Below are 112,422 nucleotides of genomic sequence, written 5' to 3' on the forward strand. Positions count from 1 at the left end.
TGACGAGGCTCGTCGAAGTTCCCCAGTGATGCTCACTGAATTTCCCCACCTTGGGCGGTGGTCAGTGTAGGGGTTGGCGGGTGGCGGCTCGCAGGGTGCCCTGGCGGGCGTGGTGGTCGCGCAGCCGGTAGGAGTCGCCTTCGAGGTTGAGCACGACGGAGCGGTGCAGGAGCCGGTCGAGCATGGCTGCGGCGACGGTGCTGTCGCCTAGGACCTCGCCCCAGGATGCGACGCCGCGGTTGGTGGTGAGCACGATGGACGTCTTGAGGTAGCGCTGGGAGACGACCTGGAACAGCGCGGAGGCGGCCTCGCCGGGCAGCGGCAGGTAGCCCAGCTCGTCGATGATGAGCAGGGTTGGGCCGGCGAAGAAGCGCATGGTGGTGGCCCAGCGTCCTTCGATCGCGGCGCGGTGGCACCGGGCGGCCAGATCGGCGGCGGTGGTGAAGTAGGTGCGGTACCCGGCCTCGGCCGCGGCCCGGCCCAGGCCGACGGCCAGGTGCGTCTTGCCGACGCCGGGCGGGCCGATGAGCAGCACGTTGGTCGCCGACTCCAGGTACCGGCAGGTGGCCAGTTCGTCGATGAGCTTGCGGTCGACGTTCGGGGCGGCGTCGAAGTCGAAGTCGGCCAGGGTGGCCGGGGTGGGCAGTGAGGCGAACCGGAGCCGGCCGGCGAGCTTGCGGGCCTCGGTCGCCTCAACCTCGCGGGCGAGCAGGTGCTCCAACGTCGCGGTCATCGACCACCCCTGCTCGGCGGCGGTTGCCAGGACGGTGGGCAGGTGCTCGGCGGCGGCGTGCAGCTTCAACGCGGCCAGGTGGGAGCGCAGCTGCTGGTAGGTCGACGCCTGGCTGGTGATCATCGGCGCCGGCAGCGCCTCGGTCGTCGTCGCGGTCGTGGGTGTGGTGTTCATCGGGTCAGGGTGTTCCTTCCTCGGGCTGCTTTGTCGTAGGCGGACAGGTCGATGACCACGTCCGCGGTGGTGGCGGGCTCGGGTTGGTGGCGGGCGCGCAGCGCCTGCGCGGCTGCCTGGGCTGCGGGGCCGGGTGGGATGCGTTCCTTGCGCCGGTGCGGCACAGAGGCGTCGTGCCCGGCGAGGACGCGCGCCTCGAGCGCGGTGACGTGGGCGTGCTCGCGGACCATGACGCCAGCACCGTCGGGGGCGAGCTCGTGCCGGGCGATCACCGTCCCGGAGGTGGTGGCGATGTCGATGCGCGTGCTGCCCAGGCGCCAGGTGACGGTCACCTGGGCACGGGCGAGCTCGGGGGCGACGGAGTAGAAGTTGCCGCGCCAGGCCACCAGCGCCTGCGCCGAGACGACCCTCTCCTCGGTGATCGACGCGGGGAACGGGACGGTCGGGACCGGGGCCAGCGGTTCCTTGGCGGCGAGGGTGAGCACGGAGGCCTTCCCGTCGGGGCCGCCGGGCCGCATGCGGGCATCGCCACGGGTGGTGCAGAACTTGTCCAACGACGCCTGCGCCTGCTCCACGGTGACCTCGTCGGCCAGGGTGCGCCACCAGCGTTGGGCGGCGGTGTGGTTGGCCTTCTCCACCACGCCCTTGCGGTTGCCGCGCCGCGGCGGGCAGATCTCCACACCGACGCCGTAGTGCTTGGCCACCGCGGCGAACGACGCGGACACACGCCCGGTGGCCGGGTGGCACACGGTGGCCATCCGGTCGAACCGCCACGAGCGCGTGAGCCCGCCGAGCGCTCTGGTCACGCGGTCGAGGGCGCCGATGAGGTGAGCCTGGTCCATCGAAGGGCACAGCACGCCGCGCCACCGGCCGGAGTGGGCCAGGGCACCGACGAGCAGGAACGCCTTGGTGCCCCAGCCCCAGTGCTCGGGCGGGTCCGGCAGCTCGACCCAGTCCCACTGGGTCTCCTCACCCGGTGGGTGCTCGATCACCGCCGCCGGGCGGCCCTTCGTGCCGGCGCACGGTTCGCAGTGCGGGCGCAGCCCGCGGGTGCGGACCTGCCGGGTGAAGGTGGAGTAGGCCTTGTCGTACCCCAGCTCGACGACCTCGTCGTACAGGGTCATCGCCCACAGGTGCGGGTCCTCGGCCAGCCGGGCGCGGACGTAGTCCACGAACGGCTCGAACGGGTCCTGCCCCGCCGGCTTGCGGACGCCCGCGGCCCGGTCTCCGCGCAGGTAGGCGCGGATGGTCTTACGGTCCCGACCCAGATGCCGGGCGATCGCTGAGATCGTCCAGCCCTGCCGGGCCAACGCGTGAACTTCGATGTCTTCCTCCCGTGACAGCATGGGACGAGGGGCTCCTTCGAGTAGGCGTGTGGTCAGAGACCGCCATCATCGAAGGAGCCCCGCCCGTCCCCGGATGGGGCCACAGGGTGGGGAATTTCAGTGAGCAGAACTGGGGAGATTCACCTGAGCGCCGTCAGAGAACCTACATCTTGCCAGCTGTGGGATCTCATCTAACGTGTCGGTTTCTCACTTAACTCGCGGACGCGTGTCGGTCGTCCCAGTTAATGGCGGAGTGTCACGCTGAGTCTCGTGACAGTGGAACCGCTGCTGAGCACACGGTGTTGTGGGATTGCTGCTCGTGCCTGGTTCAGAGCATGGAGCCCAGGTCTGATCCGACGGTGGGGTAGGCGGCGGTCATCGACTTCAGCTGGCGGGTGGTGAGTCGCAGTTTCATGGCGAGGGCGAGGATGTTGACGAGTTCGGCGTACTCGGGTCCGAGCAGGTGTGCTCCCACGATGGTGTCGTCGGAGCGGTCGATGAGGATCTTGGTCGCGGCGGTCGTCTCCCCGATCCGGTAGTTGGAGTACCAGCTGCTGGTGTCGGTGTAGCGGACGTCGATGTCAATGCCCCGGTCGCGGGCTTCTTCCTCGAGCAGGCCGACCCGGGCGAGTTCGGGGATCGTGAACACCGCGGTGGACACGCCGGTGTAGTCAGGGGCGGTCGTGGTGCCCTTGAGCATGTTGGACGCGGCGACCTTGCCCTCGAACACGGCGACCGGGGTCAATGGCATGCCAGGGGTGCTGGCCGCGTCGCCGGCGGCGTAGACCGCCGGGTTGCTGGTGCTCTGCAGATGGGCTGCTACGCGGATCCCGTCCTCGTCCCACTGCACGCCGGCGGTCTCCAGGTCCAGGGTCGTCAGCTCGGGGACCCGGCCTGCGCCGTGCACGACAAGGTCGAACTCCCTTGTCGTTGACCGCCCTGGTTCATCGACGCTCACCTGATAGCCGGTGCTGGTCTTCTCCACGGCGGTGAGCGTCGCAGAGGGCCAGTTCTCGATGCCGGCCTTGGTGCCGCGGTCGATGAGGAGGTCGACGAGGTCGGGGTCGAAGGCCTTCAGCGGTCGTGGTTTGCGGTCCAGGATGACCGGGGTGCTTCCGGCCCGGGCGGCGATGTGCGCGAACTCGAAGGAGATGAAGCCACCGCCGACGAACAGGATCCGTCGCGGCAGCTCGGTCAGGTCCAGGAAGCCGGTGCTGTCCAGCAGGTGCTCGTGCCCGGGCAGGTCCAGCGGGCGGGGGCGCGCACCGGTGGTGATGAGGAAGTGTCGGCTGGTGCAGGGGGCGTCGTCGATGGCCACGGTCTGGGGACCGGTGAACCGCGCCGTCCCGTGCAGGGTGGTAACGCCGTTACCGGTCAGTCCTGCCTCCATACTGGCGGGGACGGGGTCGGTGAAGCCGTGCTTGTGCGCCATGAGGTCGGCCCAGTCGACCGACAGGCCGTCGTCGTTGATGCCCTTACCCCGCATCAGGCGGGCACTGTCGATGATCTCGGCACCGCGGCGCAGGATCTTCTTGGGATCACACCCTCTCAGGGCACACGTGCCGCCGTAGGGAAGGGCGTCGACGATCGCGACCTTCCATCCAGCGGCGGCGCACTTGTTCGCCGCCGTGACCCCGGCCATGCCGGCACCGATGACGATCAGGTCGTAGTCGTAGATCATCGCGTGACCTCCTGGGTCAGCCCCAGCGCTGCGTGTAGCTGTTCCAGGGTCGGTGCCCCAGCAAGGCCGTCGGCCGTGCGATAGACCCGGCAGGAGAGGCCAGCTGCTGAATCGGGTGAGCCGAACGCGTCGGCCCCGTCGACCAGGACGGTCGGTGAGCCCCGAAAGCCCACCCGCTCGGCCTGCTCGAGGGTCTCGACGCGCTGACGCCGGATCCTGACTTCGGGGTGTTCGGTCGCGATCGCGACCAACCTGCGGTCAGTCACCTTCCAGCTGGGGCAGTCCTCGAAGTAGAGCAGGCAGACGTCCATGCCCGCGACGCTAGACCTTGTACCGTGGTGCAAGGTCAAGCGCGAGAGGTGGGAGACGGGCGAATGCGGATCGGAGAGCTGGCCGAGTCGGCCGGAGTGAGCAGTCAGACCATCCGCTTCTACGAGCGCCAGGGCCTGCTGCCCGAGGCCGAGCGAGGGGCGAACGGCTACCGCGTCTACGACGAGTCCGCAGCAACACGGCTGCGCTACATCGCCATGGCGCAAGCGGCCGGGCTCACGCTGTCACAGATCCGCAGCATCCTGGACCTACGTGACCAGGGGTCCACCCCCTGCCAGCACGTCACCACGCTCCTGGACACCAAGCTCGCTGACGTTCGGACACGGATCCGCAACCTCCTCACGCTGCAGGCAGAGCTCGAGGCCCTGCTCCAGCGCAGCCAGCTGCTTGACCCCGGCCACTGCGCAGACCAGGACATATGCCACATCCTGTCCCCGTCGCAGTAACAGCCGCACAGGGTATGACCCCCCAGAACGAGAACGGGTGCACACCCGCAGCATTGGGCATCGCCCTGTAACAGGCGTGACTCGTGGGAAGTCCGGATCCGCGAAGAGGATCGCCCGCCGGCCTCCTGTCCAGTCGGGAGAGAACATCCGGACATCGGCGTCATGCGTGAGAGTGATGTCACGACCATTGGCAAGGGGCTTGGGGGCGGCCCCCGACCGACTCTGAGAGTCTTCGCTGAGGATTCCGACAAGTTAGGGAGACCTGCGGCCTCTCATCAGCATGTCGCTCCGCAGGTCACGTACCCGCTCCCCCCGACAGATCGGCCGAGAACCTACAAACAGACCAGCCCGTAGGTTGCTCGCGCAAGTTGTCATAGCCACCCGGTGGTCGAGAATGGAGAGCCCGTTGACCAACTTGGTGCAGGGGTCAGGAGATGGAGGCAAGTGTTGCGACTCGAACTCTTCTACTTCGACGGCTGTCCGCACTGGACCGTCGCGAATGAGCGACTGTCCGAGGCGTTGACCCGACTGGGTCGTGTCGACGTTGTGGTCGAGCGGCGCAAGGTTGAAACACCTGAGGACGCCGAACGGGTTGGTTTCACCGGATCACCCACGATCCGCATCGACGGCCACGATCCATTCTCCAGCGGCGCCGAGCAGGTCGGTCTGGCGTGCCGGGTCTACCAGATACCAGCAGGTCTCGCGGGCTCACCGACCGTAGATCAACTCACCGAGGTGCTCTCGTGAGGCGTGTACTGAGGCTGCTCGCTGGTGGCTACCTACTTCTCGCTCTCGGCAACAAGGCAGCCGAGGCGGCCGGAGCGATCAGGTGCGGCTGCGCGGAGGACTGCTGGTGCAGACGTCCTGGCCTGAATCTGTTCCGGTGGGTCTTCCCGTGGGGACACCGCAGCACCCACACCGCCCATGAAAAGGCCTCACTCGAGGTATCGCAGGAGTAGTCGCAGGTCGACGTCCGTCCCAACGCTTCCTTCGACGAACGCGACGCCACCGATTCGGATGTGCGGAGAAGCGGCCTACCGGTTTACCGCGGCTCGCTCGGGCGGTCAGCACCAAGGGTGTTCCGCGGAGCACCCCTTCGCCGGGTGCGCGAGGGTTGCCGCCAAGACAGCAGACTCGCCGTTAGGCCACTCATGTGGCGCCACGCCGGGCCTAGCCCTGGCCGTGACCAGGAGCAGGGCGCACCCAGGAGCCCCGGTGCCAACGACCCGGAGAGAAGCACGTTTGCTGGGTCAGCCTCGCTGAGCGGACGCTGTCACCTTCGGGGAAGGCGGGCGGCACCGCGCCCAGTGATGCGGTACCCGGGCTGCAGGACTGCGTGGCCGCCCACTTCTCCGTCAGCATGAAGCACTTCCACTTTCCAGCTCGAACCACCCGACCACGCCCGAACGCGAGCACGCCGCCCACGCATGAGGCAGGCCTGCCCGCCCTAATGCGCTTGCCGTCACCGTGATCAATTCAGTCGTTGCTGTATTGTTCAGCGTGTGCTGACCGTTGCTTTTCGTCTCGATGTGATGAACCGGTTGGGCCGGGCTCTGGCCGACCCCACCCGGTCACGACTTCTTCTGGTGCTGCTCGAGCGGCCGGCCTACCCCGCGGAGCTGGCGAGCGACCTAGGGCTGACGCGCTCTAACGTGTCCAACCATCTCGCGTGCCTGCGGGACTGCGGCATCGTGATCGCCGAGCTCGAGGGCCGTCGGACACGTTATGAGATCGCGGACCCACACCTGACGCGCGCGCTGAACGCACTGGTTGAGGTCACTCTCGCAGTAGACGAGAACGCGCCGTGCCTCGATCCTGCTTGCTCGATTGACGGAGGCTGCACCGCCGAGGCGCGCGCATGATCCTGTCCGCGGTCCTGCAGGCGATCGGCCTGTTCATCGCGACCAACATCGACGACATCATCGTGCTCTCGCTGTTCTTCGCCCGTGGTGCGGGACAGCCCGGGACGACCGCCCGGATCGCCGTGGGCCAGTATCTGGGGTTCGCGGGCATTCTTGGCGCGGCCGTACTCGTCACCGTGGGCGCGGATGCGTTCCTGCCCCCGGCAGTTATCCCGTACTTCGGACTCATCCCCTTGGCCCTGGGTGTTTGGGCCGCCTGGCAGGCCTGGCGCGGGGACGACGATGATGATGACGACGCCGAGGTCGCCGGCAAGAACGTCGCGGTCTGGACCGTCGCCGGGGTCACCTTCGCCAACGGCGGGGACAACATCGGCGTCTACGTGCCGGTCTTCCTCAGCGTGGGACCGGCGGCCGTGGTGGCCTACTGCATCGTGTTCCTCGTGCTTGTCGCGGCCCTTGTGATGCTGGCCAAGTTCGTGGCCACCCGCCCCCCGATCGCCGAAGTCCTCGAGCGGTGGGAGCACATCCTGTTCCCCATCGTCCTGATCGGCCTGGGCATCGCCATCCTGGTTGGTGGCGGGGCCTTCGGTCTCTGAGGATTCCGACAAGTTAGTGAGACAGCGCCTCGTCTCACCAACTTGTCGCCCCGCAGGTCAGCGAACCACTCCCCCGGACAGATCACGCGAGAACCTACAGCAGCATGTAGGTTCCTGCGCATCTTGTCGGATTCCTGATTTCTTGTCGGCCGCGTGTCGGATTCCTGGCATCTTGTCGGACGGGGCAGGCTGGGCGTGTGGAGCAACGCAGGCTCCGGGCCACAGAGCTGAGGCATCGCGGCGCGGATGGGTCTGAGGTCGTCACGAGCCTGGCGGACGCCGACATGGGGCAGGTCGCGTGTGGGGCGCCGGTGCGTGAGTTCTCCTGGCGTCCGAAGCAGGACAACTATCCGGGGTGGCTGTGGACCGCGACGACGGGCTCGCTCGTGGGGTACGAGAGCCTGCTGGAGCGGGACCGGGTGCTGCTGGCCGACTTTGACGCCGTCGTGGGCGGGATCGCCAGTCAGCCGTTCTGGCTCAGCGGCGATGACGAGGGCGTCCGGCGACGTCACGTGCCGGACTATCTGCTGACTTGCCGCGACGGCTCGGTGATCGTGGTGGACGTCAAGCCGGCGCGCATGTGCCAAGCCGCTCCCGCCGGCGTCAGCACGGGCTCCTCGCCCAGGGGCAGCGACGTTGCCACCGCACGCGGCAGGCCGGCGAGGTAGTCGGCGCGGTAGGCGAAACGAACGCCCTCGGGTGTCCGCTCCAACGTGGCGGCCGCCACCCCGTCCTTGAGCACGTGGACCTTCCGCACGTCCCGAGGATCTGGCCCGGCACGCTCGGTCACGTCAGGGCACCTCCCTGTCCGCCAGGACGAGCTGCAGCCCCAGGGCGTCGAGCACCGGGCGCACCTTGTCCAGGCGGACCGAGGCCTTGCCCGCCTCCAGCTCGCGGACGAACCGCTCGGACACGTCGGCCAGCTCGGCGAGATCGGACTGGCGAAGGCCCAACTCTCGACGACGCGCCACGAGCGCGGCCGCCCAGGACTGATCGTCACGCGGACGCGGGTCGACCGACGCAGCCTCCACGACGAACCTCCTTCCACCAAAGGCACGATCGTGCCGATCCGGCCGCCCCGATGGCGATTTGGTCAATCGACCAAATCGAGGGCATACTGGTGGCTGCCCCCTCGGCACGAGGGGCGCTCTGCGTGAGCGACCTCCGCATCCCGACGTCGCACCACAGGAGAACTCCTCATGCCCACCTGGCGCCGCTGGGCCGCGTTGGCCGTCCTCGTCCTGCCCGTCCTGCTCATCAGCATCGACATGACCGTGCTCGGCTTCGCCGTGCCCGCCCTGAGCGAGGCGCTGGAGCCCAGCGGCACCCAGCTGCTGTGGATCATCGATGTCTACAGCTTCCTGCTCGCGGGGCTCCTGGTCCTCATGGGCAATCTCGGGGACCGCATCGGCCGGCGCCGGCTGCTCATGATCGGCGCCGGCCTCTTCGGCGCGGCCTCGCTGGTCGCCGCCTTCTCGACGACGGCCGAGATGCTGCTCCTCGCCCGGGCGCTGCTCGGTGTGGGTGGGGCGACCCTGATGCCGAGCACCCTCTCGCTGATCCGCAGCGTCTTCGACGACCCGGCCGAGCGTCGCACCGCGATCGCGGTGTGGGCCGCGGCCTTCTCCGGCGGCGCCGCGATCGGCCCGATCCTGGGCGGCTGGCTGCTCGAGCACTTCTGGTGGGGCTCGGTCTTCCTCATCAACGTCCCGGTCATGATCGCGCTGGTCGTCGGCGCGCTGGTATTCCTGCCGGAGTCGCGCAACCCCCGGCCGGGACCCTTCGACCTGCTCTCCGCGCTGATGTCGATCATCGGCATGCTCACCCTCGTCTACGGGTTGAAGACCTTCGGCAAGGGCGAGCTCGACGCCCCCGGGGTCGGCGCGTCGGTCGTCGGGGTCGTGCTGCTGTGGCTCTTCGTCCGTCGCCAGCTCCGTCTCGACGAGCCGCTGCTGGACGTGCGGCTCTTCTCCCGCCGCGTCTTCGCGGTGTCGGTCTCGGTCAACCTGCTGACGATGGTGGCCTTCCTGCCGATCATGTTCTTCGTCCCCCAATATCTCCAGCTCGTGCTGGGGATGACCCCGCTCGCCGCCGGTCTGTGGATGGTGCCGATGGCCCTGGCGACCGTGGTCGGCGCGATCCTCTCGCCGAGGGTCGCCCGCCGGGTGCCGGTGCACCGCGTCATCGGCACCGGCATGACCCTCGCCGCCGTCGGCCTGGCGGTCGGAGCCCTGCTCACGCCGGCTGGTGAGATCTGGGCGTTCGTCGTGCTGTCGCTGCTGGCGGGCGGCGGCATCGGGCTGGTCGAGACGCTGACCAACGATGCGATCATCGCCAGCGCCCCGGTCGAGAAGGTCGGCGGGGCCGCGGCGGTCTCCGAGACGGCCTACGAGTTCGGGGCGGCAATGGGCCTGGCGGTCTTCGGGACGCTGGGCATGGCGATCTATCGCGAGCAGCTGCTGCGCACCGCCCCGGCCGGCCTGAGCGAGTCCGCGCTGACCTCGGCCTCGCAGACGCTCGGTGGCGCGGAGCATGTCGCCGACGCCCTGCCCACATCGCTGGGGGAGCAGCTCCACACGGCCGCCGGTGCGGCCTTCACGACCGGCATGTCCTGGGTGCATGCGGTGAGCTCGGTCATCCTCCTCGTCGTCGGGGTCGGCGCCTGGCTCATGCTGCGGCGCGAGCCCGCGGAACTGGCCACGGACCCGTCGGCACCTGCGGCGTCAGCGCCGGAGCCGGCCGGGGCCGGACGATGAGCGACAGCCGGCCTCGACGCACCCACGTGCCGGTCGAGCAGCGGCGGGCGCAGATCACCCAGGCCGCCCTGGCCGTGATGAAGCGCGAGGGCGCCTGGGCCCTGACCACCCGCGCCGTCGCTACCGAGGCCGGGGTCCCGCTGGGCGCGGTCCACTACGCCCACGGCTCCAAGGACGCCCTGATCGCCTCCGTCCTGGACTCCGACGTCGAGCTCGGCGCCCGGCTCATCCGGAGCGCCGGGGCGAGCGAGGACCTGGACGCCCGGGACGCGCTAGAGGCGAGCATCACCGCATACCTCGACGCGGTGCGGGAGCACCCGTTGCGCGAGCTGGTCCTGCAGGAGCTGTCCCTCATGGGGGTGCGCGAGGGGTCGCTGACCCCGCTCGTGCGCGACAGCATGGCTGGCTATCGGCGGACGCTGACCGAGGCGCTGGCCGAGGTGGCCGAGCGTCGCGACCTGCGTTGGAGCTGCGGCGCGCACGTGACGGCAGAGCTGGTCTTCGGCCAGCTGGTCGGTCTGGCGCAGAACTGGCTGGCCGCCCCCGACGACGCCCTGCTCGAGGCCTGCGTCAGCGCGATGGCCGACCTCTATGCCACGACCCTCGTGCCAGCGGGTGACGCGACGCCTCCGGCCTGACCGGCAGCGCGCGGGTCGACGACGTCGTGCCCGGTGAGGAGGCCGCTGAGGCCACGCGGGTCACGCAGCCCCCACAGCACCTCCGCGGCGATCCAGACCATCCCCACCAGCATCAACCCCAGGTCCAGCGTGCACAGCGCCGCCAGCGCGAGGCCGCGCAGAGTGGCCGGCCGCAGCAGCCCGGTCCCCCGGCCCCGCACCGGCACGGGACGCAGGTGGACGATGCGCTGCCCCAGCGAACCGCCCGCCCCGACCAGGGACGGCAGCACCGCCACCGTCAGCACCGTCAGCACGGCACCGATCCTGAGCAGGTCGACGAGCACGTCGGTCTCGGCGGGGCCGAGCTCGTGACCGGCCATGAGCATCCCGAAGATGCCCATGAGCATCGCCACCACCACGATCACGGCGACGCCGGTGAGCCAGGCGTCGAGCACCATCGCGGTCCACCGACGGACCCGCGTGACAGGGCGCGCCACCCCGCGCCGCGCCCGCAGCTCACCCGGGTCGGCGAAGAGCTCGGGCAGCATCGCGGCCACCCCGACACCCAGCGCGGCCCCGGCCGTGTTGGTGATGAGGTCGTTGACGTCGGCGAGGCGGTAGGAGCAGGGCATGAGGAACCAGTTGCCGGTGAGCTGGGTCGCCTCCACCAGGAGGGACACACCTGCACCGACGAGGATCGTGCGGCCGGCGGACCAGTGCGCCCACCGCACCCCGAGCACGCCCAGCGGCACGAAGAGCGCCACGTTGAGCACCATCTGGACCACGATCCAGCCGCTCGCCATCTGCGTCCAGGACAGCCCGGCCAGCTCGACCGGGACCTGCCGGAAGTAGGCCGTCGGGTCCAGCACGACCGGCCAGCCACGGCCCGCACAGTCCGCCGCCGTCATGCCCCACGGCATCGGGAAGAGCGTGTAGGGCCACGACCGCCGCGCCATAGGTGAGCACGATCCCCCAGCCGATCATCCGGGCAGGTGAGGGCGCCCCATACCTGCGGTAGTGCAGCACGAGGAGGGGAAGGAACGTGAGAGCGGTGAGGGCGACCCCCACGACCACGGACCAGAACGCCTGGGCGATGAACATGCCACCACCGTCGTCGCGACGGACCGCACGGGTCGTCCACCGACGGTAGGCACCTGCCTGCGACCCTGGTCGCACGCGGCGACGCCCTTGACCTTCCGCAGACCCGCCCTTCACCTGGGCTACCCCTGATCGCGGCCCTCCGGAAAGATCCAGGTCAGGCCCTGTTCACCCACGACTAGCAAGGTCGCCCCTCGTGGGTCGAGACAGTGCGACGGGACAGCGCTTCCGCGGCAAGGAGGTGCTCCTGGCCGCCGCGCTCCTGCTGCCCAACCTCATCCTGCTGGCCGTGTTCACCTACCGGCCGCTCGTCGACAACATCCGGCTCAGCTTCTTCCACTGGAACCTCGGCAGCCCGCGCTCGACCTTCGTCGGCTGGGCCAACTACGCCGAGTGGTTCACCAGCGAGGACAGCCGCACCGTCCTGTGGAACACCCTGATCTTCACCGCTGCGGCGGTGGTCGGGTCGATGGTGATCGGGCTGGCCCTGGCGCTCCTGCTGGACCAGAAGCTCCTCGGCCGGGGCCCCGTCCGCTCCCTGGTCTTCGCGCCCTACGTGCTCTCCGGCGCGGCGGTCGGCGTGGCCTTCCAGTTCATCTTCACGCCCAACTTCGGGCTGGTCCCCGACCTGCTGAAGACGCTGGGGATCACGCCGCCGAACTTCTACCAGCACTCCGGCTGGGCGCTGTTCATGGTGACCGCCACCTACATCTGGAAGAACCTGGGCTACACCTTCGTCATCTACCTGGCCGCGCTCCAGGGCCGCCGACGCGACCTCGACGAGGCCGCCGAGATCGACGCGGCCTCCCCCTGGACGCGCTTCACCAAGGTGCTGTGGCCCCAGCTGCGCCCGGCGACCTTCTTCCTGGTCATCACCGTGATGCTCAACAGCTTCCAGGTCTTCGACGTGATCCACACGATGACCCGCGGCGGCCCGTTCGGCAACGGCACCACCACGATGGTCTACCAGGTCTACCAAGAGACCTTCGTCAACCTGAGGGCCGGGTATGGGGCGACCGTCGCCTCGATCATGTTCGTCGCCCTCCTGATCGTCACCCTCCTCCAGGTCTGGGTCATGGAGCGGGGGCGGCAGCGGTGAGCACCACGACCCGGCGGCACGAGACCGCCGTGCACGAGCGCCGCGGGCCGCTGAGCGCGATCAGCGGCTACCTGGCGATGCTGCTCGTGGTGATCCTGATCGCGCTGCCGCTCTACTGGATCCTGGCCGCCTCGCTCAAGGAGCGGGCCGACATCTACACCGTCCCCGTGACCTGGGTCCCCGACCCGGTCACCGCGCAGAACTACGACGGCGTCCGCCAGGGCGTGCCCTTCCTGGACTTCCTGCGCAACTCGGTGATCATCACCGGGATCCTCACGGTCGTGCAGGTGGTGCTGGGCGTGCTCTCGGCCTACGCCCTGTCCTTCTTGCGCTTCCCCGGCCGCACCTTCGTGCTGCTGTTCATCATCGCCGCCCTCATGGTGCCCAGCCAGATCACCTGGATCAGCAACTACGCCCTCGTGGCTGAGCTGGGCTGGCGCAACACCTTCACCGGCATCATCGTGCCGCTGGCAGGCGTGGCCTTCGGCACCTTCCTCATGCGCAACCACTTCACCAGCCTGCCCGGGGAGATCATCGAGGCCGCCGAGATGGACCACGCCGGGCCGATGACCACCCTGTGGCGCGTGGTGCTGCCGATGTCCTGGCCGACGCTGATCGCCTTCACCCTCATCACGATCGTCAACGAGTGGAACCAGTACCTCTGGCCGCTCCTGATGGCCGACGACTCCTCCACCGCCCCGCTGCCCGTGGGCCTGACCCAGCTGCAGGACCAGGAGGGCTTCACCAACTGGGGCCCGGTGATGGCCGGCACGGTCCTGACCATGCTCCCGATCCTCATCGTCTTCCTCCTGCTCCAGCGCCACATGATCAAGGGCCTGACCGCCGGCGCCGTGAAGGGCTGAGCCAGACCCGACCTCCGCCACCCCCCGACCGCCGCTGCCACCCCATACCCCCCTTCCACCCGCACACACCCACACCCTGCACAAGGAGAACCACGAGCATGAGCACACCACGTCGTCCCCTGTCCCTGCTGGCCCTCGTGGCCGTCACCGGCCTGCTCGGCGCCTGCGCCGGGACCGGTGGTGGCACCGGCGGCGACTCCGGAGGCAACGACAACGGCGGCAGCACCGCCGGCTCCGGCGGCGATGCTGCTGGCGGCAAGGTCGAGTCGCTGACCTTCTGGTCCAACCACCCGGGCGGCTCCAAGGAGACCGAGGAGGCCATCATCAAGGCCTACGAGGAGGAGACCGGGATCAAGGTCAACCTGGTCACCGCCGGCGCCAACTACGAAGAGGTCGCCAACCGCTTCAACGCCGCCCAGGCCGGTGGCGACGTGCCCGACCTCGTCGTCGCCTCCGACGTCACCTGGTTCCCGATGATGCTCAACGGCGCCCTCGCCCCCCTCGACGAGCTGTGGACCTCCCAGGAGGTCGACAGCGACGCCTACGTCGACGCCCTGCGCGAGGACTACAACTACAACGACGAGCACTTCGCGATGCCCTACGCCCGCTCGACCCCGCTCTTCTACTACAACAAGGACATGTGGGCCGCCGCCGGCCTGCCCGACCGTGGCCCCGAGACCTGGGAGGAGTTCGCCGAGTGGGCCCCCAAGCTCAAGGAGGCCAACGACGGCAAGGCGCCGCTGACCATCCCGGACGGCTCCAACTACCTCGACTGGTACTTCCAGGGCATGATCTGGACCTTCGGCGGCTCCTACTCCGACGAGTTCGAGCCCAACTTCACCTCCGAGGGCTCGATCAAGGCCGGTGAGTTCCTGCAGCAGCAGGTCAAGGACGAGATGTTCGTCATCGCCACCGACCCCAACAGCGACTTCGCCGCCGGCCAGGCCGCCGCGCTGCTGCAGTCCACCGGCTCCCTGGGTGGCCTGACCGAGAGCGCCGAGTTCGACTTCGGCACCGCCTTCCTGCCCGGCCCGAAGCCGGGCGTGACCACCGGTGGCGCCGGCGTGGGCATCTCCAGCAAGATCTCGGCCGAGCGCCAGGCGGCCGCCATGGACTTCCTGGAGTTCCTCACCAACACCGACAACACGGTCACCTTCAGCCAGGCCACCGGCTACATGCCCGTGCGCAAGGACGCCGCCGAGACCGACGCGGTGAAGTCCTACCTGGAGGAGAACCCCAACTTCAAGACCGCCCTGGACCAGCTGCCCGACACCCAGTCCCAGGACTACGCCCGCGTCTTCGTGCCCGGCGGGGGCGCCCGCATCGGCGCCGCGCTGGACAAGATCACCACCGGTGGCGAGGACGTCAAGGCGACCTTCGAGGCTCTCCAGGAGGAGACCCAGCAGGTCATCGACCGCGACGTCACGCCCCAGCTCGAGGGCTGAGCACACCCCTCGGCAGCACCACCCGCACCAGGCGAGACCCGCGACGGCGGGGCTCGCAGCGGCGCCGGCCTGGGACCAGAGGTTCCGGGCCGGCGCGCCGCCAGCACACCGCATACCCGCAAGGAGAATCCATGGCGACCGTCACCTACGAGCGCGCGACCCGGACCTTCCCCGGCAGCGACCGGCCGGCCGTCAACGCCCTCGACCTGGAGATCGCCGACGGGGAGTTCCTCGTCGTCGTGGGACCTTCCGGCTGCGGCAAGTCGACGTCGCTGCGCATGCTGGCCGGGCTCGAGCCGGTCAACGACGGTCGCATCCTCGTCGACGGCGTGGACGTGACCGACCGCCGCGCGCGGGACCGGGACGTGGCGATGGTCTTCCAGAGCTATGCGCTCTACCCCAACATGACGGCCGGGGAGAATATGGCCTTCGCGCTGCGCAACACCGGCGTGTCCAAGCCGCAGATCAAGGAGCGGGTCGCCGAGGCCGCCCGCATCCTCCAGCTCGAGGACCTCCTGGACCGCAAGCCGGCCCGGATGTCCGGCGGTCAGCGGCAGCGCGTCGCCATGGGTCGCGCGATCGTGCGTCAGCCCAAGGTCTTCTGCATGGACGAGCCGCTGTCCAACCTCGACGCCAAGCTGCGCGTCTCCACCCGCGGCCAGATCGCCGACCTGCAGGAGCGGCTGGGCGTGACCACGGTCTACGTCACCCACGACCAGACCGAGGCGATGACGATGGGTCACCGCGTCTGCGTCCTCAAGGACGGTGTCCTGCAGCAGGTCGGCACCCCCACCGAGCTCTACGAGCGGCCCGTCAACGCCTTCGTCGCCGGCTTCATCGGCTCGCCGGCGATCAACTTCCTGGACGGGGTCGAGGTCCGCGACCGGCGCGCCCTGATCTCCCCCACGCTGCAGATCCCGCTGCGCCCGGCCCAGGTCGCTACCCCCGTGACGGTGGGGCTGCGGCCGGAGGGCTTCGACGTCGTCGGGGACGGCGCGACCGGCACCCCCGGCGAGGGCGAGCTGTGGGTCAAGGTGGAGCGCCTCGAGCGGCTCGGGTCGGAGACCTATCTCTTCGGCACGCCCGTCGTCACCGATGGGGTGACGGTCCGGGGCGGCCACCTGGTGGTGCGCCTCGACAAGCGTCAGCAGGTGCAGACCGGCGACCGCCTGCGGCTGCGGGTCCACCCCGAGGAGGAGCTGGTCTTCGACGCCGAGGGTGACCGGGTGCCGCACGAGGCCTGAGAGTTCAGGCCGGGTTGGTCACCCGCGGGGCCGGCAGGGCGCACTCGCGCTCACCCTTGAGCCTGGCGTGCAGCGCCCACCCCAAAGCGGCGACGGCCGCCACCGCCAGCACCGGCTGGACGGGGGCGAACCACTGCATCGCCCCGGCGTAGCCCAGGAGCAGCAGCACAAGCTTGTTGCACACCGGGCAGCCGACGGCGAAGAAGGTCAGCAGTCCGCCCGCCAGCCCGCGGCGGCTCCCCTTCTCGCCGGCGGACGCCTCGTCCACCACCACCCTCCGCAGGTCGCGCACGTAGGTCGCCAGGACGAGGCCGCCGAGGATCGCGGTGAGGAGCAGCGTCGGCCACGACCACCACGTGGCAGGGTATGTCGAGGCCTGACCTCACGCGAGCGCCGGGGGGGCGGCGGCGGGCGGTCACCGCTGGCGGGCCGCCCGGATGAGGTCCCGCTCGTCGGTCCACTCCAGCCCGGCGGACCAGGGGCGATTCCCGCGCTGCCGGGTGTCGGCGAGCGTCGCGCGCAGGGTCTCGCGCAGTGGTCGGGTCGTCAGCCCCGCCGCACGGGCGGCCTCGCCGGAGCGCTGCATCAGGCCGAGCAGATCCGGCTGCGGCAGCCAGAGGGGCAACGACCGCGGCCCCATCCAGGGAGAGACGTCGTGCTCCGCCAGCCAGGTCGCGTCGACGACCACCGGCTCGGGCACCTCGGTGGCCAGCGCCGCCGACTCCGCCAGGACCTCACCGAGGGTGGTGGGAGACCCCACCGCGTCGAACGTGCCGGTGACTCCCTGCTCCAGGCAGCACACCAGCCATGCGGCGAGGTCGCGCACGTCGAGCAGCTGCACGGGCTGGGCGAGGGCGTCGGGGACCAGGACCCTGCGCTCGACCGGATTGCTCATCCGGTGCGGCCAGTAGCCCGAGCGGTCGGTCTCGTCCTCCGGCCCACCGATCAGACCTGGCCGCACCACCAGCGTCCGGTCCACGCCGGCCCCGTCACGCACGAGACTCTCGCACGCGACCTTGGCCGCCCCGTAGTCCTCGGGCGCATCCCACTGCTGCCCGACCAGGGCCTCGACGACGTCGTCCGACTCATCCCCCGGCCCCGCCGTGCTGGCATAGACGTTGACGCTGGAGACGTAGACCCAGCGCGCGGCCTCCAGCGCCTCCACGGCGCGGCGCACCCGAGCGGGCTGGCTGCTCAGCTCGACGACCGCGTCCCACGTGCGGTCGGCGACCGCCTCCAGCCCGGCGTCCTGGTCACGGTCCCCCACGACCAGCTCCGCGCCCTGGGCCACAGGACCGGAGCGCCCTCTCGCCAGGCAGGTGACGTCATTGCCGGCCCGCACCGCGGCCCGCGCGAGGGCGCGCCCGAGCTGGGCGGTCCCGCCGAGGATGAGCAGCTGCATACCCTCACCCAAGCAGGTCGTCAGCGGGTGCGCACCCGCTCCACCAGGGCGACCGCCACGTCCTCGACGAGGTCGATCGGCAGCTCCTCGCGGTGCGGGAAGCGCAGCGTGCCCCTGCCCGTGCGGTGCGGCGCGACCCGGTCGGCCAGCCCGGGGTCGTCGGGCACGGGATAGAGGGCGACGTGCGCCGCATACCCTCCGGCGTGCAGGGCGTTGCGCCCCTCGAGGGTGAAGGTCAGCACCCCGTAGGCCATCTTCTCCCCCAGCCCCGGGATCGTGCCGTGCACCGCGGCCCGAATCTGGTCGACGCGCTCGCGCGCCGCCTCCGGCAGGCCTTCCAGGTATGCGGTCACCGCGGGGTCCGGGTCCATGTCACCCAGGGTAGGGCCCGGCCGGGCGTAGACCGTGTCGCCGGTTGCTAGCAGACCGTGTCGCCGGTCGTCAGGGATGGGAGGGAGCCGAGGTCCCGGTCGCGACGTTGAAGTACTACCTGCGCGAGGGGCTGCTCCACGCCGGGCGCTCGCTGTCGCGCACCCAGGCCGACTACGACGACTCGCACGTCGAGCGGGTGCGCCTGGTGCGCGCCCTGACCGAGGTCGGCGGCCTGAGCCTGGCGACCGTCAGGCGGGTGCTGGACACGATCGAGTCGTCATACGTCGAGCGGCTGGGCGTGCTGGGGGCGGCCCAGCGCAGCCTGCTCGGCCGAGCAGATCGCCGCGGTCGACGTCGGCGCGGTCCCGGCCGACCCGCAGGGCGCGGTCCGTCAGGTCGTCCTGGGCACCGTCCTGGTCGATCCCGTCCTCGCCGCGCTGCGCATACTGGCGCAGCAGCACACAGCCGTGACACGGCATACCGGAGCCGCGCCGCAGGCCCGGCACGCACGCCGCCTCGATCCACGTGGACGCGAGCCCGGCGGAGGTCTACGAGCTGGTCAGCGACGTCACCCGGACCGGGGAGTGGTCGGTGGTCTGCCGCGCGGCCGAGTGGGAGGATCCTTCGCGGACGGGCGAGGGTGCCCGCTTCCTCGGGCACAACGAGACGCCGACACGGACGTGGACGACGACCTCGACGGTGGTCGCCGCGACGCCCGGTGAGGAGTTCGCGTGGGTCGTCGGTGACGGCTTCGTGCGGTGGGGCTACCGGATGGCGCCGAGTGCGCAGATCGAGGGCGGCACCGAGCTGACGCACGAGTGGGCCTTCCTGCCGGCCGGGCAGGAGATGTTCGTCGGCCGCTACGGCGCGGACGCCCCTGCCGAGGTCGAGCAGCGGACGCGCTCAGCGCACGACTCCATCCCGCAGACCTTGAGCACGCTGCGCGACCTCCTCGAGCAGGGGCGGCGCGGCCCGGCGTAGGTTGCCACCATGCCCGAGGACTTCCCGCCCGTCACCCACACCGAGACGATCCGCGTCACGGCCGATCCGCAGCAGGTCTACGACCTGGTCAGCGACGTGGGCCGGACCGGCGAGTGGTCGGTCGGCTACCGCTCGGCGGAGTAGGTCGACCCGTCCCGGAAGGGCCTGGGCGCGCAGTTCGTCGGGCACAACGCCACACCGGAGCGCGAGTGGGACACCACCTGCACCGTGGTCACGGCCGAGCCGGGCGAGGAGTTCGCCTGGGAGGTCGGCGCGGGGTGGTCGCGGTGGGGCTACCGGATGCGGCCGGTCGAGGGCGGCACCGAGCTGGTCCACGAGTGGGCCTACCTGCCGGCGGGGCAGCGTTTCTTCGGCGCCAAGCACGGCGACCGCGCCCAAGAACAGCTGGCGCTGCGGGTGGCGGCAGCCAGGGAGGGTATACCGCGGACCCTTGAGCGGATCAAGGCGATCGTCGAGGCGGGCTGACGCCCACGGCCGACGGCACACCTTCGCTCAGGAGGACAGGTCGACCGGCTCCACCCCGAGCTCGCGGATGAGGGTCCGCACCCGCTCCTTGATCTCGTCGCGGATCGGGCGCACCGCGTCGACCCCCTGACCTGCCGGATCCTGCAGCTCCCAGTCCTCGTAGCGCTTGCCCGGGTATATCGGGCAGGCGTCGCCGCAGCCCATCGTGATCAACGACGTCGCTGGCCCGGAGCGCGTCGTCGGTGAGGATCTTCGGCTTCTCCGCCGAGATGTCGATGCCCTCCTCCAGCAGCGCCTCGCGCACCGCGGGGTTGGTCTCGTCGGCCGGGGCCGAGCCCGCCGAGCGGACCTCGACCGCGCCGCCGGAGAGGTGGTGGGTGTAGGCCGCCGCCATCTGCGAGCGGCCGGCGTTGTGGACGCAGACGTAGAGGACGGAGGGGCGGGTGGCTTCGGGGGTGGTGGTCATTCTTTTCTCCGGGTATGCGGTGCTGCGGGTCGGGGTGTCGGTGCCGGGTCGGGGTGCGTGCCGGCTCAGGGGATCGGTCGGGTGGGCGGTCAGGTGATCTGGCGCAGGAGGGCGGTGACCCTGGCCTGGATGTCGTCGCGGATGTCCCGCACGACCTCGAGGGGCTGGCCCGCCGGGTCCTGGACCTCCCAGTCCTCGTAACGCTTCCCCGGGAAGTAGGGGCAGGCGTCGCCGCAGCCCATCGTCACGATGACGTCGGCCGCGCGGACGACGCTGTCGGACAACGGCTTGGGATAGGCCGTCCCGAGGGCGACGCCGCGCTCGGCCAGGGCCTCGACGACCACCGGGTTGATCTCACCCGTGGGGGCCGAGCCCGCCGAGCGGACGTGCACCTTGCGCGCCGAGAGATGCTCCATGAGGGCGGCAGCCATCTGGGAACGTCCGGCGTTGTGGACGCAGACGAAGAGCACCTCGGGCACCTTCTTGGCGACCTTGCCCTCCGCCTGCGCGGTGGCCATGAGCTGCTCACGAGCCTGGCGCGCCACGAGGATCGGCAGGTAGTTGGTGACCTTGGAGCGGGCGGAGAGCTCGTCCCAGGCAGCGTGGACCGCAGCCTCCACCTCCTCGAGGGTGAACACTCCGTCGTAGGAGTAGGAAAGGTCCTCGACGATGCGGGGGACGGCCTGCTGGGCCGAGATCTCCCCCTGGATCGGTGCGGGCGGGAGGGTCATTGGGATCACTCCTGACGTAGGCGGGTTGTGACGGTGTCGTGGCTGGGTGGTGGCGCTGCGGTGCGATCGGCGCGGAGGTGGCTCAGAGGGTGGCCGGAAGGAGGGAGTGCAGGCCTTCGACCCCGGTCGGCTCGGTCGCGAGCATCGGGATGATGGCCGCGCGGTCGGCGAGCGTGGCCACCCGGGCGAGGTGAGGCGCCTCGGCCGCGGCGCGGGCGGCGAGCAGCGCGGAGGTCGGGCGCGCGGCGGCCAGCGAGGCGTTGACCACCCAGGCCCACGGCACGATGTCGGCCCGTCGCAGGTCGGCGTCCAGCTCCTCTGCCTCGAGGACCGGAGTGGTGTCGGGGAGCGTGACGACGACGACCTTGGTCAGATCGGGGTCCTGGAGCCGCATGAGGGGAGTGATCTGACCACCGGCACCGGTCGCGTTACGCATGACGTCGCGGTGGTAGGACCCCGTCGCGTCCATCAGCAGGAGCGTGTGACCGGTCGGCGCGGTGTCGACGACGACGAACTGCCGCCGCGCCTGCGAGACCAGCTTGGAGAACTCGCCGAAGACGGCGACCTCCTCGGTGCACGGCGACATGAGGTCCTCGGCGAGGCGCGCGCGACCCGCCTCGTCCAGCCCGGCACCCTTGGTGCGCAGGACCCGCTCCCGGTATGCGGTGGTGGCGGCGTGGGGGTCGATGCGCGAGACGGTCAGATGGTCGTCGGCCGCGCCGGCCAGGACCTGGTCGAGATGGGCGGCGGGGTCGGTGGTGGAGAGGTGGACCGTCTCGCCCCGCTCGGCGAGCGCCAGCGCGAGGGCCGCGGCGACGGACGACTTGCCCACGCCGCCCTTGCCGACGCACAGGACGAGCCCGTGGTCGGCCTGCGCGAGCTCGTCGACGAGGACGCCCAGGCCAGGCAGCTCGGGCGTCACCGGCCCTGCTCCGGGGGCAGCCGGCGGCTGGCCTGGCTGGGCAGGGCCCATCGGAGCCGGGTCGAGGAGGTGCCGGACCGCCTCCAGCCCCACCACCGTGCCCGCGCGCAGCAGCACCTCGGTCCGCGGCAGGACGCGCAGCGCGGCAGGCATGGCCGCCAGCGCGGCCTGCTCGCGGAAGCGCAGGGCCTGCGCCAGCGGGTCCTCGCCCGCCCCGGACTCGGCGTCGGCGGGCAGCAGCGCGTTGACCACGAGGTGCTGACCGGTGATGCCCAGGTCGGCCAGCTCCGCCGCCGTGCGGGCCGCCTCGGCCAGCGCCGAGCGCTGGGCGCGGGTCACCAGGACCAGGCGGGTCAGGCCCAGGTCCGCGAGCCGGGAGACGGCCCGCGCGTAGGTGGCGTGCGTCTGGTCCAGGCCGGCCATCGGGCCCAGGCAGGACGCGTCGCCCTGCCCGGCGTCGAGGAAGGAGGTCCACTCCCCCGGCAGCTGGAGGAGCCGGATCGTGTGACCCGTCGGGGCGGTGTCGAAGAGGACATGGTCGTAGGCGGCGGTCAGCTCGTCGTCGGCCAGGAGGGTGGTGAACTCGTTGAAGCTGGCGATCTCCGTCGTGCACGACCCGGAGAGCTGCTCGGTGATCGACTCGATCTCCGCCACGGGCAGCAGGTCACGGACGGGGCCGATGATCTTCTCGCGGTAGGCGTCGGCAGCCTTCTGCGGGTCGATCTCGATCGCGTCGAGGCCCGGCACGTCCACGATGCGCGTGATGGTGTTGCCGATGCGCCGGCCGAAGACCTGGCCCACGTTGGAGGCTGGGTCGGTGGAGACCAGGAGCACCTGGGAGCCCGCCTCGGCGAGGCGGACCGCGGCCGCGCACGCCAGGGAGGTCTTGCCCACCCCGCCCTTGCCGGTGAAGAAGACGAACCTGGGCAGGTCGGCGAGGAAGAGCGGTCCGCGGCCGTCGGGTGCCTCGCTCATGTCAGCAGCACCCGGTCGAGCCGCCGCAGCACCCTTCCGCCCTCCCAGAGGTGACCGGCGCCCGTCCGAGATCCTGGTGCGGGGCGGCACCCGGGTGAGCTGCCGCATACCCCTCGAGCTCGGTGCGGGAGGGATAGCGGCCGGTGGCGACGGTGACCCCGTCGACGAGCACCAGCGGGAGGCCGGCGGAGCCGGCGACGCGCAGGAAGTCGCGCACGACGGGGGTCTCGGCGAAGGCTCCCGGGTCGTTGGCGAGATTGTGGCGGGCGATGTCCACGCCCTGCCCGCGGAGGTGTTCGAGGTCGGCGGTGAAGGTGACGAGGGCCTCGTCCACGTCCGGGCCGCAGACGCCGGTGTTGCAGCACAGCGCGGGCTCGAAGACCCGGATGGCCGGGCCGGTCGTGGATGTGGTGCTCATCAGTCCTCCATATCGATGATCATCTATGCGGTAGGCTACCGACAGACATCGACGATCGTCAATATGACAACCCGAGGACGAGAGGAAGGACGGCACGATGGCCACCGCATCGCACACCCCCGCCGTCGTGGCGGAGGACATCTGCTGCGCCGGCACCGACGCCGAGCTGCTGGGAGGGGCCGAGGCCGGCCACCTGGCCGTGGTGTTCAAGGCCCTCTCCGACCCGACCCGCATCCGGCTGCTGCAGTATCTGGCCGAGTCCGACGCGGGCACGGCCTGCGCCTGCCACCTGCCCGAGGCGTTGGGCATCAGCCAGCCGACGCTGTCCTTCCACATGCGCAAGCTACGCGACGCGGGCCTGGTCGACCGGGACCAGCGCGGCCGCTGGGTGCACTGGACCGTGCGGCCCGAGGCGCTCGGCCCGGCACGGACCTTCCTCGACCTGCCCGCGTCCGGCACGGCCGGCCCCTCCTGCTGCTGAGAGACGACCATGACCCTCGACACCCACGCCCCCGACCACCTCGCGGGCAAGCTCTCGACGCTCGACCGCTACCTGCCCGTCTGGATCGGTCTGGCGATGGCCGCCGGCCTCCTTCTGGGCCGGCTCGTGCCGGGTCTCGGCGGCGCCCTGAGCGCGATCGAGATCGACGGCATCTCCCTGCCGATCGCCCTCGGGCTGCTGGTGATGATGTATCCGGTGCTGGCCAAGGTCCGCTACGACCGGCTCGACACCGTCACCCACGACCGGCCGCTGCTCATCTCCTCGCTCGTCCTCAACTGGCTCGTCGGGCCGGCCCTGATGTTCGCCCTGGCCTGGCTGCTGCTGCCCGACCTGCCCGAATATCGCACCGGCCTGATCATCGTGGGCCTGGCCCGGTGCATCGCGATGGTCATCATCTGGAACGACCTGGCCTGCGGCGACCGCGAGGCGGCCGCCGTCCTGGTGGCGATCAACTCGATCTTCCAGGTCGTCGCCTTCGCCGCGCTCGGCTGGTTCTACCTGTCGGTGCTGCCCGGCTGGCTCGGGCTGGAGCAGGCCGCCCTGGACGTGAGCCCCTGGCAGATCGCCAAGAGCGTCCTGATCTTCCTGGGCATCCCACTGCTGGCGGGCTACCTGTCCCGCAAGGTCGGCGAGGCCCGGTGGGGACGCGAGGCCTACGAGCGTTCCTTCCTGCCCAAGGTCGGGCCGTGGGCGCTCTACGGGCTGCTGTTCACCATCGTGCTGCTCTTCGCCCTCCAGGGTGACCAGATCACCGGCCGTCCCTTCGACGTCGCACGGATCGCGCTGCCGCTGCTGGCCTACTTCGCGATCATGTGGGGCCTCGGCTTCCTCACCGGCCGTCTCGCGGGACTGAGCTATGAGCGCACCACGACCCTCGCGATGACGGCCGCCGGCAACAACTTCGAGCTGGCCATCGCCGTGGCGATCGCCACCTTCGGGGTGACCAGCGGGCAGGCGCTGGCCGGGGTGGTCGGCCCGCTCATCGAGGTGCCGGTGCTCGTCGGCCTGGTCTACGTCTCGCTGGCCCTGCGCACGACCTTCCCCGAGGGCCGCCGTTAGAAGTTGATCCGTGCCCCCAGCACCACGGTCCGGCCGATCGGCAGCGAGAAGTACTCCGTGGGGTCGGCGGCGTTGCGTGCGAGGACGCCGAAGAGGCGTTTGCGTGCCATCCCCATGCCGGGCCGGTCCGAGCGGTGCACCGTGACCCTGGACAGGAAGTAGGTCGCGCCGGCCAGGTCGATGTCGAAGCCCTCGTCCTTGGCCGTCGCCAGCCCGGCGGGGACGTCCTGGTGGTCGGAGAAGCCGTAGCGCAGGGTGATGTGCGTGACGTGGTCGTAGGGGTCGCCCAGGTCGTCGATGACGACGCGCTCGCTCTCGGGCACGTGGGGGACGTTGACGCTCTCGGTGCTGACGATGACCACCTCGTCGTGCAGCACGTGGTTGAAGCTGACGTTCTCACGCAGCGCCAGCGGCACCGCCTCCTTGCCCGGGTGCAGGAAGATGCCGGTGCCGGGCACCCGGAGGATCTTGGCGTTGTCATGCACCTCGGCCAGGAAGTCCGCCAGCGGACCCTCGATCTTCTCCCGCCGCGCGGTGACGAGCTCGCGCCCGCGCGCCCAGGTCGTCATCACGGTCGCGACGATCGCGGCGACGAGGAGCGGCAGCCACCCGCCGGAGAAGACCTTGGCGATGTTGGCCGAGAAGAACGCGAACTCGATGCTGCCGAAGACGAGGACGAAGAGCGCCACCTGCCACCTGCGCCACCTCAGGGCCGCGAGCGCATAGACGCAGAAGAGCGAGGTGGTGAGCAGCAGGTCGGTGGTGACGGCCACGCCGTACGCAGTCGCCAGTCGCTCGGAGGCGCGGAAGGTCAGGAGCAGGAGCATGACGCCGCCGAAGAGCAGCCAGTTGACGACCGGTATGTAGATCTGGCCGCCCTCCTGCTCGCTGGTCTGCCGCACGGTGAGCCGGGGCAGGAAGCCGAGCCGCTCGGCCTGGCGGGCGACCGAGTAGGCACCGGAGATGACCGCCTGGCTGGCGATGATCGTGGCGAGCGTGGCCAGGATGACCAGCGGCAGCTGCGCCCACGCCGGCGCGAGGTGGAAGAACGGGCTGGCGATCTCGTGGCTGTCGCGCATGATCAGCTGCGCCTGGCCCAGGTAGTTGAGGGTCAGGCAGGGGAAGACCAGCGCGAACCACGCCCACATGATCGGGATCCGGCCGAAGTGGCCCATGTCGGCGTAGAGGGCCTCGGCGCCGGTGATCGAGAGCACGACCGCGCCCATCGCGACGAAGGCGATGAACGGGTGGGTGACCACGAAGACCGCCGCGTGGTGGGGCGAGAGCGCGGTGAGCACGACCGGGTCGGCGACGACGTGGACCAGGCCGAGCACACCGAGGGTGACGAACCAGGTGGCCATGACGGGGCCGAAGAAGCGGCCGACGTGGTGGGTGCCGAAGCGCTGGACCGCGAACAGGGCCGCGATGATCGTCGCGGCGATCGGGACGATGAGGTGCTCGGTGGCCGGCGCGGCGACCTTGAGGCCCTCGACGGCCGAGAGCACCGAGATCGCGGGCGTGATGAGGCTGTCGCCGAAGAAGAGGGAGCCGCCGAAGACCCCGAGAGCGCGGCCGGTGCGCCGCCGGCTCGCTGGCCGACGTTGGTCACGATGGATGAGCGTACGCCTGTCGGACGGTCGGCGACAGGTGGAATCCCCCGCCGTGGCATGCTCGCCGCTATGACGTCACTCACCCTGTCCGGACCGGTCACCTGCGAGGTGGTCGGGGGTGTCGCGCACGTGCGCCTGGCCCGCACCGACAAGCTCAACGCCCTGACGCTGGAGATGCTCGACGGGCTGGTCGAGGTGGCGCGCGGGCTGCGGCGAGACAGCTCGGTGCGGGCGGTGGTCCTGGCTGGCGAGGGCGAGGCCTTCTGCGCCGGGCTCGACCTGCGCGCTGCCCTGCGCCAGCAGAGAGGGATCGCGACGCGCTTCGTGCCCCGGCCCTGGGCGGGGACGAACGTCTTCCAGGAAGCCTGCTGGGTCTGGCGGCGGCTCCCGGTGCCAGTGGTGGCGGCCGTGCACGGGCACTGCCTGGGCGCGGGGCTGCAGCTCGCGCTCGGGGCGGACGTGCGGGTGACGACGCCCGACGCGCAGTGGTCGGTGCGCGAGGCGCGCTGGGGCCTGGTGCCGGACATGTCGGGCGTGCGGACGCTGACCGAGGTGGTCGGCCTCGACGTCGCCAAGGAACTGACGCTGACCGCGCGGATGGTCTCCGGCGAGGAGGCGGTGCGGATCGGGCTGGCGACCCGCGTCGCGGAGGACCCCCTGGCCGCGGCGGTGGAGCTCGTCTCGCAGATGGTGGAGCACGACCGCGAGGCCCTCGCCCGTGCCAAGAAGCTCCTCGACGGCGCCGTCACCGCCTCCCCGCGCCGCACCTTCGCCCGCGAGCGCCGCGCCCAGCTGCGCCTCCTGGCCCGGATGGACCGCTCCGGCCTCCCCGGCCGCTGACCCCCCCTCCCCTCCCCTCCCCCCCTCCCCTCCGCCACTCCCCCCGACCGGGCGCACCAAATGGTCAACCCCAGACCCACCGGGCGCAGCAAATGGTCAACCTCAGCCCGACCGGGCGCAGAGAGTGGTCAGTGCTGACGCGCCGCCAGGATCTGCTCGCGCAGGATGTCCGCGTGACCGCAGTGGTGCGCCAGCTCGCGCAGGACGTGGAGCAGCACCCACCGGAAGGGCAGCGGGCCCCGCTTGTTGCCCTGCACCAGGTCGTCCAGGCCCAGCAACGACGCCCGTTCCCGCGACCGCTCGCTCGCCTCGCGGAAGGCCAGCGACACCGTCTCGATCGTGTCGCCGTCCTCGAGGGTCATCGATTCCTCCGGCGTCAGCGGCACGCCCAGCTCGGCGCGGCTCCGGCAGGTGATCGCCTCGTTGAACCACACCTCTTCCACCATCGCCGCGTGCTTGACCAGCCCGAGCAGGGTGGTGCGGGAAGGGACCAGCGAGCGCCGTGCCTCCTCGTCGGTCAGCCCGTCGAGCGAGGCGAGCAGCATGGCTCGGTGCTGGTCGATGAAGCCGTCGAGCTGGTCGCGCAGAGACGCGTCGAAGTCGTCCACGACCCCATGCTCCCAGCGCCGCGAGGGTGGACGCCAGAGTCAGCCCAGGAAGTCCTCGAGGATCGAGACCAGCTCGGCCGGCGCCTCCTCGTTGAGCGCGTGCCCCGCACCGGCCACGACCCGCAGCTGAGCGCCCGAGATTCCGTCGGCCAGCGCCCGCGCCCCCGGCAGATTCGCCTTGTCCCTGCTGCCGACGAGCACGAGCGTCGGGACGGTGATCCGCGGCAGTGCGTCGGTGAGGTCGATGTCGCGGGCGGCCTCGAGCATCCGCAGCAGCCGGTCCTTGGACACCCCCGAGTCGGCGAACCGCGAGGCGGGGATCATCCGCATCAGGCCGGACTGCACCTTCATCGCCATCTTGGGAGGCTTTACCTGGCCTGCGATCAGCACGAGACGCCGCACCCGCTCGGGGAAGTCGGCCGCCAGCCGGGTCGCCACCATCGCACCGAGGCTGAGACCGCACAGGTCGACCTGCCGCATACCCTCCAGCATCAGGTCGGTGTCCAGCCGCGCCGCCGCCTGGTCCAGCGGCACCAGCTCCTTCTCCGTCGGCCGCAGGCCCGGCACCCACGGCGTGAGCAGCCGCCGCGACCCGTAGAGCGCGACGACCACGTCCTCCCAGGCCATCGGCGCCTGGCCGACGCCGTGTAGGAGGACGAGGGGGGTGGGTGTCGGCTCGGTCTCTGGCTGGCTCACACCGGCAGGGTATGCGGAAGCGCCCGGCGCCCTGCACGGGCACCGGGCGCTTCCGGTCGGGTCGGGATGGCTCAGACGCGGGCGGGGATGCGGTCGCGGAGCATGAGATAGAGGTCGGCGACCTGGGCGGCGGGCGCCTCGGGCAGGAAGTCGCCCTCCGGGGTCAGCGCCGTGCCGAAGGCCAGCTCGGGGCCGTCGATCTTCTCCGCCTTGACGGTCGACAGGACCGGCTCGAGCGCGCGGACCGCGCGGGCGCCACCGCCGAAGCCGTAGCCCACCAGGCCGATCGGCATGGCCTCCCACTCGGCGTAGAGGGTGTCGATGGCGTTCTTCAGCGGGGCGGTGTAGCCGCCGTTGTACTCGGCGACGGCGAAGATCATCGCGTCATACTGCTGGACGCGCTCCGACCAGGCCTGGGTGCTCTCCTGGGTGTAGTCGCCCATGGCCGGCAGCTTGGGCTCGGCCAGGAACGGCAGGTCCACCTCGGCGAGGTCGACGATGTCGAGCTGGAAGCCTGCGGGGGCCTGGTCCGCGATCCACCGGGCGACGGCTGGGCCGACGCGGGTGGGGCGGGTGCTGCTGATGACGATGCCGATCTTCATGCCTGGTCCAAGGTGCCCGGACGGGCCGTCTGTTCCGCTCGTGACCAACGCCACAGTGCGTAGCAGACCGTGTCGCCGGTGGGCAGCAGAGTGTGTCGCCGGTGGGCAGCAGACCGTGTCGCCGGTCGGGAGGGACGGGAGGGGCCGTGCCGCATACACTCGCAAGAGTGCTGAGCCTGCCGGTCGGACTGCGCACCCTCGCCATCGTCCAGGCAGGAGGGGCGGGCAGCCGCATGGACGTGCTGACCCGCGAGCGCGCCAAGCCCGGGCTGCCCTTCGCGGGGACCCACGCGCTGCTGGACTTCCCGCTCTCCTCGCTGGTCGCAAGCAACGTCACGGACGTGTGGGTGAGCGTGCAGTACCAGTCCAGCACGCTGGACACCTACCTGGCCGGCGGTCGCCCGTGGGACCTGGACCGCACGCGCGGCGGCTTCCGGCGGCTGACCCCTGAGCAGGGCTCGGGCGGCCCCCAGGACGACGGCTTCAGCCACGGCAACGCCGACGGGCTGTTCCGGCTGCGCGACCAGATCGCCGAGTTCGACCCCGACGTGCTGCTCGTGCTCTCGGCCGACCACGTCTTCTCCACCGACCTGCGACCGATCATCGCCCGCCACGTCGAGCGCGGCGCCGAGTGCACGATCGTCACTGCCGAGGTGGGGGTGCAGGAGGCGACGCACAACATGGTCGTGACCGCGGGCTCCGACGGGCTGGTCAGCGAGGTCGACTACAAGCCCTCCTCGACCGTCAACGGCACGGTCGCCGTCGAGATCTTCCTCTACGAGCCGACCGTGATGATCGAGCAGCTGGAGCGGCTCCGCCGCGAGCTGCACCACGAGGCGGAGGAGCACGGCGACACCGGGCTGGGTGACTTCGGGGAGCACCTGGTCCCCGCCCTGGTGAAGCGGGGCAAGGTGTATGCCGATCCCCTCACCGGCTACTGGAAGGACGTCGGCCGCCCGGAGACCTATCTCCAGGCGCACCGTGACCTCCTGGCCGGCCGGATCGACGTCTTCGACCACCCGGACCGCCCGGTCCTGTCCCCCGGCGTGGTCGGCCCGCCCGCCTGGTTCGGGGCGGACGCCGACGTGGAGAGCTCGATGGTCGGCCCGGCCAGCCGGATCCGCGGGACCGTGCGGCGCAGCGTCGTCGGCCCCCGGGTCGAGGTGCAGACCGGCGCGGTCGTCGAGGACAGCGTGCTGATGGGTGACACGGTCGTCGCCGCAGGTGCCGCGGTGCGGACCGCGATCGTCGACACCGGAGTCCGCGTGGGCCGCGACGCCGTGGTCGGGGCGACGCCCGTCAGCCGCCGCCTCAACGGGGACGCCGTGACGCTCGTGGGCCGGGACAGCCGGATCGCCCCCGGGTCGGAGGTCGAGGCCGGAGCGCGGCTCGAACCGGGCACGACGGTCTGACCGGCTCCCTCCTGATGTGGCATCGCAGTCTCCGACTAAGGCTTGGCCAGTTGATGCTTTGATGCTTCTGAATCGCGCATCATGATGCTAGTCTGTGGTGATGTCACGGACTACCGTCACCCTGGACAGCGACGTAGAGGCGCAGCTGCAGCGACTCATGCATGAGCACGGCATCACCTTCAAGGCTGCGCTCAACCAGACGCTCCGGCGCGGACTGGACCTTGTTCACGGCCCGGCCGTCACGGTCGAGGTGCCCGTCCACGACCTGGGCCACCCGTCGCTCGACCTCACGCACGCCCTTCGCATTGCTGCCGACCTGGAAGACGAGGAGATCGCCCGCGAGCTCGAGGTCGGTCGGTGAGGATCGTCGATGCCAACCTCCTGATCTATGCGGTCAACCGTGCGGCACGCCAGCACGAGGCTGCCCACGGCTGGTTGCAGGCGGCGCTCGGGAACCCTGAACCTCTCGGTCTCCCGAGCGTGTCTTGGTTGGCTTTCCTCCGCATCACTACCAGACCTCGGCTGCTAGAACGGCCCCTCAGCGTGGAGCAGGCCACAGCCATCGTCGAGTCATGGTTGTCCCTCCCTCATGTCGTCGACCCGCCAGCACCACCAGGGCACGCAGCAACCGTAGGACGTCTGCTTCGCGAGGCGGGGACTGGGGGCAATCTCGTCCCCGACGCACATCTGGCAGCGCTGGCCCTGCACCATCGGTGCCCAGTGGTGACTTTCGATCGTGATCTGGAGAGGCTCGGGGTGAAGGTGGAGGTGCCGTCCTGACCACCGACTCCCAGATCCAGGTCCGGGGCGCGCGGCTGCACAACCTGCGGGACGTCGACGTCGACCTGCCCCGCGACGCGCTCGTGGCCATCACCGGGATCTCCGGGTCGGGCAAGTCCAGCCTGGCCTTCGGGACGATCCACGGGGAGGCGCAGCGGCGCTATCTCGACTCCGTGGCACCCTTCGCCCGCCGCCTCATCCACGCCGCAGTCGACCCGCAGGTGCGGGACGTGCGCGGCCTCCCGCCGACGGTCGCGCTGGAGCAGGGACGGGGCGGTGGCACCTCGAGCCGATCCAGCGTGGGCACGGTCACCACCGCGGGCAGCACCCTGCGGATGCTGTGGTCCCGCTGCGGCAGCTATCCGGAGGGCGTCGCCCCGATGGACTCCGACCACTTCTCGCCCAACACCGCGGTCGGCTCGTGCCCGGAGTGCGGCGGCCTCGGCGTCCGGCACACCCCGACCGAGGCCTCGATGGTCCCCGATCCCTCCCTGTCGATCGCGGAGGGGGCCGTCGCGGCGTGGCCGGGTGCCTGGCTGGGCAAGAACTACCGCGACATCGTCGCCACGCTCGGGCACGACGTCGACCTGCCCTGGCGCGAGCTGCCCGCCGCGACCCGCGAGTGGATCCTCTTCACCGACGAGCAACCGGTCGTGACGGTCGTGCCGACCCGCGACCCGGAGCGCATCCAGCGCCCCTACCAGGGGACCTTCTCCTCCGCGGCCCGCTACGTGCGTCGCACGCTGGCGGAGACGAAGTCACCCACCCAGCGACGACGCGCTCTGCGGTATGTGGAGTCTCACCCCTGCCCCGCCTGCTCCGGTCGGCGCCTGCGCGCCGAGGCCCTGGCGGTGACCTGGTCGGGCCTGGCGATCGACGAGGCGTCCGCGCAACCGGTCCACCGCCTGCTCCCCACGCTGGATGAGCGGCGCACGGCGCTCGTCACCGCCCTCGGGGCGACGGGCCAGGAGGCGTTGGACGCCGGTCGAGAGGCGGAGCGGGTGCTCCTGGACGACCTGGCCGGCCGCCTGGCGCTCATGGTCGATCTGGGCCTGGGGCATCTCTCGCTGGACCGGCCCACCGCCAGCGTCTCCTCCGGCGAGCTGCAGCGGCTCCGGCTGGCCACTGCGCTGCGGTCCGGGCTGTTCGGCGTGGTCTACGTGCTGGACGAGCCCTCCGCCGGGCTCCACCCGCGGGACACCGACCAGCTCGTCGCTCTCCTGCGAGGACTCGTCGCCGCGGGCAACACGGTGATCGTCGTCGAGCACGACATGGACGTCGTGGCGCAGTGCGACTGGGTCGTCGATGTCGGCCCGGGCGCCGGCGAGGGCGGCGGCCGCATCCTCTGGTCGGGCCCGCTGGACGGCCTGGCCGAGGTCGAGGAGTCCGTCACGGCGCGCTACCTGCGCCGCCCGGTCCACCCCGAGGAGATCCGTCCGGTCGGCGCGCCGCCACGACCGGGCACCGGCATCGTCCACCTGACCGGTCTGAGCCGGCACACCGTCCGCGACGCCGCCCTCGACCTCCACCTGGGGATGCTCACGGTCGTGACCGGTGTCTCCGGGTCAGGCAAGACCAGCCTGCTCGACACCATCCACGACGTCGTCGGCGAGCAGCTGGCCCGGGTCGAGGACAGCGACGAGCAGATGGACGACCATGTCGACGACTCGGGGGACGGCCAGATCGACGACCCGAACGGCGCCGCGGGCGGACGGGTCGAGGCGGAGGGGGACGGCATACCGTCCCGGGTCGTGCGGATCACCCAGAAGCCGATCGGACGCTCCCCGCGGTCGACGCTGGCGACCTACACCGGGCTGTGGGACCACGTGCGCAAGGCCTTCGCCACGACGGAGGAGGCCAGGGACCGACGGTTCACGGCGAGCCGGTTCAGCTTCAACACCGCCGCCGGACGCTGCCCGACCTGCCAGGGAGAGGGCGCGGTCTCGGTGGAGCTGCTCTTCCTGCCGGGCACCTACTCGATGTGCCCCGACTGCCACGGCGACCGCTTCGGGCCGGAGACGCTCGAGGTCCGGTGGCAGGGACGCACCGTGGCAGACCTCTTGCGGCTCACCGTGTCCGAGGCCATCGAGGTGCTCACCGACCTCCCCGCCGCCAGGCGTGCGGTGGTCGCGCTCGAGGCGCTGGGCCTGGGCTACCTGACCCTCGGCCAGCCGGCGACCGAGCTGTCCGGCGGCGAGGCGCAGCGGATCAAGCTGGCGACCGAGCTGCAGAAGGAGCGCCGCTCTCCCACCCTCTACGTGATGGACGAGCCCACCTCCGGGCTGCACCCGGCCGACGCCCACCGGCTCCTGGCCCAGCTGCACACCCTGGTCGACGCCGGCCACACGGTCGTCCTGGCCGAGCACGACCCGGCGGCGGTGGCCACCGCCGACGTCGTGGTCGAGATGGGACCCGGGGCCGGGGAGGCCGGTGGGCGGATCGTGTCGGTCAGACCCGCCCCGGAGCGGGCCTGATCGACCCGGCTCACGCGCGGGTCGGATCTCCAGCGCCGGGCGCGCCACCTGCGGCGACCCCCCGCCAGGGCGCGGCCGCCGCGGTCAGCAGCACACCCACGGCCGTGACCAGGATGAGGATCCGGTAGTCCACCGTCGTGATCACCGCGGCCGCCGCCAGGGTGGCGAGCGTCTGGGGCAGGTTGAGCGCGAGATTCATCGCAGCCGCCGTGCGTCCCTGCAGGTGGGCCGGGGTGAGCCGCTGCCGCAGCGTCACGTAGGCCACCACCACCCAGGTCGCGGCGAACCCGGCCAGGAAGAGCGCGCCGAGGGCGGCGACCAGGTGCGCGACGAGCAGCAGGGAGCCCGCCCCACCGAGGAGCAGCATGCCCAGCGAGAGCACCCGCACCTCCCCCCACGCGCCGATCGCCCTGGCCGCCGTCAGCCCGCCCAGGACCGCCCCGACCCCCTGCACGCTGACGAGCACGCCGAGGGCGCTGGCCGGCACGCCCAGCCCCTTCTCCATGTAGGGGAAGATCGCCGCGTTGACGACGCCGACGGCCCCGAAACCCACGGCCAGCAGCAGGGTCAACCGGCCCAGCGGCGGCGTCCGCGCCAGGTGCCGGAAGCCGGCGGCCAGCTCGTCCCACCAGTGACCCAGCTCCTCCTTGGGCTGCGGCGGGGTCTCCTGCACCCGCAGCGTCGTCAGCACGATCCCGGCGACGGCGAAGGTCACCGCGACGAAGACGGCGACCGCGTGCGGACCGATCGCCACGTAGAGGCCGGCACCGATGAGCGGGGCGACCAGCCGGAAGCCCTGGTCGACGGTGGTGAGCAGCCCGTTGCCGGAGGCGAGCGCGTCGTCGGGCAGCAGGTCGCGCACCAGCCCCGCCTGCGCGGACGCCGTCAGGTAGGCGATCGCCGAGTAGACCAGGGTCACCGCATACAGGAGCCAGACGTCCTCGGCCCGCTCGACGAGGAGCAGGACGAGCACGACCGCCCCGACGCCGACGTTCGACACCGCGAGCAGCAGCCGCCGGGAGACGCGGTCGGCCAGCTGGCCGAAGAACGGGGCGAGCAGGGCGGGGAAGCCCATGAGGGCGAAGGTCGTCGCGGCGGCCGCGTCGCTGCCGGTCAGGTCCTTGACCCAGATCGCCAGGACCAGGAAGAGCGTGCTGTCGGCCAGGTTGGTCACGACCCAGGCCAGGGTCAGCCGCGGGAACCCCGGATAGCTCCACGCGGCCGGGCGGCGCCCGGCCCCTGCGGGCGCCTGCTCTGCGGTCATGAGCGCACTGTATGCGCCGGTGGGTCTGCACCACCGCAGAATTTCTGCGCGAAGGTCATGGTGAGTTTCTACCGCATCCGTCACCACCGCATACGCTGACGGTGTGAGCCAGCCCGAGCACGAGCCGGACCCGCAGGAGCAGACGACCGGAGGCGGACCCATCGAGCCCACGGTGCGCGGCACCGCCCTGGTCTTCGAGGGCGGAGGGATGCGCGCCTCATACACCTCCGGCCTGCTGGTCGCCCTGCTCCAGGAGGACCTGCACCTGGACTGGGTCGGCGGCATCTCGGCCGGCTCGAGCAACACCGCCAACTACCTCTCGCGCGACGCCTGGCGCGCGCGGCACAGCTTCACCGACTTCGCCTCCGACCCGCGCTTCGGCGACTGGCGGACCTTCGTGCGGGGGCAGGGGCTGTTCAACGCGCAGTACATCTACGAGGAGACGAGCCTGCCCGACCAGGCCCTCCCCTACGACTGGGACACCTTCTCCCGCAGCACGACCCGCTTCCGGATCGGCGCCTTCAACGCCACCCGCGGGGAGCAGGTGCACTGGGGCCGGCAGGACGTCGCGACGCTGCGCGACCTCATGGTGCGGGTGCGGGCGTCCTCGACCATGCCCGTGCTCATGCCCCCGGTGACGATCGACGACGAGATCTACGTCGACGGGGCCCTCGGGCCGGCGGGCGGCATCCCGATCGACGCGGCGCGGGCGGACGGCTACGAGAAGTTCCTCGTGGTGCTGACGCGGCCGCGGGACTACGTCAAGGCCGCGACGCGCAACGACTGGGCGCTGCGGCGCTGGTTCCGGTCGCTGCCCGCGGTCGCGGACGCGCTGCGCGAGCGGCCTGGCCGCTACAACGCGACCCGGGAGGAGCTGTGGGAGCTGGAGCGCTCCGGGCAGGCCTATCTCTTCGTGCCCGAGCAGATGCCGGTCGGCAACGGGGAGAAGAACGTGGCCCGGCTCGCCGCCTCCCACGAGGCCGGGCTGGCCCAGGCGCGCCGGGAGCTGCCCGCGATCCGGGAGTTCCTGGGGCTCTGATGGCCCTCCGCCGCCCCTGACGAGCCGGGAGCCGCCGGGTAGGCAAGACTGGAGCGATGCGCATCGCGATGCTGGCCGCCGGCACCAGGGGTGACTACCAACCCCTCCTTGCCGTCGGACGGGGGCTGATGGAGCAGGGGCACGAGGTGGGCGTCACCGCCACCTCGGACTATGTCGACTTCGTGGCGGCCGCCGGACTGCGGGCCGAGGAGATCCCCGGCGACGCGATGCGGACCTATCGCGAGGAGATCGTGGCGCGGATGCCGCCGGACCTCGAGGGCCAGATGGACATGCTGGCCGTCGTCGCCCGGCTGATGGCGCCCGCCGTCGCCGGGACGATGCGGGACCTGTGGCCGCGCTACGACGGCTTCGTCTCGACCGCGCTGACCGCGACCTGGGCGGGCCTGTTCGGCGCCGAGCCACGGCCCAACGTGCTGATGATGTATGTCCCCGCCCTGCCCACCATCTGGGGCGACGCGAGCCTCTACTCCGTCGAGGAGGGTCGCTCGCTCCGCAACCTGACCGCCGGGCTGCGCACCATGCGCAACGCGACCCGGATGATCTCCCCCGCCGAGGGCGAGCTGCTCTCGGTCGGCCTGACCCACCGCGACCGACGCCGCGCCCTGCGCCAGGTGATGCTGGCGCCCACCTTCATCGCCAACACCCCGCAGGTCATCACCCCCCGCCGGGTCTCGGGGCGTCGCGTGCGGTGCGCCGGCTATCCCTTCCCGGAGCTGGCGGCGGGGACGACGCTGGCGCCGGAGGTCGAGGACTTCCTCTCCGCCGGCGACCCGCCCGTCTTCGTCGGCCTCGGCTCCCACACCCTGCCCGCGGTGCGCGATCCCATGCGCCATGCCGTGGACGCCGCCCTGGAGCTGGGGCACCGGGCGGTGGTCATGCGCGGCTCGGGGCTGGAGGACGAGGGACGGTATGACGCTCGCGTCGCCTTCGTCGGTGACGTCCCGCACGAGCTTCTCTTCCCCCGCACCTCCGTGATCGTCCAGCACTGCGGCGCCGGGACGACCGCCCAGGCGCTGCGCTCCGGCCGGCCGCAGGTGGGCGTGCCCTTCATCACCGACCAGCCCTTCTTCGCCCGTCGGCTGCACGAGATCGGTGTGGCGGCGGCGCCGGTGCCCTCCCGGGAGGCGGGCAGCCCCATGGGGATCGCCCTCCTCAAGGCGGCGATCGAGCAGGCGCTGCGGCCCTCGGTCGTGGCGCGCGCCGCCGAGGTGGGCGCCGCGATGCGCGCCGAGGACGGTGTCGGCGGTTGCGTCCGCGAGGTGGAACGGGCCTTGTCCCGGCGCTCTGCTTGAATGCGTGGCATGGCTGACGACAAGAGGTCGATGACCAGGACCTCCTCCTTGGCGACCGGGATCGTGCTGGTGCTGCTCTCCATGCTCTGGTTCGGCGGACGGTTCGCGCTGCTGGGCGAGCAGTGGCGCACCGGCTGGCCGGGGCTCGTGCTGTGGGGTCTGGCCTGGGCGTGCCTGGCCGGCGGCGCGTGGCTGCTGGCCCGCGCGGTGTGGCCGGACCGGTCCTAGGGTTGGGTCATGAAGGCGTTCACCGCACTGGTCGCCGCCTCGGGTTTCGCGCTGGTGCTCGCCGGCTGTTCCGGCCAGCCTGACGGGCCCGCCGGCCCCGCCTCCTCGCAGGCAGCTCCTGCGACGACGAATGTGCCCACCCCGAAGACCACAGAGACCGCTGGCGAGACGGCTGGCGGGGCGGCTGGCGAGACGGGCACCACTCCTGCGGCGGGTGACGACGCCACCACCGACGGCGCCGCGACGCAGGGACCCAGCGCCTCCGACGCCGTCCCGGTCCTGTCGGTCGAGGTGGTCATGGACGGGCTCGACATCCCGTGGGACGTGCAGCTCCTCCCCGACGGCACTCCCCTCGTGACCGAACGGCCAGGCCGGCTCGTGACCCTGGGGGCTGACGGCGGGCAGGTCGAGGTGGACGTCGACCTGTCCGAGGTCGTGGCCGACGGCGAGGGCGGCCTGATGGGGCTGGCGATCTCGCCCGGCTTCGAGCAGGACCGCACCTTCTTCCTGTGCCACGCCTCGGACGCCGGCGGTGCCACCGACGTGCGCGTGACCCGCTGGACCCTCACCGACGACGGGCTCGGCGCCAGCGCCGACGGAGTGGTGGTGGAGGGCATGCCCTACACGACCGGGCGGCACAGCGGCTGCCGCCTGATCTTCACCCCCGACGGTGACCTGCTCGTGGGCACCGGCGACGTCGCCGACGACGTCAACCCCCAGGACCTCACCTCCCTGGGCGGCAAGGTGCTGCTGGTGACGACCGAGGGCGAGCCGGTCGACGCGGACGGCTACGTCGAGGGGGCCGACCCGAGGATCCTGACCTACGGCCACCGCAACGTGCAGGGCCTGGCGCTCCAGCCCGGAACCGACGCCATCTGGGAGGTGGAGCACGGGCCGGACGTCGACGACGAGGTCAACGTGCTCCGGCCCGGGGCCAACTACGGCTGGAATCCCGGCCCCGGCTATGACGAGGGGATGCCGATGACCGACCTCGACACCTTCCCCGACGCCGTCGAGGCGGCCTGGTCCAGCGGCGATCCGACGCACGCCACGAGCGGGGCCGTCTTCCTGGACGGCCCGCAGTGGGGGGCCTGGGACGGGGCGCTGGCGGTGGCCGAGCTCAAGGGCAGCGGCGTCACCGTGATGACCGTCGACGGCGAGGAGATCGTGGACGAGGTGCGGGTGCCCGAGCTCGACGGCTCGCACGGCAGGCTGCGCTCGCTCACCCTCGACGCCGGCGGCGCCCTGTGGGTGACGACCTCCAACGGCGGCGACGACGTCGTGCTGCGGGTCACCGCGGACACGGACGGCTGACCCCGGCGCCTACTTCTTGGGCGAGACGCGGATCGTGATGACCGCGGTGATCGGCTCCGCCCCCGCCCCGTCGACGAACCGGATGTGCACCGGCAGGTCGGTCCCCGACGTGATCGTCGTGAAGTCCGGCACCTCCTCCAGCTCGGCGGTCACGGTGAGCCCGCCGGTGGCCTTCGTCGGGTAGGCCGTCGTCATCCCCACCGGGATCCAACGGTGGGTGGGCGGCACGGTGGCCTCCGCCACCATCCCCATGGCCAGCTCGGCCAGGTTGCACGCCGCGATCACGTGGAAAGTCCCGATGTGGTTGGTGTTGCCCCACCACAACGGCCCGGTCACCACGGCCCGCCCCGGTCCCATCTCCACCACGTGCGGCAAGGCTGTGCGGAAGTAGGGCGCCTTCAGGCTCACCGCCGCGGTGAAGATCCGGGAGCCGAACGGCACCGCGGCCAGCTTCTTCCAGAGCCGGAGGGTGGCGGTGTCCGCCGTGCGGGTGATGGTGTCCTGGGCCATGGACGCGATGCTACTCAGGGCCCTTCGCCCTTCCCTCGCGCGCAGGTGACGGGCAGAGGTGGTGCGTGACCGCATACCCTGAAGAGCGTGAGCATCCACATCGCCGCCCAGCCCGGCCAGATCGCCCCCCGCATCCTCCTGCCCGGAGATCCCCTGCGCGCCAGGTGGATCGCCGACACCTTCCTCGAGGACGCCGAGTGCTACACCGAGATCCGCGGGATGCTCGGCTTCACCGGCACCTTCCGGGGGGAGCGGATCTCCGTCCAGGGCACGGGTATGGGGCAGCCGTCCGCCTCGATCTACGTCAACGAGCTGATCAACGAGTATGACGTCCAGCAGCTCGTGCGGGTCGGCTCCTGCGGCGCGCTGACCGACCGGCTCAAGGTCCGCGACGTGGTCATCGCCAAGGCTGCGGCGACCGACAGCTCGATGAACACCCACCGTTTCCAGGGCTACCACTATCCGGCGACCGCCGACTTCGCGCTGCTGCGCGCCGCGGTCGAGGCGGCCGAGGAGAGCCTGACCGAGCACCTCGTGACGACCGTCTTCAGCTCAGACAGCTTCTACCACTCGCGGCCCGAGCTGACCCAGAACGTCGTGGCCTACGGCGTCGACGCGGTCGAGATGGAGGCCGCGGAGATCTACACCCTCGCGGCCAAGGCCGGTCGTCAGGCGCTGGCGATCTGCACCGTGTCCGACCACGTCGTCACCGGCGAGGAGACCACCGCCGAGGAGCGTGAGCAGACCTTCGAGGAGATGGTCGCGATCGCGCTGGAGGCGATGCTGGCCACCCCGCTGCCCGACTGACGGGCGCCGCACGACCGGGCGGCTGGTCGCGACCGGGTGACAACATGTCGGTCCGACCGCGGCCCTGACCGTGTCCACGCCCGGGGTCCCGGCTCAGCCGCGCAGGAAGCCTCAGCCGCGCAGGAACTCCCGCACCTCGCGGGCGAAACGCTCCGGCTGCTCCAGGTGCGGGCTGTGGCCCACACCCTCGTAGACGACCTCGGTCACCTCGCCGCCACCAGCCTCCAGGACGGCACGCAGCTGGGAGACCATCGGCTGGGTCGGGCAGACGTCTTCGCCGGGGTAGCCGGGCACCGCGCCGAGCTTGCCGAGCTGGGCCAGGTCGAACATCGAGGTGTCGGAGACGATCTGGTCCTCGTCCCCGCGGATCCACAGCACCGGCGGCGGGGCGTCGAGGTCGGAGAAGGCGGCCTGGTTCAGATACTTGGGTGACAGGGCGTTGTTCATGCCCGTCGTGCCGGGGGCGACGCCGGGCCAGTTGTCCGAGGGGGTGAGGTCGCCGGGGTAGATGTCCTCCCCAACCGAGGTCTTGAGCATGCCGTCCAGGTAGCGCTGCTCGACCTCGGGCTCGAAGGTGAAGCCGGGCTTGACGTAGAAGGCACGCAGCGTGGTCAGCGGGCTCGTCGGCTCCTCGCCGCGGTCACCGGCCGCCAGGGCCTGGCAGAACTGCGGGTTGGCGGTGCCGCCGCCGGACCCGGCGAAGTCCTCGGCGATCGGGCGGCCGTCCAGGCCGGCGCTGCCGCCGAAGCCGAACGGGCTGCCACCCGCCTCGAGCACCAGGCGACGGACCCGCTCGGGGTGGTCGATGGCGACCTGGAGCACGACATTGCCGCCGGCCGACCAGCCGAGCAGGTCGACGGGGTCGGTGATCTCCAGCGCGTCGAGCAGGGCCACGACGTCGTCGGAGAGGTCACGCATCCCCCGGGTGGCGTCGATCGGCCTGCGCTCGGAGTCGCCGTAGCCGCGGAAGTCGGGGGCGATCACCCGGAAGTCGGTGGCCAGCTGCTCCATCAGCGCGTCGAAGAAGACGCCGCTGGAGACGTTGCCGTGGACGAGCACCAGGACGGGTGCGGACGGATCACCGGCCTCCCGCACGTGCGTGGCGAGACGGTCGGTCTGGACGGTGCGGGCCTCGATGCTCATGGGCGCATCCTGCCAGCCCGCGGCCCCGTCCGCGCGGAGTGCGGACCGGGGCCGGGACCGGCCGGTCCGGCGGGACCGGCCCGCTGCGCGCCGTCAGGCGGCGCGGCGCGCCACCACGTCAACGAAGACCTGCGGGAGCTGGGTCGGGTCGCGCAGGACCAGGGACTGGCCCCCGGCGGCCTTGGCCAGGCGCTCCAGCGCATCCTCGTCCGGCTCGTCGCCCATGCCGATGAGCACGACGGTGACCTCGTGCTCGGCCTCCGCACGCGCCTTCTCCAGGCGCTCGATGACCTGCTTCTCCGAGAGCCCGCCGGGCGGGTCGTCGTTGATGCCGTCGGTGAGCAGCACGATCGAGGCGATCGAGTCGGGGCTGGCCTCGGCGGACATCTCCTGGTAGGCCGCCCAGAGCGCGTCGTGCAGCCCCGTGTCGCCGGTGAGCGCGTCCACGGTCAGCTTCTCGGTCTCGGCCAGGAGCACGTCCTTCTGGGTGACCCCGCTGCGGACCTCGGCGTTGAGGGCGCGCAGCGGCACCTGCTCCTCCCAGTCCTTGTCACCGTCGAGCTCGGTGGCGAAGTACCACAGGCCGATGGCGGTCTGCTCCGGCAGCACCGACAGGGCGGTCTGGGCGGCGGCCCGGGTCAGGTCGACCCTGGTCGAGTCGCCCACGGGGGCGTCCATCGAGCCGGAGATGTCGATCAGGGTCAGGATCCGCGACTGCGGACCGATGACCGCCCACCGTGCGGCGAGGGCGGTCGCCACGGCGGGATCGCTCCCCCGGGCCTCGGCGGTCACGCCCTCGGGGACGCCGGGCACGGCCGGGGCCTCCCCGTCGGTGCCCTTGCGCAGCCAGGCGTCGGCGAGGTCCTGGGCGGCCTCGTCGGAGGTGAGGGCCTCCTCCAGCGCGTCCAGCGCGGGAGCGGAGGCGCCGTCGCCGACGCGGACGAAGGGCATCTCCACGACGCCGATGCCGCCCTTGAGCGGGACGCCCCGCAAGTCGTCCTCACCGGCGGCGCCGAGCTGCTGCTCGGTGGCGGGGACGAGGGTCGTGGCGCCGGTCGCGGACAGCGGGTCGCCCTGGACCGCGGTCTGGGCCAGGCTCACCATGAGGTTGCTCGCGGAGCTGCCGGGCTCGGCCGCGGCCAGCTGAGCCCCGACCGTGCTCAGCATCGCCATGCTGGCGGGGTCGACGCGGGGGTCTCCCACCCGGAGCTGGACCTGGGCGTCGGGCCGGGCCCCGCCGACCTCCTGGTAGGCCGCCATCAGGCCGGCCCAGTCTGTGTCCGCACCCACGCCCAGCTCCCCGAGCTTGTCGACCAGTCCCTCGCGCCCGGCCAGCAGCACCGGGCTCGAGGCGATGACCTCGCCGACCTCGAGCTGCACGTCGCACTCGGCCAGCAGCTGCGGCCAGGCGGTCGAGTCGGCCAGCCACACGTCGGGCTGGTCGCCGCCGCGCAGCGCGGACTGGGCGGCGGCCGACTCACGGGTGACCAGGTCGTAGGTGAAGCAGTCGTCGGTGGCGCGCTGGGCGGCGGCCTGGGCCGTGGAGGCCAGGGCGGGCGCGACCCAGACGGTCACGGCCCCGCAGTCGGCAGGGTCGATGCCCGCGGCACCCGTCGAGTCCGCGGAGTCGGAGCCGGTGGCGGAGGCGGAGTCCCCGTTGCCCGTGGCCGCCGCCTCGTCCCCGGCGCCGTCGGTCTGCCCGACGGAGGCCTGGTCGGTGCCGTCGCCGGTGCCGTCCGCGACGTCGTCGCCACCGCCACGGGTCAGCAGCTGGTAGACGCCCGCCGCGCCCGCGATGAGCAGCAGGGCCAGGAGTGCCAGTCCGATCTTCTGCCCCCACGAGACCTGTGCGGGAGCGCTGTGCTTAGCCACGAGGGCAACCTAGCCGACATCTGAGGTGACCGGGGAGTTCACTTGTCCGCTTCGCCTAGGGGATCCGGGCCACTCCGTCCTCGCAGAAGAGGGGTCGGGGCAGGCTCGTGAGGTCGTGCTCGTGCAGGGTCGTGAGCAGCCGGTGGACGTAGGGAGCAACCCGCTCGGCGGCCTCCTCCAGCGTCACCCAGTGGACCGCGGCGAGCTCGCTGCGCTGCAGCGTGAGGTGTTCCAGCAGGTCCGGATGGGTCCCCAGGTCGAAGACCAGCAGCAGCGCGTCACGCCACTGCCGGTAGGGCGGCAGCCAGTTGACCGCGACCAGATCGCCGACCGGCAGCTCCAGGCCCCACTCCTCCCGGATCTCCCGCGCCAAGGACTCCACCGGCGACTCGGCGGGGTCGGCCACACCTCCGACCAGGTCCCACTCCTTCTTGTAGACCAGCTCGCACAGGGCGAACCTGCCCCGCCCGTCACGCACCAGCCCTTGCACGATGAGCCGCTTGAGCGGCAGCGTGGCATCGAGCATGCCGATGAAGGCCGGCCGGGTCCCCGGCTCCGGGTCGTCGGCCAGCCGGGCGAAACGTCGCAGGTCGAGGGGTATGGGGCGCCCGTCACCTTCCCGCGCTACTGTGGCCGAGATGGCCCGGCCCCGCCCTCGCGCGATCCCCTCGGGCCGCAGCGCGGCGCGCTGCAGGACCCGGCGGGTCGGGACGTCGTCGGCCGCGATCTCCGCCTCGACCCGGTGGTGACCCTCGGCGAAGGCCGCCTCCACCAGCTCGGCCACGACCGCGATCGCCGCGGCCTCGTCGGGCGGCAGCAGGTCCAGGCCGGTCAGTGCAGCCACGCCGGGCGCGACCTCGACCCACCCCGGACGTGAGTCGTCCGCGGACTGGAGAGGCTGCATACCGGGAAGAGCCGTTGCTCAGACGTGCCGGCGGGAGGTGATCACCCGGAAGCGTCCCGCCACGAAGGCCGCGTCGGCGTAAGCCGCGTTGGCCGCCGGGTTGGCCCCGGTGCCGTGGAAGTCGGAGAAGGCTGCGGTCTGGTTGACGAAGATCTGGCCGGTGAGGTTCTCCGAGAGCGCCACGCCGGCGTCGGCGGCAGCCTCGCGGGTCGCCTCCAGCACCTCCTCGTCGGTGGAGTAGACCGCGGCGGTCATGGCTCCGTGCTCCTGGACGGTCTCGGTGAGACGGCGCAGGGACTCCGCGGTGTCCTGGGTCTGGATGACGAAGGCGACCGGGCCGAAGCACTCCTGGGTGTAGGCCCGCCCGTTGCCGGCGTCGACCGAGATCAGGGCGGGCGTGCGGACCACGGCGTCGGGATAGCTGGGGTGGGTCACGGCGCGGGAGTCGAGCACGACGTCGCCGCCGAGCTGCGATGCCAGGGCCGGGATGTCGGTCGCGCGGCCGCGGACGTCGTCGTTGACCGTGGCGCCGAGGATCTCCACGGCGCGGGCGTCGTCGGCGTTGAACTTCGTGATCGCCTCGCCGAGCTTGCCGGCGAAGTCCTCCGCGGACAGGTGCCCCTGGTCGGTGTCGACGCCGGTGGCGGGGACGTAGACATTCTGCGGGGCGGTGCACATCTGGCCCGAGTAGAGGGAGAAGGAGAAGGCGAGGTTGCCCAGCATGCCGCGCAGGTCGTCGGTGGAGTCGACGACGACGGTGTTGAGCCCGGCCTTCTCGGTGTAGACGAGCTTGCCGGCGTTGGCCGCCTCGGTCTCGAGCCAGTGCCCGAAGCCGGGGCCGCCGGTGTAGTCGATGATCTTGATGCCGGGGTGGAGGGCGAGGTCCCTGGCCACGGTGCCGCCGTCGTCCTCGGCCGCGAGCTGGATGAGGGCCTTGTCGAAGCCGGCCTCGGCGAAGACGTCCCGGGCGATGGCGACCGTCAGCGCCAGGGGCAGCACCGCGCGCGGGTGGGGCTTGACGATGACCGGGTTGCCGGTGGCGAGGCTGGCGAAGATGCCGGGATAGGCGTTCCACGTCGGGAAGGTGTTGCAGCCGATGACCAGCGCGACGCCGCGGGGGACGATGCGGTAGTCCTTCTGCATCCGGATCGGGTCGCCCTTGGCCGGCTTCTCCCAGGTGACCGAGGCGGGGATGCGGCGCTGCTCCTCGAGCGCGACGACGATCGCCTCCAGCGCGCGGTCCTGGGCGTGCGGGCCGCCGGCCTGGAAGGACATCACGAAGGGCTGGCCGCTGGTGTGCATGACCGCGTGGGCCATCTCGTGCGAGCGCTTGTTGATGCGCTCGACGACCTCGGTCAGGACGCCGGCGCGGACCTCGGCACCGGCATCGCGCCAGGCCGGGATCGCGGCCTGCGCGGCCTCGACGGCGGCGTCGACGTCGAGCTGCGGGTAGGTCACGCCCAGGGTCGGGCCGTAGGGGCTGACCTCGGAGCCGACGGCCGCGCCGGTGGTCGGCTGGTCGGCGAGGGCGTCGAAGGCCTTGTTGAGGACCGCCTCGTGGGCGGCCTGCCCGTCCTGCGGCGCGGTCTCGCCGTAGACCCGGGGGCTCGGCGACTCCGGATAGCGGCTGTAGTAGCTGCGCTCGCGCAGCGCCGTGGTGGCCGCGTCCAGGGTCTCGCGGTGGGACTCCAGGAACGGGTGCGTCGGTGCGGTCTCGGACATGGCGCCAGCCTAACGACGGCCACCGACCATCTCTCCCCGGGCCGCGTCAGCGCTGGTCGTGCTGGGGGTGGTGCGCGTGGTGGTCAGCGCTGGTCGTGCTCGAGGCGGTCCTGCTCGTCGTGCTCCTCGAGGTCACGGCCGTCCGAGGTATGCGGATGCTCGTCGATCGCCTCGACCGCTGCCGAGAACTCGGGCTCGGTGGAGGGACGACGGTCGAGGTGGACGCCGGCGATCATGCAGCGCACCGACCCGCCCGCCAGCTCGATCGTGGGGATGTCGACGGCCAGGATCTCGCAGGACTCCTCGATGAGCGCGACCTGCTCGTCGGTGAGGCTGCGCCGGGCCCGCCCGGACATGGCCATCACGTAGCGCCGCCGTCCCTCGGGGGTCCGGCCGCACAGCTCGACGGCGTTGCCGGCGAACTCGCGCACCTGCTCCTCGCTCAGCTCGATCACCCGGCGGCCGTTGACCGACAGCCGCTCTCGGACCTCCTCCCGCCGCTGGGCGTCGGGGATCATCCCGAGCGCGAAGAGCGCCACGTCGGTGCCCACGCAGGCGATGACGTTGGTGTGGTAGACCGGCACCTCGCTGGAGTCGACCGCGTCGAAGACCATGGGCTCGTAGCCGAAGTCGGAGCAGAAGCGCTCCAGGACGTGCGAGTCCATCCGGTGGCTGCGTGCCGCATACGCGACCCTGGAGACGTGGTCGAGGACCATCGCGCCGGTGCCCTCGAGGAAGATCCCGTCGGGCTCGAAGCCGGAGTAGTCCACGATCGTCTGCACGCGGTAGCGCGACTTGAGCAGCTCCAGGACGTCGGCGCGGCGCTCGTGGCGGCGGTTGGAGGCATACATGGGGTAGACCGCCACATACCCGCCGGCGTGCGTGGAGAGCCAGTTGTTGGGGAAGACGCTGTCGGGACGGGTGTGGTCCTCGTCCTCGAAGGAGTGCACCGTCACGCCGACCGAGCGCAGCGCGTCGGCCAGGGCGTCCATCTCGCGCAGCGCCTGGGCAGAGATGTCGTCGTGGGACCGGCCGGCAGGGGCATCGGTCTGAAAGGTGTTGTCCGCCGCCGTCGCGGGGTTGGGCGTGAACCGCTGCGCGCGGATCAGGACGACTGCGGAAGGGGCCTGGGCACTCACGTGGGGCGAATCTAGACCATCGGGCCACCGCCGCGCGACACCGTCCCGGCGTGCCTATGCTGGAGGTGCCGCAGAGGCATCCACCCATCGTCGATCCAGGGGAGGACGACATGTCGGACAAGACGTTCACGCAGCAGATCGAGGTCGCCGGGCACGATCTGGTCGAGAAGGTCAAGGAGCTGGCCAAGGACGCCGACGCCAAGCGCGTCGTCATCCGCGACCAGGAGGGCAAGGAGCTGCTGGCCTTCCCGCTGACCTGGGGCGTGGCCGGTGGTGCGCTCGCGATGTTCGCCGCCCCCGTGCTCGCCGCCGTGGCCGCGGTCGGCGCCCTGGCGGCCGACGTCAAGCTCGAGGTCGAGCGGACCGGCGACGCCGAGAGCTTCGGCAACGGCCAGACCATCCTGGGCAGCCAGGGCGGGTCGGTGGCCGGTCACCCGGTCGAGGACGACCCCGCACCCTCGGGCGGCGACCCGCACGTGCCGCCGCCCCCGCCCCAGCACTGACCGGCGACCGGCGACCCGCGACCCAGACTGGTCCCGACCGGCGGCTGGTCCCGACCGGCGACCGGTCCCGACCGGAGGTCAGCGGCGGCGCCGCACCCGCGTCTCGTCCCACACCGGCTCGTCCGACTCGTAGACCTCACCGTCGGCGCCGAACACCAGGAACCGGTCGAACCCGCGCGCGAACCACCGGTCGTGGGTCACCGCGACCACCGTCCCCTCGAACCTCTTCAGCCCCTCCTCCAGCGCCTCGGCCGAGTCCAGGTCGAGGTTGTCGGTGGGCTCGTCGAGCAGCAGCAGCGTCGCGCCGGACAGCTCGAGCATGAGGATCTGGAACCTCGCCTGCTGCCCGCCCGAGAGCGTCTCGAAGGTCTGCTCGGCCTGCCGCGCCAGCTCGTAGCGGTCCAGCACCCGGGAGGCCTCGTCCCGCGTCCGCCCGCGTCGGTGCTCGTCGCCCCGGTGCAGGATCTCCAGCAGCGTCCGCCCGGCGAAGCCGTGCCCTTCGTGGGTCTGCGCGAACCAGCCCGGCCGCACCCGTGACCCCAACCGTGCCGATCCGGTATGCGGCACCGCCGGCGGTCGCACCTCGCCCACCGGCTGGTGCTCGACGTCGGGGTCGCTCCCTCCGGCGGCCAGCAGCCGGAGGAAGTGCGACTTGCCCGACCCGTTGGACCCGAGGACGGCGACGCGTTCCCCATACCAGACCTCCAGGTCGAAGGGCCGCATGAGCGGGTCTCCCTCACCCCCGGGCGCGAGCAGCTCCAGGCCCTCGCAGACGACCGCGCGCTTGGCCGTGCGCCCGCCCGTCAGGCGCATCGTGACCTGCTGCTCGCGGGCGATCTTCTCCGGCGGACCCGCCTCCTCGAAGCGGCGCAGCCGGGTCTGGGCGGCCTGGTAGCGCGCCGCCATGTCGGAGTTGTAGGCGGCCTTCTGCTTGTACATCAGCATGAGCTTGCGCAGCTTGGCGTGCTCGTCGTCCCAACGCTTGAGCGCCTCCTCGAGGCGTGCGTTGCGCTCCTCGCGGGCCTGGTGCCAGGTCGCGAAGCTGCCCGGGTGCGTCCACGCGCTGGCGCCCGCGGCACCCGGCTCGAGGGTGACGACGCGGGTCGCGGCCTGGCTGAGCAGCTCCCGGTCGTGGCTGATCTGCAGCACCGTCTTGGGTGTCTCCTGCAGCTGCGCCTCGAGCCAGCGCTTGCCGGGCACGTCGAGATAGTTGTCCGGCTCGTCGAGCAGCAGCACCTCGTCCGGGCCGCGCAGCAGCGCCTCGAGCACCACCCGCTTCTGCTCGCCGCCGGAGAGGGTGGCGACCTTGCGCCACTGGGCCTGCTCGAAGGGCACGCCGAGCGCGGCCGTGGTCACCTCGTCCCAACGGGTCTCCTGCTCATAACCCCCGACGTCGCCCCAGTCCGCGAGCGCCTGCGCGTAGGCCATCTGGCTCGGCTCGTCGTCGATCTCCATGATCGCCAGCTCGGCGGCGTCCAGGGCGCGGGCCGCGGTGACGATGCGCTCCGGGGCGACCGACACGAGCAGGTCGCGCACGGTGGAGTCGTCACGCACACTGCCGATGAACTGCCGCATCACGCCCAGCCCGCCCGTCCGCGTGACGGCCCCGCCGTGCGCATCGAGATCGCCGGCGATGATCCGCAGCAGCGTCGTCTTGCCGGTCCCGTTGGGGCCGATCAGCGCGACCTTGGCCCCCTCGCCGACCCGGAAGCTCACCTCGTCCAGCAGCGGACGCCCGTCCGGCAGGAAGAAGGAGATCTGGTTGAGGTCGACATGTCCCACGGTCCGCGAGCCTCTCAGGGCGAGGTATGCCGTGTCCATCACCTTTCCGAGTCTCCCGTCTCCCGTCTCGGCTCTCTCCACCTCCCCGCTCGCCCGTCGTCGGTGGGCCGTGCAAAGGTTGGCCCATGAGCGATTCCCGGATCACTGCCAGCCCGCTCGCCAGCGCCGTCGGCACCGCGCCCGACCCGGCCACGGACCCGTCGCTGGGCAAGCCGGCGTCCGGCTATCCCGCCGCCGAGGCCTCCGAGGACGGCCCCAACCCGGCCGGCCTGACCGTGGCCGTCATCGGTGCGGGGGCGATGGGCGGCGGCATCGCCCAGGTCGCGGCCCAGGCCGGGCATCCGGTCATCCTGGTCGACAGCCAGCCCGGCGCCGCCGACCGTGCCAAGGAGAAGCTCGGCGAGACCTTCGCCAGGCTCGTGGCCAAGGAGAAGATCACCCAGGGCGAGGCGGACGCGGCCCTGGACCGGATCACCACCCACACCACCTCGGACATGACGACCATCCCGCCCGTCGGGCTGGTCATCGAGGCCGTGGTGGAGCACATCGACGTCAAGCGCACGATCTTCCGCCAGCTGGAGGCCGCCCAGTCGCCGACCACCGTGCTGGCCACCAACACCTCGAGCCTGTCGATCGACGGCATCGTCTCCGAGGCGCGCACCGGCCACGACGCGGCCATGCGGGGCGGCTTCTCCCCCGCGATGGAGTATCCCGGCCGCGTCATCGGCCTCCACTTCTTCAACCCCCCGCCGCTGATGAAGCTGGTCGAGGTCATCACCGGCGAGCACTCCGACCCCGACGTCCTCGACGACGCGAGCGAGCTCATGCGCCGCTGGGGCAAGACCCCGGTGCGCTGCACCTCGACGCCCGGCTTCATCGTCAACCGGGTGGCGCGGCCCTTCTACGGCGAGGCGCAGCGGATGGTCGCCGAGGGGCTGGCCGAGCCGGCCACCATCGACCTCGCCCTGCGCGGGGCCGGCTTCCGGATGGGCCCGATGGAGCTGACCGACCTCATCGGCCAGGACGTCAACCTCGCCGTCGGCGAGAGCGTCTGGCACCAGACCGAGGAGGACCCGCGCTACGAGCCCACCGACTACCAGCGCGAGCTGGTCCGCGCCGGTCGGCTGGGCCGCAAGAGCGGCCAGGGCGTCTTCCGCTACGACGAGTCGGGAGCGCCCGTCGACGCCGTCCCCGACGAGGCCCGCGCCGAGCAGCTCGTCGGCGGTCCCGTCCGCACCGACCCCGTGGCCCGCACCCTGGCGATGCTGGTCAACGAGGGCGTCGACCTCGTCGCCCGCGGCGAGGCCACGCGCGAGGACGTGGACACCGCGATGCGGCTGGGCACCAACTACCCCAAGGGCCCGTTCGAGTGGCTGGCCGAGATCGGGGCCGACACCGTCAAGGCCCAGCTGGCCGAGCTCGACGCCGCCTACCCCGGCGGCCGCTACCGCCCCAGCCCGGCCCTCGACGACCACGACCCGCGTCCCACCGCGCCCGCCTCCCCCAGCACGGACGGAGGCGACACCACCACCGCCGCCGGCACGCCGCATACCGAGGAGAAGGACTCATGAGCGAGCCGTCGACCACCCCGCCCGCCGCACCCGACCTCACCCACGTGCGCACCATGTGGGCGGACGACAAGGCGTCGGCGGCGCTGGGCATCGAGGCGCTCGACTTCGGCCTCGACCCCGAGACCGGGCTGGGCTGGGCGCGCACCCGGATGCCGGTCGTGGAGACGATGGTCAACGGGCACGACATCATGCACGGCGGATACATCTTCACTTTCGCCGACTCGACCTTCGCGCTGGCCTGCAACGCCTCGGGCACGCTCACCGTGGCCTCCGGGTGCGACATCAGCTTCTTGACCTCGGCCAAGCTGGGCGACGTGCTGCTGGCCGATGCCCGGGAGCGGGTGACCTATGGGCGTAGCGGCATCACCGACATCACCGTCACCCGGGAGTCCGACGGCGTCGTGATCGCGGAGTTCCGCGGCCGCAGCCGCTCCCTCCCGCACCACTGCCCCGCCCCCGGCGCCTCCTACCCGGCCCCCGCCGGATGAACCCAGGGTTATGCGGCGAGATCCATGCCGACAAACCGGAGTTCGCCGCACAACCCTGGGTTCGTCGCACGGCTGGGCGAGGTGACCGCTCGTCGACGGTGAGCGACCGCATACCAGAGCGGATGGGGTGCGGGCACGGAGGCGACGGGCAGAACTAGGCTCGGACCCAGAAGCCCGCGAGGAAGAGGTGCGCCGTGTCACTGCCGACGATCACGCCGCGACCGGACCTGTACGACGACGCCGAGAAGTGGTCCGTCGACCAGATGCGCAGCGAGCAGCTCACCCGGCTCCAGAGCGCGGTGCGACGCAGCTATGACAACGTGCCGCACTACCGGCGCCAGCTCGAGGAGCGCGGGGTCCACCCCGACGACATCAAGGGCCTCGAGGACATCCGGCTGCTGCCGTTCACGACCAAGGCGGACCTGCGGGACAACTACCCGTTCGGGATGTTCGCCGTCCCGCGGGAGCAGTGCGTGCGCGTCCACGCGAGCTCGGGCACGACGGGCCGCCCGACGGTGGTGGGCTACACCCAGGGCGACATCGACATGTGGGCCGGGCTGGTCGCGCGGTCGCTGCGGGCGGCGGGGACGCAGCCGGGCGACATGGTGCACGTGGCCTACGGCTACGGCCTGTTCACCGGCGGGCTGGGCGCCCACTATGGGGCAGAGCGGTTGGGCTGCACCGTCGTCCCGATGAGCGGCGGCCAGACCGAGAAGCAGATCCAGCTCATCCACGACTTCCGCCCCGACGTGATCATGGTGACGCCGTCCTACTTCCTGGCGATGGTCGACCACGTCAAGGAGCTGGGCATGGACCCCTCCGAGACCTCCCTCAAGATCGGCGTCTTCGGGGCCGAGCCGTGGACGCAGGCGATGCGCGAGGAGATCGAGGCGACCTGCCAGATGCACGCCACCGACATCTTCGGGCTGTCGGAGATGATGGGTCCCGGCGTCGCCCAGGAGTGCGTCGAGACCAAGGACGGGCTGACGCTGTGGGAGGACCACTTCTATCCCGAGATCATCGACCCGATCACCGAGGAGCCGCTGCCCGACGGTGAGGAGGGCGAGCTGGTGCTCACCGCGATGACCCGCGAGGCGATGCCGGTGCTGCGCTACCGCACCCGCGACCTGACCCGTCTCCTGCCCGGCACCGCCCGGCCCAGCTTCCGCCGCCTCGCGAAGATCACCGGGCGCTCGGACGACCTGATGATCGTGCGCGGCGTCAACGTCTTCCCGACCCAGATCGAGGAGATCGTGCTCAAGACCGACGGGCTGACCCCCCACTTCCAGTGCATCCTGACCCGCCCCGGCCGCATGGACCAGCTCACGGTCAACGTCGAGGGCACGCCCGGTCTGGACCAGGCCCGCCGCGACGCGATCGCCAAGGAGCTCTCGCACCAGATCAAGTCGCGGATCGGCACCTCCGCCCAGGTAGTGGTGCTGGCCGAGGGCGGGATCGAGCGGTCCGTCGGCAAGGCGCGCCGGATCGTGGACAACCGCGACAAGCCCTGAGGGGTATGCGGTGGAGCCCCTCCGCGCTCCACCGCACGTGCCCGGGACATTCCGGGCGAATGGCTGAACTGGCCGATTTTCCCGGACACGTGCGACGAGGGCCGGGGCGCAGAAGCTCAGCTGGCGGGCCCCGTGGTCAGAGGGTCTGCGTCACGGCGCCGGGGTGGGCGGCTCCGTGCTCTCGACCGGCGCGGGGCCCGGCTGGGTGGGAACGACATCGGTCATGGTGGGCGGTGCGGACGGCTCGACCGACAGGTAGCGGTTGACGGGGCAGACCGCGAGGGCCTCCTCGACGGTGCCGTCCTGCTCCAGGGCCGCGGCGTAGGGATGCCACGGCGGCAGGAAGGTCTCGTCCGCGCTGACCCTCGGCCCGTTGACGTGGATGAAGTCGGCGGCCAGATCCTCGTCGGGGGGCTGCTCCTCCCAGGGCAGGCCGTTGTGCCGCAGGCAGGTCGTCGTCCGGGCGTAGGCCTGCGCAATCTGGGCGAAGGGCTCCCACTCGACCGTCTCGGGGCGGGGCACGAGCGTCACCGTCGGCTCCTCCCCCGACGGCCTCGGCGCCCCAGCGTCGGCCTCTGCGCTCTCGGCCCGCTCCCGCGCGAGCACCGCCGCGTCCCGCGACGCCTCGACCCGACCGAGCTCGTGCTCCTCGGCCCGCTGCCCCTCGAGGTCCGCGGTCGACAGCCGCAGCACCATCAGGTCGTCGCAGCGGTCCTTCGACTCCTGCACGCCGGGCAGTCCGAAGACGTCGGGGCGGCTCACGGACAGCCCGACCCCGTCGTCCGACACCCAGGCCGTCAGACCCTGGGCCTCCAGGCACGACGCGCGCAGGCCCGCCCAGAGCCGCTGGGCCCTCACGCTGTGCTCGTCCTCGGGCGGCCCCGGCGGCAGCTCGCTGACCACCCCGGTCGGCTCGTCGTGGCCACGCCCGGCTGGCGCCGCATCGGGCCGGTCCAGGAGCGCCGACCACGTCGCGGCGACCACGGCCACCGTGGCCACCCCGCCGACGGCCGTGGCCAGGTGCCGCTGGCGTCTCACCCGTCGACCTCGGCGCCAGGTCGTGGCGGCCAGGTCGGGCTCCCCCACCCGGGCCGCGAGCAGGTCGAGCGCGCGCCGCATACCCTCATCGCCCCCGGCACCCGGGTGACGGTCCTGCTGACTCATCGCGCACCTCCCTCGTGTGTGGGCGGCTCGTCGACCGCCGGGATCAGGCGGCGCAACGTGCGCATGGCGTCGCTGGCCTGGCTCTTGACCGTGCCCGGCGCGATGCCGAGGGCGTCGGCGATCTGCCGCTCAGACAGGTCCTCGAAGTAGCGCAGCACGATCACCGCGCGCTGCCGCGGCGGCAGCAGGTCCAACGCGGCCGCCACGTCGGCGGCGGTCAGCACCTCGGCGGTGCGGTCCGGCACCGACATCGCACCCAGGGGCCCGACCGGGTCGTCGTGGTCGACCAGCGTCTCGCGCCGCACCTTGCGCCAGCGCGAGACGGCGTCGCGGTAGAGGATCTTCCTCACGTACGCCTCCGGGGCCTCGTCGCGGAGCCGCTCCCACCGGCTGGCCAGCTTGACCAGCGCCTCCTGGAGGAGGTCCTCCGCCAGGTGATGGTCGCCGCAGATCAGGTAGGCCGACCGCAGGAGGGCACCCTGCCGTGCCTGGACGAAGGCGACGTAGTCGTCACCCACCCCTCGCGGCATCGCTCTCCTTGGTCGGTCTGGTCCCTCAACGCTGCGGGAGGTGTTTTCGGTTGGGCCGGACGGCCCGACGTCCGGAGAGTAGTAGGTCTCGTGGTCGTGGTCGTGGTCGGGAAGTTCAGGAATGCGCAGACCAGCGACCCAACCGATCATGGAGCCGTCGCGTTTAGACCGCATGGCGAGGGAGCGGACGGTCACGATCTGGTCACGTCTGTCGTGCACCCCTGCCGACCGCGCCGTCCTCTGCTTAGGGTGCCGCTCATGACATCGTGGTGGGGCTGGGCGCTGCGTCGTGCCCGCGCCTCGACCGGGCTCCTGCTGACCTTGTTGGCCCTGGTCACCGCCACGACGGCGATCCTGGCGGGGGCGGTGGGCTACTCGGGGGCTGCGGCGACGACCGCGGCGCGCCAGGCCATCACGGGGGCGGCCCCGGCCGAGGCCGGCATCCGCGTCCAGACCCGTCAGGCCGAGGACCCGGCCGCCCAGGACGCCGCGGCGCGGCAGCGGATCCAGGAGGCCTTCGGGCAGGCCCCGGTCTCGGTGCAGCGGACGGTGGCCAGCGAGCCCCGGTCGGTGAAGCTCGACGGCGAGGCGCTCACCGGGCGGGTCGTCGTGCTCAGCAGCCAGTCCCTGAGCCCCGAGGACCCGGACGTCGGCGAGCGCGTCACCGTCCTCGAGGGCGACTGGCCGGTCGACGGGGCGGACCCGGTCCAGGGGCTCCTGCACGCCGCGACCGCGACCGAGTGGGAGGTCGGGGTCGGCGACACGATCGAGGTCGGATCGACGCCGGTCGTGGTCAGCGGGCTGTGGCGGCCGGTGGACGCGGACGACGCCTACTGGTTCGGCGACCGGTTGGTCGCCGCGGGCAAGGACGACGCCGAGCGCGGGCCGCTCGTGGTGGCTCCAGGCGCCGTCGGGCAGGTCGTGGACTCCCCGTTCGTGCGCTGGACCGTGCAGCCGGACGCCACCGCCATCCAGCCCGGCGACCTCGCCCCGCTCTCCGACGCCGCCGCCAGCCTGCGCGACTCCCTCAAGACCCCCGAGGTCGACGTCCGCGGCGTCACCGTCGACGGCGACCTCGCCCCGACCGCGGCCACCGCCGCGACCAACCTGGCCACCGCGAGCGCGCTTGGCGTGATCCCGCTGTCCGTCCTGGCCCTGGTGACGATCCTGGCGATCGTCCAGCTGGCCCGGCTCCTGGCCACCACCCGCGAGGCGCAGGCCCAGCTGCTCGTGGCGCGCGGGGCCGCCCGCGCCCAGGTGCTCGGCACCACCCTGGCCGAGTCGGCGCTGGTCACCCTGGTCGGCAGCGTCCTCGGCGCCCTCGTCGCGTGGGGCGTCCTCCAGGCCGTGCCGGCCGGGGACGCGCAGGGCCCCACCATCGTCCGCGTCGCCGTCGTCACCGGCGTGGTCATCCTCCTGGTGCTCGCCGCCGTCGCCGTCCTGCAGGTCCGCCGCCTCACCGCGGGCGGGACCGCCGACCTGTCCGGGCGGGCCCGGGCGGCCACCGCCCTGGCCACGCTCGTCCTCGTGCTCGGTGCGGCCGGCGTCGCCTGGTGGCAGCTGCGCCGCTCCGGCTCGCCGCTGGTCACCCGCGAGGACGGATCCCTGGGGACCGACCTCGTCGCAGGTGCCGCCCCGGCCCTCCTGCTCGCCGCCGCGGCGGTCGTGGCGATGGCGCTCCTCGGGCCGGTCACCCGCCTGGTCGAAGCCCTCACCCGCCCCACCCGGACCGCGCCGGGACACCTGGCGGCCGCGCAGGTCTCGCGCCGGCTGACCGTCTACGCCGTGCCGGCCGTGCTCACCGTCCTGGCCGTCGGCGCGACCACCCTGTCCGGCCTCTACGCCGGCACCTCGGCCACGTTGCGCGACGACCTGGCCTCGGTCGCCGAGGGCGCCCCCGTGCGGGCCACCCTGACCCCGCCCGTCGCTGTCAAGGACCCTGGCGTGGTCCCCCCGCCGCCCCCGACCTTCGCCGAGGTCGACGGCCTGGCGAGCGCCACCCCGGTCTGGCTCGACCCCAACGGCGCCCTCGCCGACCTGACCGTGCCCGTGACGATGGCCGACCTCGACCAGCTGGAGGCCGTCACCACGCTGCGCCAGCTCGGAGAGGACGGTCAGGCGTTGATCCCGGCCGCAGAGCTCGCGGGCGAGGCACCCGGGAGCGAGGGGATCCGCATACCCCCCGGCACCACCTCCCTGGAGGTGACCCTGGACGCCGAGGTCACGGTGCCCCGCTCGAGCCTGCAGGACATCCAGGACCAGTACGAAGAGATGGCCCGGCAGATGACCGCTGGTCAGGACGGCGGCCCGGGCGACTCCGAGGAGGGCCTTCCCGAGGACGAGGCCCGTCGCCTCGCCCGGCACAGCATGTCCCTGAGCGTGCTCGGCATCGACACCTACTCCTGGGACGCGACCACCGAGGACACGATGGAGCTCCCGCCTCCGCCGGCGCCCGAGCCCTTCTCCTGGGACGTCGAGCTGACCTTCGTCAACCCGCAGACCGCCCAGCGCTCGGGCGTCGACGGCGGCACGATCTCCCTGCCCCGTCACCAGGTGGTCCCGCCGACCGACCCGGACGTGAGCTATCTCGAGTCCGAGGTCACCGACGGTGGTGGCAGCGCGACCCTGACCTTCACCCTCCCCGAGCCGGAGACCGAGCAGATCCTGACCCGCGTCACCCTCGACCTGCCTGTGATGCCGACCAACCGCTGGGAGCCCGTCAGCCCCCACCTCGACGTCCGGCTGCGCGCGGTCACCGACTCCGGGCAGGACCTCTTCGGCGAGGCCTCCGCCGGCTGGGGCTCGCTGGAGGCCGGCACCCCCGAGCAGGTGGCGAAGAAGCAGGAGGAGAACGACGGCATCGACGATCCCTACTCGGTCGTGCAGCCGGACGGCTCGGTGCTCACCTTCTCCGGCACGTTCGTGCCTCCGGAGCTGACCACAGACGCCGCGACCTGGCACCTCACCGGTGACCCGGGCGGCAACCTGCCCGCGAAGGTCGTCGTGGCCCCCGGCGTCTCCTGGCTGGAGCGCTTCGACCGTGACCCTTCCTCCTCTCCGGTGGAGGTGGGCAGGTCCGCCGCCGAAGCCATCCCTGCGGCGCTCACCACCCAGGCCGCCTCCGCCGCCAACCTCTCCGTGGGCGACCCGGCCCAGCTGCGGGCCTTCGGGACCACGATCCCGGTGACCGTGACCGCCATCGTGCCCGCCGTGCCCGGCTCCCTGGCCCCGCTGTCCGCCCTGGTGGACCGCGACGCCGTCGCCGGGATCCTGGCCGAGGGCGACCGCGCCCTGCCCGACCCCCAGGAGCTGTGGGCGACGACGGACGACGGGCGAGCCCAGGACGTCGTCGAGACCCTCGCCGGCGACCCCCGGATCGCGACCGTGCGGGGCCCGGGCTCGGTGAGCATCACCGACGCGACCAGCGCCGCCCGTCTCGTCTTCTGGGTCGCCTCCGCCGGGGCCGTGCTGCTGGCCGTGACCGGCATCGCCGCCGTCGCCGCCACCCTGCTGGGCCAGCGCCGCCCGGAGGTCGCGGTCCTGCGCGCCCTCGGCATGCCGCCGTCCTCCCAGGCCCGCTCGCGCGCCACCGAGCTGGCCGGCGTCGTGCTCGCCAGCGTCCTGCTCGGGCTCGCGGCAGGCTGGCTGGTCGGCCGCGGCGTGGTCCCCGAGCTGGCCAGCTCCACGACCCTGCGCGGTCAGGTCTCCCTGCCGGCGCACCTGGTCCTCGAGCCCGGCCCGTGGGCGCTGCTGCTCGGCGTCGGAGCCCTGTGCATCCTCGCCGTCGTGCTCGTCCAGGCGGCCCGGGTCCGCGCCCAGGCACTGGACGGCGACTACCGGGAGGAGATCCGGTGAGCGGACGACACCGCGCAGGCGGGCGGGACACCCGCGCCCGAGGCGCGCGACCACATACCCGAGCGGGTATGGCGTGGCGCCAGTTCGTCGCGGACCCGTGGGTGAGTACTGCCCTGGCTCTGCTCGTGGCCGCCGTCTCCTTCCTCCTCACCGCGGCCCCCCGCGCCCTGGAGGACGTGAACGGGCGGCAGCTCACCTCCGACGTGGCCGCACTGTCCCCTGTGGCGCGGGACGTGACCGGCGGGTGGGGCACGACCGCCGAGTATCCGGCCGGCGAGCAAGGGCCTGCCCCCGCCCAGACCCAGGACCAGGGCGCTGACAGCGCCGACAGCGCAGACCCGTGGGCCCCCTTCCGGGAGGGCGCCGAGCGCATCCGCGCGGCGCAGCCCGAGCCGCTGCGCTCAATGCTTCTGGAGCCGCAGATGACCGCCCGGGTGACCCAGGTGATGGCCGCCACCCCGGGTGAGGGGTCGCCCTACTTCGAGGCCCGCATCACCCCGGTCGCCGACCCCGACCTGGCCGAGCACGTCGACCTCGTCGAGGGCGAATGGCCCTCGCCGGACCTGATCTACCCGACGACCGACGAGTTCGGCGTGCCCGTCGGCCCCGAGCCCGGGACGTCGGAGGAGGACGCCGCGCCGACCGGGCTGGGCGTGCTCGTGCTGCGGGAGTCGATGGACGAGGCCCGCTGGGAGGTCGGGGAGCAGCTGGGACCGAACCTGTTCATCTCCGGGATCTACGAGCCCAAGGACCCCGAGGACCCGCGGTGGGCGCACATCGACAACAGCGTCTCGATGGGTGTCCTGGTCGACGTCAACCGGGGCGAGGCGGCGCAGATCGCGCTCTTCCTCAGCCCGCAGAGCCGCGGCGTGATGCTCGGCCCGACCTCGGTGCGGATGGAGCTCTGGTATCCCGTCGACCCCCGGCCCCTGGTCGAGGACCGCGTCGACCCCTCCGTCGTGCGGGCGCAGCTGACCGGGATGATCGGCCAGCAGCACATCGTGGTCGCCAAGGGCGACCCGATGCTCGGCTCGATCGAGGGCGACCAGGTCCCCGCCTTCAGCAGCGACCTGACCAGCACCCTCGACAACACGGTGCGGCAGCAGCGGGCCACCGCCTCGCTCCTGGCGGTCGTCGGGGCCGGCCCGCTCGGGGTGGCGCTCGCAGTGATGGCCCTGGCCGCGCGGCTGGTCGTGCACCGCCGTCGCCCGGCGCTGGCGATGACCCTGGCCCGCGGCGCCAGCCCGCAGCAGGTGCGGGGGCTGGTCGCGCTCGAAGGGCTGGCGCTCGGCGTGCCGGCCGCCCTGGCCGGGCACGCGCTCGCGCGCCTGGTCTGGCCCGGCACGAGCCGGTGGTGGGAGTGGCTGATCACGCTCCTGGTCGCGCTGGCCCCGGCGGTCGCCCTGGCGCTCTCCCTGGACGATGCCTCGCTGCTCCAGCGGCGCAGCGACCTGTCCTCCCGCGCCGGCGGTCGCTGGCGCTGGGTCGGGGAGCTGGCCGTCGTCGCGCTGGCCGGGCTGGCCACGTGGCGGCTGCTCGACCGGGACGCCCGGGGGGACGACGCCGGCGAGAGCGGGATCGACCTGCTCGCCGCGGCCACCCCGCTGCTCCTGGCCCTGGCGGCGTGCGTGATCGCGCTGCGGCTCTACCCGCTGCCGCTGGCGGCGCTGACCCGAATGCTGCGCGGAGGTCGGGGGCTGACGCCCTTCCTGGGCGCGGCGCGGGCCCTGCGGGACCCGGCGGGCGGGCTGGTGCCGGCGCTGGCCGTGATCCTGGGCACCTCCGTCGCGCTGATCAGCGCGATCTTGCTCACCACGATCACGCAGGGCGCCGAGGACGCCGCCTGGACGTCCAACGGCGCCGACATCTCCGCCGGCGGACCCGTGATCGACGACGAGACGGTGGCCCAGATCTCCGAGCTTCCCGGCGTCGCGGCGGTCGCCCGGGTCCGGGAGGCGGGCAACCCCGTCCAGCTCGTCCAGGGCGAGGAGCAGACCCAGGTGCGGATCCTCATCGCCGACAGCGAGCTGGCCCAGGTGCTCGGACCGCGCGTCGAGGCGCCCTCCCCCAGCCTGTACGCCGACCCCACCACGATCCGCCTCTCCGTCGGCGGCGACACCCCGCCCACCAAGGGGCCGGCCACGCTGCGGGGGGTGAACGCGCCGGTGGAGGTGGTGGAGTACCTCACGGACCTGCCCGGCGTCCGGACGCCGATCGCCTGGGCGGTGGTCGACCGGGCGGCGTGGGAGGCCGCCGGTCGCGAGGTTCCCCTGGCCCGGCAGGCGCTCATCTCCACGACGCCCGGTGCGGACCGCGGCGAGGTGGCCGACGCGGTCTCCGAGCTGCTGGGCTCGTCGGTGGTGACCACCGTGGACCAGGAGCTGTCCGACTTCCGCACCTCCGCGGTGACGCGGGGGCTGACGACGGCCTTCGTGGCCGCGACGGTCCTGACCGGCCTGCTGACCGTGCTCGCCATCGTCGTGGTGCAGCTCATGGGCAGCCGGGCCCGGATGCAGCTGCTCTCGGTGCTGCGCACGCTCGGCCTCGCGCCCGGCCAGACCCGGGCGCTGACCGGCTGGGAGCTGGCCCCGATGCTGGCCACCGCGATGCTCGTCGGCGCGGTGCTCGGGGCCGCCGTCCCCTGGGTGCTGGTCAAGGCCCTCGACCTGCGCGGCCTCACCGGCGGCGAGGTGCAGCCCGACCTGCACCTCGACCCCCTCGTCATCGGCGCCGTCCTGGGTGCCGTCATCCTCACTGTCCTGCTCGCCATCACCGTCAGCGCCTGGTCCGCCGGGCGCGCCAACCTCGCGCAGGCGCTGCGCGTCGGGGAGGAACGATGACCACCACACCCACCACCCCATCCAGCCGCGCCGAGGTGCGCGCGGGAGACTCCCCGAGCGCGGGAACCCGCGCCACGGGATCCCTCGGCGTCGAGCGTGAGCACGGCGGCCCGGACATCTGGTGCGAGGACCTGGTCCGGATTTACTCCACCGAGGGGGTCGAGGTGCAGGCCCTCCAGGGGCTCAACCTCGTCGTCGACCCCGGCGACGTCGTCGCCCTCGTCGGCGCCTCCGGGTCCGGCAAGTCCACCCTCCTGGGGATCCTGTCCGGCCTGGACCGGCCCACTGGTGGGCGGGCCCGGGTCGCCGGGGTCGACCTGCTGACCATGAACCGGGCCCAGCGCGTGGACTACCAGCGGCACGTCGTCGGCTTCGTCTGGCAGCAGACCTCCCGCAACCTGCTGCCCTTCCTGACCGCCGCCGACAACGTCGCCCTGCCGATGGTCATCAGCAACCGCAAGGAGCGCGGCGCCCGCGTCGTCGAGCTGCTCGACCTGCTGGGCGTCGGCGACTGCGCCGACCGCAAGCCGGCCCAGCTCTCCGGCGGCCAGCAGCAGCGGGTCGCGATCGCCACCGCCCTGGCCAACTCCCCCTCCGTCCTCCTGGCCGACGAGCCCACCGGCGAGCTCGACGACGCGAACTCCGAGCAGGTCCTCGAGGCTATGCGGCAGGCCGCCGAGGAGCTGGGCACCACGGTCCTGGTCGTCACCCACGACCCCACCGTCTCCGACCACGTCCGCCGCACCGTCCAGATCCGCGACGGCCGGACCTCCACCGAGGTGCTGCGCCAGAAGGTCGTCGGCCCCGACGGCGTGGAGCGCGTCGTGGCCCGGGAGTACACCGTCATCGACCGCGCCGGCCGCATCCAGCTGCCCAAGGACCACGTCGCCGACTTCGGCCTGCGTGACCGCGTGCGGCTGTCGAAGGAGACCGACCACGTCGGGGTGTGGGCCGACGACGAGGAGCACGGGGCACTCGACGAGACCGGGCCGGCCACGGACCAGGGTGAGGAGCAGCGATGAGCGAGCGGACCGCATACCCGCAGGAGGTCGTCGACGGCGCGCAGAAGGCGACGGGCGAGGTCGTGCTGACCGCGCGCGAGCTGCGCCGGACCTTCGGCAGCGGAGCCACCGAGGTGCACGCGCTGGACGGCGTGAGCCTGGAGGTGCCGGCCGGGCGGCTCACCGTCGTGCGTGGCCCTTCGGGGTCCGGCAAGACGACCCTGCTGAACCTCCTGGGCGGCCTCGACCGGCCCACGTCCGGGCAGGTCGTGCTCGACGACGGGCGGGTGCTGTCCGAGCTGCCCGAGCGCGACGTGCTGCGGGTGCGCCGGGAACGGATCGGCTACGTCTTCCAGAGCTTCGGGCTGGTGCCGGTGCTCTCAGCCGCGGAGAACGTGGAGGTGCCGCTGCGGCTGAAACGGACGTCCGCCGCCGACCGGGGTCGTCGGGTCGAGGAGGTGCTCGAGCTGGTGGGGCTGGGGCGGCACGCGAAGCAACGGCCGTACGAGCTCTCCGGCGGGCAGCAGCAGCGGGTCGGGATCGCGCGGGCGCTGGTGTCGCGGCCGGACATCCTCATCGCCGACGAGCCGACCGGTCAGCTGGACTCGGAGACGGCCGCGACGATCATGGATCTGCTGGTGGACCTGACGCACAGCCAGGGGATCGCCTCGATCGTCTCCACCCACGACCCGGTGCTCATGGGGCGGGCGGACCAGGTGATCGAGCTGCACGACGGGAAGCGGGTCGAGAGGAGCGCTTGAGCCGGGGACAGGCGGGATGGCGCCGCAGCGCCTGCCGGGATCAAGCGGGGTAGCCCTCGGGGTTGGCGGACTGCCACCGCCAGGAGTCGGCGCACATGTCCTCGACGGTGCGGGTGGCGCGCCAGCCCAGCTCCTGCTCGGCCCGGGTGGGGTCGGCGTAGGAGGAGGCGATGTCGCCGGGGCGACGCGCGACGATCTCGTAGGGGATCGGGCGGCCGCTGGCCCGCTCGAAGGCGCGGACCAGCTCCAGCACCGAGGTGCCGCGGCCCGTCCCGAGGTTCCAGACCGACAGCGCGCGGTCGTGGGTGGAGATCCACTCCAGCGCGGCGAGGTGGCCGGCGGCGAGGTCCTCCACGTGGATGTAGTCGCGCACGCCCGTGCCGTCGACGGTGTCGTAGTCGTCGCCGAAGACCGACAGCTTCTCCCGGCGGCCGACGGCGACCTGGGCGATGTAGGGCATGAGGTTGTTGGGGACGTCGGAGGGGTCCTCCCCGATCCGGCCCGAGGGGTGCGCGCCGACCGGGTTGAAGTAGCGCAGCAGCGCGACCCTCAGCGCGGGCTCGGCCACGACCGCATCGGTGAGGATCTGCTCGTTCATCACCTTGGTCCAGCCGTAGGGATTGGTCGCCGAGGTGGGCAGGTCCTCGGTCATCGGCACCGGGGCGTCGTCGCCGTACACGGTCGCCGAGGAGGAGAAGACCAGGCGGTGGACGCCGTGGCGCAGCATGGTGGTGACCAGCTGGATCGTCGCGCCGAGGTTGTTGCGGTAGTAGTCCAGCGGCCTGGCCACCGACTCACCCACCGCCTTGAACGCCGCGAAGTGGATGACGGCGTCGATCGGTGCGGCGGGGTCGGTGAAGACCCCCTCGAGCCGCTCCTCGTCCGCGACGTCGAAGGCGTGGACCGGGATCGCGCGACCGGCGATCTCCTCGAGGCGCCCCACGACGGCGGGCCGCGAGTTGCTGAAGTCGTCGACGATCACCACGTCGTGCCCGGCAGCCAGGAGCGCCAGCACGGTGTGGGACCCGATGTAGCCGGCACCGCCGGTGACGAGGACGCGCATGGGGCCAGCCTATGTGGGGCAGGGTGCGTGGGACGTGGGCGTGGGACGGAGGGCGGGGTATGGGGCAGACGGCGCCGGTTGGGGGGTCTCGTCCTCAAGGCTCATTTTGGGCATGGACCGTGACGAAAATTGGGCCGTCTACGACAGGCGGGCGTAGACTCCCCGCCATGCGTGTACGTTCCACCGCCCTCGGCGACCTCGAACGGACCGTGATGGACGCCCTCTGGTCCCGCGGTCCGCAGCTCTCCGTCCGCGACGTCATGGACGAGATGGCCCAGGGGGGTCACAAGGAGCTGGCCTACACGACCGTCATGACGGTCCTGGACCGTCTGGCCAAGAAGGGCATCGCCACCCGCGCGCGGGACGGGCGGGCCTGGCGCTACACCGCGGCCTCCAGCCGCGCCGAGCTGGCCGCGACCGCGCTGCGCTCGACCCTCGACAGCGTCAACGCCGACCGCAAGCTGGCGATGCTGCACTTCCTCGACGACGCGAGCCCGGCCGAGCTCGACGACCTGCGGGCCGCCCTCGCCGAGGTCGAGCGCCGCCACGCCTGACCCCGTGACCCCCGCACTGGTCACCGCCGCCCTCATCGGCGGCGCGCTGGTGCACACCCTCCTGCTCCCCCGCCTCCTGACCCGGTGGACCGCGCTGCGGCGCGCGCCGGGCGAGGCGCTGGCGCTGTGGCAGGCGGTGAGCCTGACCGGAGTCGTCTGCGCGCTGCTCGCCGCCCCGGTCGCGGCCCTGACCTTCGGCGCCGACCGGCCCCGGCTGCTCGCGGCGGCCCTCGTCGTCTCCGGCCTCATGCTCCTGCGCCTGCTGCTGTCCGGGCACCGCATCGGCACCGACCTGCGCCGGATGCGCGCCCGCCAGCGCGAGCTCATCGACCTGGTGGGCGACCGCAGTGACGGCCGGGGCGGGCGGATCGCCGTCGTGGCGCACGCCAGCCCGGCGGCCTACTGCCTGCCCGGCCGCCGCGACCGGATCGTCCTGAGCCAGGGCGCGGTCGACCAGCTCGACGACGCCCAGCTCGACGCCGTGCTGGCCCACGAGCACGCCCACCTGCGCCAGCGCCACGACCTGCTGCTCGAGCTGTTCACCGTCCTGCACGAGTCCGTCCCCGGCCCCCTGCGCGCCCCCGGCGCCCTGCGCGAGGTCGGTCTCCTGGCGGAGATCCTCGCCGACCGTGCCGCCACGACCACCGGTGGCGCGGCCCCCCGGGACCTGGCGCACGCGCTGGTGACCATGGCCGAGGGCACCCGGCCCGCGACGCCGGCGGAGGCCACCTCCGCCCCCGGCACCACCCCATACCCCGTGAGCCTGTCCGCAGGGCACCAGGTGACCGAACGCCTCCAGGCGATCGCGGCCCCGGAGCCGGGTATGGGGCTGCGCACCACGCTCCTGCTCCTCGCTCTCGGGGCGCTGGCGACGCCGTGGATGCTGGTGTCCCTGCTCTTCGTCCAGGGGCTCTGACCTGCCCTTCTCGGGTGCCGATGTCTGTTCCGTCACAAAGGACTTGACCGGCTCGGGGTTTGCGGGAGCATGGGCTAGGTTTGACGACGTAGCGTAGTAACCCACAGGCAGAGTCCAAGGAGAGTCATGGACGCAGTCGACCTTGCACGGTGGCAGTTCGGCATCACCACCGTCTACCACTTCTTCTTCGTGCCGATCACCATCGGGCTCAGCCTCCTCGTGGCGATCATGCAGACCCAGTGGATGCGCACCCGCAACCCGCAGTGGCTGCGCCTGACCAAGTTCTTCGGCAAGCTCTTCACCATCAACTTCATCCTCGGCCTGGTCACCGGCATCGTGCAGGAGTTCCAGTTCGGGATGAACTGGTCGGACTACTCCCGCTTCGTCGGCGACATCTTCGGTGCGCCGCTGGCGATCGAGGCCCTGCTCGCCTTCTTCCTGGAGTCGACCTTCCTGGGCCTGTGGATCTTCGGCTGGGGCCGGATCCCGGAGAAGCTGCACCTGGCCGCGATCTGGTTGGTGCACATCGGGACCGCGCTGTCGGCCTACTTCATCCTGGCCGCCAACTCCTTCATGCAGAACCCGGTCGGCTACACCCTCAACCCCGAGAGCGGCCGCGCCGAGCTCACCGACTTCGTGGCCGTCCTCACCAACAAGGTGCAGCTGGTCGCCTTCCCGCACGTGATGACCGCCGCCCTGATGACCGGTGGCGCGTTCGTGCTGGCCTTCGCGATCTGGCACCTGTGGCGCGACGGCACCCCCCGGACGGACAAGCCGATGTACCGCAAGGGCGCCAAGCTGGGCGCGTGGTTCCTCGTCATCGCCGGCCTCGGCGTGATCATCTCCGGCGACGTGCAGGGCAAGATCATGACCGAGGTGCAGCCGATGAAGATGGCCGCCGCCGAGGCGCTCTACGAGGACGTCCCCGAGGGCGAGGGCGCGCCCTTCTCGATCATCACGGTCGGCACCCTGGACGGCAAGGAGGAGATCTGGGCGCTGGAGGTGCCCAAGCTGCTCTCCTACCTGGCCACCGGCTCCCTCGAGGGCCCCGTCGAGGGCATCAACCACATCCAGGAGCGCTACGAGCTCACCTACGCCGGCGAGCAGCTGACCGAGATGGAGGACTACCGTCCGATCATCCCGGTGACCTACTGGAGCTTCCGCATCATGATGGGCCTGGGCTTCGTCGGCATGGCCATCGGCGCCGCCGCCCTCTGGGTGCTGCGCAAGGGCGAGGCCGACTCCGAGACCCGGATGGAGGGCAACAAGTGGTGGGCCTGGGCCGGTGCGCTGGTCCTGTTCATGCCGCTGTTCGCCAACAGCTTCGGCTGGATCTTCACCGAGATGGGCCGTCAGCCCTGGCTGGTCATGGGTCTGATGACGACGCAGACCGGTGTCTCCCCCGGCGTGAGCGCGGCCACGGTCGCGACCTCGATGATCGTCTACACCCTGCTCTACGGCGTGCTCGCGGTGGCCATGGTCGGCCTGTCGCTGCGCTACGGTCGCGCCGGCGCGGAGCACGTGCCCGAGGACGCCTCCTACGACCCGGCCCGCCGGGACGCCGACGACGAGTTCGTCTTCACCTACTGAGCACACGGCACCCGTAGAAAGAACGAAGTGACATGGAACTGACCACGATCTGGTTCATCCTCATCGCCGTGCTGTGGATCGGCTACTTCGCCCTCGAGGGCTTCGACTACGGCGTCGGGATGCTGCTGCCGGTGCTCGGCAAGGACGAGGAGGGCTTCGTCGGCGACAGGGAGCGCGGTGCCCGCACCGCCCCCGACGGCGGCCCCTACTCCGGCGAGACCCGCAAGCGGCAGATGCTCTCGGCGATCGGCCCGTTCTGGGACGGCAACGAGGTCTGGCTGCTGACCGCCGGTGGCGCCATCTTCGCCGCCTTCCCGCACTGGTACGCCACCCTCTTCTCCGGCTTCTACCTGCCGCTGCTGCTCATCCTCGTCGGCCTGATCATCCGCGGCGTCGGCCTCGAGTACCGCGGCAAGGTCGACTCCGCCGCCTGGCGGGCCCGGATGACCTTGATGATCGTCATCGGGTCGTTCATCCCGGCGCTGCTGTGGGGCGTGGCCTTCTCCAACATCGTCTCCGGCGTGCCGATCGACGCCGAGATGGAGTACGTCGGCGGGTTCTTCAACCTGCTCAACCCGGTCGCCCTGCTCGGCGGGCTGACCACGCTGGCGCTCTTCCTGACCCACGGCGCGATCTTCATCGCCCTCAAGACCGACGGTCAGCTGCGTCACGACGCGCGGGCGCTGGCCCTCAAGACGGGTCTGGTCGCGGCGGTCCTGGCCGTGCTGTGGCTGGTCATCCTCCACGTGCGCACCGGCAACACCTTCTCCTGGATCCTCTTCGTCGTGGCGGCGCTGGCCCTGGTCGGCGGCCTGTTCATGACCTGGAAGGGCAGCGAGGGCTGGGGCTTCGCCGGCACCTTCGCCGCCATCGGGATCGCGACGGCATCGCTCTTCGCGGCGCTCTTCCCCGACGTGATGCCCACGACCCTGGCCGACGGCGTCTCGCTCACCAAGGACAACGCCTCCTCCACCGAGCTGACGCTGACGATCATGACCTGGGTCGCGGTGATCTTCGTGCCGATCATGCTGGTCTACACGGTCTTCACCTACTGGACCTTCCGCAAGCGGGTCTCCGGGCACCACATCCCGACCGACGTGCACCACGCGGCGGTCACCGAGGAGACCGACGAGTCCCAGGTGGTCGGCCGTCTCGGCTGACCCCGACCGCGGACGACCCTGACGGCGCCCGCCACCTGCCCAGGTGGCGGGCGCCGTCACGTCCCGTCCTCCCCCGACCCGACCCCTGCGAGACTGGAGCCCATGCGCCCCTTCGACCCCGCCCTCCTCCGCGCGCTGCCCGCCACGCGCGGCCCCGTCGCGCTGCTGTCGGGCGTGGGCGTCGCCGCCGGGGTCGTCGCCATCGCCCAGGCCGTCGTGCTCGGCCTGGTCGTCGGGCGCGTCGCCACGGGCGCCGACCTCCAGCCGGCGCTGACCTGGCTCGTCGTCCTGCTCGCCCTCCGGGGCGTCTTCGCCGCGGTCATCGAGTATGTGGCGCGCTGGGCCGGGCAGCGGGTCGTCGCCGTGGTGCGGCTGGCCACGGTCCGGCACTACCTGGGACTGCCCGAGGGCCGGCGCCCTGCCGCGGAGGTCGCGGTCACGCGGGCGACCGAGGGCGTCTCGGCGCTGGAGGACTACGTCGCGCGCTACCTGCCCGCGCTGGTCACCGGCGTGGTCGTGCCGGGACTGGCGCTGGTCACGCTGCTGGTCGTCGACCCGTGGAGCGCGCTGATCGTCGTGCTGACGCTGCCGCTGCTGCCGGTCTTCGCCGCGCTCATCGGGATGCACACCGCCGACGAGACCGAGCGGCGCTGGGGGGCGATGGCGCTGCTGGCCGGGCACTTCCTCGACGTCGTGCGGGGGCTGCCGACGCTGGTCACCTACGGCCGGGCGGACGCACAGGTCAAGGTCGTGCGCGAGGTCGGCGACAAGCACCGCGAGTCGACGGTGCGCACGCTGCGGACGGCCTTCATGTCGAGCGCCGCGCTGGAGCTGCTGGCCACGATCTCGGTGGCGATGGTGGCCGTGGCGGTCGGTCTGCGGCTGGCCTACGGCGTCATGGACCTGACCGTCGGGCTGATCGCGATCCTCCTCGCGCCGGAGGCCTACTGGCCCGTCCGCCGCGTGGGCCAGGAGTTCCACAACGCCGCCGACGGGGCGACCGTGCTGGAGGAGCTGGGGCAGGACGGTGTCCTGGGCGAGGGCCGGGTGCCGGGAGCGGGCGTCACGGCAGTGGCGGGCGCGTTGGCAGGTGCTCCCGGAGCGTTGTCAGGTGCTCCCGGAGCGGGGACAGGAGCTCCGCAGGCATCGGGCCGGGTGGCGCTCGAGGGGGTCTCCTACGCGCATCCCGGACGCGAGCGCACGGTCGTCGACATCGACCTGACGACCCCGTCGGGGCCGGGCCTGACCGCGCTGGTCGGGCCGAGCGGGGCCGGCAAGACGACGCTGCTGGAGCTCCTGGCCGGGCTGCGCGAGCCGGACGCCGGGCAGGTCGTCGCACCGCGCGCCCACCTGGCCAGTCAGCGGCCGGTCATCCTGCCGGGGACGGTGCGCGACAACCTGGCCCTGGCGGTGGTGGACGGGCCCGACGGAGAGGTCCCCGGAGGGGGCCGCGTCGCCCCCGACGAGGCGATGGTGGCCGCGCTCACCTCCGTCGGGCTCTGGGAGCAGCTGTCCGCCCGCGAGGGGCTGGACACGGTCCTGGGCGACGACGGCTTCGGGCTGTCCGCGGGCCAGCGGGCCAGGCTGGCCCTGGCCCGGGCCGTGCTCAGCGACGCCGAGCTCGTGCTGCTCGACGAGCCGACCGCCAACGTCGCGGCCGCCTCCGTCCCCGCGCTCCACGACGTGATCCTGCAGATGGCTCGGCAGCGTCGGGTCCTCGTCGTCACCCACGACCACGCCCTGGCCGCCATCGCCGACGAGGTCTGGCGGCTCGACCCCGTCCCGACCCCTGCCAGTCCGCACCGGACCCCCCTCGCGACCGCGGCGACGGTGGGCGCCGGGGCACGGGACACGGAGGGCGAGGAGCCGATCAGCACGTCCGTCGAGGAGCCGATGGCCGTGCCCGGCCAGGTGGAGCCGCTGCCCCTGCCGACCGGACGCCACGGCCTGTGGGTGGCCTGCCTGCTGGGCGGGGCCTCGGTCAGCTGCGGCGTGGCACTGACCGCCACCTCGGGCTGGCTCATCGTCCAGGCCTCGACGATGCCGGTGATCCTCACCCTCATGGTCGCCATCGTGGGGGTGCGGGCCTTCGGCATCTTCCGGCCGGCCTTCCGCTACGCCGAGCGCGTGGTCAGCCACGACGTGGCGCTGTCCGACCTCGCGGGCCGGCGGGCCGAGGTCTTCTCCCGGCTCATCCCGCTGACCCCGGCCCGGCTCGGCCGGCGCAGCCGGGGCGAGGTGCTGACCACGGTCGTGCGCGACCTCGACGACGTCATCGACGAGCAGGTGCGCGTCACCGTCCCCCTCTGGTCGGCCGTCATCGCCTCGGTCGTCGGCACGGTCCTGGCCGCCTGGCACATCCCCGCCGCCGGGCTGGCCGTGGGGACCGGTGCCGTGCTGACCTTCCTGGTCGCCTGGGCCGGGCACGTCGCCGAGCGCTCGGCGCACGCCGAGGCCGTCGCCGCCCGCGGCGAGGTGCAGCAGCGCACGACGGCCCTGGCCTCCCGGCTCCTGCCCGTGCAGTCCGTGACCGGCCTCTCCGCCGACCGCACACGTCTGCTCCGGCCCGTCGCCGACGCCGAGACCGCCCAGCAGCGCGCCGAGAAGCGCCTCATCACCGCCCGGGCCCTCGTCCTGGCCGTCGCCTGGATCATCGTCGCCGTCACCGTGGCGGTGGTCGCCGTCCTCACCGCCCGCACCTTCGCGGCCGGCGGGATCTCCGGGCCCTACGCCGCCCTCGTGGCGCTCGTCCCGATGGCCCTGGCCGACGCCTGGGTCGGCTCGGCCGACATCGCCGGGGCCCGCGCCCGGGCCCGCGCCGCCGCCGCCCGCCTCGAGCGGGTCCTCGCCCAGACCCCCGCCGTCGCCGACGCCGGTGGCCAGGCTCCCCCCGCCACCCCGGTCCCGGAGCTGGCCCTCAGCCGGGTGGGCGCCAGCTGGACGCCTGCACCGACGGGCGCGACCGCATACCCCGACCCCGCGGAGCCCACCCGCACCGAGGGTGAGCGGCTGCACCTGGCGCCCCTCGACCTGCGGCTCTCCCCCGGCGACCGGGTGGCGCTGACCGGGCCCAACGGCGCGGGCAAGTCGACGGCGCTGGCCGTGCTGGCCCGGCACCTGGACCCGGCGACGGGCACCTATGCCCACGACGGGACCGACGTGCTCCACCTCGACCTGGAGCAGACCCGGGCCCGCATGGCCGTCGTCGACGACGAGCCGCACGCCTTCGCGGGATCGGTGCGGGCCAACCTGGTCCTGGCCGCCCCGGATGCCGACGACGACCAGCTCGTGGCGGCCCTCGACGCGGTCGACCTGGGCCACTGGTTCGACACCTTGCCCGAGGGGCTGGACACCATGCTGACCGGGCTGTCCGGCGGTGAGCGGGCCCGGCTCTCGATCGCCCGGGCCCTGGTGTCGGGCCGGCCGGTCGTGCTGCTCGACGAGCCGACCGCGCACCTGGACGACGCGACCGCAGAGCGGGCGCTGGCCGGTCTGATGTCTGCGGGCGGCGGGGCGGAGCGCACGTTCGTGATGGTCAGCCACCGCGCCGGCGACCCCGACGGGTGGCAGGTCGTCGAGGTGGGTGGCGAGGGCGCTGCCGAGGGCACGGTCGGGGCCGACGCCCACGGTCGGTCCGGGACCTCTGCGGTGGAAGCCGCAGCCTCCCGCCCGTAGGTTGGACGGACCCGGGCCGTGAGGCCGGGACCCGACCTGAGGAGTGACATGGAAGGCATGACCTGGCTCTGGCTGGCCATCGCGGCCGTCGTCCTGATCGCGATCATCGCGGCGGTGATGCTCGCGCAGCGGAGCAAGAAGCGCGATCTCGCCCGTGAGGAGGCTGGCCACATCCGCGAGCGTGCCCGCGGTGGTGAGACCTCCGTGGCGAGCGCCGAGAACCAGGCCAGCGAACTGCAGGGCCAGGCGCGTGACGCCCGCGCCGAGGCCGACCGTCTCCAGCAGGAGGCCGACCGTCTCGAGGGTGAGGCCCACGACGCGGTGCAGGCCGCCCGCGACGAGCGCGACCGGTTGACGGACGACTACGTCCGCGCCGACGAGATCGACCCGGACGTCGACACCCCGCGCCACCGCGACTGACCCACCGCTCCCCTCCCCGCCGGGCGGCCGGGGCAACCACACGCCGCGCCCGGTGGGGATGGGCGTGGTGGGAAGATGGGGGCATGCCGCTGCCCGTCGCCCGCACGCCCCTGTCCGACCTCGACCCCGTGATCGCCCTGGGGGCGCTCGACGGGCGCTACCGGGGAGCCGTCGCCCCGCTGGTCGACCACCTCTCCGAGGCCGCGCTCAACCGGGCCCGCCTGCACGTCGAGGTCGAGTGGCTGATCCACCTCACCGACAAGAGCGTGGTCCCCGGCGCCGACACCCTCTCCGCCGACGAGCAGGCCGCCCTGCGCGCCCTCGTCACCGACTTCGACGCCGCCGCGATCGCCGAGCTCAAGGAGATCGAGGCCGAGACCGTCCACGACGTCAAGGCGATCGAGTACTACCTGCGCCGCCGCCTCACCGACATCGTCGGCGACCAGCGGGCGGAGTCCCTCGGTGAGCTGGTCCACTTCGCCTGCACCAGCGAGGACATCAACAACACCTCCTACGCCCTCATGGTCCAGGGCGCGATCGAGGAGGCCTGGCTCCCGAAGGCCCGCGCCCTCGTCGAGCAGCTCTCCGGCATGGCGCGCGAGCTCGCCGACGTGCCGCTCCTGGCGCACACCCACGGCCAGCCCGCGACGCCGACCACGATGGGCAAGGAGCTGGCGGTGCTGGCCTGGCGCCTCACCCGGCAGCTCGAGAGGGTGAGCGGCACCGCATACCTCGGCAAGCTCAACGGCGCGACCGGCACCTACGGCGCGCACGTCGTGGCCGTCCCCGGCGCCGACTGGCAGGCGGTCAGCCGCACCTTCGTCGAGGGCCTGGGCCTGACCTGGAACCCGCTGACCACCCAGATCGAGAGCCACGACTGGCAGGCCGAGCTCTACGCCGACGTCGCGCGCTTCAACCGGATCCTGCACAACCTGTGCACCGACGTGTGGACCTACATCTCGATGGGCTACTTCGCCCAGGTCCGCGGCCAGGGCACCGTCGGCTCGAGCACCATGCCGCACAAGGTCAACCCGATCCGCTTCGAGAACGCCGAGGCCAACCTCGAGGTCTCCAACGCTCTCCTGGACGTGCTCGCCTCGACCCTCGTCACCAGCCGCCTGCAGCGCGACCTCACCGACTCCTCGATGCAGCGCAACATCGGCACCGCGCTCGGCCACAGCATGCTCGCCCTCGACAACGTCTCCCGGGGCCTCGCGGGTCTGGACGCCGTGCCCGAGGCGATGGCCAAGGACCTCGACGCCAACTGGGAGGTGCTCGCCGAGCCGATCCAGTCGGTCATGCGGGCGCTGGCCGCGCGCGGGGTCGAGGGCATGACCAATCCCTACGAGCGGCTCAAGGAGCTCACCCGCGGCCGCCGGATCGGTCAGCCGGAGCTGGTCGAGTTCGTCCGCGGCCTGGGTCTGCCGGACGAGGAGCAGGCGCGCCTGGTCGAGCTCACCCCCGCCACCTACACGGGCATCGCGGTGGACCTCCTCACGCACCTGAAGTCCGACGCGTGATCATCACCCAGCCGGAGAACGTCGCCTCGCTCGAGGCGAACCTCCGCGGGCGTGGGTATGCGGTCGCCACCGCCACCACGCCCGTCACCGGAGACTTCCGGGCGACGCAGGCGGAGATCGCGCGGGCGCTGCGCCTGCCCGAGAGCGCCGGGACCAACCTGGACGCGTTGGAGGACTCGTTGCGGGACCTGCCCGAGATCTGGGGCGGTCCGGTCGCGCTGCACTGGCAGGACGCCGAGACTCTGGCCCGCCACGACGGTCCGCGCTTCTGGATCCTGTGCGAGATCCTGGACGGCGCCGACATGCCGGTCATCGCCGGCGGCCAGCGGCGCCGCACGGAGGCCGAGCCGGAGGGTGAGGCGTGAAGCTCTCCCGTCCCGTCGCGCTGGGCATCCTGGCCCTGATCGCGATCCTGCTGCTGTGGCTGATGCTCAACCAGTCCGACGGCGGGGGCTCCGCCGAGAGCCCGACGTCCCCGACGGTCACCCAGGAGGGCCCGTCGCAGCCCACGATCGACCCGACCGAGGACTTCCAGACCTTCGACCCGGACACTCCCGAGGACTCGGGCGACGAGGAGACGAGCCAGGACGACGCGACGGGCGGGGGCTCCAGTCCGGCGGGCACGGGGCAGGACCAGGCCGGATCCGCCGACGGACCCGTGGGCATCGACACCCGCGACTGGGACGACATCGACGCCTGCCGTGACGGCGACCTGCCCGGCGAGCTGGACGAGGTGGCCGACGACGTCGAGGCGGGCGGCCCGTTCGACTACCCGCACAAGGACGGCTCGACCTTCCAGAACCGCGAGGCGCTCCTGCCCGACGAGGAACGGGGCTACTACCGCGAGTACACCGTCGAGACCCCCGGCTCCAGCGATCGCGGCGCACGCCGGATCATCACCGGTGGCGGGGAGACCGACCCGGAGGTCTGGTACTACACCGACGACCACTACCGCAGCTTCTGCGAGTTCGCCCCCTGAGGGTTGGAGTGGCCCTCTCGCCAGTGGCCACGACCATCACGGCCCCACTTCATGCGGGAAACCGACCTAGGTGCCGGTTATAACCGGCGTCTAGATAGAAAAGCCGCATGAAGTCGTCGATTCGGGCGTAGGCCGGATCTCCCCGTGCTCGGTCACGAGCTCCGCACCCGGCCGGCAAAGCGTGCCGCCCGGCCGGCAAATCGTCGCGCCCTCCTGGCAAAGGCTCCCGCCCGGCCGGCAAAGCGTCCCGCCCGCCTGGCCGAGCGTCTCGCCGACCTGGCGATAACCCCATGCCCCCCTACGGGTTTGCTCGTTGACAGCGAGCAAACCCGTAGGGCGCTCCGAGGTGGTCCGCTCAGTGCCGGATGAGCCAGCGGGACACTGCGATCTCGAGGAGGACCCGCGGGCCGTCGCCGGTGCCGCCCCCGCTGCTGCGAGCTCGCCTCTTCAGCCCTGGTAGGGCCGGCTCCGGTAGCCGACGAGAGCGCCGGCACGGGTGAAGCCGAAGGACTCGTAGAGGGCGACCGCCGCGGCGTTGTCCTCCTTGACCGTCAGGCTGACCTTGCCGTCGGACGAGGCGGCCAAGATCGTCCGGCCGACCGAGGCGAGCAGCACCTTGGACAGCCCTCGTCCGCGAGCGCCGGGCGCGATCGCGATGAAGTCGAGATAACCGCCGCCGTCCGCCTGCACCTCGGCCGAGGCATAGCCGAGCAGCTCCCCCGCACCGCCGTCCAGCACGAGGGTGATCCGCCCGTCGTCCTCGACGAGCTGTCGGCCTGTGGCATAGGTGCTGGGGAAGGCTTCGGTATGCAGTGCCGCCAGGGCCCCGGTGTCGTCCGGCGTGGCGCGGCGCGGCTGCGGGCCGGCCGAGCCGGCGTCGGGCCAGCCCTCGTCGCTCTCCGCTTCGTAGGCGATGTTGACCGCGCTGCGGTGCCAGCCCAGCCCCTCGGCCAGCGCCGCCATCCCGACGTGGGCGGGGTCGGCGCTCATCTCGTGGTCGTCGACGCCCTCGGGCGTCTGCGCGATCGCGGCCTCCAGCAGCGCCCTGCCGTGCTCGACCCACGTGGTCTTATCGCTCGTCCACGGGCCCTGCACCCAGCTGCGCCCGGTCTCCTCGTCCCAGTCCACCGCGACCGCCCCGACGACCTGGTCACCGCTCACCAGCACCCGCAGGGTCTCGGTCCACGGCGGCGTCAGGTCCTCCAGCTCGGCGCGGATCCCCTCCCGCTCCGTGCCGAGATAGGCGCACGCCCACGCCGGCGCCTGCTGGGCCGCGGTGATCAGGTCCAGGGCGGCCGGGACGTCGGCAGGACGAGGTGAGGAGATCGGCATACCGTGGAGCGTAGGTCCTGCGCACCCAGGTGTGCGAGCAGATTTCCGGACCGCACGGAATACCCCATGGGGGTATGCTGTTGGCATGGCTGTGAACGGCTACACCGGGTCCAAGGACGACTACCTCAAGCGGCTGCGCCGCGTCGAGGGGCAGATCCGCGGCATCGCCCGCATGGTCGAGGACGACGTCTACTGCATCGATGTGCTCACCCAGGTGAGCGCGGCCACCAAGGCGCTGCAGGCCGTGAGCCTGGGGCTGCTGGAGGACCACATCGGGCACTGCGTCGTCGAGGCCGCGGCGGAGTCGGAAGAGGCCAAGGCCGCCAAGGTCCGCGAGGCCTCGGCGGCCATCGCCCGCCTCGTGCGCAGCTGACCCACCCCATCCCCACCAGAGGAGAAATCATGAACCAGCCCGAGACCCCCCGCGCCGACCACGTCCAGGAGGCGGAGAGCCACAGCCAGGTCCAGACCACCAAGATGATCGTCTCCGGGATGACCTGCGGCCACTGCGTCGCGTCGGTCACCGAGGAGCTGAAGGAGGTCGACGGCGTCCTGGACGTGCGCGTCGACAACCTGGTCAAGGGTGGCGACACCGAGGTCTTCATCGACACCGAGGGTGTCCTCGACATCCCGGCGGCCGAGGCGGCCGTCACCGAGGCCGGCTACACCGGCCGCGTCTGAGACACCGCATCTGAAGACACCGCATCTGACACCGGCCGGGCGGCACGGACCCCGCCCGGCCGGACCCAGTGACACGAGACGCCCCGTCGGGCGCCGGATGAGGAACCAACGATGAGCACCACCAGCAGCCCTGCGCGCAGCACCGCCCCGGAGGCCGGCGACACCCAGCACGTCGACCTGGCCATCAGCGGGATGACCTGCGCGTCCTGCTCGGCCCGGATCGAGCGCAAGCTCAACAAGCTCGACGGGGTCGAGGCCAGCGTCAACCTGGCCACCGAGAAGGCGTCGGTCTCCTTCCCCTCGGCCCTGTCCGTCGCCGACATCGTGGCGACGGTCGAGAAGACGGGGTATGGGGCCACGCCCCTGGAGAAGGAAGGTCCCCGTGCTCCCGCGATGACGCACGACGTGGTGGGGCAGGGCTCGCTGCGGCTTCGGATGGTCGTGTCCACGGTGCTGGCGGCGATCATCGTCGTGCTGCACATGGTGCCGCCGGTGGCCGACGCACTCGGGATGACCGGGCACTGGCTGCAGCTGGCGCTGACCGCCCCGATCTATTTCTGGGCCGCCTGGCCCTTCCACCGCGCCGCGGCGATCAACGCCCGGCACGGCGCGTCCACGATGGACACCCTGGTCTCGGTCGGCACGACCGCGGCCTTCGCGTGGTCGGTGGTGGCGCTGCTGACCGGCTTCAGCCACGACATGTACTTCGAGACGGTGGCCGTGGTCACCGCCTTCCTCCTGATCGGGCGCTACATCGAGGCGCGCGCCAAGGACCAGGGCCGCTCCGCGCTGCGCTCGCTCATGGAGCTGGGCGCCAAGGACGTGGCCGTCCTGCGGCACGAGGCCGGCAGCGGCGCGTGGTCCGAGCACCGGATCCCGGTCGAGGAGCTGTCGGTCGGGGACCGCTTCGTGGTCCGTCCCGGCGAGAAGGTCGCCACGGACGGGCGGGTCGTGGACGGCTCGTCCACCATCGACGCCAGCATGGTGACCGGTGAGTCGATGCCGGTCGAGGTCGGCGCCGGCGACGAGGTCGTGGGCGCGACGGTCAACGGTCACGGCCGGCTGGTCGTGGAGGCCTCGCGCGTCGGCCGCGAGACCACCCTGGCCCGGATCACCGACCTGGTCGAGCAGGCGCAGACCGGCAAGGCGCCCGTGCAGCGGCTGGCCGACCGGATCTCTGCCGTCTTCGTGCCGGCGGTGCTGGTCATCGCGCTGGTGACCTTCGTGCTGTGGCTGCTCACCGGGCATTCGGTCGCCGAGTCGTTGGCACCGGCCGTCGCGGTGCTGATCATCGCCTGCCCCTGCGCCCTCGGCCTGGCCACCCCGACCGCCCTGCTCACCGGCACCGGCCGCGGTGCCGAGCTGGGCATCCTCATCAAGGGCCCGCAGATCCTGGAGTCGACCCGCAGAGTCGACACCGTGGTGCTGGACAAGACCGGCACCCTGACGACGGGCGAGCCGGTGCTGACCGAGGTGGCCACCGCAGGCTCCCTCCCGCAGGACGCCGCGCTCAAGGCCGCGGCCAGCGTCGAGACCGGCAGCGAGCACCCCGTGGCCCGTGCGATCGTCGACGGCGCCCGCGAGCGTGGGGTCGACCTGTCGCCGATCACCGGCTTCACCAACCTGCCGGGCCAGGGCGCCCGCGCCTCCATCAAGGGCACCGAGGTCACCGTCGGGCGACCGGCGCTCTTTGACGAGGTCGCCGAGGAGCTGCAGGCCGCGGTCGACGCCGGCACCGGCACGACCGTCCTGGTCGGCTGGGGCGGCACGGCCCGTGCGGCCATCACGGTCGCGGACACCCCGCGTGAGACCAGCACGGCGGCGGTGGCGCGACTGCGCGAGCTGGGGCTCACCCCATACCTGCTGACCGGTGACAACGAGCACACCGCCCGCCGCGTCGCCGAGGAGGTCGGGATCGACCCCGACAACGTCGACGCGGGCGTCATGCCGGAGGACAAGTTCGCCCACGTCAAGGCGCTGCAGGACCGGGGCCGGGTCGTGGCGATGGTCGGTGACGGGGTCAACGACGCGGCCGCGCTCGCCCAGGCCGACCTGGGCATGGCGATGGGCTCGGGCACCGACGTGGCCGCCGAGTCGGCCGACATCGTGCTCATGCGCTCCGACGTCGAGGCCGTGGCCGACGCGATCGGACTGTCCCGCAAGACGCTGAGGATCATCAAGGAGAACCTCGCCTGGGCGTTCGGCTACAACACCCTGGCGATCCCGCTGGCCGCCTTCGGGATGCTGACCCCGATGATCGCCGGCGCCGCGATGGCTTTCTCCAGCGTGCTCGTGGTGCTCAACAGCCTGCGGCTGAAGGGCTACGGGCGGGGCGACAGCACCACCTGACCGACCGGCGACACGGTCTGCTGCTGACCGTCGACACGGTCTGTCACGAGAAGCGGTGAGAAGTCCGCAGAGGACGGGAAACTATCCCGCCTCTGCGGACTTCTCGTTGCTCAAGGGGCGGCAGGACGTGTTCCCGGTGACCCTGGCCAGATCCGACAGCCGGAAAGTGATCCGTCGTCCGGAAAGAACCGGACGACGGATCACTTTCCGGCTGATGGATCTCGAGGGAGGCACGTGGTGACCAGACCACGTCGCCGGCCCGGTGGAGGGCGTGTTCCCGGTGGGGAGCAGAGTGTGTCCCCGGTCGCGGGAGACGCTCAGATGGTGACGGTGCCGTTCGGGGTCTCGAAGGTCACGTCGTAGAGGCACGGGCAGTCGTCGTCCTCGACGAAGCCGAACTCCACGGCCGACTCGAAGCTGCCCTTGGGAGCGTCGCTGATGCCCAGCCACTCGCGCACGACCGGGAAGTCGCCGCCCAGGGTCAGGCCGGTCAGCTTCGTCGCGTTGTCGTCCAGGCGGGAGGGACGGTCCTCGACGGGCGAGAGCCACTTGACGAAGAAGGGCAGGTTGGAGTGGTCGATGACGTTCTTGACGCCGATCTGGCGCCACGTGAGCTCGACGCCCTCGGGGGTGGTCCGGTTGCCGTCGGCGGCCTGCCGCCCCAGGCGCTCCTCGACCGCGGCGAGGTCGTCGACCGCGACGACCCAGGCCATCCAGCCGCCGCCCTTCTCGGAGCGGGCGCGCACGGCCTGACCGAACGGCGCCTTGTCGGAGGCGGGGTGGTCGAGCACCTCGACGACCTCGACGTAGCGGTCCTCGGCCAGCGGAAGGATGACGTTGCGCGTGCCGAATCTGGGGTGCACGCCCCCATCCCTGGGGGTGACTCCCAGCTGCTCCGCGAGGCGCTCGGCCGTCGCCTTCAGGCCCTCGGGGCCGGCGGCGTAGCTCACGTGGTCGATCCGCATGCCGTCATCGTGGCATATGGCCCTTTCGATCCCGACATCGGCCTCATCCGGTCCCACCCTCGAGGCCCCTGGGCGGGCTCAACCCCGCTGGCGCACCGCCTCGTAGAGCAGGATCGCCGCCGACGTCGCCACGTTGAGCGAGTCCGCCCGACCGACCATCGGGATCCGCACCCGGTGCGTCGCGGCCGCCATCAGCTCCTCGGTCAGCCCCTGCTTCTCCGTCCCGACCGCGATCGCCACCGGACCGGTCAGGTCCACGTCGGTGTGCAGCTGGTCCGTGGAGGGGGTCGCGGCCAGCAGGGGTATGCGGTGCTCCTCCAGCCACGCGAGGGTCACCTCGGTCGGGTCGCTGGCCACCGGGACCGAGAAGACCGTGCCCTTGCTGGCCCGCACCGTGTTGGGATTGCCCCAGTCGGTGACCGGATCGGCGGCGACGACGGCGGTGACCCCGGCGGCGTCCGCGGTGCGCAGGATCGCACCGAGGTTGCCCGGCTTCTCCACGCCCTGGCAGACGAGCAGCAGCGGGGCGTCCCCGAGCAGAGGCGTCAGGTCGGCGCAGCGGCGGCCAAGGGGGCTGCTGTCGACGACCGCCAGGAAACCGTCCGGCCCCTCCCGGTAGGCAGCTTTCTCGAAGGCCGGCCTGGACAGCTCGACCAGCTCGGTGCCGAGCGCCCCGACCCGACCGGGCAGGTCGTCGGCCAGGGCCTGCTGCCCCATGAGCGCCGGGCAGTAGAACAGGGTGAGCGGCACGATGCCCGCGTCGAGGGCGAGCCGCAGCTCCTCATACCCTTCGATCAGCGTGCGGCCCTGCTCCTCCCGGGTGCGCCGTCGGCGGAGCGCGGGCAGCGCCTTGACGCGCGGGTTGGCCGGTGAGGTGATGAGGCTGGGCACGGTGCCAGTGTCGCCCATCGGCGCCGCTGCACTAGATTGACCCGCTGTGGAGGGGAACCTCGAGCCGGAGACGGAGCGTCGGAGCGGCGTGCAGAAGATGCTTCAGGCTGCCAAGGACTGGGTCTTCGCCAGCCCGCGCAACGCCGGCACCACCGCGGTCGTCGCGGCGCTGCTGGTGACCGTGCCGTTCGGCGGGCTCGCGGCGGTCGAGGAGGAAGATCTGCCGCAGAGGCCGGTCGGGGAGGCGGTGGAGTTCGCGCCCTGGACGATCACGCTGGAGAAGGCGATCGTCGGGCCCGACCTCGGCGAGGGCTTCCTCACGATCGAGGGGCGCCAGCACATCCTCATCCTGGGGCACCTCACCACCACGGCCGACGTCACCGAGACCATGTCCGTGGGAGAGCTGCGGAACTCGTTCTACGTCAGCGCCGAGGATGTCGAGCTGGCCGACTTCGCCGGCAACCCGCTGAGCCCGGGGGGCACGCCGCCCCCGGAGGGCACGCCGACCTCGGGGGGCACGCTGCCGACGACGGGGACCGTCCACACGCTGGATCCCACCGTCGAGACGTTGTTGTCCGTGCCGCCAGGCCTGGGCTACGACATCGGCATCCACCTGACCACCACGGACCCCGTGCCGGAGCAGCTCCGGGTGGACCTGTGGACCAAGACCCACCGGCAGAGCTCCATCGAGGACACGATGCTGTGGACCGACGAGGTGCCCAGCGCGACGGTGATGGTCCCGACCGAGCGCTCCGGACCGGTCGTCGACCCGTTGGCGGAGGAGCCGTGAGCGCCCCGACCGCCGGGAGCCGGATCGCGGGGCGGTGGCTCGGGCCGGCGGGCAAGATCGGCTTCGTGGTCGCCGCGCTGGCCCTGGCTCAGGTGATCGGCGACCAGTTCCAGAACCCGATCGAGGAGGTCGCCGAGCCGCGCCTGCACACGGTGGCCGTCGGTGAGGGGGCGCACATGCGCGCGCTGGCCATCCAGGTGGAGGACGTCCGGCTGGGCACCGCGCTCGTGGACGACGACACCACCCTGCCCACCGGGGGCCTCTGGGTGGTCACCGACGTGACCTACACCCCGACCGTCAAGGACGCCGGGCTCCCGATGGCTCAGATCGTTGACGACGCGGGACGCACCTACCGCCAGACCCGGCTCGGCTCCTCCAGCTGCGGCAGCTCCATGCCCGACGTGCCGCTGTCCTGCTCGGTCGCCCTGGAGGTGCCGGTCGAGGCGCTCGAGGGGGCCCGGCTCCGGCTGGGGGCCAACGAGGACCCCCGCTACGACGACCTGCTCGACGTCGACCTGGGTCTGTCCGCCGCCGACGGCGAGGCCGCCGTCGCCGCCGCCGAGACGGTCGAGCTCCGGATGCCCGACCTGCCCCTGCCGCCGATCCCCTCCCTGGGTGGTGGCGACCGATGAGCACCTGGTGGCGCCGCAACCGCTGGGCCCTGCTGGCCCTGCCCGTCGTCTTGGCCCTGGCCATGGCGGCCGCCAGCTATCGCATCCTGACCAGCTGGAATCCCACCCACGCGACCGAGCCGGTGACCGCCGCGCCCGGCGGCACGGCCCACCTGGTGCAGGAGATGGAGGACGCCGGCGAGGGCTACACCATCGACGTCGTGCTCGGTGCCGGGCCGGTGACGCAGCCCACGACCGCCCCGGGCTACGACGCCGAGGAGCTGCCGATCCCGGAGGCCCCCGGCACCGTGGTCTGGCTCATCCCGCTGGAGGTCAGCGCGGATCCCCAGACGATCCTGCAGGGCTGCGGGCTGCGGCTGGTCGACGAGAAGGGGAGGGAAACCACATACTCCTCCATCCGCCCTGGCGTGGTCGGCCTGCCCTTCTCGCCCTGCGTGCCCCCGGAGACCCCCGGACCGGCCGCCGAGAGCGGTCTGGACATCCGGTCGGACCCGACTCCGCCGCGGCCGGAGACCTACACGGTGCCGATCTACTTCCGCACGTCCGAGGATTTCGTGCCCGTCCGGCTTGACGTGTCCTGGCAGACGCCCGTGTATGCGGCACTCGAGCTCAGCGTGGAAGGGGACTGAGCCGTGGGCGTGCTGCGTGAGATCGGACGCACCCTGGCCGGTGCGCTGGCCATCGTCTGGCAGGCGGTGCGCCTGCTCCTGGCCCACTGGCCGGTGCTGGTCGTGGTGCTGCTGCTGGGAGCGGCCGCGCGTGAGCTGGCGCTGTGGGGCTCCTTCGAGCTGAGCAAGGTCAGCCCCGTCGCCGCGACGATCACCGTCGCCCTGGCGCCGCTGGCCAGCGTGATCGCCCTGATCGTGGCCCTGCGCGTGCTGATGCCCTCGTTGGGCAGCGTCGCCGGGGACGAGGCCCGGATGCCGCTGCCCCGTCAGCTGGTCGTGGTCGGCAGCGCACTCGTCCCGTTCCTGGCCGTGTATGCGGCACAGGGCTACCTGCGCAAGGACTCGCGGCGCTTCGTCAACGAGGTCACCGTCGACGAGTTCAACAGCACCGACTTCTTCGCCGGCGAGACGATGGACGAGCGCACCTGGGCGGGGGCGTCGTGGGTGGTCACGGTCGCCATCATCGTCATCGCGCTCGTGCTGCGCTGGGGCCTGGACAGGTGGGGGCTGGCGCAGCGGCACTGGGGCTTCGGCTTCCTCGCCGGCTGGCTGGAGGCGCTGTGGCTGCTGACCATCGCCAAGGCGTTCAGCGCCGAGTGGGGCAAGGTCTGGGAGTGGATCCTGGACCGGCGCGGGGTGCACTGGCTGGTCGAGGGCTACGAGACGGTCGTGCGGGTGCTCGGCCCGGTCGGTGCCGCCGTCGACGGGGTGGTCGGGTGGCTGCTCGGCATCGCGGGACGGCTGGACACCCTCGTGGTCGTGCCGCTGGCGTGGCTGACCGTCGGCGCGATCGTCTACGGGCGGGAGCTGGGCAAACCGGCCGCGGCGCCCGACCTGGGGGACGTGCGCGAGCGGGTCGTGGGGTCGATCGAGGACGAGCGGGTCCGGCGTCGGCTCGAGCGGCTGCGGCGGCGTGCGGAGCTGGCGCGGCAGCGCGCCGAGGCGGTCAGGGCGCGGACCTCGATCGTGCCGGCCTGGCTCCGGGAGTGGCTGGCCCAGCCGGTGACCAGCGTGACCGGCCGGTTCTCCTCCCTGGGCAAGGGTCTGCTGACGCTCGTCCGGGCCGGGCTCATCCCGATGGTGACGCTGTGCCTGGTGCTGCTCGCCGGCCGCCGCGTCGGCAGCCTGGTCGCCGACCTCGCCCGCGCGGTCATCGGTCCGCTCGACCCCGCGTGGGGCGTAGCGATCTCGCCGATGATCGACGTCGTGCTGATGACGAGCAACACCCTCATCATGGTCGTCCTCATCGCCGCCGCGGTGGACCGCTTCCTGGCCCGGCCGGCGCAGGAGATCCGTGCGGAGTCGGAGCTCTCCGACGCCGCGGCCGACGGGACCGCGCCCGCCTGATCCGCTGCCGCAGCAGACCGTGTCGCCGGGCGCTCAGAAGGGCCGGCAGACCGTGTCGCCGGGCGCTCAGAAGGGGCGCCAGCTGCCCCGCTCAGAGCAGGGCGGCGGCGACCTCGTCGAGCGCCTCGGCCAGGCCGTCCTCCTCGACCGTGCCGGTCATCAGGTCGGCCGCCTCGACGACCTCGGGCGGCGCCTGACCCATGGCGTAGCCACGGGCGGCCCAGGTGAGCATCTCCAGGTCGTTGCGCTGGTCACCGGCGGCGACGGTGCGGTAGGGCTCGACCCCCAGCCGACGTCGCACCTGCTCCAGGGCCGAGGCCTTGGAGACGCCCTCGGGCGCGAGGTCGAGCCAGGCGCTGTAGCCCACGGCGTAGGACACCCCGTGCAGGCCGATCCGGTCGACCATCTCCGCGAAGGCCTCCGAGGTCGAGCTGGGGTCGCGGAAGGTCACGCGGGTCGCGGGGTGGGCCACCAGCTCCTCCATCGGCACGAGGATCTCCTCCCCCCAGAGCTCTCCTTGGGGGAAGGGCCTGGCCACCTTGAACCCGACCCCGATCTCCTCGACGGCGATGAGCACCTCGGGCATCTCCTGCCGGATGAGGGAGACGGCCGGCGCGGGGTCGAATGTGACGACCTCCTCCAGCCGGTAGCCCTCCTCGGTCTCCGGGTCCACGACCACGGTGACGGCACCGTTGGAGCACACCGCATAGCGACCCGGGGTCATCAGACCCAGCTGCTCCATGACCGGCAGGGTCGCGATGACCGAGCGCCCGGTGGCGATGACCACCTCGACCTGGGGGTGGTCGTCCATCGCCCGGATCGTCCGCGCCACCCGCTCCGAGAGATGCCCGTCGTGGTGCAGGATCGTGCCGTCGACATCGAGGGCGATGAGGAGCGGCAGGTCACGCACAGGATGCCGGTGCGCACCGGCGAGATTCTCGTGGGTGGTCACACCGGCACCCTAGCGACCGGTGCGGGCGCCGTCCGGCAGTGGCACCTGAAGGCCCCTACGGGTTTGCTCGCCCACAGCGAGCAAACCCGTAGGGGGATCAGAGGCACCCCGGCCCGCGGCCGGGAACCTCCCTCACGACTCCTTGGCCATCAGCGCCTTGCGCCAGGTCAGCGTCCCGGAGGTGTGCATCACCGACCGCTGGTAGAGACGGGCACCCACGCGGATCGTCAGGTAGCAGAACGCGATGACCAGCAGCAGCGCCACGACCGGCTCCCACCACTCGGTCTTGCCCTCCAGGATCCGCATCGGCATCAGGATGGTGGACAGCACCGGGACGAAGGAGCCGATCTCGCGCCAGGTGCCCTGCAGGTTGATCCCGACCACGAAGACCAGGACCAGCACCATCGTCAGCGGCATCGTCGTGGACTGCAGGTCCTCGTTGCGGGAGGCCAGCGACCCGGCCGCCGCCCAGATGCAGGCCAGGGCCAGGAAGCCCAGGACGAAGAAGGGGATGTACCAGGCGATCCCCTCCACCAGCCCCGGCAGGGCGATGTCGAAGTCGGTGAAGGTCAGCCCGATCAGACCGGCGGCCACGATGAGCACCAGCTGGCCCAGCGCGAGCACAGTGTTGCCGACGACCTTGCCGAAGAGCAGCGAGCGGATCGGCACGGCGGCGGCCAGGATCTCCACCAGGCGCGACTGCTTCTCCTCCACCACGCTGGTGGCGATCTGCATGCCGAACATCAGCGAGGACATGTAGAAGAGCGCGGCGAAGACCATGCCGAGGATGAAGGCCATGAAGCCGTTGCCGCCGTCCTCCGTCTCGGTCAGGTCACGGGTCGTCAGCGCGGTCCCCTCCATCAGCGAGCCGACGTCGGTGCCGGCGGCCTCGGCGTTGGCGGTCAGGGCCTGCGTGCGGACGACGTCCCCGACGAGCGCGGACAGCTGGGCGTTGGTGGGGCCCTCGTCGACCAGCTCCCAGCCCTCGGCCGTCTTGATCAGGCCGTAGTCGACCTCGCCGGAGCGGGCGGCCGCCTCGACCGCGGCCGCGTCGCCGAGCTCGGTGGCGCTGAGGGAGGCCCCCTCGTCCGAGGCCTTGGCGGACTGCTCGGCCTGCTGCACGATGGCGGTCCCCTCGGCGCCCTCGACGCCGAGCTTGTAGGACATCGAGCCGCCCCCGATGAAGCTCTGCGCGAGCAGCACGGCCAGCAGCAGGAAGATGGTCAGGCCGGTCGACATCAGGAAGTTCTTGTCGCGCAGTCGGACCTGGATCTCGCGGGCCGCGACGAGCGGCCAGGCGGCGTTCTGCTTCATCAGACGGCCACCTCTCGGTAGATCTCGGACAGGGTCGGGCGGATGCGGCTGAACTCCCGCACCCCGCCGCGGGCGACGGCGTCGGCGAGCAGACGCTCCGCCACCGCCTCGCTCTCGGGCTGGATCAGGACGCTGGGGCCGTCGAGGTCGATGACCTCGATGCCGGGCGTCCCGCGCACCCACCCGGTGTCGTTGGTGGTGGTCAGGCGGTAGCGCAGCGGCGCGTTGGCCCGGAGCTCCTCGGAGGTGCCGCGAGCGACGACCTTGCCGTGGTGCAGCACCACGATCGAGTCGCAGAGCCGGTCGACCAGGTCGAGCTGGTGGGAGCTGAAGAGCACCGGCACGCCGCGGGAGGTGTGCTCGCGCAGCAGCTCGCTCATCTGGTCCACCGCGGCCGGGTCCAGGCCCGAGAAGGGCTCGTCCAGCACGAGCATCAGCGGGTCACCCAGCACCGAGGCGATGATCTGTGCCCGCTGCTGGTTGCCCAGCGACAGCTCCTCGACCTTGCTCTTGAGCCGCTCGCCCAGGCCGAACCGCTCGAGCAGGTCGGTCGAGCGGGCGCGGGCGTCCGCGGCGCTCATCCCGTGCAGCTGGCCGAGGTAGGTCAGCTGGCCCAGCACGGGCTGCTTGGGGTAGAGGCCCCGCTCCTCGGGCATGTAGCCGAACCGGGTGCGCACGTCGCGGCCCGCGGGTCGGCCGTCCCAGAGCACCTCCCCCTCGCTGGGCGCGAGCACCCCCATGATCATCCGCATCGTGGTGGTCTTGCCGGCGCCGTTGCCGCCGACGAAGCCCACCATCCGACCTTCGGGCACCTCGAAGGTGACCCCGTCGGTGGCGAGCACGTCGCCGAACCGGCGGGTGAGGTTCTTGACCTCGAGCATGTGCGTTTCCCTTTCGTCGATCTCGTGATCCACGCTATGCGGGAGGGCCCGACGCCACATCGGGCGCACGGGCGAGATCCGCCCTCCCCCCTGAGACGGATCAGGCCTGCGGCCGCACCAGCCCGGCCTCGTAGGCGGCGATGACCGCCTGCACCCGGTCGCGCACCCCGAGCTTGGCCAGCACGTTGCTGACGTGCGTCTTCACGGTCGCCTCGCTGACGAACGCCTCGGCGGCGATCTCGGCGTTGGACAGGCCGCGCGCGAGCAGGGCCAGCACCTCACGCTCGCGCTCGGTCAGCTGCGGCAGGGGTATGGGGCCACTCCCCTCCCCCTCCTCCCCCGCCCCGGGTGCGCCCTGGGTGGGTGCGGTCATCCGCGCGATGACCCGCATCGTCACCTCCGGCGCCAGCAGGGCGTGGCCGTGGGCGACCTTGCGGATGGCATCGACGAGGTCGTCGGGGTCGGTGTTCTTGAGCAGGAAGCCGCTGGCCCCGGCCTCGAGGGCGTCGAAGAGATAGTCGTCGCGGTCGAAGGTGGTCAAGATGACGACCTTCGTGCCGGGGTGCGAGGCGACGACGCGGCGCGTGGCCTCCACCCCGTCGAGCACCGGCATCTGGACGTCCATGAGCACCAGGTCGGGCCCCAGCTCCGCCACCGCGTCGAGCGCGGCCGCGCCGTCGGTCACCTGCCCCACGACCTCGATGTCCGGCTCGACCGACAGGATCATCGCGAAGCCCTGCAGCAGCAGCGGCTGGTCGTCGACGAGCAGGACCTTGATGACGTCTCCCCTCACCCGGAGATCCTCTCACCCTGGGCCAGTGCCGCACGACGGTCGGCGTCGCCGCGACCCTCGAGCGGGAACCACACCCGCACCCGCCAGCCCCGCGCGCCTACGCGAGGGCCGGCCTCGACCCCGCCGCCGAGGTGCTGGGCCCGCTCCCGCATCCCGCGCAGGCCCAGGCCGGTCCCGGACGTCCCGGCCCGCTGGGTGCCGTCGTCGACGACCTCCACCTCGAGCTGGTCGGCCTCCTCGTCGACCCGCACCACGGCCTGGACCAGCCGGGCGGTCGAGTGCTTGTGGACGTTGGCGATCGCCTCCTGGACGATCCGGTAGGCCGAGAGCTGGACCGGCGGCGGCACCCGCCCCGCCGCTCCGGCAGACGACTCGACCAGCCGTACCGACACCTCGCAGGTCGGCGTGCTCGAGCTGTCGGCGAGCGCGGCCAGGTCTGCCAGGGTCGGTTGAGGTGCGCGGTGGGCGGAGACCGAGGTGGAGGGAGGCTGCATACCCTGCCCTCCGTCGTCCTGAGGGTCCACGTCGTCGCTGCGGAGGGTCCCGAGGAGGTCGCGCATCTGGCCGACGGCCTCGCGGGAGGAGCGCTCGACGGCCGCGAGCGCCGAGGCCGCCGCCTCCGGGTCGCGCTCGAGCACGCGCCGCCCCGCCGCGGCCTGGACGCCCATGACCGAGACGTGGTGGGCGACGACGTCGTGCAGCTCGCGGGCGATCCGCAGGCGCTCGGCGACGACCGCCTGGTCCCGCAGGCGGGCGGACTGGGAGGTGATCGTGCGGGCCTGGTCCTCGACCTGCGCCGTGTGACGGGCCCCGCGCCAGGCGAGCTGACCGAGGATGATCGCCCCGCCGAAGAACAGGCTGTTGTTGAGCAGCATGAAGACGAACCAGGCCACCGGCACGGAGAACAGGCCGATCTGCTCGGGCACGTCCTCGGCGAAGCGGCGCAGCAGCTCCTCGGTCCCGCTGCTGGCGGCATAGCCCCAGGCGACCCAGCCGACCATCAGCGCCAGCACGACGGCGATGGCGGCCTGGATCGCGCGGCGGTCGCGGGCCCAGGCCATCCCGGAGAAGATGAGGAAGAAGTAGAGGACCTGCATCGGCAGGGTGCTCATCGTCATCGGCAGGAGCAGCCCGGTCACGGTCATGTGCAGCCCGCTGGCGGCGGTGACCAGCACGGGGTGGGTGCGCCGGAAGGCGACGAGGGCGACGGCGGACACGAGCGCGGCATACTGCCACCCGCTGCCGTGCGACTCGTCGACGAAGGCGCCGAGGCTGCGCATGCTCTCCTGGCCCAGCGCGACGAGGAGCATCGCGCCGAGCGCGAGCCGCACGTCGACCCGGCGCTCGCGGGGCGTGGGTGCGGGGCGCTCCCAGTCTGCGTCGACCCCGAACCAGCTGTCGATCCTGCTCATCCCTCCAGGGTAGGAGCGGCCAGGGCGCCGGCGCCTCCCCCGCAAGACCTCATCCTTGCGACGTAGGCGCCGTTGGTGTCGAGGGATGCTCGTCCACGACCTCGTGCTCCTCGGCGCCACCCTGACCCGCCCGGACCAGGCCCTGCTGGGCACCGGCGTGGCCGTCGCCGCGCTCTCCGAGCTGTCCCGGCGCGAGCTGGTGCAGGTCACGCCGGGCGGCGTCGTGCGCCTGCTCCGGCGGGAGGGCACCGGGGAGCCGATCCTCGACGACGTGCTCGAGCGCCTCGAGCGGATGGGGCCGGGCGAGCCGCGCCGCCCTCGACGACCGCCGCGTCGAGACCCTTCGTCAGCGCCTGGTGGACGTGCTCACGGGAGAGAAGGGGGCCGACCCCGACACCGGACCCCTGCTGCCGATGCTCCACGCCATGTCCTGGGTGTATGCGGTCACGCGCCCGGCCCTGCCCGCCGGCTGGGACCGTGGCCAGGTCGAGCGTGCCGGGGCGGGTCGGGGCGGCACGTCCTGGCTGGCCGAGCCGCTGCGCGCCCACCTGACCGGGCAGGGCGGGGCCACCGCCGTCATCGGCGGCGTCTAGGACCGACCCGAGAACCGACCTGGCGGACTACTGCAGCTCGGTCAGGCGCGCCGTCTGGCCGGGGCCGCCCACGGGGTGGAGCACGTCGCGACCGCCCAGGAACGGCCGCAGCGCCTCGGGCACGTGGATCGAGCCGTCGGCCTGCTGGTGGTTCTCCAGCAGCGCGATCATCGGGCGGGTGTTGGTCAGCGCGGTCCCGTTGAGGGTCGCCACGATCCTGGTGCCGCCACCCTGCGGGTCCCGCTCGCGGATGGACAGGCGGCGGGCCTGGAAGGTGGTGCAGTTGGAGGTCGAGGTGAGCTCGCGGTACTTGCCCTGGGTCGGGATCCACGCCTCGCAGTCGAACTTGCGCGCGGCCGGGCCGCCCAGGTCGCCGGCGGCGACGTCGATGACGCGGTAGGGCAGCTCGAGGGCGTCCAGGATGCGGCGCTCGACGCGCAGCAGGTTGGCGTGCTCCTCCACGGCGTCCTCGACGCGGCAGTAGACGAACATCTCCGTCTTGGTGAACTGGTGCACCCGGAAGATCCCCCGGGTGTCCTTGCCGTAGGAGCCGGCCTCGCGCCGGTAGCAGGTGGAGGTAGCCGCATACCGGAGAGGACCGGCCGACAGGTCGAGGATCTCGTCGGCGTGCAGGCCGGCGAGCGCCACCTCGGAGGTGCCGGTGAGGAAGAGGTCGTCGGCCTCCAGGCGGTAGACCTCGTCGGCGTGCGCGTCGAGGAAGCCGGCGCCGGCCATCGTCTCGGGGCGCACGAGGGTGGGGACCGTGACCGGGACGAAGCCCTCGTCCTGGGTGATCTGCTGCGCCAGGCCCATCAGCGCCTGGTCGAGCTGGGCGCCGACGCCCATGAGGTAGTAGAAGCGGGCGCCGGAGACCTTCGCGCCGCGCACGGTGTCGATCGCGCCGTGCAGCTCGCCGAGCTCGAGGTGGTCGCGCGGGGTGAAGCCCTCCGCCTCGAAGTCGCGCGGCGTGCCGACGTGCTCGAGCACGACGTAGTCGTCCTCGCCCCCGACCGGGACGCCGTCGATGATGACGTTGCCGATCCGACGCATGGCCGCGTCGCGCTCCTGCTCGGCGGCGTTGGCGTCGGCCTCGAGGGTCTTGACGCGGGCGGCGAGGTCCTTGACCTGCGCGAGCAGCGCCTGCTTCTCCTCACCCTGGGCCTGGGCGACCTGCTTGCCGAAGGCCTTCTGCTCGGCGCGCGCGCTCTCGAAGCCGGACAGCGAGGCGCGGTGACGCTCGTCGGCGGACAGGACGGCATCCACCAGCCCGGGGTCCTCGCCGCGCGCCTGCTGGCTGGCGCGGACGCGGTCGGGATCGGCTCGGAGCTCGCGGATGTCGATCATGGGTCCAAGCCTACTGGCGCGGAACTACCGGTTTCCGGCGACTACGGTGGGGGGTATGGAGAACGCGCGCACCTCGGGTGCTGTCGGGGGCACGGACCGGGACCACCAGGGGGATGGTGGCCGCCGCACGGTGGCCATCGTGGTGAACCCCACCAAGTTCGAGCAACCCGACCGGGTGAAGGGGCGGGCGCAGGAGATCTGCGGCCGTCACGGCTGGGAGCTGATGTGGCTGGAGACCACGGCCGAGGACACCGGCACCGGCCAGACCCGGGAGGCGATCGAGGCCGGGGTGGACCTGGTCTGCCCGCTGGGCGGGGACGGGACGGTGCGCACGGTGGCCAGCGAGCTGGCCGGGGGCGAGGTCCCGATGGGCCTGCTGCCCGGTGGGACCGGCAACCTGCTGGCCCGCAACCTCGAGCTGCCCGTCGACTCGCTCGAGCGGTGCCTGGAGATCGCGCTGACCGGCCAGGACGTGCCGATCGACACATGCAGCCTGGACCTGGTGCGGCCCACCAGCGCGCAGCTGGCCGCCCGCTTCGAGGACGAGACCGACCCCGCGGAGAATGTCGACTTCGACGACGCGGTGGACGACCGGTCCTCCGAGGACGTGCGCGAGCGGCACACCTTCCTGGTCATGGCCGGGCTCGGCTTCGACGCAGAGGTCATGGCCGGCGCGCCGGAGAAGCTCAAGGCCCGGATCGGCTGGCCGGCCTACCTGGTCGCCGGGCTGCGCCACCTCAAGGGCCCGCAGTTCACGATCGCGCTGAAGATCGACGGCGAGGAGCCGCTGCGGCGGCGCGTGCGCAGCGTCATGGTCGGCAACGTCGGCAAGCTGATGGGCGGGATGGAGCTGCTGCCCGACGCCCTCGCCGACGACGGCACCGCCGACGCGGTCCTGCTCTCCCCCGAGGGGATCGTGGGCTGGGCGGCGATGGTCGGCCAGCTGGCGACCCGGCAGCACTTCGGCCACTCCCGCGTCGATCACTTCCAGGGCCAGGAGATCCGCGTGGTCTCCGACAAGCCGGTCGAGATCGAGCTGGACGGCGACACCATGGGCTCGGCCATCGCGATGCGCGTCATGGTGCAGCCCGGCAACCTCGTCGTCCGGCTGCCCTACGGCCGTCAGGGGACCGCTGACGGAGCTTGACCGGTCCCCGAGGAGATCGACGCGCTGGAGTAGCTCCCGGCGGGCGGTCTCACAGGAGGTGGCTCAGTCGGTGGAGGAGGTGGGTCAGTCGGTGGAGGCTCAGTCGGTGGAGGAGGTGGGTCAGTCGGCCGAGCCGGTCCTGGCCGCGTCCAGCGCCTGCCGCTCCTCGGGGGTGAGCACGACCTCACCGTCACCGCCGACGATCCCCTTGGCGTAGGTCCGGCTCTCCCCGCGCGCATGGATCGACGAGATCACCAGCCCGTCGCCCTCGTCGTCGACGATCGCGGCGCTGAACGACATCCGCCCGCCCATGTCGCCGAACGCGTCGTACCTCACCACCGCCACGTGCCGCAGCGCCTGCGTCAGGTCCCCCCTCACCCGGGCGAGCTCGGACTCCAGCCCGTCGAGGCGCTCGTGCGGGGTGCTCGTCGGTGTCCCGGCCTCGACCATCCGCGTCAGCCGCCGGTCGACGACGCGCAGCCGCTGCCAGGCGATCACGGCCAGCAGCAGCGCCAGCGCGGCGACGCCGGCAGCGATCCACGCGATGAGGTTCGGGTCCACGCCCAGAGCGTATGCCTTCGCACACCTTCCCCCACCACATCACCCTCCCCGCCCCCATCACGCCCCCTCCGAGCACCATCACGCCCCCTCCGAGCCCCCTACGGGTTTGCTCGCTGTGGGCGAGCAAACCCGTAGGGGCCGAAGGGCGTCTTCCCGTGTCCCTCGTGCGCCGTCTCCCCCGGCCGTGTCCCGCCCGTCGGACGAATCCGCCCGAGGTGTCGTGACACGATGCCTTGCATCAACCGCCCGGTCACCTTCGCCGGGCTCGACGGGCAGGAGGCGGGGTATGCGGTCACGCACCCGGGTGCAGGCGTGGGCCCTGGTGGCGCTCGTCCTGGTCTCGTGGCTGGTCGCACTGGTGCTCTCGCCCGGACGGGCCGCCTCACCGGCGTCGGTGGACGAGCAGGCCCAGCAGGCGCTCCTCGCCGGCCCGGACGCTCCCGTCGTGGTGGTGGGGGTCCCCGGCCTGACGTGGGACGTGATCGACCCGAGCAGCACGCCGACCCTGGACGCGATCGCGCACAACGGGGCGACCGCTGCCCTGGTGCTGCGCGGTCAGCACGAGGTGACGTGCGCGGCCGACGCCTGGCTGACGCTCGGGGCGGGGCAACGGGCGGGCACGGACCTGATCGGCTGCGGCGAGGAACCCGAGGGTGTCGTGGCCCCCGATCTCGTCAGCGAGGACGGGCTGATCCAGCCCGGGCGCTGGGAGGTCTGGCGTGAGCGGGCGGCCGCACGTCCGATGGCGCCACAGCTGGGCAGCCTGGCGGCGACGCTCGAGGGGGCGGGCTGTGTGGCGGCATACGGACCTGACGCCGCGATCGCGGCGGCGGACGGGGAGGGGCGCGTGGCCGCATACCGGGCAGAAGGTCTTGTGCCGCAGGCAGAACCGCGGCGGATCGACCCGGACCTGGACGTGCCCCCGCTCGACGGGAGCTGCCGGCTGCACCTGATTTCGACACCCCCGGTGCTCGAGGGTGATCGGTCGGGCCAGCTGCCGCAGATCGATGCGGGGCTGGCGCAGCTGCGCGACCAGCTGCCGCGCGGGTCGCGGATCGTGGTGGCGGGGATGGGGCATACGGCGGGGCGGGCCGAGGCGATGGCGCTCATGGTCGCGACCGCGTCGGACGCCGGGGCGCACACGCTGACCTCGACGTCGACGCAGCAGACCGAGCTCGTGCAGCTGACCGACCTGACCGTGGCGCTGCACCAGATCCTCGGGCAGGACTGGGACGAGGACGTGCTGGCCGGTGGCGAGCTGCGGCTGCTGGCGCCCGGGCAGGACCCGGTGGGCGACGCGGAGAGTCTGGCGGCCGCGGTGAGCTGGGCCAAGAAGCTGGCGCCGTGGGTGCTGGGGGCACTGTTCGCGGTGCTGCTGCCGGCCCTGGGCGGGACGCTGGCGGCGCGTGCGTGGGCGTGGGTGGCCGGGCTGGCGACGATCGCGATGGCCGTGCCCGCCGCGACCTTCCTGGCCGGGCTGGTCCCGTGGTGGCGGACCGGGCAGCCGTGGCCGATGCTGACGCTCGTGGTGCTCCTGGCGGCGATGCTGATCGCGGGGATCGCCTGGGCCGGGCCCTGGCGCAAGCACCGGATCGGGCCGCCCGCGGTGGTGGCCGCGGTGACGATGGCGGTCCTGGGCGTGGACGTGCTCACGTCGTCGAGGATGGGGCTGGTCTCGGTGCTGGGGCTGCAGCCGGTGACGGCGGGCAGGTTCTACGGGCAGGGCAATGTCGGCTTCGGGATCATGCTGGGCGCCTTCCTGGTGGTCGCCGCCGCGCTGGTCGCAGCCCTGACCGCGCGCGAGCGAGAGGGCCGGGGGGTGGAGGCGGCGCTGGCCGTCGGTGTCCTGGGGCTGTCCGCCGTGGCCGTCAACGCGGCGCCGCAGGCTGGGGCCGACTTCGGCGGGGTGCCGGCGCTGGTCATCGCCACCGGCCTGATGGTGCTGGCCGCGCTGCAGGTCCGTTGGTCGTGGCGCTCGATGGCGCTGCTGGGGCTGGCCGGCGTCGTCGTCGCCGGCGCGGTGATGGTCGCCGACTGGCTGCGGGGGCCGGGTTCACGGACACACCTGGGTGACTTCGTGCAGGCGATCCTCGACGGCGAGGCGCTGGGGATCGTCGGGCGCAAGCTGGGGCAGAGCCTGGGGATCCTGGTGAACTACCCGGCGACGTGGGCCGCGGTGCTGGCCCTGGCCGCGTTCGGCCTGGTGGTCGTCGCCCGTCCGCGCTGGTCGGCACGTCTGTGGCAGCTGCCGGGGGTGCACGCCGCGGCGCTGGCGGGCCTCATCACGATGGCGATCACCTGGGCGATGAACGACTCCGGCATCGCGGCCGTGGGCCTGACCCTGACGATGCTGGTCACCGCCGCGATCGCGCTGATGGCGCGTCGGCGGCTGGGTGAGAGCGCGCAGCAGGACGCTAGGCACGCCTGAGAGGCGGACCCTCAGAGCTGGGACGGCGGAGGCCCTCAGAGGTGGTGCCAGGTGCCGCCCGCGCGGCGGCTGGCTCCCTCAAAGGTGGTGCCAGGTGCCGCCCGCGCGGCGGCGGACCTGCTCGACCAACCGGCCGCCACGGCCACGGGCCACCTCGGCCGCCCCGCGAGTGGCTCCCCGGGTGACGCCCCGCGCGACGGCGGACGCCCTCGCCGCTCCCCCGACGACCCCATCGACCACGGCCTTCGGCGCGCCGGAGCGGTCGGCCAGGGCCCGGGTGACGTCGGCCAGCTGACGGGCCCGGTGGGCCTGGGAGGCCAAGTCGCGGCCGGTGACGCGGTGCTGCAGGTGGCAGGGGACCTCGTGGACGCGCAGCCCGGCGCGCAGGACGTCGATGGTCATGCCGACCTCTACGCCCCAGCCGGGAGCGAAGGGCAGCGCGGCGTCGAGGGCCTCGCGGGTGATGCAGCGCTGGCCGGACAGGGGCTGGGTCGGGGTCCAGCCGGTCAGCCGGGTGATGCCCTCGCGGGCGGTGCGCACGACGATCCCGAAGCCGCCCTTGCGGCGGCCGTCCTGCGGCGGGAGCACCGCGATCGTCAGGTCGGCCTCGCCGGCCAGCACCGGCCCGACGAGCACGCCGACGTTGGCCGCCGAGCTCTGCAGGTCGGCGTCGACGAAGAGCACGGGTGCGCCGGGGGCCAGCTCGGCCGCCCGGGCCGCGCCGGTCTCCATCGCCGCCGCCTTGCCGCGGTTGCGCCCGTGGGAGACGACCTCGACCCCGCCGACCCACTCGGCCACGGCCGCGGTCTGGTCGGAGGAGCCGTCGTCGACGACGACCACGTGCGCGACCTCGGGGATGCGCAGCAGCGAGGCCAGGGTGGAGCCGATCCGCTCCTCCTCGTCCTTGGCCGGGACGACCGCAACGACCTGCCCGCCGACGACCTGCCCGCCGACCACCTCGTCGGCGACCGGCCCAGTGACGCCCTGCCCGTTCACGGCTCGTGCCCTATCGCAGCGTCACCTGGCGCGAGACCAGGCCGTCGCGCGCCTTGCGCTCCGCGGGGGTGAGGGGCTCGGACTGGCCGAGCGCGGCCTCATACCGTGCCTGGAGCTCGGCCAGCGCACCGGAGAAGGTGGATGCCTCCGCCTGGGCGTCGACCTCGATGACGGGGACGAGCAGACCGTTGGCGCGGAAGGCGCCGAGCAGCTCGGTGCCCTCGCCGAGGGTGTGGCCGCCGGCGGCCTGGAGGCGGGCCATCGCCTGGAGCGCGGCGTCCTCGTCCTCGCCGAGGATCCAGCGCAGGTAGGAGCGGCCGGTCATGTGGCACCAGTAGGCCGTCGGGGCGCCGTCGACCTTCTCCATCGGGATGGCGGTGTCGTTCATCTGCTCCAGGGCGGCGCGCTGCTCGTCGCTGGCATCCTCGGCCAGCCAGAAGCCGAAGTCCTGGTGCACCGTGGGGGCGAGCTCCTGGCCCGGCGCGAGGATGTCCTCCAGGCGCGGGGTGTCGGCGGTCGCGGGGCGCACGGAGTTGACCGAGGTGCCGGCGTCGGCGGCGAGCGCGGTGAAGATCGCCTGGACCAGGTCGCGGGAGGCGTCGCCGCTGGAGGTGCGGGACTGCAACGCGACGAGGACATCGCCGTTGTCGCGGTGCAGGGCCGGGATCGCGCCGGGCAGCACGGTGACCAGCTGCACCTCGTGCTCGCCGGCGGGGACGGGCTGGCCGCCGACCTCGGTGCCCTCGGGGACGACGACCTTCACCGGGGCGGTCGCGGCCGGGAGGATCTCCCGCATGGCGACCCACTCGGTCTCGTTGGCCAGTCCCTGGAACGGTCGCGCGACGAACGGTGCCCGCTTGGGCGCCGCGGCCCCGTCGGTGGTGCCGCGCTTCTTACGTGATGCCTTACCCATGCCGTGGAGTCTACGTGCGAGAACTACAGTGGCTCGGCATGAGCGCACCTGAGCTGTCCTGGGAGTCGGCACCTGGTCACGGGGAGGAGGTCAGGTATGCGGTGGACGGTCGCCTCGGGCGGGTCCGCCTCAACCGCCCGCGGGCGATCAACGCCCTGGACCGGGCGAGCGTCGACTCGCTGCAGACGCAGCTGAGCGCGTGGGCAGAGGACCCTGCCATCGAGGCGGTCTTCATCGACGGGGAGGGCGAGCGCGGGCTGTGCGCCGGCGGTGACGTCCGGGCGCTGCACGAGGCGATCACGCAGGGCGACTACCAGGTCGCCGAGGACTACTGGGCCGCGGAGTATGCCGTGAACGCCCTCATCGCCGACTATCCCAAGACGTTCGTGGCGTGGATGGACGGCTTCGTCATGGGCGGTGGCGTGGGCGTGTCCGCGCACGGGTCCCTGCGGCTGGCGACCGAACGCACCAAGGTCGCGATGCCGGAGACCACGATCGGGCTGTTCCCCGACGTGGGTGGCCTGTGGTTCCTGGCGCGGGCCGAGGGTGAGCTGGGCACGCACGCGGCGCTGACCGGGGCGCCGGTCGGTGGTGCGGACGCCGTGGTGCTGGGGATGGCCGACGCGGTCGTGCGCTCGGACGCCAAGGAGGAGCTGCTCGAGGCGCTGCGGGCCTACCCGGGCCTGACCGCCGCCGAGCTGCCCGCCGGCCTGCTGGCCGAGCCGGAGCAGTCCTGGCTCAAGGACAACCAGGCATGGATCGACGAGTGCTATGCCGGGGACGACGCCGGGGCGATCATCGACCGGCTGATGGCCAGCGACGTCGCCGAGGCCCGCGAGGCCGGGGCGCTCATCCAGACCAAGTCGCCCCACTCGGTGGCGGTGACGCTGGAGGCGCTGCGCCGGGCCGCGTCGATGGACGTGCACCAGGTGCTGGAGCAGGACACGGTCCTGGGTCGCGCCTTCGCCCGGCACCCCGACTTCGCCGAGGGCATCCGCGCCCAGCTCATCGACAAGGACCGCAACCCCCGCTGGTCCGACGGGTCGGTCGCCGACATCTCGCGCGAGCAGGTCCTGGCGAACTTCGACTCCTGACCCGCCGCCCGCCCGGCCCTCCCCCTCCTCCTCGACCGGCGACACACTCTGCTGTCGACCGGCGACACGGTCTGCCCGCCTCGACCCGCTCAAGTGGCGACATCACGCCACCCGTGCATTTTTTTGTCGGGTAAGTGCACGCAGCCACACAGGGCTGCGCACGTGATGAGGGGAGAACGAATGAAGACCACTTTCCGCCGCGGCGCCGCCCTGGTGGCCGCCGGGTTCATCGTGTCGGCGAGCGCCGGCACTGCCTTCGCCGAGGAGCGCAACCAGCCGGAGTACTGGGAGAACTACCTGATCTCCCTGGGTTATGAGGACGTCAACTGCGAGAAGGTCGCCGATGGCGGCATCGGCAAGACGTGGACCTCGCCCCAGGACTACCTGCTCGTCGTCCTGAAGGCCGGCTCCGACCAGAGCACCGACGGCAAGGCCTACCACGAGAACTGGGAGGTGGCTGCGGGCACCGAGCTGGCGCACCAGACCGGCAAGGACATCTCGCACGTCACGGCCTGCACCGGCGTTCCCGGTGACGACGAGCCCGGTGACCCTGGCGACCCCGGTGACCCTGGCGACCCTGGCGACCCCGGTGACCCTGGCGACCCTGGCGACCCCGGTGACCCTGGCGACCCCGGTGACCCTGGCGACCCCGGTGACCCCGGCGACCCCGGCGACCCCGGTGACCCCGGCAAGCCCGAGGAGCCCGGCAAGCCCGTGGAGCCCGGCAAGCCCGTGGAGCCCGGCAAGCCCGTGGAGCCCGGCGAGCCCGGTGACGACGCCGGCAAGCCCGTGGGCCCGATCGTCCAGACCGACGTCCCGGCCAAGGGCGTCAACCCGGTCGTGCCGCTGAGCGCGCTGGCCGTGGCCGGCGGCCTGGGTCTGGCTGCCACCGGTCTGCGCCGCCGCTCCCAGGAGGGCTGAGCCTGCGGATGACGCAGCAGAACCCGAGCCGGGGGGATCGCACGACTCGTGCGGTCCCCCCGGCCGTCCTCATCATCGGCGGCCTGCTGGTCGCCCTCGTGGCCGGCATCATCCTGGCCACGCAGCTGCTCGGCGGCAGCGACGGCGCCAGCCAGACACGGCCCGGCCCCACCCCGACCGCCCCGACCTCGGCCGCTCCCGTCGACACCGGCCCCACCGTGGACCCGACAGGGGCCGCTCCGAGCACCGAAGAACCGGCCAGGACCACGGGGACGAGCACCAGCCCGACCACCGCGACGGGTGAGGAGACGGGAGAGGCGGGCTACGCCATACCCTCCTCAGACCCTGCCTGGATCCGCATCGCCGCCGGCGGGGTCGACGGCGGGATCGTCCCGCAGGGCCTGGCCGCCGACGGCACGATCAACCCGGGGCGCAACGAGATCATCTGGTTCACCGGCAACGACCGCGTCTCTCCGGGACAGGTGGGCACCTCCGTCATCGCCGCGCACGTGACCTGGGAGGGCGCGCCGGACGCCTTCGCCAACCTGGCCTCGGTCGGCGTCGGCGACGTGGTCGAGGTGGGCTACGCCGACGGCGAGACCCGCAGCTTCGCGGTGCAGGAGGCCATGCCGATCGACAAGGACGCGCTCTCGCGCTCGCTGACGGTCTGGGGCGACCACCCCGACCACCCGCGGCTGGCGATCGTCACCTGCGACGAGACCCAGGGCTACGGCGCGGACGGGCACACCTCCGCCAACTACGTCCTCATCGCCGAACCCACCCCCTGAGCGGGCGACCGGCGACACGGTCTGCTCCCCACCGGCGACACGGTATGCGGCGCACGCGCGCCCCGGTCTGCTCTCGCCGCAGGGCTGGCTGACTAATCTGTCGTCATGCAGCTCCACGCCCTCGCCTCCGCCCTCGACGCCGAGCTCGTCGACACCGCTGACCACCCGCGTGGGGACGTGGTCACCGGGGTGAGCCACCAGTCGGACTGGATCCGACCCGGACAGGCCTTCGTGGCGATCCGTGGGGCGCGGTTCGACGGGCACGCCTTCGTCGACGACGCGATCGAGCGCGGTGCGGTGGCGATCATCGGGGAGGGTCTGCCGGACGGCCTGTCCTGCTCCATCCCCTACCTGCGCGTGGCCTCCGCCCGGGCGGCGCTGGCCGACGCGGCCGCGGCGATCATGGGGGCGCCGTCGGCGAAGTTGACCGTGCTCGGCGTGACCGGCACCGACGGCAAGACCACGACCTCCTGCCTGGCGCTGCACCTCCTGCGGGAGACCGGCGCTCCGACCGGTCTGCTGTCGACGATCGGCTACCAGCTGCCCGACGGCGTGCTGCGGCAGCCGCCGACCCACTTCACCACGCCGGAGGCGCCGCAGGTGCAGCAGATCCTGCGGGACATGGTCGAGGCGGGGGCGAGCACGGCCGTCGTCGAGAGCTCCAGCCACGCGCTGGCGATGGACCGCGTGCGAGGCGTGCAGTACGACATCGGGATCTGGACCAACCTCACCGGGGAGCACCTGGACTTCCACGGCACGATGGAGCAGTACTTCGCCGACAAGGCCAAGCTGGTCCGTCGCGCCGCGCACAGCATCCTCAACGTCGACGACCAGCCATGGTTCGACCAGCTGGTGCAGATCGCGGGCGAGGAGGGGCACGCGTTCACGACCTACTCGGCCGAGGGCGGCGAGGCGGACTGGCGCGCCATCGACATCGTCGAGGGGCCGGAGGCGCTGACCTTCACGGTGCACTCCCCTTCCGGAAGCGCCGAGGCGACGCTGCCGATGGTGGGCCGTTTCAACGTCGCCAACGCCCTGGCCGCGATGGCGGGCGTGTCCGCCACCGGGGTGGGGCTGGAGGACCTGGTGGCCGCCCTGGCCACCTTCCCCGGGGTCGCCGGCCGGATGGAGATGGTCGAGCGTCGCGAGGGCGAGCCCCGCGTGATCGTCGACTTCGCCCACACGGCGCCGAGCCTGGAGAAGGCGCTCTCGACCGTCCGCGTGACCACCGAGGGTGAGCTCTGGGTCGTGCTGGGGTCGGCCGGCGGGCCCCGTGACCCCTCCAAGCGGGCACCCCTGGGCGAGTGTTCGACGCGGATGGCCGACCACGTGGTCTTCACCGAGGAGGACCACCGGACCACGCCGCTGCAGGAGATCCTGGACGAGATGGAGCGGGGCGCGCGGGAGGCCGGTCGGGACAACTACGTGTCCATCGGCGACCGCACCGAGGCCATCCGTCACGCCGTGCGGGAGGCCGGACCGCTCGACACCGTCGTCCTCGCCGGCAAGGGGCCCGAGGAGACCATGGAGCGGGGCGAGGAGCTCTTCCCGTGGGCCGAGATCGAGGAGGCCCGCCGGGCGCTCGCGATCAGGCGGGGCGAGGGCTGACGGGAGCGCGCCTCGCCAGGGCGCGCGCTCGCCAGCGCAGACACGCCTCGCCAGCGCAGACGCGCCTCGCCAGGGGGCGTCACTCGCCACCCGCCGGGCAGGTCGCAGCCCCTCCTGTCTCAGGCCTGCTCTGCCCCCTAAGGGTTTGCTCGCTGTCAGCGAGCAAACCCGTAGGGAGCAGAAGGTGGCGCCGGTCGGTGGGGCGGGGTCGTCAAAACTGCGGTGGATCGTTCGTCACGGGGGGGGAGGTCGCACCCACGGCCCGCGGTGCCTGGCAGGGTCGACCACTTCATGCGGCTTCTGAACCTGTGTGCCGGTTATAACCGGCGTCAAGTGGAGTACCCCGCATGAAGTCGACCGCCGTGGACGGCACAGCCCCTCCGTGTCGCAGGTGGGCAGCCGACCCCGCCTCCGGTCGTGGATAGGCTGGGAAGCATGCTTGGCGGGACCACCACACAGAAGATCGGCGTGGTCGCCGCCGTCCTCGCCTTCCTCCTCCCGCTCCTCGTCGACGTGCCCGGCCTCGAGCCGGCCGGGGAGCGGATGCTGTCGATCTTCCTGATGGCGATCGTCCTCTTCGTCACCGAGGCGATCCCGCTGGTGGCCACGGCGGTGCTCATCATCTTCCTGCAGGTGCTCATGCTCACCGAGCAGGCGCTGGTCCCCCTGGCCGAGCCGGCCGCGACGTCGCGGGAGTTCTGGGCGACCCTGGCCGACCCGGTGATCATCCTCTTCCTGGGCGGCTTCCTGCTGGCCGACGGCGCCGCCAAGTACGCCCTCGACCGCAACCTGGCCGCCCTCATCCTCACGCCCTTCCGCAAGGACGCCCGGCTGGCGATGCTGGCGCTGATCCTCATGACGGCCGTGCTGTCGATGTTCATGTCCAACACGGCCACGACGGCCACGATGTTCGCGGTCCTCCTGCCGGTCCTCTCCGGCCTGCCGAGCGCCGCGGCCCGCACCGGCTTCGCCCTGGCCATCCCGGTCGCGGCCAACGTCGGCGGCATCGGCACCCCCGTCGGGTCGCCGCCCAACGCGATCGCCCTCGGCGCCCTCGCCGTCCAGGGTCGCACGGTCTCCTTCGTCGACTGGATGATCGCGACCGTCCCCCTCATGCTGCTGCTCCTGCTGCTGGGCTGGGTCTACCTGAGCTGGCGCTACGTGCCGGCCAGGACGCCGCTGGAGCTCAACCTCACGACCTCCTTCGTCACCTCCCCGGCCGCGATCGTCTTCTACGTCACCGCCGCCGCGACCGTGCTGCTGTGGCTGACCGAGGCGCTGCACGGCATACCCTCCACGACCGTCGGCTTCCTGCCGGTCGTCGTCCTCCTGGCCACGACCGTGATGACCGGCGACGACCTGCGCATGCTCCAGTGGCCGGTGCTGTGGCTGGTCGCCGGCGGCATCGCCCTGGGTCACGGGGTCGGCGCGAGCGGGCTGGACGACTGGCTCATCGGGCTCGTGGACTGGGCCGCGATGCCCGGCACCGTGCTCCTGCTGGTCCTGGCCGGCGTCGCGGTCGGCCTGGGCGCCGTCATCTCCAACTCGGCGATGGCCAACCTGCTGATCCCGATCGCCATCGCCCTGGCCGGCACGCTCGGGCTCGACCTGGTCACCGTGGCGATGGTGGTCGCGGTGGCCTGCGGGCTGGGGATGTTCCTGCCGGTCTCGACCCCGCCCAACGCGATCGCCTACGCCACCGGCACGATCACCACCGCCCAGATGGTCGCCGCCGGCGTGATGATCGGCGTCGTCGGCGCGCTGCTGACCGCCCTGGCGCTGCCGGCCTACTGGTCCTGGATCGGGCTGTGAGCCAGGTCGAGCCGTTCGCCGGCGCGCGATCCCTCGACGGACGTGCCGCGGCGGACGGCAGCCCGACCCCCGCGCCGGCGTCCTCCTACGCCGTGGTGGTGGGCACCGGGGAGCTCGCGGGGCTGGCGGTCGACGAGCTGACCGGCGTCACCTCCGGCGTGCACCGCGTCGACCGCCCCGAGGACCTCGTCGGCTGGGCGCCCCCGACCGACCGCTGGGTGGCCGTCCTCGTCCTCATCGACCGTGACGACGGCGTCGGGATCGACGGCGTGGTCAAGACGCTGCTCGGACTCCCGGCCCTCGGCGACGCGCGGCTGCTCGTCGTCACCACGCGCACCTCGCTGACCGACATGTCGCGCAGCGTCGACGCGGGCTTCGTGGACGGCGTGGTCGCTGCCCCGTGGACCCCCGGCAACCTCTCCCGGTATGCAGAGGCTCAGGTCTCCCGAGCCGCTCTCCTCGCGGGGCGCCCGGCTCCCTGGGAGCGCAGCGACAGCGAGCTGCTGCGCCGGCTGGTGATGGGCACCGACGCCGCGGCCGAGGAGCTGCTCGCGGCGATCGAGACCGTGCTGGGGCCGCGCCCCAGGGTGCACCTGGACAAGGGCGTGCGGATCACGGTGCCCGAGGAACGCCTCAACCAGGTCTTCCTCGTGCTCAAGGGCCGCGTCGTGCTGACCGTGACCTCCCCCGCCGGCGAGGTGGTGCTGCATCACGCCTCGACCGGTCCCCTCGTCGGCCTCGTAGCCCTGACCGAGATGCAGCACAGCACGGTGACGGCGAGGACCACCAGCCGGTGCGAGATGGTGTCGCTGACGCTGGAGCAGCTGGACTACGCGCTGACCCGCAACCCGGACGTGGGCACCGCCCTCACCGCCCTGACCATGCGGGCGCTGACGACGCGGCTGCGTCGTTCGGAGCAGCTGCACATCAAGAACGCCACGCTCACCGCCGAGCTGCGCGCGACCTTGGAGGAGCTGCGGGCCGCCCGGGTTGAGCTGGTCGAGCAGGCGCGGATGGCGACCCTGGGCGAGCTGGCCGCCGGTATCGCCCACGAGCTCAACAACCCGGCCGCCACCGTGACCCGGGGCGTGGACCATCTCTCCAGCGACCTGCGGGCGCTCCTGGGCGGACCACCACCGGCGCCTGCCCGCGAGCAGGCCCGTGAGAGGGCGAGCGCGGTCCGTGGTGCGGTCGGCCTGGTCCGGGCGCTGCTGCCGGGCCGGGTCCGGAATGCCGTGGTGACCCGGGAGGCCGGGGCGGTCAGGGACGCCCGGGCGGTCGGAGCGGGCGAGACACATGAACTCCCCCGACGGCATGCCGGTCACGACCCGGTGCTCGACGCGCTGGTCAGCGCCGAGGAGCGCGACCACGTGTCCGCCGGGCAGGAGCGGGCGCTGCGCCGGGCACTCGCGGGGGTGGTCGACGACCCGGCGATGGTCCGACGCCTCGTCGCTGCGGGGGTGCACGACCCGGAACAGGCCCGCGCGCTGGTGGAGGGCTCGCCGGACCTGCTCGCCCGGGTGGAGAAGGCCGCGGGCATCGGGGCGGCCCTCAGGTCGGTCCGGGTCGCCGGCCACCACATCGCCACCCTCGTCTCGGCGCTGCACACGCACGCCCGGCCCGACCCCGACGGCGACCAGGAGCTGCACGAGCCGACCGACGTCGCGGCCACCGTGCAGGATGCGCTGCGGCTGCTCGAGCACCGGCTCCGGGACGTCCGCGTCGAGGTCGAGGTCGAGCAGGGCCTGTCGCCGGTCGTCAGTGGGCCGGGCCTGCTGACCCAGGTGTGGACCAACCTGCTGTCCAACGCGGCCGAGGCGATCACGCGCGCCCGCACGACCGCAGAGGGCGAGGGCTCCGGGAACGGCGCCGGTGCCGCTGCCAGGGCCAGTGCCAGTGCCGGAGACGGTGCCGCTGCCAGTGCCAATGCCGGTGACGGTGCCGGGCCGGGGGTGATCACGGTCAGGGTGTACGCCAGGCCCGCCCAGACCCCGCCCACCGACCGGTCGACGGATCTGTCGGCGACCTCGACCGGCCAGTTCGTGGTGCCCACCGCCGACCTGGGGACGTCGGACATGGCTGCCCCGGAGGTCGTCACCGTCGAGGTCGAGGACGACGGCCCGGGGGTCCCCGCACCGCTGCAGGAGCAGGTGTTCACGCCGAGGTTCACGACCAAGCACGGCGTGGTGCGTTACGGCCTGGGCCTGGGGCTGGGCATCGCCCGGAGCATCGTCGGTCGGCACGGTGGCCGGATGACGCTGGACTCCCGGCCCGGCCGGACGGTCTTCACCGTCGACCTGCCCGCCGCGGGCGCGCCACACCTGACCCCGACGCTGGGTGGGGACCCGAGGTCGGACGGGAGCCCGACGCCGGAGAGCAGCCCGGGGCCGGACGGGACCCGGCCCACCGCCAGAGGCGAGGCGTCCGAGGGTGGGGCGCCGCCGCATACCCCGAAGGAGGAAGCATGAGGCTCACCGTGCTGGTGCTCGAGGACGAGCCCGACGTGCGCGAGGCGCTGGAGCGCGACCTGGAGCCGCTGGCGGCCCACGTGCGCGTGGAGCCGGCGCAGGACGTCGAGGACGCCCGGGAGGTGATGGCCGAGGTCGCCGCCGACAAAGACGTGCTCGCGGTGGTGCTGGCCGACCACCGGATGCCGGGGACGACGGGGGTGGACTTCCTCGTCGAGCTCGCGCAGGACCCGGCGACGCGGCACGTCGCGGCGGTGCTGGTCACGGGGCAGGCCGACCAGGCCGACACGATCCGGGCGCTGAACCTGGCGGGGCTGGACTACTACATCGCCAAGCCGTGGGACCCCGACGAGCTGCGGGCTGTGGTCCGCACGACCCTCACTGACGTGGTGGAGGAGCTGCGGCTGGACCCGCTGCCCCACCTGGCCGCGCTCGACCCCGCCCGGGCGATGGACCTGGTCAGACGTCGGACGCCTTGACCAGCCACACCGGCTGATAGGTCGACAGGTAGAGCGAGCCGTCGGCGGTCCGGTTGGGCGGGTAGCCGTTCAGCGCGTCCACGCACTCGTTCAGGCTCAGCTGACCCAGCTCGCGCACCCACCACTCCGGGACCTGCCGGGCCTGCTCGGTGACGTTGTAGAGCCCGAGCATGGTGCCGACCGGGTGGCGACGCAGCACCGCGAAGACGCCGGGGTCGGGGGCCGCGACCGGCTCGGCGGAGACGCTGGCGTGCAGGTGCGGGAGCCGGGCACGCACCCGCGCCAGGTGGCGCAGCCCCGAGAGCACGCGACCGGTCGGTGACGAGGGCTGCTCGACCGCGTCGCGCACCCGGTCCCAGTCCAGCCGAGGCCGGTGCGCCCACCGGTTGTCGTCGGCGTGCTCGGGGGTCAGCGCCCAGGAGGTGTCGTTGAGCTGGGCGACCTCGTCGCCGGACCAGATCACCGGGATCCCGCCCCAGCCGTAGACGATCGCGTAACCCAGCAGGATCCGCGCCACCGCGTCGTCGACCGCGTGCGAGGCGTCCTCGAAACCGTCGATGTCGACGGCCGCGTCGAGCGCCGCCAGGGCGTGGCCGAGCCCGGCCAGGCTCGCGGCGGTGCCCGAGATCCGCATGTCGCCGGTGGCCTGGTTGTGCTGGAAGACCAGGCCCTCGGCGGTGCTGCCCTCGAACTGCCCGGAGTAGAACTCGGACAGGAAGAGCCGGTGCTGCCAGCCCTGGGCCATCACCGCGCGGGCGTCGTCGTCGTCGATCGCCCAGCCGATGTCGTCGTGGCAGCGCAGGTAGGTCAGCCAGCTCGTGCTCGCCGGCACCGCCGGGAAGCGCCCGAGGGCGTGCGTGGCCAGCCGGGAGTCGCGCGAGGCCAGCATCGACCAGACCTGGACCATGAGGCTGTTGTGGTAGGCGAGGTCGGAGACCTTGCCGTGGTGCTGGCCCTGCCCCAGGTAGTGCACGACGTCGTTGGGGCCCACGATCGCCTCGGCCTTGAAGATCAGCGACGGGGCGGCGATCTTGGCCACGGCCCGCAGCGCCTGGGTCAGCTGGTGGACCTCGGGCTCGTTCTGGCAGGCGGTGCCCATCCGCTTCCACAGGAAGGCGATGGCGTCCAGCCGCAGGATCTCCACGCCCTGGTTGGCCAGGTGGAGCACGACGTCGGCCAGCTCGCAGAAGACGTCAGGGTTGGACCAGGCCAGGTCCCACTGGTAGTCGTTGAAGGTCGTCCACACCCAGCCGCCCAGCTCGTCGTCCCAGGTGAAGTTGCCGGGCGCGAAGGCGGGGAAGACCTCCGGCAGGGTCCGCTCGAGCTCGTCGGGGACGGTGCGGTCGGGGAAGACGTGGAAGTAGGCGCGGTAGTGCTCGTCCCCCGCGCGCGCCGCGACCGCCCACGGGTGCTCGCGCGCGACGTGGTTGAGGACGAGGTCCAGGCACAGGCTGATCCCCTCGCCGCGCAGGGTGCGGGCCAGCTCGCGCAGGTCCTCCATCGTGCCCAGGTCGGGCCGCACGGAGCGGTAGTCGGCGACCGCGTAGCCACCGTCGTTGGGCGCCTCCCGCGTGGCCAGCAGCGGCATGAGGTGCAGATAGCCCACGCCGAGGTCCTTGAGGTGCCCGACCCGCTGCGCCACCCCCGCCAGCCCGCTCGCCCCGGGCGCGAACCGGTCGGCGTAGGCGGCGTAGCCGACCATCCCGGGCCGTTGGAACCAGTCCGGCTCCAGGGAGCGCCGCTCGTCCAGCAGGTGCAGCTCGTCCTCCCTCTCCCGGTATGCGGCAGCAGCCTTCTCCAGCACGTGCCCCGCGAGCGTGGTCGGGTCGGGATAGGGGGCCAGGCCGTCCACCAGGTCCGGCCACCACCGGGCCACACGCAGCCCGAAGGTGGTGCGCCGGTGCGCGGGCAGGCCGGCCAGCGCCTCCTCGAGGCGGGCACGGACATCCTGTGGGAGCGCGGTCGGCCAGGGGCTCGTCACGTCCCCCATCCCACCACAGTGGTGCCCCGCGCCCGGAGCAGGGCGAGATCGCGGCGCACGGCGGGGCCGAGCTGCTCGAAGGGCACGGGCTGCCCGTCCAGGCGCCAGCGCAGCACCCGGTCGCCGGTCGTCGCGCCCCGGCAGCGGGCGCACAGCAGGATCCGGCTGGGGCGGCGGTGGCGGTGGACGACGTGCCCGGCCACGCACCGGCCCTGCCAGCGCCCCGGGACCACCGGCTCCTCCCCGCCGGCGTAGCCCCGCTGCCCGGTCGCGCCGATCGCCACGGCCTGCCGGCGCCACACGGCGTCGTGCCCGTGCCGCGGCCCGACGAGGGCGTGGGCGATCTCGTGCAGCACCGTCTCGCGGACCTGCTCCTCGTCGTGGGCGGCCGTCAGGGCCCGGCTCAGGGTGATCCGGCGGTCGGTGAAGTGGCACGCCCCGGCCCGCACGCGCGCCCGGTCGTAGGCGAACGTCCAGGACGTCAGCCCGTGCCGGTCCATGAGGGTGCGCGCCAGCTGCGCGGCCGCGGTGAGATCCACGCCTCGAATCCTAGGATCGGGCACCGACAGGCCGTCGGCGTTATGGTCGGTCGTGTGAACCTAGAGAAGGTCGTCTTCGGCTTCTTCGTCCTCCTGGCCGCCACGCTCAACTTCGGCTACGTGATCGGCGACATGAGCGACAAGGACCTGCACAACGTCTACGAGCTCTACGCGGCCGTGGCGGTCAACATCATCGCCACCATCCTCAAGTTCGGCGACCGCACCCAGATCGGCGCGGTCCACCTCGCGACCAGCCTGGTCGCCAGCATCCAGCTGATCATCGCGGCCGGCGTCTGGATCTGGACCTCCAACGTCGACCCCGGCGGCATCACGGAGGCCGCCCTGGCCAGCGTCGTCTCGATCGCCGCCGGAGCCCTGCTGGCCAACGTCGTCTCGGTGATCCTGCTGGTGATCGAGACCGTCTCCTACCGGCACCGCTGAGCCGGCCGACGGCCCGCGCGAGAACCGGCACCTGAACCGCATACCCCATGGTCAACCTCCTCCAGCTGCTGCACAGGGGCAAGCCCGCGCGCTTCCGCCCCGACAGCCTGCGGCGGGTGCGGGTCGACGTCCCCGACGAGCCGCAGACCACCGACGCGGTCTTCCTGGTCCTGCGCCGCATGCGCGGCCCCCTGATCCTCTTCGTCGCCGTCTTCTCGATCATGAGCTTCGGGCTCTCGGTGATGCCGGGGTCCGAGGAGCACCCGGAGCGCCTGGGGCTCTTCGACAGCTTCTACATCGTCAGCTACACCGGTCTGACGATCGGCTTCGGCGAGGTGCCGCACGAGTTCTCCTACCCGCAGCGGATCTGGGTCACGATCACGATCTACGCGTGCGTGATGACGTGGACCTACGCCGCCGGTGCCCTCATCGCGCTGGCGCAGGAGCGCACCTTCCGCCAGGCGATCAACCTGCAGCGCTTCCGCCGCAAGGTCAGCAACATCCAGACGCCCTTCGTGCTGGTCGTCGGCTACGGCCAGGCCGGGCAGGCCGTGTGCCGCGCGCTGGACGACCAGGGCCGCACGTTCGTGGTGCTGGACAACGACGAGGAGCGGGTGCAGCGGGTGGCCTTCGACGGCTACAGCAACGACATCGCCGCCTATGCCGCCTCCGGCCGCGACCCCCGGCTGCTGGGCGTCGCGGGGCTCGGGCACGACCACTGCGAGGCGGTCCTGGCCCTCACCGACAACGACGAGACCAACCTCTCGGTCGTGATGTCGGTCAACCTGCTGCGCCCCGAGCTGATGGTCATCGCCCGCTGCAGCGACCGGGAGATGGCCCAGCAGATGCACGACTTCGCGGCGGACGTGATCATCAACCCCTTCGACCGGTATGGGGCGTTCCTGGTCATGGCTCTGCGTCGCCCGAGCGGGTTCCGGCTCGCGTCCTGGCTGATGAGCCCGCGCGGCACCGAGCTGCCGACCAAGCTGGAGCACCTCAGCGACGGCCAGTGGGTGGTGTGCGCCGACGGCAGCTTCGGGGTGGAGGTCACGCGGGACCTGGAGAGCGCCGGGATGGAGGTCCTGCTCGTCGACCCGGCCTACGGGCGCCCGGACGTCTCCGACGCGGTCGGCTTCATCGCCGGCGCCGAGTCCGACATCGTCAACCTGGCGATGGCCGCCCACGCCCGGATCGAGAATGACGACCTCTTCATCGCCGTCCGGCAGAACTCCGCGGTCAACGAGGCGCCGCTGCGGGCCTTCGACGCCGACTCCGTCTTCGTCCCCACCGAGCTGCTCGCCCGTGAGGCGGTCGCGCGGATCACCTCGCCCAACTACTGGTCCTTCATCGACCACGTGCTGCACGAGGACGACGAGTGGGACGCGCAGGTCATGGAGGAGATCGTCTCCGTCGTCGGCGACGAGACCCCGACGAGCATGATGATCCGCTTCGAGATGCAGACCGCCCCGGCCGCGGTGCGCTGGATGCGGACCTCGACCCTGACCATCGGGGACCTGCTGCGCGACCCCGACGGCCGGGAAGGACGGCTCGCGGCTTTCCCCGCCGTGCTCGTCCACGACGGGCGGCGGCTCTTCACGCCCAGGCTGGACCAGAAGATCAGCGAGGGCGACCAGCTCCTCCTGCTGGGCAAGGAGCGCGACCTCCACATGGTCCAGTCGACGGTCTTCTACGACTCGGCCGTGGAGTATGTCGTCACCGGCCGCGAGGTCGCCACCGCCTGGTTCTTCCGGCAGGTGCAGAAGTGGCGCTGGCGGAGGCAGGGGCGCTACCCGGCCGCGTGAGCCGCTCGGCGACCGCCTGGGGTCGCCATCCGCACCGTCGCGACACCTCTCAACGGTTTTTCCGACATTTTCTCGGTCACGCGTCCTCGCAGGTCAGCGGGAAGTCTGGGCGGAGTCTGGGCGGGCCCTGACCGGATCGGGGCCTTTCTCCCAGGATCGGTGCTCACGGTGGAGGTCGACCGGTCTGCCCGCCAGGCCGGCTCCCCTGCAGGCGCCCGTCGACGTCCCTGCGTCACGGACGGCGTCCTGTCCCCTACCCCTACGAGGTAATCCACGTGAAGCACCGCACCCCTTCGTTCACCCGTCGCCTGACCACTTGGTCCGCCGCGAGCGCGCTCGCCGTCGGCACCGGTCTGGCCATGGCCCCGTCGGCCTCCGCCTCCGACGTGTGGGACCGCGTCGCGCAGTGCGAGTCGGGCGGCAACTGGAGCATCAACACCGGCAACGGCTACTACGGCGGTCTGCAGTTCTACCAGCCCACCTGGGAGGGTTACGGCGGCCTGGAGTACGCCCCGCGCGCCGACCTCGCCTCCCGTGAGCAGCAGATCGCGATCGCCCAGAACGTGCTGGCCTCCCAGGGCCCCGGCGCCTGGCCGGTGTGCTCGGTCCAGGCCGGTCTGACCGCCAGCAACGGTGGCGGGGGCTCGGCCCCGGCCCCGGTCGAGCAGCCGCAGCAGGCTCCGGTGCAGGAGCAGGCCAGCCGCGACACCCAGCGTCAGGCACCCGCCCAGCAGGCCGCGCCCCAGGCGCAGCAGGC

The 112,422-nt window shown here is 72.2% G+C and carries 104 protein-coding genes and 2 pseudogenes (1 of these 106 only partly in view); 64 read left to right on the forward strand and 42 right to left on the reverse strand.

Annotated features, from left to right (window positions below; genetic code table 11):
* Positions 1-61: 61 nt before the first annotated feature.
* The 4 genes from istB to ACTMMA_RS03835 all read right to left on the reverse strand — a co-directional run bounded on the left by istB (position 62) and on the right by ACTMMA_RS03835 (position 4,224).
* The gene (istB, locus tag ACTMMA_RS03820) at positions 62-907 is read right to left on the reverse strand and encodes an IS21-like element helper ATPase IstB (RefSeq protein WP_441188763.1); all 846 of its coding nucleotides are present in this window, start codon (positions 905-907) and stop codon (positions 62-64) included.
* Entirely contained in the window at positions 904-2,253 is a 1,350-nt protein-coding gene (locus tag ACTMMA_RS03825; protein ID WP_441188762.1) for a Mu transposase domain-containing protein, read from the reverse strand. The genes istB and ACTMMA_RS03825 overlap by 4 nt, the downstream gene beginning before the upstream one ends.
* Before the next feature lie 307 nt (positions 2,254-2,560).
* The gene (locus tag ACTMMA_RS03830; RefSeq protein WP_006593178.1) at positions 2,561-3,913 is read right to left on the reverse strand and encodes a dihydrolipoyl dehydrogenase family protein; all 1,353 of its coding nucleotides are present in this window, start codon (positions 3,911-3,913) and stop codon (positions 2,561-2,563) included.
* Entirely contained in the window at positions 3,910-4,224 is a 315-nt protein-coding gene (locus ACTMMA_RS03835; RefSeq protein WP_006593177.1) for a thioredoxin domain-containing protein, read from the reverse strand. Before ACTMMA_RS03835 ends, ACTMMA_RS03830 begins: the two co-directional genes overlap by 4 nt.
* Before the next feature lie 63 nt (positions 4,225-4,287).
* Here ACTMMA_RS03835 and ACTMMA_RS03840 point away from each other — a divergent pair, with 63 nt between their 5' ends.
* The 5 genes from ACTMMA_RS03840 to ACTMMA_RS03860 all read left to right on the forward strand — a co-directional run bounded on the left by ACTMMA_RS03840 (position 4,288) and on the right by ACTMMA_RS03860 (position 7,815).
* The gene (locus tag ACTMMA_RS03840; protein WP_114906268.1) at positions 4,288-4,689 is read left to right on the forward strand and encodes a heavy metal-responsive transcriptional regulator; all 402 of its coding nucleotides are present in this window, start codon (positions 4,288-4,290) and stop codon (positions 4,687-4,689) included.
* 444 nt (positions 4,690-5,133) lie between these two features.
* Complete coding sequence (locus tag ACTMMA_RS03845) at positions 5,134-5,436, forward strand: DF family (seleno)protein (RefSeq protein WP_006593175.1); 303 nt, start codon at positions 5,134-5,136, stop codon at positions 5,434-5,436.
* A 755-nt stretch (positions 5,437-6,191) separates the two neighbouring features.
* On the forward strand, positions 6,192-6,551 hold the full coding sequence (cmtR, locus tag ACTMMA_RS03850) for a Cd(II)/Pb(II)-sensing metalloregulatory transcriptional regulator CmtR (protein ID WP_441188779.1): 360 nt from the start codon (positions 6,192-6,194) through the stop codon (positions 6,549-6,551).
* Complete coding sequence (locus tag ACTMMA_RS03855; RefSeq protein ID WP_114906266.1) at positions 6,548-7,147, forward strand: cadmium resistance transporter; 600 nt, start codon at positions 6,548-6,550, stop codon at positions 7,145-7,147. The genes cmtR and ACTMMA_RS03855 overlap by 4 nt, the downstream gene beginning before the upstream one ends.
* 197 nt (positions 7,148-7,344) lie before the next feature.
* Positions 7,345-7,815, forward strand: coding sequence for a TnsA-like heteromeric transposase endonuclease subunit (locus ACTMMA_RS03860; protein WP_441188780.1), 471 nt, complete (start codon positions 7,345-7,347; stop codon positions 7,813-7,815).
* A 123-nt stretch (positions 7,816-7,938) separates the two neighbouring features.
* Here the strand turns inward: ACTMMA_RS03860 and ACTMMA_RS03865 are convergent, their stop codons facing one another.
* A complete protein-coding gene (locus ACTMMA_RS03865; protein ID WP_441188781.1) occupies positions 7,939-8,178 on the reverse strand; it encodes a helix-turn-helix transcriptional regulator in 240 nt (79 codons plus the stop codon).
* Between the two features lie 168 nt (positions 8,179-8,346).
* On the opposite strand from ACTMMA_RS03865, the gene ACTMMA_RS03870 reads away from it, so the two are divergent.
* Positions 8,347-9,903, forward strand: coding sequence for an MFS transporter (locus ACTMMA_RS03870; RefSeq protein ID WP_441188782.1), 1,557 nt, complete (start codon positions 8,347-8,349; stop codon positions 9,901-9,903).
* A complete protein-coding gene (locus tag ACTMMA_RS03875) occupies positions 9,900-10,541 on the forward strand; it encodes a TetR/AcrR family transcriptional regulator (RefSeq protein ID WP_441188783.1) in 642 nt (213 codons plus the stop codon). Before ACTMMA_RS03870 ends, ACTMMA_RS03875 begins: the two co-directional genes overlap by 4 nt.
* Here the strand turns inward: ACTMMA_RS03875 and ACTMMA_RS03880 are convergent.
* On the reverse strand, positions 10,493-11,440 hold the full coding sequence (locus ACTMMA_RS03880) for a VanZ family protein (protein ID WP_441188784.1): 948 nt from the start codon (positions 11,438-11,440) through the stop codon (positions 10,493-10,495). The two genes, ACTMMA_RS03875 and ACTMMA_RS03880, sit on opposite strands and share 49 nt — an antisense overlap.
* Before the next feature lie 374 nt (positions 11,441-11,814).
* Here ACTMMA_RS03880 and ACTMMA_RS03885 point away from each other — a divergent pair, with 374 nt between their 5' ends.
* The 4 genes from ACTMMA_RS03885 to ACTMMA_RS03900 all read left to right on the forward strand — a co-directional run bounded on the left by ACTMMA_RS03885 (position 11,815) and on the right by ACTMMA_RS03900 (position 16,269).
* Entirely contained in the window at positions 11,815-12,717 is a 903-nt protein-coding gene (locus ACTMMA_RS03885; RefSeq protein WP_441188785.1) for a carbohydrate ABC transporter permease, read from the forward strand.
* Positions 12,714-13,580, forward strand: a complete 867-nt coding sequence (locus tag ACTMMA_RS03890) for a carbohydrate ABC transporter permease (protein ID WP_441188786.1) — start codon at positions 12,714-12,716, stop codon at positions 13,578-13,580. Before ACTMMA_RS03885 ends, ACTMMA_RS03890 begins: the two co-directional genes overlap by 4 nt.
* Before the next feature lie 98 nt (positions 13,581-13,678).
* Positions 13,679-15,025 carry an ABC transporter substrate-binding protein gene (locus ACTMMA_RS03895; RefSeq protein ID WP_441188787.1) on the forward strand — a complete coding sequence of 449 codons (1,347 nt, stop codon included), beginning with the start codon at positions 13,679-13,681 and terminating at the stop codon, positions 15,023-15,025.
* A gap of 131 nt (positions 15,026-15,156) precedes the next feature.
* Positions 15,157-16,269, forward strand: a complete 1,113-nt coding sequence (locus ACTMMA_RS03900; protein ID WP_441188788.1) for an ABC transporter ATP-binding protein — start codon at positions 15,157-15,159, stop codon at positions 16,267-16,269.
* A 4-nt stretch (positions 16,270-16,273) separates the two neighbouring features.
* On the opposite strand, the gene ACTMMA_RS03905 is transcribed toward ACTMMA_RS03900, so the two are convergent.
* The 3 genes from ACTMMA_RS03905 to ACTMMA_RS03915 form a co-directional block, all read right to left on the reverse strand.
* Positions 16,274-16,537 carry a hypothetical protein gene (locus ACTMMA_RS03905; RefSeq protein WP_441188789.1) on the reverse strand — a complete coding sequence of 88 codons (264 nt, stop codon included), beginning with the start codon at positions 16,535-16,537 and terminating at the stop codon, positions 16,274-16,276.
* 147 nt (positions 16,538-16,684) lie between these two features.
* Complete coding sequence (locus ACTMMA_RS03910; RefSeq protein ID WP_441188790.1) at positions 16,685-17,671, reverse strand: NAD-dependent epimerase/dehydratase family protein; 987 nt, start codon at positions 17,669-17,671, stop codon at positions 16,685-16,687.
* Positions 17,672-17,691: 20 nt separating this feature from the next.
* Entirely contained in the window at positions 17,692-18,042 is a 351-nt protein-coding gene (locus tag ACTMMA_RS03915; protein WP_441188791.1) for an iron chaperone, read from the reverse strand.
* Between the two features lie 107 nt (positions 18,043-18,149).
* On the opposite strand from ACTMMA_RS03915, the pseudogene ACTMMA_RS03920 reads away from it, so the two are divergent.
* The 4 genes and pseudogenes from ACTMMA_RS03920 to ACTMMA_RS03935 form a co-directional block, all read left to right on the forward strand.
* A pseudogene (locus ACTMMA_RS03920) lies at positions 18,150-18,248 on the forward strand (MerR family transcriptional regulator); the annotation flags it as partial.
* Between the two features lie 320 nt (positions 18,249-18,568).
* Positions 18,569-19,024 carry an SRPBCC family protein gene (locus tag ACTMMA_RS03925; protein ID WP_441188792.1) on the forward strand — a complete coding sequence of 152 codons (456 nt, stop codon included), beginning with the start codon at positions 18,569-18,571 and terminating at the stop codon, positions 19,022-19,024.
* A 9-nt stretch (positions 19,025-19,033) separates the two neighbouring features.
* On the forward strand, positions 19,034-19,168 hold the full coding sequence (locus ACTMMA_RS03930) for a hypothetical protein (RefSeq protein WP_441188793.1): 135 nt from the start codon (positions 19,034-19,036) through the stop codon (positions 19,166-19,168).
* 84 nt (positions 19,169-19,252) lie between these two features.
* The gene (locus ACTMMA_RS03935; protein WP_441188794.1) at positions 19,253-19,510 is read left to right on the forward strand and encodes a hypothetical protein; all 258 of its coding nucleotides are present in this window, start codon (positions 19,253-19,255) and stop codon (positions 19,508-19,510) included.
* Between the two features lie 27 nt (positions 19,511-19,537).
* Here the strand turns inward: ACTMMA_RS03935 and ACTMMA_RS03940 are convergent.
* The 4 genes and pseudogenes from ACTMMA_RS03940 to arsD all read right to left on the reverse strand — a co-directional run bounded on the left by ACTMMA_RS03940 (position 19,538) and on the right by arsD (position 23,022).
* Positions 19,538-19,976, reverse strand: a pseudogene (locus ACTMMA_RS03940) (arsenate reductase ArsC).
* Positions 19,977-20,065: 89 nt separating this feature from the next.
* A complete protein-coding gene (locus tag ACTMMA_RS03945) occupies positions 20,066-20,707 on the reverse strand; it encodes an arsenate-mycothiol transferase ArsC (protein WP_441188795.1) in 642 nt (213 codons plus the stop codon).
* Positions 20,708-20,789: 82 nt separating this feature from the next.
* On the reverse strand, positions 20,790-22,604 hold the full coding sequence (gene arsA / locus ACTMMA_RS03950; RefSeq protein WP_441188796.1) for an arsenical pump-driving ATPase: 1,815 nt from the start codon (positions 22,602-22,604) through the stop codon (positions 20,790-20,792).
* Between the two features lies 1 nt (position 22,605).
* Positions 22,606-23,022, reverse strand: coding sequence for an arsenite efflux transporter metallochaperone ArsD (gene arsD, locus ACTMMA_RS03955; protein WP_441188797.1), 417 nt, complete (start codon positions 23,020-23,022; stop codon positions 22,606-22,608).
* A gap of 97 nt (positions 23,023-23,119) precedes the next feature.
* Between arsD and ACTMMA_RS03960 the strand changes: the two genes are divergently transcribed.
* Positions 23,120-23,503 (forward strand): ArsR/SmtB family transcription factor, encoded by a 384-nt coding sequence (locus ACTMMA_RS03960; protein ID WP_441188798.1) that lies wholly within the window; start codon positions 23,120-23,122, stop codon positions 23,501-23,503.
* 9 nt (positions 23,504-23,512) lie between these two features.
* Positions 23,513-24,583: an ACR3 family arsenite efflux transporter gene (arsB, locus tag ACTMMA_RS03965; RefSeq protein WP_441188799.1), complete on the forward strand. Its 1,071-nt coding sequence runs from the start codon at positions 23,513-23,515 to the stop codon at positions 24,581-24,583.
* Here arsB and ACTMMA_RS03970 read toward each other — a convergent pair.
* Complete coding sequence (locus ACTMMA_RS03970) at positions 24,580-26,199, reverse strand: potassium transporter Kup (RefSeq protein WP_441189080.1); 1,620 nt, start codon at positions 26,197-26,199, stop codon at positions 24,580-24,582. The two genes, arsB and ACTMMA_RS03970, sit on opposite strands and share 4 nt — an antisense overlap.
* Before the next feature lie 63 nt (positions 26,200-26,262).
* On the opposite strand from ACTMMA_RS03970, the gene ACTMMA_RS03975 reads away from it, so the two are divergent.
* The gene (locus tag ACTMMA_RS03975; RefSeq protein ID WP_441188800.1) at positions 26,263-27,033 is read left to right on the forward strand and encodes a crotonase/enoyl-CoA hydratase family protein; all 771 of its coding nucleotides are present in this window, start codon (positions 26,263-26,265) and stop codon (positions 27,031-27,033) included.
* A gap of 128 nt (positions 27,034-27,161) precedes the next feature.
* Here ACTMMA_RS03975 and ACTMMA_RS03980 read toward each other — a convergent pair whose 3' ends face one another.
* From ACTMMA_RS03980 to ACTMMA_RS03990, 3 genes are all read right to left on the reverse strand, one after another.
* On the reverse strand, positions 27,162-27,641 hold the full coding sequence (locus ACTMMA_RS03980) for a DinB family protein (RefSeq protein WP_441188801.1): 480 nt from the start codon (positions 27,639-27,641) through the stop codon (positions 27,162-27,164).
* A 39-nt stretch (positions 27,642-27,680) separates the two neighbouring features.
* Positions 27,681-28,337 carry an alpha/beta fold hydrolase gene (locus ACTMMA_RS03985; protein WP_441188802.1) on the reverse strand — a complete coding sequence of 219 codons (657 nt, stop codon included), beginning with the start codon at positions 28,335-28,337 and terminating at the stop codon, positions 27,681-27,683.
* A 71-nt stretch (positions 28,338-28,408) separates the two neighbouring features.
* Positions 28,409-28,939: an NADPH-dependent FMN reductase gene (locus ACTMMA_RS03990; protein ID WP_441188803.1), complete on the reverse strand. Its 531-nt coding sequence runs from the start codon at positions 28,937-28,939 to the stop codon at positions 28,409-28,411.
* A 167-nt stretch (positions 28,940-29,106) separates the two neighbouring features.
* Here ACTMMA_RS03990 and ACTMMA_RS03995 point away from each other — a divergent pair, with 167 nt between their 5' ends.
* From ACTMMA_RS03995 to ACTMMA_RS04010, 4 genes are all read left to right on the forward strand, one after another.
* Positions 29,107-30,351, forward strand: a complete 1,245-nt coding sequence (locus tag ACTMMA_RS03995; protein WP_441188804.1) for a glucose-1-phosphate adenylyltransferase family protein — start codon at positions 29,107-29,109, stop codon at positions 30,349-30,351.
* Between the two features lie 100 nt (positions 30,352-30,451).
* The gene (locus ACTMMA_RS04000) at positions 30,452-30,712 is read left to right on the forward strand and encodes an antitoxin (protein WP_441188805.1); all 261 of its coding nucleotides are present in this window, start codon (positions 30,452-30,454) and stop codon (positions 30,710-30,712) included.
* A complete protein-coding gene (locus ACTMMA_RS04005; protein WP_441188806.1) occupies positions 30,709-31,131 on the forward strand; it encodes a TA system VapC family ribonuclease toxin in 423 nt (140 codons plus the stop codon). The genes ACTMMA_RS04000 and ACTMMA_RS04005 overlap by 4 nt, the downstream gene beginning before the upstream one ends.
* A complete protein-coding gene (locus ACTMMA_RS04010) occupies positions 31,128-33,605 on the forward strand; it encodes an excinuclease ABC subunit UvrA (RefSeq protein WP_441189081.1) in 2,478 nt (825 codons plus the stop codon). Before ACTMMA_RS04005 ends, ACTMMA_RS04010 begins: the two co-directional genes overlap by 4 nt.
* A gap of 10 nt (positions 33,606-33,615) precedes the next feature.
* On the opposite strand, the gene ACTMMA_RS04015 is transcribed toward ACTMMA_RS04010, so the two are convergent.
* Positions 33,616-34,869 (reverse strand): MFS transporter, encoded by a 1,254-nt coding sequence (locus ACTMMA_RS04015; RefSeq protein ID WP_441188807.1) that lies wholly within the window; start codon positions 34,867-34,869, stop codon positions 33,616-33,618.
* 103 nt (positions 34,870-34,972) lie between these two features.
* On the opposite strand from ACTMMA_RS04015, the gene ACTMMA_RS04020 reads away from it, so the two are divergent.
* Genes ACTMMA_RS04020 through ACTMMA_RS04035 form a run of 4 tightly spaced genes read left to right on the forward strand, consistent with a single transcriptional unit; the run spans position 34,973 to position 38,763 of the window.
* Complete coding sequence (locus ACTMMA_RS04020; protein WP_441188808.1) at positions 34,973-35,908, forward strand: patatin-like phospholipase family protein; 936 nt, start codon at positions 34,973-34,975, stop codon at positions 35,906-35,908.
* Positions 35,909-35,964: 56 nt separating this feature from the next.
* Positions 35,965-37,221, forward strand: a complete 1,257-nt coding sequence (locus tag ACTMMA_RS04025; RefSeq protein ID WP_441188809.1) for a glycosyltransferase — start codon at positions 35,965-35,967, stop codon at positions 37,219-37,221.
* A 9-nt stretch (positions 37,222-37,230) separates the two neighbouring features.
* The gene (locus ACTMMA_RS04030) at positions 37,231-37,449 is read left to right on the forward strand and encodes a hypothetical protein (RefSeq protein WP_441188810.1); all 219 of its coding nucleotides are present in this window, start codon (positions 37,231-37,233) and stop codon (positions 37,447-37,449) included.
* 9 nt (positions 37,450-37,458) lie between these two features.
* Positions 37,459-38,763, forward strand: a complete 1,305-nt coding sequence (locus ACTMMA_RS04035) for a PQQ-dependent sugar dehydrogenase (RefSeq protein WP_441188811.1) — start codon at positions 37,459-37,461, stop codon at positions 38,761-38,763.
* 9 nt (positions 38,764-38,772) lie between these two features.
* Here the strand turns inward: ACTMMA_RS04035 and ACTMMA_RS04040 are convergent, their stop codons facing one another.
* Entirely contained in the window at positions 38,773-39,273 is a 501-nt protein-coding gene (locus ACTMMA_RS04040) for a hotdog fold domain-containing protein (protein WP_441188812.1), read from the reverse strand.
* Positions 39,274-39,360: 87 nt separating this feature from the next.
* Between ACTMMA_RS04040 and deoD the strand changes: the two genes are divergently transcribed.
* On the forward strand, positions 39,361-40,080 hold the full coding sequence (gene deoD, locus ACTMMA_RS04045; protein WP_441188813.1) for a purine-nucleoside phosphorylase: 720 nt from the start codon (positions 39,361-39,363) through the stop codon (positions 40,078-40,080).
* Between the two features lie 111 nt (positions 40,081-40,191).
* On the opposite strand, the gene ACTMMA_RS04050 is transcribed toward deoD, so the two are convergent.
* The 5 genes from ACTMMA_RS04050 to ctlX all read right to left on the reverse strand — a co-directional run bounded on the left by ACTMMA_RS04050 (position 40,192) and on the right by ctlX (position 46,860).
* Positions 40,192-41,223: an alpha/beta fold hydrolase gene (locus ACTMMA_RS04050; RefSeq protein ID WP_441188814.1), complete on the reverse strand. Its 1,032-nt coding sequence runs from the start codon at positions 41,221-41,223 to the stop codon at positions 40,192-40,194.
* A 93-nt stretch (positions 41,224-41,316) separates the two neighbouring features.
* Positions 41,317-43,095 (reverse strand): substrate-binding domain-containing protein, encoded by a 1,779-nt coding sequence (locus tag ACTMMA_RS04055; RefSeq protein ID WP_441188815.1) that lies wholly within the window; start codon positions 43,093-43,095, stop codon positions 41,317-41,319.
* 55 nt (positions 43,096-43,150) lie between these two features.
* The gene (locus ACTMMA_RS04060) at positions 43,151-43,999 is read right to left on the reverse strand and encodes an NUDIX hydrolase (protein ID WP_441188816.1); all 849 of its coding nucleotides are present in this window, start codon (positions 43,997-43,999) and stop codon (positions 43,151-43,153) included.
* 18 nt (positions 44,000-44,017) lie between these two features.
* Positions 44,018-45,721, reverse strand: a complete 1,704-nt coding sequence (gene paaN, locus ACTMMA_RS04065) for a phenylacetic acid degradation protein PaaN (protein ID WP_441188817.1) — start codon at positions 45,719-45,721, stop codon at positions 44,018-44,020.
* An 83-nt stretch (positions 45,722-45,804) separates the two neighbouring features.
* Positions 45,805-46,860, reverse strand: coding sequence for a citrulline utilization hydrolase CtlX (ctlX, locus tag ACTMMA_RS04070; RefSeq protein ID WP_441188818.1), 1,056 nt, complete (start codon positions 46,858-46,860; stop codon positions 45,805-45,807).
* A 56-nt stretch (positions 46,861-46,916) separates the two neighbouring features.
* Between ctlX and ACTMMA_RS04075 the strand changes: the two genes are divergently transcribed.
* Positions 46,917-47,363, forward strand: coding sequence for a DUF4342 domain-containing protein (locus ACTMMA_RS04075; RefSeq protein WP_441189082.1), 447 nt, complete (start codon positions 46,917-46,919; stop codon positions 47,361-47,363).
* 78 nt (positions 47,364-47,441) lie between these two features.
* Here ACTMMA_RS04075 and ACTMMA_RS04080 read toward each other — a convergent pair whose 3' ends face one another.
* Positions 47,442-49,145 carry an ABC-F family ATP-binding cassette domain-containing protein gene (locus tag ACTMMA_RS04080; protein WP_441189083.1) on the reverse strand — a complete coding sequence of 568 codons (1,704 nt, stop codon included), beginning with the start codon at positions 49,143-49,145 and terminating at the stop codon, positions 47,442-47,444.
* A 125-nt stretch (positions 49,146-49,270) separates the two neighbouring features.
* Between ACTMMA_RS04080 and ACTMMA_RS04085 the strand changes: the two genes are divergently transcribed.
* The 3 genes from ACTMMA_RS04085 to paaK all read left to right on the forward strand — a co-directional run bounded on the left by ACTMMA_RS04085 (position 49,271) and on the right by paaK (position 52,715).
* Entirely contained in the window at positions 49,271-50,716 is a 1,446-nt protein-coding gene (locus ACTMMA_RS04085; RefSeq protein ID WP_441188819.1) for a 3-hydroxyacyl-CoA dehydrogenase NAD-binding domain-containing protein, read from the forward strand.
* Positions 50,713-51,204 carry a hotdog fold thioesterase gene (locus tag ACTMMA_RS04090; protein ID WP_441188820.1) on the forward strand — a complete coding sequence of 164 codons (492 nt, stop codon included), beginning with the start codon at positions 50,713-50,715 and terminating at the stop codon, positions 51,202-51,204. The genes ACTMMA_RS04085 and ACTMMA_RS04090 overlap by 4 nt, the downstream gene beginning before the upstream one ends.
* A gap of 194 nt (positions 51,205-51,398) precedes the next feature.
* Positions 51,399-52,715: a phenylacetate--CoA ligase PaaK gene (gene paaK, locus ACTMMA_RS04095; RefSeq protein WP_441188821.1), complete on the forward strand. Its 1,317-nt coding sequence runs from the start codon at positions 51,399-51,401 to the stop codon at positions 52,713-52,715.
* A 150-nt stretch (positions 52,716-52,865) separates the two neighbouring features.
* Here the strand turns inward: paaK and ACTMMA_RS04100 are convergent, their stop codons facing one another.
* Both ACTMMA_RS04100 and ACTMMA_RS04105 read right to left on the reverse strand, forming a co-directional pair.
* The gene (locus ACTMMA_RS04100; RefSeq protein WP_441188822.1) at positions 52,866-53,879 is read right to left on the reverse strand and encodes a hypothetical protein; all 1,014 of its coding nucleotides are present in this window, start codon (positions 53,877-53,879) and stop codon (positions 52,866-52,868) included.
* On the reverse strand, positions 53,876-54,409 hold the full coding sequence (locus tag ACTMMA_RS04105; RefSeq protein ID WP_441188823.1) for a SigE family RNA polymerase sigma factor: 534 nt from the start codon (positions 54,407-54,409) through the stop codon (positions 53,876-53,878). The genes ACTMMA_RS04100 and ACTMMA_RS04105 overlap by 4 nt, the downstream gene beginning before the upstream one ends.
* Positions 54,410-54,667: 258 nt before the next feature.
* On the opposite strand from ACTMMA_RS04105, the gene ACTMMA_RS04110 reads away from it, so the two are divergent.
* The 4 genes from ACTMMA_RS04110 (at position 54,668) to ACTMMA_RS04125 (ending at position 62,866) form a co-directional block, all read left to right on the forward strand.
* Positions 54,668-58,264 carry an FtsX-like permease family protein gene (locus tag ACTMMA_RS04110; RefSeq protein WP_441188824.1) on the forward strand — a complete coding sequence of 1,199 codons (3,597 nt, stop codon included), beginning with the start codon at positions 54,668-54,670 and terminating at the stop codon, positions 58,262-58,264.
* Between the two features lie 68 nt (positions 58,265-58,332).
* Entirely contained in the window at positions 58,333-61,104 is a 2,772-nt protein-coding gene (locus tag ACTMMA_RS04115; protein ID WP_441188825.1) for an ABC transporter permease, read from the forward strand.
* Positions 61,101-62,126 (forward strand): ABC transporter ATP-binding protein, encoded by a 1,026-nt coding sequence (locus ACTMMA_RS04120; RefSeq protein WP_441188826.1) that lies wholly within the window; start codon positions 61,101-61,103, stop codon positions 62,124-62,126. The genes ACTMMA_RS04115 and ACTMMA_RS04120 overlap by 4 nt, the downstream gene beginning before the upstream one ends.
* Entirely contained in the window at positions 62,123-62,866 is a 744-nt protein-coding gene (locus ACTMMA_RS04125) for an ABC transporter ATP-binding protein (protein ID WP_441188827.1), read from the forward strand. Before ACTMMA_RS04120 ends, ACTMMA_RS04125 begins: the two co-directional genes overlap by 4 nt.
* 40 nt (positions 62,867-62,906) lie before the next feature.
* Here the strand turns inward: ACTMMA_RS04125 and galE are convergent, their stop codons facing one another.
* Positions 62,907-63,929: a UDP-glucose 4-epimerase GalE gene (gene galE / locus ACTMMA_RS04130; protein WP_441188828.1), complete on the reverse strand. Its 1,023-nt coding sequence runs from the start codon at positions 63,927-63,929 to the stop codon at positions 62,907-62,909.
* Positions 63,930-64,096: 167 nt separating this feature from the next.
* On the opposite strand from galE, the gene ACTMMA_RS04135 reads away from it, so the two are divergent.
* The 9 genes from ACTMMA_RS04135 to ACTMMA_RS04175 all read left to right on the forward strand — a co-directional run bounded on the left by ACTMMA_RS04135 (position 64,097) and on the right by ACTMMA_RS04175 (position 74,743).
* Positions 64,097-64,483, forward strand: coding sequence for a BlaI/MecI/CopY family transcriptional regulator (locus tag ACTMMA_RS04135; RefSeq protein ID WP_441188829.1), 387 nt, complete (start codon positions 64,097-64,099; stop codon positions 64,481-64,483).
* 4 nt (positions 64,484-64,487) lie between these two features.
* A complete protein-coding gene (locus ACTMMA_RS04140; protein WP_441188830.1) occupies positions 64,488-65,399 on the forward strand; it encodes a M56 family metallopeptidase in 912 nt (303 codons plus the stop codon).
* Positions 65,400-65,525: 126 nt separating this feature from the next.
* Complete coding sequence (locus tag ACTMMA_RS04145) at positions 65,526-66,989, forward strand: cytochrome ubiquinol oxidase subunit I (protein ID WP_441188831.1); 1,464 nt, start codon at positions 65,526-65,528, stop codon at positions 66,987-66,989.
* Between the two features lie 32 nt (positions 66,990-67,021).
* Positions 67,022-68,149 carry a cytochrome d ubiquinol oxidase subunit II gene (cydB, locus tag ACTMMA_RS04150; RefSeq protein ID WP_441188832.1) on the forward strand — a complete coding sequence of 376 codons (1,128 nt, stop codon included), beginning with the start codon at positions 67,022-67,024 and terminating at the stop codon, positions 68,147-68,149.
* Between the two features lie 102 nt (positions 68,150-68,251).
* Positions 68,252-71,824: a thiol reductant ABC exporter subunit CydC gene (gene cydC / locus ACTMMA_RS04155; RefSeq protein ID WP_441188833.1), complete on the forward strand. Its 3,573-nt coding sequence runs from the start codon at positions 68,252-68,254 to the stop codon at positions 71,822-71,824.
* A 48-nt stretch (positions 71,825-71,872) separates the two neighbouring features.
* Entirely contained in the window at positions 71,873-72,244 is a 372-nt protein-coding gene (locus tag ACTMMA_RS04160) for a hypothetical protein (protein ID WP_441188834.1), read from the forward strand.
* Positions 72,245-72,327: 83 nt separating this feature from the next.
* A complete protein-coding gene (gene purB, locus ACTMMA_RS04165) occupies positions 72,328-73,764 on the forward strand; it encodes an adenylosuccinate lyase (protein WP_441188835.1) in 1,437 nt (478 codons plus the stop codon).
* Positions 73,761-74,129 (forward strand): barstar family protein, encoded by a 369-nt coding sequence (locus ACTMMA_RS04170; RefSeq protein ID WP_441188836.1) that lies wholly within the window; start codon positions 73,761-73,763, stop codon positions 74,127-74,129. The genes purB and ACTMMA_RS04170 overlap by 4 nt, the downstream gene beginning before the upstream one ends.
* Complete coding sequence (locus ACTMMA_RS04175) at positions 74,126-74,743, forward strand: guanyl-specific ribonuclease (protein ID WP_441188837.1); 618 nt, start codon at positions 74,126-74,128, stop codon at positions 74,741-74,743. Before ACTMMA_RS04170 ends, ACTMMA_RS04175 begins: the two co-directional genes overlap by 4 nt.
* Before the next feature lie 447 nt (positions 74,744-75,190).
* On the opposite strand, the gene ACTMMA_RS04180 is transcribed toward ACTMMA_RS04175, so the two are convergent.
* On the reverse strand, positions 75,191-76,075 hold the full coding sequence (locus ACTMMA_RS04180; RefSeq protein ID WP_441188838.1) for a GNAT family N-acetyltransferase: 885 nt from the start codon (positions 76,073-76,075) through the stop codon (positions 75,191-75,193).
* A 91-nt stretch (positions 76,076-76,166) separates the two neighbouring features.
* Between ACTMMA_RS04180 and ACTMMA_RS04185 the strand changes: the two genes are divergently transcribed.
* The 3 genes from ACTMMA_RS04185 to ACTMMA_RS04195 all read left to right on the forward strand — a co-directional run bounded on the left by ACTMMA_RS04185 (position 76,167) and on the right by ACTMMA_RS04195 (position 79,105).
* Positions 76,167-76,448 carry a metal-sensitive transcriptional regulator gene (locus tag ACTMMA_RS04185; protein WP_441189084.1) on the forward strand — a complete coding sequence of 94 codons (282 nt, stop codon included), beginning with the start codon at positions 76,167-76,169 and terminating at the stop codon, positions 76,446-76,448.
* A gap of 29 nt (positions 76,449-76,477) precedes the next feature.
* Positions 76,478-76,756, forward strand: a complete 279-nt coding sequence (locus ACTMMA_RS04190; RefSeq protein ID WP_441188839.1) for a heavy-metal-associated domain-containing protein — start codon at positions 76,478-76,480, stop codon at positions 76,754-76,756.
* Between the two features lie 111 nt (positions 76,757-76,867).
* Positions 76,868-79,105 carry a heavy metal translocating P-type ATPase gene (locus ACTMMA_RS04195; RefSeq protein WP_441188840.1) on the forward strand — a complete coding sequence of 746 codons (2,238 nt, stop codon included), beginning with the start codon at positions 76,868-76,870 and terminating at the stop codon, positions 79,103-79,105.
* A gap of 317 nt (positions 79,106-79,422) precedes the next feature.
* Here ACTMMA_RS04195 and ACTMMA_RS04200 read toward each other — a convergent pair whose 3' ends face one another.
* Positions 79,423-80,070, reverse strand: a complete 648-nt coding sequence (locus ACTMMA_RS04200) for a VOC family protein (RefSeq protein ID WP_441188841.1) — start codon at positions 80,068-80,070, stop codon at positions 79,423-79,425.
* Positions 80,071-80,148: 78 nt separating this feature from the next.
* Positions 80,149-80,979, reverse strand: a complete 831-nt coding sequence (locus ACTMMA_RS04205) for a TrmH family RNA methyltransferase (RefSeq protein ID WP_441188842.1) — start codon at positions 80,977-80,979, stop codon at positions 80,149-80,151.
* Positions 80,980-81,049: 70 nt separating this feature from the next.
* Here ACTMMA_RS04205 and ACTMMA_RS04210 point away from each other — a divergent pair, with 70 nt between their 5' ends.
* The 4 genes from ACTMMA_RS04210 to ACTMMA_RS04225 are packed head-to-tail and all read left to right on the forward strand — an operon-like array spanning position 81,050 to position 84,398.
* Positions 81,050-81,751 carry a hypothetical protein gene (locus tag ACTMMA_RS04210; RefSeq protein WP_441188843.1) on the forward strand — a complete coding sequence of 234 codons (702 nt, stop codon included), beginning with the start codon at positions 81,050-81,052 and terminating at the stop codon, positions 81,749-81,751.
* Positions 81,748-82,383 (forward strand): hypothetical protein, encoded by a 636-nt coding sequence (locus ACTMMA_RS04215; protein WP_441188844.1) that lies wholly within the window; start codon positions 81,748-81,750, stop codon positions 82,381-82,383. Before ACTMMA_RS04210 ends, ACTMMA_RS04215 begins: the two co-directional genes overlap by 4 nt.
* Entirely contained in the window at positions 82,380-83,012 is a 633-nt protein-coding gene (locus ACTMMA_RS04220) for a hypothetical protein (protein ID WP_441188845.1), read from the forward strand. The genes ACTMMA_RS04215 and ACTMMA_RS04220 overlap by 4 nt, the downstream gene beginning before the upstream one ends.
* 3 nt (positions 83,013-83,015) lie before the next feature.
* On the forward strand, positions 83,016-84,398 hold the full coding sequence (locus ACTMMA_RS04225) for a hypothetical protein (protein WP_441188846.1): 1,383 nt from the start codon (positions 83,016-83,018) through the stop codon (positions 84,396-84,398).
* A 91-nt stretch (positions 84,399-84,489) separates the two neighbouring features.
* Here the strand turns inward: ACTMMA_RS04225 and ACTMMA_RS04230 are convergent, their stop codons facing one another.
* From ACTMMA_RS04230 to ACTMMA_RS04250, 5 genes are all read right to left on the reverse strand, one after another.
* The gene (locus ACTMMA_RS04230) at positions 84,490-85,350 is read right to left on the reverse strand and encodes an HAD family hydrolase (protein ID WP_441188847.1); all 861 of its coding nucleotides are present in this window, start codon (positions 85,348-85,350) and stop codon (positions 84,490-84,492) included.
* Between the two features lie 132 nt (positions 85,351-85,482).
* Positions 85,483-86,664: an ABC transporter permease gene (locus ACTMMA_RS04235; protein WP_441188848.1), complete on the reverse strand. Its 1,182-nt coding sequence runs from the start codon at positions 86,662-86,664 to the stop codon at positions 85,483-85,485.
* Positions 86,664-87,545 (reverse strand): ABC transporter ATP-binding protein, encoded by an 882-nt coding sequence (locus tag ACTMMA_RS04240; RefSeq protein ID WP_441188849.1) that lies wholly within the window; start codon positions 87,543-87,545, stop codon positions 86,664-86,666. The genes ACTMMA_RS04235 and ACTMMA_RS04240 overlap by 1 nt, the downstream gene beginning before the upstream one ends.
* Before the next feature lie 100 nt (positions 87,546-87,645).
* On the reverse strand, positions 87,646-88,338 hold the full coding sequence (locus ACTMMA_RS04245; RefSeq protein WP_441188850.1) for a response regulator: 693 nt from the start codon (positions 88,336-88,338) through the stop codon (positions 87,646-87,648).
* Positions 88,335-89,750: a sensor histidine kinase gene (locus ACTMMA_RS04250; RefSeq protein ID WP_441188851.1), complete on the reverse strand. Its 1,416-nt coding sequence runs from the start codon at positions 89,748-89,750 to the stop codon at positions 88,335-88,337. The genes ACTMMA_RS04245 and ACTMMA_RS04250 overlap by 4 nt, the downstream gene beginning before the upstream one ends.
* Positions 89,751-90,112: 362 nt before the next feature.
* Between ACTMMA_RS04250 and ACTMMA_RS04255 the strand changes: the two genes are divergently transcribed.
* Positions 90,113-90,343: a hypothetical protein gene (locus ACTMMA_RS04255; protein WP_441188852.1), complete on the forward strand. Its 231-nt coding sequence runs from the start codon at positions 90,113-90,115 to the stop codon at positions 90,341-90,343.
* Between the two features lie 27 nt (positions 90,344-90,370).
* Here ACTMMA_RS04255 and serS read toward each other — a convergent pair whose 3' ends face one another.
* A complete protein-coding gene (gene serS, locus ACTMMA_RS04260; protein WP_441188853.1) occupies positions 90,371-91,687 on the reverse strand; it encodes a serine--tRNA ligase in 1,317 nt (438 codons plus the stop codon).
* Between the two features lie 55 nt (positions 91,688-91,742).
* Between serS and ACTMMA_RS04265 the strand changes: the two genes are divergently transcribed.
* Positions 91,743-92,834, forward strand: coding sequence for a diacylglycerol/lipid kinase family protein (locus tag ACTMMA_RS04265; RefSeq protein ID WP_441188854.1), 1,092 nt, complete (start codon positions 91,743-91,745; stop codon positions 92,832-92,834).
* Positions 92,835-92,954: 120 nt separating this feature from the next.
* On the opposite strand, the gene ACTMMA_RS04270 is transcribed toward ACTMMA_RS04265, so the two are convergent.
* Positions 92,955-93,395, reverse strand: a complete 441-nt coding sequence (locus tag ACTMMA_RS04270; protein WP_441188855.1) for a DUF4446 family protein — start codon at positions 93,393-93,395, stop codon at positions 92,955-92,957.
* A gap of 286 nt (positions 93,396-93,681) precedes the next feature.
* On the opposite strand from ACTMMA_RS04270, the gene ACTMMA_RS04275 reads away from it, so the two are divergent.
* Positions 93,682-95,823 (forward strand): hypothetical protein, encoded by a 2,142-nt coding sequence (locus ACTMMA_RS04275; RefSeq protein ID WP_441188856.1) that lies wholly within the window; start codon positions 93,682-93,684, stop codon positions 95,821-95,823.
* A 78-nt stretch (positions 95,824-95,901) separates the two neighbouring features.
* Here ACTMMA_RS04275 and ACTMMA_RS04280 read toward each other — a convergent pair whose 3' ends face one another.
* Positions 95,902-96,819, reverse strand: a complete 918-nt coding sequence (locus ACTMMA_RS04280) for a glycosyltransferase family 2 protein (RefSeq protein ID WP_441188857.1) — start codon at positions 96,817-96,819, stop codon at positions 95,902-95,904.
* A 10-nt stretch (positions 96,820-96,829) separates the two neighbouring features.
* Entirely contained in the window at positions 96,830-97,732 is a 903-nt protein-coding gene (locus tag ACTMMA_RS04285) for a DUF5926 family protein (protein ID WP_441188858.1), read from the reverse strand.
* Between the two features lie 38 nt (positions 97,733-97,770).
* On the opposite strand from ACTMMA_RS04285, the gene ACTMMA_RS04290 reads away from it, so the two are divergent.
* The 7 genes from ACTMMA_RS04290 to ACTMMA_RS04320 all read left to right on the forward strand — a co-directional run bounded on the left by ACTMMA_RS04290 (position 97,771) and on the right by ACTMMA_RS04320 (position 106,902).
* Positions 97,771-98,826, forward strand: a complete 1,056-nt coding sequence (locus tag ACTMMA_RS04290; protein WP_441188859.1) for a 3-hydroxyisobutyryl-CoA hydrolase — start codon at positions 97,771-97,773, stop codon at positions 98,824-98,826.
* A 180-nt stretch (positions 98,827-99,006) separates the two neighbouring features.
* Positions 99,007-99,747 carry a hypothetical protein gene (locus ACTMMA_RS04295; protein WP_441188860.1) on the forward strand — a complete coding sequence of 247 codons (741 nt, stop codon included), beginning with the start codon at positions 99,007-99,009 and terminating at the stop codon, positions 99,745-99,747.
* 8 nt (positions 99,748-99,755) lie between these two features.
* A complete protein-coding gene (locus ACTMMA_RS04300; RefSeq protein WP_441188861.1) occupies positions 99,756-100,535 on the forward strand; it encodes a class F sortase in 780 nt (259 codons plus the stop codon).
* 105 nt (positions 100,536-100,640) lie between these two features.
* A complete protein-coding gene (locus tag ACTMMA_RS04305; protein ID WP_441188862.1) occupies positions 100,641-102,143 on the forward strand; it encodes a UDP-N-acetylmuramoyl-L-alanyl-D-glutamate--2,6-diaminopimelate ligase in 1,503 nt (500 codons plus the stop codon).
* A gap of 435 nt (positions 102,144-102,578) precedes the next feature.
* On the forward strand, positions 102,579-103,955 hold the full coding sequence (locus ACTMMA_RS04310) for an SLC13 family permease (RefSeq protein WP_441188863.1): 1,377 nt from the start codon (positions 102,579-102,581) through the stop codon (positions 103,953-103,955).
* Positions 103,952-106,423 (forward strand): ATP-binding protein, encoded by a 2,472-nt coding sequence (locus tag ACTMMA_RS04315; RefSeq protein ID WP_441188864.1) that lies wholly within the window; start codon positions 103,952-103,954, stop codon positions 106,421-106,423. The genes ACTMMA_RS04310 and ACTMMA_RS04315 overlap by 4 nt, the downstream gene beginning before the upstream one ends.
* On the forward strand, positions 106,420-106,902 hold the full coding sequence (locus tag ACTMMA_RS04320) for a response regulator (protein ID WP_441188865.1): 483 nt from the start codon (positions 106,420-106,422) through the stop codon (positions 106,900-106,902). Before ACTMMA_RS04315 ends, ACTMMA_RS04320 begins: the two co-directional genes overlap by 4 nt.
* Here ACTMMA_RS04320 and ACTMMA_RS04325 read toward each other — a convergent pair.
* Together ACTMMA_RS04325 and ACTMMA_RS04330 are read right to left on the reverse strand one after the other, a co-directional pair.
* Positions 106,883-108,892 carry an alpha-amylase family protein gene (locus tag ACTMMA_RS04325; RefSeq protein ID WP_441188866.1) on the reverse strand — a complete coding sequence of 670 codons (2,010 nt, stop codon included), beginning with the start codon at positions 108,890-108,892 and terminating at the stop codon, positions 106,883-106,885. The two genes, ACTMMA_RS04320 and ACTMMA_RS04325, sit on opposite strands and share 20 nt — an antisense overlap.
* Complete coding sequence (locus ACTMMA_RS04330) at positions 108,880-109,422, reverse strand: SprT-like domain-containing protein (protein WP_441188867.1); 543 nt, start codon at positions 109,420-109,422, stop codon at positions 108,880-108,882. The genes ACTMMA_RS04325 and ACTMMA_RS04330 overlap by 13 nt, the downstream gene beginning before the upstream one ends.
* A 54-nt stretch (positions 109,423-109,476) precedes the next feature.
* On the opposite strand from ACTMMA_RS04330, the gene ACTMMA_RS04335 reads away from it, so the two are divergent.
* The 3 genes from ACTMMA_RS04335 to ACTMMA_RS04345 form a co-directional block, all read left to right on the forward strand.
* Positions 109,477-109,863: a DUF6394 family protein gene (locus ACTMMA_RS04335; RefSeq protein ID WP_441188868.1), complete on the forward strand. Its 387-nt coding sequence runs from the start codon at positions 109,477-109,479 to the stop codon at positions 109,861-109,863.
* 47 nt (positions 109,864-109,910) lie between these two features.
* The gene (locus ACTMMA_RS04340; protein ID WP_441188869.1) at positions 109,911-111,665 is read left to right on the forward strand and encodes an NAD-binding protein; all 1,755 of its coding nucleotides are present in this window, start codon (positions 109,911-109,913) and stop codon (positions 111,663-111,665) included.
* A 275-nt stretch (positions 111,666-111,940) separates the two neighbouring features.
* Positions 111,941-112,422, forward strand: the 5' portion of a protein-coding gene (locus tag ACTMMA_RS04345; protein ID WP_441188870.1) for a transglycosylase family protein. Its footprint extends 199 nt past the window's final position; 482 of the gene's 681 nt are visible here — the first part of the coding sequence; it begins with the start codon at positions 111,941-111,943; its stop codon lies off the right edge, out of view.

Source organism: Ornithinimicrobium panacihumi (assembly GCF_052073805.1).
Taxonomy (GTDB): Bacteria; Actinomycetota; Actinomycetes; order Actinomycetales; family Dermatophilaceae; genus Ornithinicoccus; species Ornithinicoccus panacihumi.

Coding starts and splice junctions, on each gene's coding strand:
- istB (WP_441188763.1), bottom strand. CDS start 907: ATGAACACCACACCCACGACCGCGACGACGACCGAGGCGCTGCCGGCG.
- ACTMMA_RS03825 (WP_441188762.1), bottom strand. CDS start 2,253: ATGCTGTCACGGGAGGAAGACATCGAAGTTCACGCGTTGGCCCGGCAG.
- ACTMMA_RS03830 (WP_006593178.1), bottom strand. CDS start 3,913: ATGATCTACGACTACGACCTGATCGTCATCGGTGCCGGCATGGCCGGG.
- ACTMMA_RS03835 (WP_006593177.1), bottom strand. CDS start 4,224: ATGGACGTCTGCCTGCTCTACTTCGAGGACTGCCCCAGCTGGAAGGTG.
- ACTMMA_RS03840 (WP_114906268.1), top strand. CDS start 4,288: ATGCGGATCGGAGAGCTGGCCGAGTCGGCCGGAGTGAGCAGTCAGACC.
- ACTMMA_RS03855 (WP_114906266.1), top strand. CDS start 6,548: ATGATCCTGTCCGCGGTCCTGCAGGCGATCGGCCTGTTCATCGCGACC.
- ACTMMA_RS03870 (WP_441188782.1), top strand. CDS start 8,347: ATGCCCACCTGGCGCCGCTGGGCCGCGTTGGCCGTCCTCGTCCTGCCC.
- ACTMMA_RS03875 (WP_441188783.1), top strand. CDS start 9,900: ATGAGCGACAGCCGGCCTCGACGCACCCACGTGCCGGTCGAGCAGCGG.
- ACTMMA_RS03880 (WP_441188784.1), bottom strand. CDS start 11,440: ATGCCGTGGGGCATGACGGCGGCGGACTGTGCGGGCCGTGGCTGGCCG.
- ACTMMA_RS03895 (WP_441188787.1), top strand. CDS start 13,679: ATGAGCACACCACGTCGTCCCCTGTCCCTGCTGGCCCTCGTGGCCGTC.
- ACTMMA_RS03900 (WP_441188788.1), top strand. CDS start 15,157: ATGGCGACCGTCACCTACGAGCGCGCGACCCGGACCTTCCCCGGCAGC.
- ACTMMA_RS03910 (WP_441188790.1), bottom strand. CDS start 17,671: ATGCAGCTGCTCATCCTCGGCGGGACCGCCCAGCTCGGGCGCGCCCTC.
- ACTMMA_RS03915 (WP_441188791.1), bottom strand. CDS start 18,042: ATGGACCCGGACCCCGCGGTGACCGCATACCTGGAAGGCCTGCCGGAG.
- ACTMMA_RS03930 (WP_441188793.1), top strand. CDS start 19,034: ATGCCCGAGGACTTCCCGCCCGTCACCCACACCGAGACGATCCGCGTC.
- ACTMMA_RS03945 (WP_441188795.1), bottom strand. CDS start 20,707: ATGACCCTCCCGCCCGCACCGATCCAGGGGGAGATCTCGGCCCAGCAG.
- arsA (WP_441188796.1), bottom strand. CDS start 22,604: ATGAGCGAGGCACCCGACGGCCGCGGACCGCTCTTCCTCGCCGACCTG.
- arsD (WP_441188797.1), bottom strand. CDS start 23,022: ATGAGCACCACATCCACGACCGGCCCGGCCATCCGGGTCTTCGAGCCC.
- ACTMMA_RS03960 (WP_441188798.1), top strand. CDS start 23,120: ATGGCCACCGCATCGCACACCCCCGCCGTCGTGGCGGAGGACATCTGC.
- arsB (WP_441188799.1), top strand. CDS start 23,513: ATGACCCTCGACACCCACGCCCCCGACCACCTCGCGGGCAAGCTCTCG.
- ACTMMA_RS03975 (WP_441188800.1), top strand. CDS start 26,263: ATGACGTCACTCACCCTGTCCGGACCGGTCACCTGCGAGGTGGTCGGG.
- ACTMMA_RS03990 (WP_441188803.1), bottom strand. CDS start 28,939: ATGAAGATCGGCATCGTCATCAGCAGCACCCGCCCCACCCGCGTCGGC.
- ACTMMA_RS04000 (WP_441188805.1), top strand. CDS start 30,452: ATGTCACGGACTACCGTCACCCTGGACAGCGACGTAGAGGCGCAGCTG.
- ACTMMA_RS04015 (WP_441188807.1), bottom strand. CDS start 34,869: ATGACCGCAGAGCAGGCGCCCGCAGGGGCCGGGCGCCGCCCGGCCGCG.
- ACTMMA_RS04025 (WP_441188809.1), top strand. CDS start 35,965: ATGCGCATCGCGATGCTGGCCGCCGGCACCAGGGGTGACTACCAACCC.
- ACTMMA_RS04030 (WP_441188810.1), top strand. CDS start 37,231: ATGGCTGACGACAAGAGGTCGATGACCAGGACCTCCTCCTTGGCGACC.
- ACTMMA_RS04035 (WP_441188811.1), top strand. CDS start 37,459: ATGAAGGCGTTCACCGCACTGGTCGCCGCCTCGGGTTTCGCGCTGGTG.
- ACTMMA_RS04040 (WP_441188812.1), bottom strand. CDS start 39,273: ATGGCCCAGGACACCATCACCCGCACGGCGGACACCGCCACCCTCCGG.
- ACTMMA_RS04050 (WP_441188814.1), bottom strand. CDS start 41,223: ATGAGCATCGAGGCCCGCACCGTCCAGACCGACCGTCTCGCCACGCAC.
- ACTMMA_RS04060 (WP_441188816.1), bottom strand. CDS start 43,999: ATGCAGCCTCTCCAGTCCGCGGACGACTCACGTCCGGGGTGGGTCGAG.
- paaN (WP_441188817.1), bottom strand. CDS start 45,721: ATGTCCGAGACCGCACCGACGCACCCGTTCCTGGAGTCCCACCGCGAG.
- ACTMMA_RS04075 (WP_441189082.1), top strand. CDS start 46,917: ATGCTGGAGGTGCCGCAGAGGCATCCACCCATCGTCGATCCAGGGGAG.
- ACTMMA_RS04085 (WP_441188819.1), top strand. CDS start 49,271: ATGAGCGATTCCCGGATCACTGCCAGCCCGCTCGCCAGCGCCGTCGGC.
- ACTMMA_RS04090 (WP_441188820.1), top strand. CDS start 50,713: ATGAGCGAGCCGTCGACCACCCCGCCCGCCGCACCCGACCTCACCCAC.
- ACTMMA_RS04100 (WP_441188822.1), bottom strand. CDS start 53,879: ATGAGTCAGCAGGACCGTCACCCGGGTGCCGGGGGCGATGAGGGTATG.
- ACTMMA_RS04105 (WP_441188823.1), bottom strand. CDS start 54,409: ATGCCGCGAGGGGTGGGTGACGACTACGTCGCCTTCGTCCAGGCACGG.
- ACTMMA_RS04110 (WP_441188824.1), top strand. CDS start 54,668: ATGACATCGTGGTGGGGCTGGGCGCTGCGTCGTGCCCGCGCCTCGACC.
- ACTMMA_RS04115 (WP_441188825.1), top strand. CDS start 58,333: ATGGCGTGGCGCCAGTTCGTCGCGGACCCGTGGGTGAGTACTGCCCTG.
- ACTMMA_RS04120 (WP_441188826.1), top strand. CDS start 61,101: ATGACCACCACACCCACCACCCCATCCAGCCGCGCCGAGGTGCGCGCG.
- ACTMMA_RS04125 (WP_441188827.1), top strand. CDS start 62,123: ATGAGCGAGCGGACCGCATACCCGCAGGAGGTCGTCGACGGCGCGCAG.
- galE (WP_441188828.1), bottom strand. CDS start 63,929: ATGCGCGTCCTCGTCACCGGCGGTGCCGGCTACATCGGGTCCCACACC.
- ACTMMA_RS04135 (WP_441188829.1), top strand. CDS start 64,097: ATGCGTGTACGTTCCACCGCCCTCGGCGACCTCGAACGGACCGTGATG.
- ACTMMA_RS04145 (WP_441188831.1), top strand. CDS start 65,526: ATGGACGCAGTCGACCTTGCACGGTGGCAGTTCGGCATCACCACCGTC.
- cydB (WP_441188832.1), top strand. CDS start 67,022: ATGGAACTGACCACGATCTGGTTCATCCTCATCGCCGTGCTGTGGATC.
- cydC (WP_441188833.1), top strand. CDS start 68,252: ATGCGCCCCTTCGACCCCGCCCTCCTCCGCGCGCTGCCCGCCACGCGC.
- ACTMMA_RS04160 (WP_441188834.1), top strand. CDS start 71,873: ATGGAAGGCATGACCTGGCTCTGGCTGGCCATCGCGGCCGTCGTCCTG.
- purB (WP_441188835.1), top strand. CDS start 72,328: ATGCCGCTGCCCGTCGCCCGCACGCCCCTGTCCGACCTCGACCCCGTG.
- ACTMMA_RS04180 (WP_441188838.1), bottom strand. CDS start 76,075: ATGCCGATCTCCTCACCTCGTCCTGCCGACGTCCCGGCCGCCCTGGAC.
- ACTMMA_RS04190 (WP_441188839.1), top strand. CDS start 76,478: ATGAACCAGCCCGAGACCCCCCGCGCCGACCACGTCCAGGAGGCGGAG.
- ACTMMA_RS04195 (WP_441188840.1), top strand. CDS start 76,868: ATGAGCACCACCAGCAGCCCTGCGCGCAGCACCGCCCCGGAGGCCGGC.
- ACTMMA_RS04200 (WP_441188841.1), bottom strand. CDS start 80,070: ATGCGGATCGACCACGTGAGCTACGCCGCCGGCCCCGAGGGCCTGAAG.
- ACTMMA_RS04205 (WP_441188842.1), bottom strand. CDS start 80,979: ATGGGCGACACTGGCACCGTGCCCAGCCTCATCACCTCACCGGCCAAC.
- ACTMMA_RS04220 (WP_441188845.1), top strand. CDS start 82,380: ATGAGCACCTGGTGGCGCCGCAACCGCTGGGCCCTGCTGGCCCTGCCC.
- ACTMMA_RS04235 (WP_441188848.1), bottom strand. CDS start 86,664: ATGAAGCAGAACGCCGCCTGGCCGCTCGTCGCGGCCCGCGAGATCCAG.
- ACTMMA_RS04240 (WP_441188849.1), bottom strand. CDS start 87,545: ATGCTCGAGGTCAAGAACCTCACCCGCCGGTTCGGCGACGTGCTCGCC.
- ACTMMA_RS04250 (WP_441188851.1), bottom strand. CDS start 89,750: ATGAGCAGGATCGACAGCTGGTTCGGGGTCGACGCAGACTGGGAGCGC.
- serS (WP_441188853.1), bottom strand. CDS start 91,687: ATGATCGACATCCGCGAGCTCCGAGCCGATCCCGACCGCGTCCGCGCC.
- ACTMMA_RS04265 (WP_441188854.1), top strand. CDS start 91,743: ATGGAGAACGCGCGCACCTCGGGTGCTGTCGGGGGCACGGACCGGGAC.
- ACTMMA_RS04275 (WP_441188856.1), top strand. CDS start 93,682: ATGCGGTCACGCACCCGGGTGCAGGCGTGGGCCCTGGTGGCGCTCGTC.
- ACTMMA_RS04285 (WP_441188858.1), bottom strand. CDS start 97,732: ATGGGTAAGGCATCACGTAAGAAGCGCGGCACCACCGACGGGGCCGCG.
- ACTMMA_RS04290 (WP_441188859.1), top strand. CDS start 97,771: ATGAGCGCACCTGAGCTGTCCTGGGAGTCGGCACCTGGTCACGGGGAG.
- ACTMMA_RS04295 (WP_441188860.1), top strand. CDS start 99,007: ATGAAGACCACTTTCCGCCGCGGCGCCGCCCTGGTGGCCGCCGGGTTC.
- ACTMMA_RS04300 (WP_441188861.1), top strand. CDS start 99,756: ATGACGCAGCAGAACCCGAGCCGGGGGGATCGCACGACTCGTGCGGTC.
- ACTMMA_RS04305 (WP_441188862.1), top strand. CDS start 100,641: ATGCAGCTCCACGCCCTCGCCTCCGCCCTCGACGCCGAGCTCGTCGAC.
- ACTMMA_RS04310 (WP_441188863.1), top strand. CDS start 102,579: ATGCTTGGCGGGACCACCACACAGAAGATCGGCGTGGTCGCCGCCGTC.
- ACTMMA_RS04320 (WP_441188865.1), top strand. CDS start 106,420: ATGAGGCTCACCGTGCTGGTGCTCGAGGACGAGCCCGACGTGCGCGAG.
- ACTMMA_RS04325 (WP_441188866.1), bottom strand. CDS start 108,892: ATGGGGGACGTGACGAGCCCCTGGCCGACCGCGCTCCCACAGGATGTC.
- ACTMMA_RS04340 (WP_441188869.1), top strand. CDS start 109,911: ATGGTCAACCTCCTCCAGCTGCTGCACAGGGGCAAGCCCGCGCGCTTC.